The organism is Mangrovibacter plantisponsor, from assembly GCF_003182475.1.
Taxonomy (GTDB): Bacteria; Pseudomonadota; Gammaproteobacteria; order Enterobacterales; family Enterobacteriaceae; genus Mangrovibacter; species Mangrovibacter plantisponsor.
This window is the reverse complement of record NZ_QGTS01000001.1, coordinates 114,246-229,588: the sequence shown is the minus strand read 5'-3', so window position 1 is coordinate 229,588 and position 115,343 is coordinate 114,246. Positions and strand designations below refer to the sequence as shown.

The window sequence follows — 115,343 nt, the reverse complement described above, 5'->3', positions numbered from 1 at the left end:
CGGTTTACGCAGCAAGGCATTACGTGCCATACAGGCAAGAAAGCGGGAATTGTGGCGTACTTTCCGAGTAATAAATAAATTAAGGTGTTCAGCCCATTCCACTTTTCCCCATACACCATCCAAATCAAAGAAGATGGCACTGTCCAGTAGCGCTTGTGGAGAAGGGCTGTCAATCCACTCTTCAAAGTAACTTTCCCACACATGAAGCGGCTGTCGCCAGCGGGGGTTGGTTGCCATGATATTGCCTTTGCAATAGTGGTAACCACAAGCGGCCAGACCATCGGTGACAAATTTAGCCAGTGCCATGAAATAGGCATCATGGCGTGTCGGGTTGAAACGGTTGTCGAGGATCAGTGCATTATCCTGGTCAGTCACCAGTAATTGTTCCTGGCGGGCCATTGACCCCATCCCGATGAAGCAATAGGGCACCGGAGGCGGGCCAAGCGCCTCTTCAGCAAGAGCCAGCAAACGTTGCATAAAACTACGTGCAATAACTGCCATCGCGCGCCCAATCATCTGGGAGTTTGCATCTTCCCGCACGATTCTCGTAAAACAGGCCCGTACTTCGTTTTTCAGTGCGCTGAGCTCTTCAGTGCTGTTGCAATGGAAAATTCGGCTGACAATAAACAGGCTGTTTTGAGACTCATAGCGAATAATATCTGACTGCGAAATTACCCCAACGGGCTGGCCATTTTTCAGCACAGGCAAATGGTGAATATTGTGCTGCATCATGGTTATCATGGTTTCAAAAACGAGTTGCGAATGCTCAACATGAATGAGTTTCGATGTCATGATACTGGACAACGGCGTGGTATAACTTAACCCGCGAGCAATCACCCGATCACGTAAGTCTTTGTCCGTTACAATACCGACCAGTTTGGTGTTCTCTGGTGCCGGGTTAGTGTCTGAAGGTAAGAGAATCAACAGTGATGACACGCCTTCAGCACTCATTTTTAACGCTGCGTCGCGCACTGTCTCCATTGCTTCAACAGTCACCGGGGGTCTGCTGATGAGCGTTTCAATTGGGGAGCTTAGCAGGCCGTTAGCATCTTCATTGCGCGCGATGGTTTGCCGCAGGCGGGTTCTGTCTTCTACTTCTACTAAATCTGCAAAATGTTCGTACTTTTCAAATAATTCGTGGAAAATTTGAGCAGGTATTAAATAGGCCAGCGTATCTTCGAGTGCCGTAACAGGGAAGCGCACACTGTTTTCCCGTAATAAACCAAATTGCCCAAAGTAACCCCCGGCACTCAGGCGGTTATACAGATCACCATTACGGCGGTATACCTCGGTAGAGCCACTGCGAATCACATACCAGGCATCGACTTGTTGGCCAAAGGTTAATATCTGGGTCCCTGCCTTGAAATAGCTGACTTCAATGTTGCTGGCAATCCGGGCCAGAGCGACATCGGGCAGATCGTTAAAAGGCGGGTAGCGACGGAGAAAATCTATGATTTCCTGATACTCAGCCTGCATTCAGACCTCTGGCAAATTCAAGAAAAATGAGAATAGCGGACAGCCAGTTACGGCCATCCGCGACCAACGCTATGGTGACTATCTATTTACTATTTACGGAGACGTGTTTGCCGGGGCGCGGCTCCGTTGCCAGGCCTTTTATCACGGCCACCGAAGCGACCAGCAGAACAATAGCAAAAGGAAGCCCTGTCGATACCACCATGGCCTGCAAGGCATCCAGCCCGCCTCCCATAATCAGCGTAATTGCCACCAGCCCTTCAAAAATACACCAGAATACACGTTGTGATGTGGGGGATTCGACTTTACCCCCGGACGCGATAATATCAATAACCAGCGTTCCGGAATCCGCTGAAGTCACAAAGAACACCACGACCAGTATAATTGCCACCACACAGGTAATTTTTGCCATTGGCAATGTATCCAGCATAGTAAACAGTTGCAGCGGCAGTGCAGCATCCGCAATGGCTTTGAACCCTTCAACAAAATACTGATGAATAGCAGTGCCACCTAATACGGTCATCCAGAGTACACAGGCCAGTGATGGAACCAGTAACACAGAAATAATGAATTCACGAACTGTACGCCCACGGGATATACGCGCAATGAACATACCCACAAACGGTGACCATGAAATCCACCATGCCCAGTAGAATGAAGTCCAGCCACCGGCGAAGTTACTGTCGGCGCGGTTAATCGGGTTAGACAGGGCAGGCAGGTATTCTATATATGAAGCAAGGTTAGAGAAAAAGCCAGTAAACAGAGCCAGTGTGGGCCCTACCACAATAATAAACAGCAGTAATATCCCGGCAAGGATCATATTCGCTTCAGACAACCGCCGAACGCCTGCATCCAGCCCGGCAACTACCGAGAATGTTGCAATACCGGTAATCACGACAACCAGGATAATCTGTGTGGTTTCTCCCAGTGGTACGTCGAACAGGAAATTAAGACCGGAGGCGGTCTGTGAAGCACCTAATCCCAGCGATGTGGCAAGCCCGAACAAGGTTGCCAGTACGGCAAGAATATCGATGATATGCCCCGGCCATCCCCAGACTGCATCACCCAGAAGAGGGTAGAAGACAGAACGTATGGTAAGTGGTAAACCTTTATTAAAAGAGAATAAAGCCAGTCCCAGAGCCAGCACGGCGTAAATAGCCCATGGGTGCAGTGCCCAGTGGAAAATAGTGGCGGCCATGGCAAGGTGGATCGCATTCTCTGAAGAGCCAGCGGCCGCATTCAACGGAGCCCAGTCGGTACGGACCCCATTTTCAAGATGTACACCACCAAAGGAACTGGAGAAGTGCGATAACGGTTCAGAAACACCATAAAACATCAGGCCAATGCCCATACCTGCGGCAAAGAGCATCGAAAACCAGGTGATATAACTGTAATCCGGGCGAGCCAGTGTACCGCCAAGCCGCACTTTACCAAGTGGGGTAAAAATTAATGCCAGGCTGATAACAACGAAAATATTACCCGCACTCAGAAAAAACCAGTCCAGTTTGGTGGTAAGCCAGTTCAGCATACCTTTAAAAAGTGGAGCAACATCACTCTGAAATACCAGCGTTAATACGATAAAGGCAATAACGGCTAACCCTGAAATAAGGAAAACCCGGTTATGAATATCCAGTCCAAACGGGCCGACATTTACCACAATATTATCCTGACCGACCTGATAATCCGTATCGTATGGTGTAACTTCACCATCCGGTGTCATTGGATCTTTTGAATCCGCCATATTCTCTTTCCTCGCGATCTGCTTGTTTTTGTTAAAAGCTATCCTTAGAAATACAGGCAGCTTTGTTTTATATAACCATCATGGTCTGCGTCTCGTCCGTTTACCCCTGTTGCCAGGGATGGTCTGTGTCTGCATAGTTTTCTTGAAATACAACAACATCGGTCACAACATTTGCGCTGATACAGCAGCCACTGGTAAGTGGCTTGCGGTGTATCAGGGCAGCAAAGACGGGTTAATGGCTGAACACCACGGTGCGTTTGCCACTGAGAAACACGCGCTTCTCAACGTGATAGCGCACGGCATTAAACAAGGTTACACGCTCAATATCCTGCCCCCGGCTTATCAGATCATCCGGGTAAAGTGCATGATCAACGCTTTGAATACCCTGGGTAATAATGGGGCCTTCATCCAGGTCATTATTTACATAGTGGGCTGTTGCCCCGACCATTTTTACGCCTTTTTCCCATGCCTGGTGGTAAGGCCTTGCTCCCTTGAATCCCGGTAAGAGTGAGTGGTGAATATTGATAGCCTTACCATCAAGTTTTTCGCACATTACAGGTGAGAGGACTTGCATATATCGGGCCAAAACAACGAGATCGATGCTGTACTGTTCCAGTAAGTCCAGAATTTGGGATTCCTGCTGTGGCCGTGTCGCATTCGTTACAGGCAGGTGGTAATAAGGAATACCGTGCCATTGTGCAAGTGGGCGCAGATCAGGATGGTTGGAAATAATCAGTGGGATATCGATATTCAACTGGCCAGTGCGATGGCGAAAAAGTAAATCATTCAGGCAATGGTCAAATTTAGAAACAAGAATAGCGACCCGCTCACGATGTTGGGGCGGTGTTAATTGCCACTGCATGTCAAATGTTGTGATTCGTGGCGTAAAATATTGTTGGAAATTATCTGTACTGAAGTTTGGGGCTGGTTGGAAAGCGATGCGAATAAAAAATTGCTTACTCACCCGGTCATCAAAGGAGTGAATTTCATTAATGTAGTGACCGGACTCAGCCATAAAGCGAGTTACGACATCAACCGTTCCCAGTTTGCTGGGGCAACTTGCGGTGAAAATCCACGAATCAGGCAGAGAGCTCATTGGGGTTCTCCAGGTACACAGAATAGCCGTGTGCTGGCAAAGCGAGACACCGTTTTGCCAGCACCTTCTTCACTTACTTATTCATAATCAGTCCGTACTCGTGGCTGGCATCCTGTACCCACAGCCAGATGTAATCAGCAAAACTGCGGCGAATGACCAGCTCCCAGCTCTCCTCTCCTGTACGGCGAATAATTGCGCTGCTTTTTGCAAAAACAGATGCAGCAACTTTACCTACCGGGAACGCAGAAGGGTGGAGATCCAGCACGGTACTTTTCTTCAGGACATCGATTGCGTTTTTGCCTGACAACAGCAGGATGGTTTGCCCGCCACTGACATTCACAACGGAATAATGCCCCTGAATGGTGGCGCGTAATGCTTCTTCCACCGGGAAAATCTGGTTCATGGGCATCACAACCAGCCACTCGTCAGGGCTCAGCCAGCGTACAGAAATATCACCTTCTTCTGTGCTGGTGAGTGGTTTAACGGGCAGGGCGGTACCCAACACTTCAGCACATCCTTGCATGAAGCTTTGGTTGCTTTGAGAGCCGCGCACAATTAAGTGCCCAAGTAAGCCCAGTTCACGTAATGTTACCCCCCCTTCCCTGGGGCTCTGTGTGGCTAACTTACCCAGCTCTGCGTGGTAAAGGGGGGATTCAGCACGCACTGCGCCCTCGGCTTTCTGGTTCATGACCGCAACCTGCCTGACGGTATCCCGTGATTTGGTTTCGGGTATTATGGTTTCAGACATTCTGACGTTCTCCTTTCGGGTCAAGAAAGATAGGGCTGCAAATTTCAGCTTCGATCACCCGGCCATCAGCCAGCGGGTAGTAAACGGTTTCTCCCATACGATCCAGGCCACCTTTGATAAATCCCATCGCAATACTGCGATTAAGGTTGGCACTCCAGTAGCTTGAGCTGATATGCCCGAGCAGATCCATTGGAACCGGTTGTTTCGGGTCTGCCACTGCCTGCGCCCCTTCCGGAAGAACGGTCATCGGGTCGCGTGTTTTCAGACCAACAAGTTGCTTGCGCTGTTCGCGAACGCAATCTTCCCGGGCCATGCCGCGCTTGCCGATATAACTGAAAGGTTTGGTATTTGCGACACACCACCCCATACCGAGATCAAGCGGGGTGACTGAACCATCGGTATCCTGGCCCGTAATGATGAACCCTTTCTCGGCACGCAAGATATGCATGGTTTCCGTGCCATAGGGCGTGAGGTTGTATTTGGCACCGTGTTCAAACAGTTTTTCCCAAACGTGCAATCCGTAGTTTGCCTGAACGTTAACTTCGAATGACAGTTCACCCGTGAAGGAAATACGGAACACCCGAGCCGGTACACCAGCCACCGTGCCTTCGCGCCAGTCCATAAATTTGAAGACGTCTTTATCCAGATCGATATCCAGGCACAGTTCTGACAGTAATTTCCGGCTGTCCGGCCCGGAGATAGTCATGGTTGCCCAGTGGTCAGTGACGCTGGTAAAAAATACCTCTAATTCAGGCCATTCAGTCTGGTGGTAGAGTTCAAGCCACTCTAAAACATGAGCCGCGCCCCCGGTGGTGGTGGTCATCAGGAAGTGGTTCTCCGCCAGGCAGGAGGTGACGCCATCGTCAAACACCATGCCGCCTTCACCACACATCAGCCCGTAGCGGCACTTCCCAACGCCAAGCTTCGCCCATGCATTGGTGTACACACGGCTGAGAAACTCACGGGCATCTTTACCCTGAATATCGATTTTACCGAGAGTGGAAGCGTCAAGAATGCCAACGCCTGAACGCACAGCCCGGCATTCCCGGTCGAGGGACTGCTGCATGGTTTCGCCTGGTTTGGGGTAATACCACGGGCGTTTCCATTGGCCGACATCTTCAAATTTTGCGTTATGTTGCACGTGCCATTTATGCATGGCAGTGAAGCGCTTCGGTTCGAACAGCGGCCCACAGTTACGCCCGCTAATCGCGCCAAATGCTATTGGCGTGTAGTTAGGGCGGAAAACGGTAGTGCCGGTTTCAGGAATGCTTTTCCCCATGACTCTGGCAGCAATGGCCATGCCATTGATGTTACCCAGTTTCCCCTGGTCGGTCCCAAAGCCCATTGCGGTATAACGCTTAATGTGTTCAATGGCTTCAAAACCTTCACGTGCCGCCAGAGCAATGCCAGCGGCAGTCACGTCATTCTGATAGTCAACGAATTGCTTGGGAGCACGGCTAATCGGCTTAGTATGCGGAATGTAAAACAGGGCTGCGGGTTTGTCTTCGCGCCAGGTTTTCACCTCCGGAAGCACTATTTCGCCAGGAGTCAGCCCCAAATTAGCGGCGGCATTTTGCCCGGCTTCAATGCCTTCCAGTAACACGCTGCTTAGCGCATATTGGCCATTAATTCCTCCCGCCGTGATCTGTTTTTGGCGGGTAGGCCCGGGGAGAAAACCAATCACCTCATCGTTCCAAACCGGCCGGCTGCCGGTATGGCAGGCGAGGTGAACCACCGGGCTCCAGCCGCCTGAACTGGCGACAGTATCACAGCGCAGTGTAGAGATATTGCCGGTAACGGCATCACCTTTGCTATCGATACTGGCGATGGTCACACCAGAGACGCGTTTTTTGCCCTGAACATCAATCACTGCACTGCCGGTAATAATCCGGATGCCGCGTTTACGCGCCATTGCCGCCAGCTCACCCTGTGGGTTGGCGCGAGTATCCACGACAGCAATGACTTCACGACCGGCATCAGCCCAGTCCAGCGCCGTCTGGTAAGCGCTATCGTTAGTGGTCATCAGCACCAACTGGCTGCCAGGCACAACACCATAGCGATTGATATAGGTTGATATAGCTGATGCCACCATGCAACCAGGGACATCGTTGTTACCATAAACCAGAGGGCGTTCCTGGGCACCAGTCGCAAGAATAACCCAGTGAGCCCGGACACGGTGCATACGCTGGCGAACTTTACCCGACAAAGCCCGGTCGCCCTGGAAATCTGATTTATTCTCGTTGATGGTGAGGAAGTTATGGTCGTGGTAACCGTTCACGACAGAACGCGTCAGAATAGTGACTTCAGGCAGCCCGGATAACTCAGAGACAATGTCTGCCACCCAGTCTGCGGCAGGTTTACCATCTATGGTTTCCCGGCTGGAAAGCAGGTGCCCGCCCAATTCATTTTGCTCGTCTGCCAGAATCACGCGTGCGCCGCTGCGTGCAGCAACCAGTGCAGCAATTAATCCTGCAGGCCCACCACCAACAATCATCACATCGCAGTGCTGATTCATTACATCGTAGGTGTCGGGATCTTTTTCACGCGGAGCACGACCCAGCCCGGCAGCTTTACGAATGAATTTCTCGTAAGTTGGCCACATGGATTGTGGGTACATGAATGTTTTATAGTAGAACCCCGGAGGCATCATTTTGCCACCGATATTGCCTACCAGCCCCATCAGGTCTGATTCTACGCTGGGCCAGCCGTTTGTCGCAGAGCATACCAGCCCATTGTAAAGTGACTGCTGGGTTGCTCTTACATTTGGCACCTGAGTGGCTTCTGTCGCACCCAGTTGTAATACAGCATTTGGCTCTTCTGCTCCGGCTGCGACAATCCCTCGGGGGCGGCTGTATTTGAAACTCCGCCCGACAATATCCACACCGTTTGCCAGCAGAGCAGAGGCAACAGTGTCACCTTCATATCCGGTATACTGGCGGCCATTCCACATAAATTTCAGTGCTCTGGAACGGTCTATTCTGCCACCAGATGGCAGACGATTTTTCTGGCTCATACTCTCCGCTCCTTAACCTTTCTCAACCACTTGTGGTTGTTCGCCAATCTTATAAACTTCTTTTATTTCATAAGTCTGGGTGTCTCTGGACAAGTTGAAGAACTTGCGGCATCCGGCGCTATGAACCCAGAGTTCATGGTGCAGTCCCCGGGGGTTTTTGCGGAAGAACAGGTAAGCACCCCATTCTTCGTCAGTGCAATTGTCCGGGTCAGCAGGGCGGGCAATATGCGCCTGTCCTCTGGCATGAAACTCTTCTTCTTCACGATACTCACCACAGTGAGGACAGTAGATATGCAGCATGCTTAAGTCCTTAGTGGGCGACGCCAGCGGCGCCATGTTCATCAACTAACGCACCGGTATAAAAACGGTACATAGAAAACGGTTCGGCGATTGGGTGAGCTTTGCCGTGCGCTAACATATGGGCGAATAAATTGCCTGACCCAGGAGTACCTTTAAAGCCACCCGTTCCCCACCCACAGTTGAAGAATAAATTTCTGACCGGGGTGGCAGAGAGAATAGGGCTGGCATCCGGGCAAGTATCGACAATCCCGCCCCACTGGCGGTTCATACGAACGCGACTGGTGCAGGGGAAGAGTTCAACAATGGCCTGAATAGTGTGTTCAATAATGCTGTAGGAACCACGCTGGCCGTAGCCCACCCAGCCATCAATACCGGCACCGATAACCAAATCGCCTTTATCTGACTGGCTCATATAGCCATGGACATGGTTTGACATCAGTACGGTATCAAGAAAAGGTTTGATCGGTTCGGAAACCAGTGCCTGTAAGGGGTGTGATTCAACGGGTAATTCGAAACCGGCCATTTTTGCCATAACACCAGAGTTGCCTGCAGTCACACAGCCAACGCGGTCGGCTTTGATGATGCCGTGATTGCGGGTTTTTACACCGGTAATCTTACCGTCACTGATTTCCATATCGATGACTTCACAGTTTTGGATAAGGTCCACACCCAAACTGTCGGCGGCACGGGCATAACCCCAGGCTACGGCGTCATGACGCGCGTTACCACCCCGGCGTTGTACGGATGCCCCTAATACCGGGTAGCGTGCATCTTTACTGCAATCCAGTGCAGGGATCTCTTTTTGCAGCTGGTCTGCGTACACCATTTCATTGTCTACGCCCTGTAAGCGGTTAGCGTTAACCAGACGTTCGTTGGTACGCAGGTCCTGCAAGGTGTGGCAAGTGTGGTAGACACCACGCTGGGAAAACATCTGGTTGTAGTTCAGATCCTGAGAAAGCCCTTCCCATAACTTCATTGAGTGCTCGTACAGTGCTGCAGATTCATCCCACAGATAGTTGGAGCGCACAATGGTGGTATTACGGCAGATATTGCCACCACCTAAATGCCCTTTTTCGAGCACCGCGATATTGGTGACACCGTGCTCTTTAGCAAGATAATAAGCGGTAGAAAGACCATGACCGCCACCGCCAATAATGATGACGTCATATTTCTTTTTTGGTGTAGGGTTACGCCATACTTTCTGCCAGTTCTCGTGATAGCTCAGACTGTGTTTAAGCAGCCCAAATCCAGAATACCGTTGCATTGTATCTACTCCATAACTAAGCCGCTTATGCGGGCTGACGACTACACAGGGTTCGAAAATGTTTCAGGGTAGTATTCGGACCATCTGAGAATTAACGGTAAACCGGGTAGTCAGCGCACAGACTGAGGACCTGTTGTTTAACCTGGGTAATTTTTTCTTCCAGTCGAACTTCGTCATGTAATACATCCAGGATGTCGGCAATCCAGCCACTCAGCGTGCGGCAGCTTTGTTCATCGAAACCACGGGTAGTAATGACAGGAGCACCAATACGCAAACCAGATGTTACAAACGGCGATTGCGGATCGTTGGGAACGGCATTTTTATTTACGGTAATATTGGCCCGTCCTAATGCTGCGTCGGCGGCTTTCCCGGTCAGCCCTTGTTTAATCAGGCTCAGCAGGAACAAGTGGTTATCAGTACCACCTGAAACAACCTCGTAACCACGTTCAATAAACACACTGGCCATTGCGCGGGCATTTTTCACAACTTGCGTTTGATACTCGATATAGCCTGGTTGCATCGCTTCTTTGAATGCAACGGCCTTTGCTGCGATGACGTGCATCAAAGGGCCGCCTTGTCCGCCCGGGAACACTGCCGCGTTGAGTTTCTTTTCAATCTCGGGGTTAGCTTTAGCCAGAATTAATCCACCACGCGGGCCGCGCAGGGTTTTATGTGTGGTAGTGGTTACTACGTCTGCCCAGGGCAAAGGATTCGGGTAGAGGCCAGCGGCAACCAGCCCGGCAACGTGGGCCATATCGACAAATAACCAGGCACCGACTTTATCAGCAATTTCGCGGAATTTTGCCCAGTCGACAATACGGGAATAAGCAGAAAAACCAGCCACAATCATTTTCGGTTTGTGCTCAAGAGCCAGTGCTTCTACCTGGTCGTAATCTATTTCACCGGTTTCCTGGTTCAGACCATACTGGACTGCGTGGTAGATTTTGCCGGAAAAACTGACATGAGCACCATGTGTCAGATGCCCGCCATGAGCAAGGCTCATACCAAGAATGGTGTCACCTGGCTGGCACAGCGCCATATAAACAGCGGCATTTGCCTGAGAGCCTGAATGTGGCTGAACGTTAGCGTAGTCGGCACCAAACAGTGCGCAGGCGCGTTCGATGGCGAGCTTCTCAACGATATCGACGTATTCGCAACCACCGTAATAACGTTTGGCAGGGTAGCCTTCGGCGTATTTATTGGTGAGCACTGTTCCCTGAGCTTGCATAACCCGCGGGCTGGTATAATTCTCGGATGCGATAAGTTCAATGTGCTCTTCCTGACGCACGGCTTCATGTTGTATCGCTTCCCAAAGCTCGCTATCAAAGCTCTGGATATCATCGCTCTTCGCAAACATTCTTTCTCTCCTTCCCCTTCGTGCCGAATAACAAAGGTGCGCTTGAGCTGACGGATTCAGCGAATCAAGGCATCTGTTGGTTCTGATGTTGGGTGATGATAACCAGTGCCTACAAATCCATGATGTTTGGGAGCGTCCAGGCTATGTCAATTTGCGACATACCCGGAAAAGGGGGGGGAGGGCGTTAATTGCCGGGTAAATCGGTGGTTCTCTGCGTGGTGGTGATAAACAAAAAAGATGAAAAACGTATTTGCTGGCGAGTTAATATCTGAATGCGTCGTTATCCGGCATTAATTATTTTGTGCAGGCATCGATAATGCTCTCTCATGACGAGATTAACGAACAGCTGGCTTGAGCCCTGGAGAGCATAATGAGTATCAGTGTTTTCGATTTGTTCAAGGTCGGAATTGGACCATCCAGTTCGCATACTGTAGGGCCGATGCGTGCAGCTCAACGTTTCGCTGAACAATTACGCGAAAGTGATGAACGGCACATGCTTCACCGAATCAAAATTGAACTCTTCGGTTCATTAAGTGCGACCGGAGTAGGCCATGGTACCGATAAGGCAGTGTTACTGGGGCTGATGGGGGCATCGCCAGATACTATTGATCCACGCATTATTGATTCTGCAATTAAAGCTGTCTGTGAGACAGACTCTTTGACGCTTCCCTGGGGCGCGAATATTGAATTTGAATGGCATGCTGATCTGTTATTCATTGATGAAGTATTGCCGTACCACCCAAATGCCATGCGCCTGACAGCATTTTTCAGAGATAACAATACATTTTCCAACATCTACTACTCGGTTGGCGGCGGGTTTGTATTAGATGAACAGGAAGCGACTGCATCTGCTCATCTGGTACCACAGTGTGAATTACCTCATGATTTCAATACTGGGGAAGCACTGCTCGTGCGCTGTCGCGAACAGGGATTACGAATAAGCCAGTTGATGCTTGAGAATGAAAAAGTCTGGCGTAATGAAGATGAAATTCGCTCTGGCCTTGCTCATATTTGGCAGGTTATGCAGGCCTGTATTTCCAGTGGCCTTGAAAATGAAGGCGTGTTACCAGGAGGGCTGAACGTGCGTCGTCGTGCACCGTCACTTTACCGCTCATTGCAGAAAGCAACGGCTGCGAATGTTATCAGTTCAACGTTATCGGCAATGGACTGGATTAATCTCTACGCACTGGCCGTGAATGAAGAAAATGCGGCTGGCGGGCGCATGGTAACGGCCCCGACCAATGGTGCCGCCGGTATCATTCCCGCCGTATTGATGTACTACATGCAATTTAATGAACATGCCAGTGAACGAGATGTTGTGGATTTCTTATTGGCCGCGGCAGCAATTGGAGCACTGTGTAAAAAAAATGCATCGATCTCGGGCGCCGAAGTGGGGTGCCAGGGAGAAGTCGGCTCTGCATGTGCTATGGCAGCGGCGGGTTTGACTGAGGTTTTAGGGGGCACTCCCGAACAAGTGGAGAATGCGGCTGAAATTGCTCTGGAGCATAATCTTGGTCTGACATGTGATCCTGTCGGTGGTCTGGTACAGGTGCCATGCATTGAACGCAATGCTATTGCTGCCATGAAAGCAATCAATGCTGCACAAATGGCATTGCGGGGCGATGGCCAGCACTTTATTTCTCTGGATAAAGTCATCCGTACAATGCGTGATACTGGCCGTGATATGCAGGATAAATATAAAGAAACATCGCGTGGCGGGCTGGCTGTAAATGCCATTGAATGTTAAGAAAAACTGTTGAGTTTGGTAAAACAGTCTGAGCGGTGAACGCCAGAAGAGCGTTAATAGTGCAAAAAACAGGGGGGATATCCAAAATGAATCAGTTTTTGCACTGTATTGGCGATCCTGGGGCTGACCAACCTATAAGGAGGATCGATATATTCTGATTTGTGACATTTGCGCCCATTATGTTAACTGCGTGTCATTTTAAATGCGTTTATGTGAACGACAAATGGCACGTCTGTTGCTTATTCTGTAAGTGATGGAAAACGATTCAGAGCAATGTACCGTTTTCGTTCTTTCAGTGAAGCATAATAGAGGTTAGCGCAAATGTTCGACTTGAACACCGTTCATAAGAGTTCCTCTGAAAACATAAAAAAACGCACTGTCGGTTTTTTATTGGTGAATAATTTCACAATGATAGCCCTTGCAACGGCTGTTGAACCTTTGCGCATGGCTAATCAACTGAGTGCCCGAGATCTATACAACTGGTGCACAGTAAGTGAAGACGGCGGTGCCGTTATGGCCAGCGATGGTATTTCTATTACCCCCGATCACTCCATGGCTGATGTACCGGCACTGGATGTACTGATTGTTGTGGGTGGGGTCAATATTACCCGTAGCTACAGTGTGCGCCAGGTAACCTGGTTACAGGGGCTGGCACGCAGAAAAATACTTATCGGAGCCGTGTGTACCGGGCCTTATTTACTGGCTGAAGCAGGGCTGCTTGATGGTTATCACTGCAGTGCTCACTGGGAATGTATTGCTTCCATGCAGGAAGCTTACCCCAAAGTGATTTGTACCAATCAACTGTTTGTTATTGAACGTGACCGAATGACCAGCAGTGGCGGCACCGTGCCAATGGACATGATGCTCACCATGATTCATCGGGATTTTGGTTACCAACTTACTGCCGCGATTTCTGAAATGTTCATTTGCGACCGTGTGCGCAATGAGTCAGATTATCAACGTATTCCTTTACGCCATGTACTTGGTACAGCTCAACCAGGCCTGGTCGAAGCGGTATCATTAATGGAAGCAAACATTGAAGAAGCCATCGACCTGGACGAACTGGCAGGATATGTTGGGTTATCCCGTCGTCAGCTGGAGCGGTTGTTTCAAAAGTATTTGCATTGCTCGCCATCTCGCTATTACATGAAACTGCGTTTGTTTCGTGCCCGACAGCTGCTTAAGCAAACATCAATGTCAATTATAGAAATTGCGCTGGCCTGCGGGTTTGTTTCAACGCCGCATTTCAGTAAGTGTTACCGTGAACATCTTGGTGTTCCTCCCCGGGAAGAACGGCGTGGGGTTCGTAGCCAGGGCAGCGGTAATACGCTGACTCAAATGGTTGTGACGGAAATACCGGGCCTGAATAGTCCGCATCAGGAAAGCGCATTATCGGCTTCAATCCGGATGTTAAGCGAGGCACGTTTCGAACCGACTTATGGCTCTGTTGTTCTGAACCAGAATATTTAGGGCAACATATGGCTCAGTTCTCTGAATCATAATATGTGTGCCAGTTGAGCGCCTGGCTGGCTAATACTTGCTTCCATTAACGCTGCCCACTGGCAGCGCAACCCAACCCCGGGGTAGCCTGGTCATGATGACAGGTTATTGCCGGGGCCTAATCCTGTCCGTTACGTTTCCTCTCTCCCTGCAGGTTACACCACCGACGTTGCTATCCGTGCCACCACTGGAATGTGATGAACATTATTCCGCTCTTGCGGTGGATTACGCTACCTGCATGGCGAGTGACGCTTTCAGAACAATTCAGTGTTGCTGTTAACCCTATTCTGTCTTCATCAGGTCACTTCCAGTTGTGGGTGAAAACAGAAGGGGAAGGTATGAACGCTACAGAATTACATAATGACGCCATTGTGATTGATGGGTTGGTGATTGCGAAGTGGGACCGCGAGTTGTTTGAAGATATGCGACGTGGCGGGTTAACTGCAGCGAACTGCACCGTATCCGTCTGGGAAGGTTTTCAAAGCACCGTCAATAATATTGTTGATATGAACAACCTTATTGACCTCAATGCTGACCTGGTGACAAAAGTTCGCACCACTGCGGATATTCGCCGGGCTAAACAAGAAGGCAAAACCGGGATACTGATGGGCTTTCAGAATGCCCATGCGTTTGAAGACCAGCTCGGGTATATCCAGGTGTTCAAAGAGCTGGGTGTCGGTGTGGTGCAAATGGCCTACAACACGCAAAACTTAGTTGGCACCGGGTGCTATGAGCGCGATGGGGGCCTCTCTGGTTATGGACATGAAGTGGTTGAGGAAATGAACCGCGTCGGGATCATGTGTGACTTATCCCATGTTGGTGCAAAAACCTCACAGGAAGTGATCCTGGCATCAAAAAAACCTGTCTGTTATTCACATTGTCTCCCTTCTGGTTTGAAAGACCATCCACGCAACAAGTCTGATGAAGAACTGAAATTTATTGCAGACCATGGCGGTTTTGTTGGCGTCACGATGTTCACTCCTTTCCTTAAAAAGGGCATTAACTCAACCATCGATGACTACGTGGAAGCGATTAAATACATCTTCAACTTAGTGGGGGAAGACCAAATCGGTATCGGAACCGACTTCACTCAGGGCCATGGTCAGGCGTTTTTTGAGTGGTTAACTCATGACAAAGGCTATGCCCGTCATCTTACTGACTTCGGCAAAATCATTAATCCGGAAGGTATTCGTACCCTGGGGGATTTCCCCAATTTAACGGAGGCGTTGTTACGCCACGGATTTAGTGAAAAACAAGTACGTAAGTTTATGGGTGAGAACTGGATGAATGTTCTGGCTGATGTCTGGGGCGAGTAATTCAATACCAGTGGATGAAGCAAATTTCCAGGAGAATCAAATGAGTTCACATGCACCTGAAATGCCTATCAACGTAGACAGTGAAACCGGGGTCTGGACAACTGACGCATTACCCATGTTGTACGTACCACGTCATTTCTTCGTCAATAACCATATGGGAATTGAAGAAGAAATTGGCGCTGAACGCTATGCGGCAATTCTTTATAAAGCGGGCTACAAATCCGCGTTTCACTGGTGTGAAAAAGAAGCTGAGTTGCACGGGCTCTCTGGCGCTGCAGTGTTTGAACACTATATGAAGCGCTTATCTCAGCGAGGATGGGGCTTTTTTATCACGGAGTCTCTGGATTTAGAAAAGGGTACTGCACGTATCCGTCTTGAGCATTCCGCCTTTGTTTATCAGTATGGCAAAGTGAACCGCAAGGTGGATTACATGTTTACCGGATGGTTTGCCGGTGCAATGGATCAGATAGCACAAAGCCTGGGATACAGCGTCAGAACACAGGCAGTGCAGACACAAAGCGCTGCTCAGGAAGGCTGTGAATTCGGCATCTTCGAAGTTTCACCATTGTCGTAATCAGAATATCGCAGTGGTTACCCGCTGCGTATAACACATAACAATGTCGGGGCCGCATGCTGGCGGGCTGAGTTTTAGAATCGAGTTAAGGTGTAGCTATGTCACAGTTTGATCTCCTGTTTCAGCCATTGAATATTAATAAACTGACCATTCGTAACCGTATTGTCAGCACTGCCCATGCCGAGGTTTACGCCACCGATGGCGGGATGACGACAGATCGTTACGTCAGATATTACGAAGAAAAAGCGAAAGGCGGCTGTGGGCTGTGTATTTGCGGCGGTTCCAGCGTGGTCTCGATTGACAGCCCACAGAGCTGGTGGAGTTCAGTCAACCTGAGCACCGACCGCATTATCCCGCATTTCCAGAATCTGGCAGATGCTGTGCATAAGCATGGCGGAAAAATCATGATCCAGATTACTCATATGGGGCGACGTTCCCGCTGGGATGGTGAAAACTGGCCTAACCTGATGTCTCCGTCTGGCATTCGTGAACCGGTGCACCGTGCGACCTGTAAAACCATCGAAGTAGAAGAAATTTGGCGGATTATCGGTGATTTCGCTAAAGCTGCCGTTCGTGCGAAAGAAGGTGGGCTTGATGGGGTGGAACTGTCAGCAGTCCACCAGCACATGATTGACCAGTTCTGGTCACCACGTGTGAATAAGCGCACCGATGAGTGGGGCGGAAGTTTCGAGAACCGCATGCGTTTCGGCCTGGAGGCGCTTAAAGCAGTTCGTGCCGCTGTCGGCCCGGATTTCGTGGTGGGAATGCGTATTACTGGTGATGAATTCCATCCTGATGGCCTTAACCATGAAGACATGCGCCAGATTGCGGCTTACTACGATGCCACTGGGATGGTGGATTACTTTGGCGTCGTCGGCTCCGGGTGTGATACCCACAATACCCTGGCGAACGTTATTCCTAACATGAGCTACCCACCAGAACCGTTCCTGCATTTAGCTGCGGGTATTAAAGAGGTAGTCTCTGTTCCGGTTATTCATGCGCAGAATATTAAAGATCCAAACCAGGCGCAGCGCATTCTTGCAGCTGGTTATGTTGATTTCGTTGGTATGACCCGCGCGCACATTGCCGATCCGCATCTGATTACCAAGATCAAAATGAACCAGGTTGATCAGATTCGTCAGTGTGTCGGGGCCAACTACTGCATAGACCGGCAGTATATGGGGCTTGATGTACTGTGCATTCAGAATGCGGCGACATCCCGTGAGTATATGGGGTTGCCACATATCATTGAAAAAACCCAGGGGCCTGTTCGTAATGTGGTGGTGATAGGTGGTGGTCCTGGTGGGCTTGAAGCGGCAAGGGTCGCGGCTGAACGTGGACACCGGGTTACATTACTTGAGCGTGCAGAAGAACTGGGTGGCCAGATTACCATTGCGGCGAAAGCCCCCCAGCGTGACCAAATGGCCGGTATTACCCGCTGGTTATCGATGGAAATTGAACGGCTCGGTGTCAATATTCAACTGGGGACAACGGCCGATGCTGCGATGATCCGTGACCTGCAACCGGATGTGTGCATTCTGGCAACTGGCGGGCAGCCTTTCCTTGAGCAAAATCCAGAATGGGGTGCTGCAGAAGGCCTGGTGGTTTCCAGTTGGGATATTCTCAATGGAGTGGTTGAGCCGGGCAAAAATGTGCTGATTTATGACTCTATCTGTGAGTTTTCTGGGATGTCCGCCGCAGATTTCCTTGCCTCGCGTGGTGCTCTGGTTGAACTGGTCACCGGTGATATTAAGCCAGGTGTAGGGATTGGGGGGACAACCTTCCCGACTTACTACCGCAGCCTGTATGAAAAGTCCGTCATTATGACGTCTGATCTGGCGCTGGAAAAAGTGTACCGCGAAGGTGACAAGCTGGTGGCGGTGCTTGAAAACGAATATACCGGCCAGAAAGAGGAGCGCGTGGTTGACCAGATAGTGGTTGAGAACGGTACGCGTCCTAACGAAGAACTCTATTATGCCTTGAAAGCTGAGTCGCGTAACCAGGGGCAGATTGATACCGAAGCGCTGTTTGACATCAAGCCGCAGCCGGTACTGTCTGAACCTGGTGAGGGATTTATTCTGTGGCGTCTGGGGGACTGTGTCTCTCAGCGTAATACCCATGCGGCGATCTATGATGCGCTACGCCTGTGTAAAGACCTGTAACTATTGACATTATCGTTGGGAGTGGTCAGCGAAAAAGCCCCGAGTGTCATACCTGGTGATGCGGAAAAACAACCTGTCACCAGGTACAAATTCAGGCTTTGTCACTTGCAGCACATAACAGAGAACAGTTTGGAAAGGGCATATCATGGTACTTGAGAGGTTACTCCCCCTGTTACTTATTTGCGCCGTTATCCTGGCCGTAACAGGTATGATCCGGCGAGCGCTGCTCTGGCGGCGTGGCCAGCCTGAAAAGGTCGCGTTGTTGCGTGGTCTGCTGGCGATGCCGCGTCGTTATCTGGTGGACTTACACCATGTTGTCGCACGCGACAAATATATGTCTAAAACACATGTGGCGACAGCAGGGGGGTTTGTTTTATCCATGGTGTTGATCCTGGTGGTCAACCTGTTTGGTGTCAGCAACTATCTGGTCGATCTCGCGTTATCGGCTTCCCTTGTCTTAATGTTCATTGGCGCACTGTTCGTTTATAAACGCCGCCGTCATCCACCCTCCCGGTTATCCCGTGGGCCGTGGATGCGCCTGCCAAAGAGCCTGTTGGTATTTTCCATCACGTTTTTCATTACAACACTACCTGTTTCCCCGGTATTTGGTAACGCTGGTGGCTGGATACTCTCCGCCATTCTGCTGGCTGGTATCATTTGGGGGCTGGGTGAACTGGTACTGGGTATGGCCTGGGGCGGGCCAATGAAGCATGCTTTTGCCGGGGCTTTGCATCTGGCATTTCATCGGCGTTCTGAACGTTTTGGTGGTGGGCGTTCCACCGGGCTCAAGCGGCTTGATCTCGATGCGCCCAAACTAGGGGTAGAGAAACCCGTTGATTTTAAATGGAACCAGTTACTGGGATTTGATGCCTGTGTCCAGTGCGGGAAATGTGAGGCTATGTGTCCGGCGTTTGCTGCCGGGCAACCCCTGAATCCTAAAAAATTGATTCAGGATATGGTGACTGGCATGGCCGGTGGCTCGGATGCCCGGTTTGCTGGCAGCCCATATCCAGGCAAGAAAATCGGCGAGGCGAAAGGGGCACCACATCAACCAATAACTGCCGGATTAGTGAGCGAAGAGACGCTGTGGTCCTGTACCACTTGCCGGGCCTGCGTTGAAGAATGCCCCATGATGATTGAGCATGTTGATGCCATTGTCGATATGCGCCGTTTTCTGACTATGGAAAAGGGACAGACGCCAGGAAAAGGTGCAGAGGTTCTGGATAACCTGATAGTCACCGATAACCCAAATGGCTTTAATCCGCGCAACCGTACTCATTGGGCTGCAGATCAGAATTTACCTTTAATGAAAGATGTTAAACAGGCTGATGTGTTGTTCTGGGTCTCTGATGGCGCTTTCGATATGCGCAGCCAGCGTATTTTGCGTGCCTTCGTAAAAATTCTGCGGGCTGCTGGTGTGAATTTCGCCGTATTGGGAGATGAAGAGCTCGACAGTGGTGATGTCGCAAGGCGACTTGGCGATGATGCCACATTTCAACGCCTGGCAAAGAGCAATATCGCGACACTGAATCAGTATCAGTTTGACCGGATTGTGACCACCGATCCCCATGCTTTCCATTGCTTAAAGAACGAGTACCCTGATTTCTACCCGGAACAGGAAAAACCCGGCTATGAAGTTATGCACCACACCACCTTTATCAATGAGCTGGTTAAAGCGCAGTTGCTTGAACTGAAAGATTATAAAGGTGGCAAGGTGACCTACCATGATCCCTGTTATCTGGGGCGTTACAACGGTGAGTATGATTCCCCCCGTGAATTGCTTGCTGAATTGGGCATTAAACTCGTGGAGATGGAACGTTCGGGCTTTCGTTCACGCTGTTGTGGCGGCGGTGGCGGCGCACCGATTACCGATATCCCTGGAGAACGGCGAATTGCCGATATGCGTATGGATGATGCCAAAAAAACAGGGGCAGAAATGATAGCCGTAGGTTGCCAACAGTGCACGGCGATGCTTGAAGGCGTGGTTGGCCCGCATCCAGAAGTGAAAGACATTGCTGAGCTGGTAGCTGATGCATTAAGCGAAACGAAAAGTACTTTGCCCGAAAAGATCCGTGACCGACAAATAGCAGTGGAGGTTATCTGATGGACTCAATTATTCGTCGAGATCCCAGAGCTGAGTGGATACAGCGTAACCGGCTCCACCCACAGCATACTGAGTTGGCTTTGTTTGGGCAGGAAACTCGCGGCCCTACAGGTTTACTGCGTAAGAATCCACATGCACAGGGTTTTATTGGCCCCGCCGGTATTAAGCGAATTGACCGGATGAATATTAGTGCCTTTGTGAATCCGGCAGGCCGGCGTTCAGCTACGGTGAGTAAGGTGGTTGAACTGCCACTGCATCGTGTTGAAAATCCAGAATATTATATTGCCGTTGTTCCCGATATGGTCGGCGGCCGCCTGACCAGCCATGACAAAGATATCATTGGCCTGGCTCACGAGCGTATTCGTCACATGGGCGGAGCCGGGGCGGTACTGGCGATTGTTTTTGGCGAACACCGAGAAGAGGCATTTGATACTGCGGGTGTAGACCGGCTTATTCATCTTACTGGTGAACAGTATCAGGGCTACAGCCCGGAATACTGCACGAATGCACTGGCCGCCGTGGAAAAAGAACTGGCTCCTCTTCTCTGGCTGTTTCCAGATAGTGTGACTGCCGGGTTTGAATTAGGGTGCCGTTTTGCCGCCCGGGTTGGTGAGCGCCCGGCAACTCAGGTTTGGCGGGTTGATGAGAAAACATGCACTGGCCGTGCCGCAGGAGGAACCCTGGACATTACGCGCCAGATCCCGCGGGTGCTGTTGCTGGCACCTGAGTGTGCTAACCCCATAGATGAAACACGCCATGAAGCACTCCCGGTAGTACCTGGCCCGTGGAGCGTTAAACCTGTTCATATTAAGGATTGTGGTCAGGTACCTGTTGACCCGGCGGCTGTACCGCTTGCTGAGGCTGAATTCATCCTCTCGGCAGGTAATGGCGTAAACGACTGGTCGCAATTCCATAAAACAGCCGAAATATTAGGAGCGACAGAAGGTGCCAGCCGTGTAGCGGTCGATAACGGCCATATGCCACGTCTGCGTCAGGTTGGCGCAACGGGGACCTGGGTTACCGCCAGAGTGTATCTGGCTGTCGGAATTTCAGGTGCCATTCAGCATTTACAGGGTATTGGCCAGTGCGACAAGGTGATTGCCATCAATACTGATCCGGGGTGCGATATGGTTAAACGCGCGTCATTAAGCGTAATTGCGGATAGCGACGAAATAATGGCTGAACTGGCCCGTCTTGCTCAGGCCTGGCGCAAAGAGGAACTGAATGATGCAGCGTGAAGAGCATAATATGGCTTGCCAAATTACTGCGTTAGTTTCGATAGGTAAGCATCCGGAATCGGGACGAGCCCGCCGTGCAGAACAGGATGCGCGCGCTGTAGAAATGGGAATGAGTCTGTCTGTTGATCAGTTGGAAGTTCTGCATGCGGGCAACCCATATGATTCAGCATTACGCAGTTACGCCGGGATGGGGATCTCCTCTTTGCGCGTGCTGTCGATGGATGAAAATGGTGATGCCGTTAAGGTACTGAGCCATTATCTGCAACATAAACAGCCAGATATTATTCTGACTGGCGTGCGCTCAGAAGGCGGTGAGTCATCTGGTATGCTGCCGTTTCTGCTGGCTGAAGCTCTCAGCATCCCGGTGGTGGTTGGGGTGGCTGAAATCGTCAGAATGACTGGTACAGAAGCCGAGGTGTTGCAGGCATTACCCCGTGGCCAGCGCCGCTTACTGAGGGTTTCTCTGCCGTTTATTGCCAGTGTAGATATGGCGGCAGTAGCTCCACGGCAAAGTGCATATGGCCCTGCCAGCCGGGCAAAGATAGATTTTCATGATGAAGGCGTACAGGCTGTTGATGAGGCGATGCTGCAATGGGAAGAAGCACCTGCACGCAAAAAGCCAAAACGTCTGAAAGTAGTGAAAGCGAAAACGGCGGCAGACCGCTTCCGGGCTGCTACCGCAAAGTCACAAAGTGAAGGCGGAAAAGTGCTGAAGGATAAACCCGTCGCTGAAATGGCTCAGTCAATATTTGACCTGTTACTTGAAGAAGGTGTGATTCGCTAAGATAACGGCACGATGTTTATTGCGCGCCAGCCTGGAGTTTATGCTTCCAGGCTGGCTTTTTTATGAGGGCAGCGAGTTGCCCTGGCGTGCTGAATATGGGGTGGCGCTGTGTTGCCACCTGAGGTTAGTCATTACACTGAATGCCAAAAGAAATGCCAGGCGTTATGCCTGGCATCTTATATTTATGGGCACCGAAGGCAGGTGTCACTCTTTCAGGTTTTTCAGTACAGTTTCGCTATACCAGTCAATGAAGTTAATCACACCAAACTCATAAGTTTCGGAGTAAGGGCCGGGCTGATAACCCACTGAATTGATACCACGCTGGTTTTCCTCACCCAGAATGCGGTCCTGGTCGTTAGTGGCATCCCATACTTTTCTCAGGCGCTCAGGATCATAATCAACCCCTTCCACGGCATCTTTATGGACAAACCACTTGGTTGTCACCATAGTTTCCTGTGCTGAAATGGGCAACACACGGAAAACGATGAAATGGTCGCTTTGCATATGGTTCCAGGAGTTGGGTAAATGCAGAATACGCATCGACCCCTGGAAGTAGCTGGTAAAACGGCCCAGCAATTTACTACACCCTTCAGCGCCATCAATGGTCATAACTTTTACGCCTTCTTTCAGAGGCATACGGACAATACGATTGCGTAAACCAAAGCTCTGATGGCGATGCGGGATACCCTGCTCATCCCAATCTGCGGCCTGTTGGTTGTAGTAATCCAGGAAGGTTTGCGGTGCACGGGGATCGTTGGTGTCATCCCACTCAAGTAATGTATTAAGCAGTTCTGGGTGGCTACCCGCACAGTGGTAACATTCGCGATTATTTTCAATCACCAGTTTCCAGTTGGCTTTCTCATACATGTGAGATTCCACGGCAAGTTTCGTGTTCTCAACATCGTAAGGGGCCATGTATTCTTCAAGCGTCGCGAGAAAACTGTCAAAGTCTGAAGACGGAGCTGTGTCGGCAAGGCAGATAAAAATAAAACCGCCGGCGGTTTTACACTGCGCTTTTTTCAGACCATGTTGTTTCATGTCGAAGGTCTGGCCCATCTCAGTCCCGGCAAACAGCAGGTTACCTTTGAGGTCATATGTCCACTGGTGGTAAGGGCAAACCAGGTTGGCAACTTTTCCACGATGCTGTGAACACAAGCGTGAACCTCGATGGCGGCAAGTATTGTGGAAGGCATTAATATTCCCTTCCGCATCACGCACTACGAGTACAGGATTCTGCCCAATTTCCAGAGTGAAATAGTCGCCTTTTTTGGGAATCTCACTACTCATACCTGCAAACAACCACTCCTTCTGAAAAATTTCTTCCATATCAATGCGAAACAGTGTTGGGTCGTTATACAGAGCCTGTGGCAGAGAGTAGTTCGGCTGGCGCTTTTCAAGCAACTCAGTCATTCGGTCACTCGCATCAACAAGGCTTGCACAAGTTATATTCAGCAGATCGTTGTGGCTCATAGTGTTGGTCTTCTCGCGCTGTTCATTTTGTATTGTCCGGTGCCTTTGCAGGCACATCCGATTGTCAACAAAGCTCCAGCTCCCGGTCTACCGGAAGTCCATAATGGTGTTATGGATAACTGTCAGCATGCATGCTGCACCTGTTAAGCGTTAGCCAATGTTCTAACTGCGACATAAAACCGCTCTGATAAAGACGCGCAGAGAAAATTTATTTGAAAAGTGGTTTTTTCAGATATTTCGATGTCGCGAATAAATAAATGTTGTTGGAGGGTTGAACGGAAAATCAAATGACCGGCTCAGAGGTAAATGGTTGCACCAGAGTCGATATCGGCAGTTTATTTCCATCTACCTTCGACAGGAAGTGTATGTATGACAGACAGAAATATCACGGTACTGAATACCAATGCCTTTGAGCCAGTAACGACACAGACCTGGAGTAATGGACGCCATGCGGTGCGGTGCGTCAAGGTTATCCAGGAAACATGGGATGTAAAAACCTTCTGCTTCATGGCTGAGCAACCGGTGATGTTCTTCTTCAAACCCGGGCAGTTTGTCACACTGGAACTGATGATAGAGAACGAGCCAGTGTTTCGTTCATACACCATTTCCAGTTCACCCTCTGTCCCCTACAGCTTCTCTATTACCGTGAAGCGTGTGCCGGGAGGCCAGGTTTCAAACTGGCTGCATGACAATTTGACAGAAGGCTCAAACCTTGCGGTTCATGGGCCGGTGGGGCAGTTCAACTGTATCGACTTCCCCAGTGACAAAGTGCTGTTTCTCTCTGGTGGGGTAGGGATTACCCCGATGATGTCAATGGCTCGCTGGTATTTCGACACTAACGCCGATGTTGATATGGTTTTTGTGCATAGTGCCCGCACACCGCAAGATATTATTTTTAAACGTGATTTGGAAAATATGGTCGCGCGTATTTCCAACTTTAAACTCAGCCTTATTTGTGAACGTTATGAATCTGGTCAGTACTGGAGTGGGTACAGTGGTTTCCTGACTCACGCAATGCTGCAAATGATTGCCCCGGACTTTTTGGAACGTGAAATCTATTGTTGTGGGCCAACACCTTACATGCGCGCGGTAAAAGCCATCTTACAAAATGTTGGCTTTGACATGTCTCGCTATCATGAAGAGTCGTTTGGCTCGACCCCTGACGTTGTTAAAGAGCAGGTGGTGCAAGGGGCGGAGGAAGCCGCAGAACTGGCTGAAGCTTTACCCAGCTCTGAACTACTTGAAGTATCGTTTGCGAGCACAGGTAAAAGTGTGCAAATCGCACCTGGTGAAACTATCCATGCTGCAGCTGCTAAATTAGGGCTTCATATTCCTAAAGCCTGCGGTATGGGCATTTGCGGAACATGTAAAGTAAAACGTATCGAAGGTGAAGTTGAAATGAACCATAACGGCGGGATTACCGACGAGGATGTTGAAGAGGGCTATATCCTGTCGTGTTGTAGTATTCCGAAGGGTAATGTCATTGTGGAATTTTAACTGGCCAATACGTTAAGCCAGTGGGTTAACCCCCGCTGGCTTCAGATGGTCATTTGTCGCTGGTGGTTGGCCTGCACGTGGGCGATCGGGCTGGCAACATATTCTGATGGTGAATCTGAGAAAGCAAAAGCAGGCTGAACATGAGCAGAAGCTGGCTGTTACTTTTACGTCGTTTACTTTCCGGGGTAACCAAACCTTTCCGCCTGGCAGAACATGATGACGCCGACCCGGTAATTTATTGTGCTGTTGCCAATGGGGTTATCCACCCCCGAAAGCCTGGGAATAAACATCACGCAGGTCAACATAAAGACACTCGACCATTATCAGATAATCCGGATAAGGCCTCGCCATAAATGCATTTACCGGGCAGATGCTCAACAAATCAGGCCCGGTAAATAGCGCCTCACTCCAGAGTCCGAAGCTAATCTTTTACCGCAGCGCAGATAAACCCACCGGTGAATAAATTGTGCAACCACCATCAGGTTTATACCGCCAGAGATATCACTACCGCACACATAAACACCTCAACTCAACATTCTTATATACACTGAGCCGTATTCAGGTGGTGGAGAAAACAGCCAAATTTTATGAGAAAATACCTCCGGATTTTAAAAAGATACCTGCAATGGGAACGGCTAACCCGTAGCAGGTGTGCTCCGTTAAACGCGGGCACTTTTGTTCCGCTCCTGGTTACATCTGATTAAACAGTCTTAACTAACATCATGGTGAATATTTATGAGTCTGAGCAAAGTCACAGGCTTCGGCATAGTAACTATTTTTTTGTTATCACTGGCCGCCAGTGTCGCTCAGGCAGTGCATCAGCGTGAAACAACGAGTCAGTCACAATGGTGGTCCGCGCGGCGAGATTCGGCAGGCGTCGCTCCCAACCCGGTGAAATACGCTCAGCAAGCTATTGTGCAAGTTTATGCAGCCCCAACCTGGGGCTGGAAAGGGGCGGTAGCAGTACACCCGTGGATTATTTTTAAACGCGCCGGGGAAACGCAGTACACCCGCTACGAAGTCATCAGTTGGGGCTCTGGCGACAAGGTGCGGCGCAACAGTAATACACCGGATGGCTATTGGTATGGCGCTAAACCCCGCTTACTGGTGTCGCATCGTGGTGCTGAAGCTGCTGCGTTGATCCCTAAAATTGAAGCGGCGATTGCCTCTTACCCCTGGCCGGATACCTACCACGCCTGGCCGGGCCCTAACAGTAATACGTTTCTTGCCCATATCGGCCGGGAAGTACCGGCATTAAAACTGGATATGCCGGCTAATGCGGTAGGGAAGGATTACCGTTCGTTGCTAAACCCGGTTGGCTTACCGCCATCCGGGCGCGGTGTCCAGTTGTCGTTACTGGGTGTGGCGGGTATTACTGTGGGCGCAGAAGAGGGCGTTGAGGTGAACGTTCTTGGTCTGAATTTAGGGCTGGATTTTACACCGTTGAGCCTGCGGTTGCCGTTTATTGGCAGCATTGGCGCGGGTGGTCATTCTGGTGATAACGAACAAGGGTAAGCGTTCGCACACACTGGCCTGGCTGGCAATATTATCGTGAACAACTCTTATACAGAGTTGTTCACTTAGCTCTTCCCAATAAGCTATTTCACATCATCCCAATTGAGCCCAAAGCGCGCCAGGTATTTGCGAAGCCGGTCGGCGTCATTTGGGTTGGCTTTTTTCTGCCGTGATACGGCAAATAATTCTCGCCCGGCCTGGGAAAGGGTTGCGGACCGCCGGCAAACCTCAATTACAGTTTCTAACTGGCGCTGGTCGAACACATCCAGTTGGCTGATATCGACGGGTAATGGCGGCGCTGAATGTGCAGAAGGGTTCCAGTTTGCCTGCAGCCGGGCAATTTCTTCATCTACCAGTGATTCCGTAATGCGCCCTTGTTCTGCAAGGGTTGCCATGCGAGCGATTGAGCTGCCAAGCTCGCGGAAGTTACCGCGCCACTGTGCTCCGGCTGAACAGGCAAAATTCTGGTAGCGGGTGAGCGCTTCTTTATCAAAGCGAATTTGTGCCTGGTGGTCGCGGGCATAGCGCTCCAGCTCATAACGAATATTTGGCGCGATATCTTCCCGGCGTTCAGCAAGGCCAGGTAAGCGGAACGTCCACATATTAATACGGGCGAATAAATCTTCCCTGAAATGGCCCTGAGCCACCCATTCATGCATATTGCGGTGCGTACCGGCAATCAATTGGAAGTCACTGTGGACTTCTTTATCTGAACCAAAAGGGAAAAACGTTTTCTCTTCGATAGCTTTCAGAAGCATTGCCTGTTCATCCAGCCCCAGTTCGGCAATTTCATCCAGAAACAGAACGCCGCCGTCGGCCTCACGTAGCAAGCCACTTCTGGCCTGTAGCGCACCAGTAAAGGCTCCTTTCACATGGCCGAATAACGCAGACATGGCGTTATCGCCCCGCAAAGTTGCACAGTTCACGGCGACAAACTGCCCTTTAACTAAATGGCGGGCCTGGCGTAACTGGTAAATACGCCGGGCCAGAAACGACTTCCCGGCACCGGTTGGCCCGGTAAGCAATACCGGTGCAGATGAACGCAGTGCCACCCGCTCAATCTGGTCGATAGTCCGGTTAAAGTCTGCATTGCGGGTTTCAATGCCAGATTTCAGAAATGACACCGACTCCTGCTGTTCATGTTGAAAGCGGCTGGTGAGTTTAGTGTAACGGCTCAGGTCGAGGTCAATTGTGGAACAGGTGCCTGCGGGAGAAACCGGTTCATCTCCCTGGCGTTTGGCCGGGCTGGTTTGTAACAGGCTGGCGGGCAGGTAGCGGGCCTCGGTTAGCAAAAACCAGCAAATCTGTGCCACATGTGTACCTGTGGTGATATGCACCAGGTACTCTTCATGCCCGGTGTCGAACGGGTAGTGTGTGGCGAAATCGAGAAATGCGGCATACACCTCTTCAAAATCCCACGGGTCATTAATCGCAATAGCATGGGTGTTTACCGTCGTTTTTGGTGAAACCTGTTGAATATCCTGCTGCACCGCAGACACCAGGTTGATATCTGTGGGCTGGTGTAATAATTCCAGTCGGTCAACCGGCATGTCTTCCTGCATGCACAACCCAACAGTCGGGCGCCACTTTTTCATCCGGTTGGCGCGTTTTCCTCGCCTGTCCAGTTCAGTTCCCAGTACACCTATCACAACCCGGCGTTTATTCATGTTTATCCCAAAAGATAAAATACGATAAATAAGGATATAAAAATGCCTGGTGGCGAACAAGTGATATTCATCTTTTATATTATAAATAATATATTTTTCAATTGGTTATGAATTTATTTTGCGCTTTTCTGGTTTTTGGCACGGAACTGGCAATGTTATCTACGTCAGCATGCTGGAATTGCCGGAGTTAATAACTCTCCGCCAGCGCACCAGGAACGATACGGTCGTTATCCGGGGTGTGTTCCGCCAGCAGAACGGCATTAGCGAAAAGTCGGTCATGCCAGGTTCGATTCCTGGGTTCGCACCTCACATTGAATGAGTGAAACAACTTTCGCAGTACAACGGGTTACAGCCAGTATGGAGTAGCCCCCAGGCAACCACCGGTAATGGTGCCGGGCCGTGGGCAAAACAACGTTTCCCCTGCGGTTTCGCCCCTGCATCCGTGGTTGCACCGGTATTAAGAAAAAGGAAAACAACATGGCTAAAAAAATCACAATACGGAAAGGTCAGATTGGTTTGCTGGCGCAACACGAAGAAATTGAAAAAATTCTGGAAGCGGGCCAGCACCGTTTACCCTGGTTTTCGGCTGCCGAAGTGCAGTTGATAAAACTGGATGGCAGCATGGTGGATGATGAACTCAGTGGCTATTTACGCCACTACAAACCCGAGTGGGTGGCGCGTTATTGCCTGGAAGCAGACACCGGTGAAGATGAAGTGGGTGTGTTGTACTGCGATGGCGTGTTACAGGCACTGATTCCCCCTTCAACGCGCCGTCTGTACTGGCAGAACCAGGGCGCATTACGCCTGGAACGCGTAGAAGTTCAGGATGTGAAGTTGCCAGAAGCGCTGCAAAACCTGCTGGTGAAATCACGCACTGGTAGTGCAGCGGTTAAAGGCCGCGACCTTGTGCTGAGCGTACAAGTCCCTGCCTGGCATACTGGGGTACTGAAAATAGATGGTGTAACCCAGGAACTGTTACCACCCGGCGTTCATGCGTACTGGAAGGTAAACCACCAGGTGGAAGCCGAAGTGGTGGATATGCGCTTACAGGCGCTGGAAGTGAGCGGCCAGGAGATCCTGACAAAAGATAAAGTCAGCATTCGCCTGAATATGGCGGTGAACTGGCGCTACCAGGATGTATTGAGCGCATTTGCTCAACTGACTAAGCCACTGGAATACCTGTACCGCGAAGTCCAGTTCGCGCTGCGCCAGGCCGTGGGAACCCGCTCACTGGACGAATTGTTGGAAGACAAACTGGTGCTGGACGGCATCGTGGGTGAGCAGGTAACACAGCGGCTGGCTCTCTTTGGTATTGAAATTGCGTCTGTCGGTGTGAAGGACATTATCTTGCCTGGTGATATGAAGGCGATTTTAACCCGGCTGGTGGAAGCGGAAAAATCAGCGCAGGCAAATGTCATCCGCCGTCGTGAAGAAACAGCAGCAACCCGATCTTTGCTGAATACAGCCAAAGTGATGGAAAACAACCCGGTCGCGTTGCGGCTTAAAGAAATGGAAACCCTGGAAAAAGTGGCTGAACGTATTGATAAAATTTCAGTATTTGGCGGGCTGGACCAGGTATTACAGGGTTTAGTGAAAATTAATGTGTAACCCGGCAACAGGCCACAAAAAGGAGAAGAAAATGGCAATATTAGCAGTGGACGCCGCCATGCAAAGCCGTGTGCGGCACACATTACAATCTGTAGAAAGCCGGTTTGGGGTGAAAGTGCTTTATGCCTGTGAATCCGGGAGCCGTGGGTGGGGCTTTGCCTCACCAGACAGCGACTACGATGTCCGGTTTTTATATGTTCACCCGGCTGAGTGGTACCTGCGGGTTGAACCGCAACGCGATGTCATCGAGCTTCCCATTGATGATGAGCTGGATGTCAGTGGCTGGGAGTGGCGCAAAGCACTGGGGCTATTAAAAGCCGCCAACCCTACATTGCTCGAATGGCTGAACTCCCCGGTGGTTTACCAGCAGGATGAAAGTGTGATGGCCGAGTTGCGTGCACAGCAACCAGACTGGTTTTCACCTGTCAGAGCTCGCTGGCACTATTACTCAATGGCGCGCAAAAACTTTCGCGGTTATTTGCAGGGTGACTCGGTACGACTGAAAAAGTACTTTTATGTGCTGCGGCCTTTACTGGCAGTGCGCTGGATTGAGGCCGGGCTGGGGCAACCACCCGTACTGTTCCGCGAATTACTGGCAAAAACAGTTACTGATGCCAGCCTTCTGGCAGAAATAGACCAGTTACTGGAAATTAAACAGCGCACCGGGGAAGCCGGGTATGGCCCGCGCAGGGAGCACTTGCATGCGTTTATTGAACACGAACTGGCAAGAGGGGAAATCCCACCGGAATTACCCCTGAGCGCAACGGGTAAAACAGGGGCGCTCGACAGCCTGCTGTACCGCACGGTAATGGGGTAACGGCACCTGTTTGTGGTCTGTACAACCTTTTTTGGTGGGGAGCATCTTCTATTATTACCCATTGTTTTATAGCAAAATAGTACACTTTTCCGCCGCCAGAAACCCTGGCGGCGATTTACCTGACTAAGATGCAGGGAAGCTAAATGACACCCCCCGAATTACTTCCGTACCCGGGCTCCAACCGGTTGATGTCCGGTGTGCGGCGCTTTTTCTTTGAATTGTTGTGGTTTGGCCTGAAAGAAGCCCGGGCCTGCTTGTTTGCCGGGCTTTTCTTTCTGGCGATGTTTGTGGTGCCACGCAGCGGGGTTGGCCCGCTGGCGCGTTATGATCTGCTGCTGATTATTGCCCTGGGTATTCAGGCACTGATGCTGGCAACCAAACTGGAAACCTGGGATGAGTTTAAAGCCATCACCTTGTTTCACATTGTTGGGTTTATTCTTGAGTTATTTAAAACCTCTTCTGCTATTGGTGCCTGGAGTTACCCGGATTTTGCCTGGAGTAAAGTAGGCGGCGTGCCGTTATTTGCCGGGTTTATGTATGCCGCCGTTGGCAGTTATATTATTCAGGCCTGGCGTTTGCTGGATTTACATATTCGCCACCACCCGCCTCTGGGGTTTGCGGTTATTGCCTCATTATTGATTTACCTGAATTTTTTCACTCATCATTATATTGGCGATTACCGCTGGTATATTACTGCGCTGGTGGTTGGGCTGTATGCGCGTAGTGAAGTGGTGTTCACGCCTTACGATAAACCCCGCAAAATGCCGTTACTGGTTGGGTTTATGCTGGTCGGTTTTTTTATCTGGCTGGCGGAGAACATCAGCACATTTATGGGCGTGTGGCGTTACCCCAACCAACTGGGTGCCTGGTCAGTGGTTCATGTGGGCAAATGGAGCTCATGGAGTTTACTGGTATTAATGAGTTTCACGCTCACGTTATTTCTGAAAGATGTTAAAAAACGCATTCATGTTGCGCGCTGAAACCACGGCCTGCAATAACAGCAGGCCGTGTATTTCTTGCCTCACTCACCGCAAATAGCACGTTTTCCCCCCGTAACTTAACTGAAACCGTTATACCTGGTGCCTGGCTTTTCTATGGAGGTGGATAATGGGAATACGTGTTTTACCTGCAGCTTTACTGTCGATTTGTTGTGCTTTTCCTGTATGGGCACAAACGCAAACCCCCAGCTATGGGCTGCAACTGGAAGGTTTTAACTACGCCTGGCCTGCCCGGCATTTTACCTTTACCTCCCAGGGGCAGTCCCTGGAGATGGCGTACCTGGATATTCGCCCGGAAAAAGCGAATGGGCAGGTGGCGGTACTGATGCATGGCAAAAACTTTTGCTCAGATACCTGGGAAGGCACCATTCGCTTGTTGTCAGAACAGGGCTACCGGGTAATAGCACCGGACCAAATCGGTTTTTGCAAATCCAGCAAACCGGCAGCTTACCAGTTTAGTTTTCAGCAACTGGCAGAAAATACCCACCAGTTGCTGAACCACCTGGGAATAACCCGCTTTCGCCTGATGGGGCACTCTACCGGTGGGATGCTGGCGACACGTTTTGCACTGATGTACCCGGATTCCGTGTCGCAACTGATTCTGGTGGACCCGGTTGGTCTGGAAGATCTGAAACGCAAAGGCGTACCTTACCGTACTATCGACCAGTGGTACCAAAAAGAGCTGAAAACCACGGCAGCTTCTATTCGCAAATATGAACAGCACACTTACTATGCCGGTGAGTGGCAACCTGAATGGGATAAATGGGTGAACATGCTGGCGGGTATGTATAACGGCCCGGGCAAACAGCGTATAGCCTGGAACTCGGCACAACTGTACGACATGATTTACACCCAGCCCGTTATGTATGAATGGGGTGATTTACACATGCCAGTGCTGCTTATGGTGGGTAAGAAAGACAATACCGCGCCGGGTAAAGATGGTGCGCCGCCTTCGGTGCAGGCCACTCTGGGTAACTATGCGGTTTTGGGCAAAGAAGCGGCCAGCAAAATGCCTCACGCCACGTTGGTTGAATTCGATAATCTGGGCCACGCCCCACAAATTCAGGACCCGGCGGTGTTTAATGCCGCGTTATTAAAAGGTATGGCTGCCGTCAGCGGTAAATAACATCCTGAAAATACTGCCCCAGTTGATTAAGCATGGGGCAGTTATCCTTTGGGGTTAGTGGATTTTCTGCCGGACATCCAGCACAGCCTGCTGGTTGGCACTCAGCGTTTCATCCACTGTCAGTTTGCCCGTTAACAGGTTAGCGATGTTTTGTGCCACCTGGCTGCCCATCTGGTCAAACCCGGGGATACTGACATACTGAATCCCCTGGTAGGGTACCGGGTTCAGTGTCGGTGTTTCCGGTGAGGCCGTTTCCATGGCGGCCAGCACTTGTTTGGCATAGGGTGCCAGTGCCTGGTAGCCTGCTTCAGCATAGGTCGATTGCCTGCTACCCGGAGGAACAGACCCCCAGCCCACCACTTTGGCAACTTCCTGGATATACCCACGTGAAGTGGCCCAGGCGATGAAATCTACTGCCTGTTCCCGCTGGGAACTGTTAGCGGGTACCGCCAGCGCCCATGCCCATAACCAATGAGAGCCATTGCGGGTAATATCATGGGGCGCTGAAGCAAACCCCAGTTTGTCGGCCACCAGCGAAATTTGCGGGTTGGTCAGCAGCCCGGCGGCAACGGTACTGTCCACCCACATGGCGCATTCCCCCTGTGCCGTCAGGCGCAGGATCTGCCCAAAACTGTTGTCTACTGTATCGGGTGGGCCGTACTCATGCACCATTGCGACATAGTCAGTCAGAACCCGCCGCCACTCCGGTGTATTCATGGTTGGTGTCCAGCTTTCATCGAACCACTGCGCACCATAAGCGTTGGCAATTGTGTTGATAAGCGCAACGTTATCGCCCCAGCCTGGTTGCCCGCGCAGGCACAAACCATAAATGCCTTTGCTCTTGTCCGTCAGTTCGGCTGCAAAATGCTGAATATCCTGCCAGGTGGGTTCTGCCGGCATGCTCAGCCCTTTTGCGGCAAACAAATCTTTGCGGTAATACGTCATACTGCTTTCACCATAAAACGGCAGGGCATACAGCGTGTTATGCCATGAAAGTGCCTTGCGCAATGGGGGCAGTAAATCGTTCACGTCATAACTGTCGGGTAAATTGTTCAGTGGCGCAAGCCAGCCTTTCTCTCCCCATAACGGTGCTTCGTATGTGCCGACGGTAATCACATCAAAACGTTCGCCGTTACCTTCCATTGAGGAATAAATCGTTTTTCTCAGTGTGCCATCGTCCATTACATGCCACTGCAAATGGACGCCCGGGTGAGACTGCTCATACCGGTCTGAAAGTTGTTGCATAATCGTCATGTCGCCATTACTGATGGTGGCGATTTTCAGTGTAGTGTCGGCCCAGCCGAGCACCGGGAATACCAGACAAAGTGAGGCCAGTAACTTGCTCATCATGCCTCCTTGTATTCAATCGCAGTGTGCGTTGCCGTTCCCTGCCGCGTGGCTTTACTATTTTGTGTGTGGAAAAAGGCCATTTTTTCCACCAACAAGTCAGCGTGCTGGCGTACAGTCTGGCTGGCATGGCTTGCTTCCTGTACCAGCGAGGCGTTTTGCTGAATAGCCGTATCCATCAGGTTTACTGCCGCATTGACTTGCTCAATGCCGCTTGATTGTTCCCGGCTGGCAACTGCAATTTCACCCACAATATGAACCACGCGTTCAACGCCCTGGTTAATTTCATTCAGCATGTCACCGGAGCGGCTGACCAGGTTACTCCCGGTGTTAATTTTGCTCACGCTGGCGTCTATCAGGGTTTTGATCTCTGCTGCAGCTTTAGCTGAGCGCTGGGCTAACTGGCGCACTTCGGTGGCAACTACGGCAAAACCACGCCCTTGCTCACCCGCTCTTGCGGCTTCCACCGCAGCGTTCAGTGCCAGTAAGTTAGTCTGGAAGGCCAGTTCATCAATCACCCGGTTGATATCGGCAATTTGGTTACTGGCTTCTTCAATTTCACGCATGGCGCTTACCGCGCTGTTTAAGACATCGCTACCACGTTGTGCCTGTTCGCGCACGGTGGTTGCCAGTGCATCTGCCTGTGAAGCATTTTCCGCGTTGTGTTTCACGGTGGCCGTCATTTGCTCCATGCTGGCAGCGGTTTCCTCCAGTGAACTGGCTTGGGAGTGAGTGCGTTCGGAAAGGTCGTCGTTGCCCTGAGCCATCTGGCGAGCCGCATCACGCAGAATATCTGCGCTGCTACTGACATCCTGCACAATATCTGACAAGCGCACATCCATCGTGGCGAGTGACTGCATCAGTTCCCCAAGTTCGTCACGTGTGCTGGCGGTGACACGGTGGTTCAGTTCACCATTGGCAATGGATTCCGCCAGGTTACGGGCGCGGGAAAGTGTCTGGTGTAATGAGCGAATCAGCAGCCAGCCTGCGATAATGCCTGCCAGTAACCCGACAATCAGCATCACTATCAGGCTGTTACGCGCCAGCAGATAGGCGTTGTTACTTTGCTGGTAATTCTTCTCTGCCAGCGTGCGCATTTGTGCATCGAGGGTATCAATATTCTTTGCCATTGCCCGTGAATGCACCCGAAGGCGGGTTTCAATCACCACCAGCGCAGCGGAAGGGTTACCTTGTTTGAGCAACCCCCCGGCTTCATTCAGTGCCTGTTGGTAGTTGTCGAGATCCTGGAAAAAACTGTCGCGCAACCCGGCAATGTCTTTATGAGTATCCAGGCCAGCCCAGGCTTTACGGGCGGCGGCAATTTTTTCACTGTCTTCCTGAATAACGGTCAGACGAGTTTCTACTTCACTGGCACTGGTCCAGTAACGTAACGCTTCGAATAATGTAGAAGACTGGTTTTGCACCATGCGGTACAAACGGGAAGAGTATTGCAAGGGCAGCAGTTCAGTACGGTAGGTGCTTTCTGCTCGCTGTTCTGCACTGTGCAGGCCAAAGATCCCCCAAACGGAGGTGATCACTAGTAAAATACAGAGAAAACCAATTATACCGATTAAACGCGCCCGAACGGTCATTTTCATTCTGAACTCCCGGTGAGTAACAAGTTATAGGCAGGAAATTATTTTTTTATCTATCTGCTATCGACTAATCGGGGAATAACTTGAAGGGAATACACTGATCCGGTGGGGTTTTGTGAGCAAAAAGCGAAGCCCGGTTATATACCGGGCTTAGTATGAGCTTAACTGTGCATATCAAAAAAACAGTCGTTATCCAGCTGAATAGTAGCAACTTTCTGCACCGGGCCGCGCATTCTGACCTGGAAATCTTTATTCAGTGTGATAGTGAGCTGCCCGCCAGGCATATGCACGGTGACTTGTTCATCCACTAACCCCAGTTTGTACATGGCACTGGCGGCGGCACAACTGCTGCTGCCGGAAGCCAGGGTATAACCGGCTCCCCGCTCCCAGATACCAATATTGATATTATTGCGGTCCACAACTTCCACAAACTGCACATTAGTGCGCCGGGGGAATAATGGCAGGGTTTCCACTTGCCCACCCAACTGCCGGACCAGCTCCAGGTCGAGCTTTTCCACACGGATAACACAATGTGGGTTACCCATAGATACCAGCGTTGCCTGCCAGGATTTGCCACCCAGCATTAATGGCAGAGCCAGTGCTTCTGTGCCTTCTACTAATGCTGGCAGGGCGGCAGGGTTAAAACGGGCTTCGCCCATATCGACAACTACCTGATGTGCCCCTTCTTCCACCAGGCAGGAAACCTGGCCGCCCAGGGTGTTTACCTTAAAAGGCGTGTGCGCCACACGGCCGCAATCGAACAGATAACGGGCATAGATCCTGAGCCCATTTCCGCTTTTCTCGGCTTCTGAAGCATCGGGGTTAATAATACGCAATGTGGGGATATCGCCGTCATCGCCATCCACCAACAGGCCATCGGAGCCAATGCCGTAATGGCGGTCACAAATACGCTGGATCTGCTGGTTAGTCAGTTGCGCAGCCACACTGTGGTGGCAGACCAGGTAGTCGTTGCCAAGGCCGTGGTAGCGGTGGAAGGTAAGCGGGTTTTCCATGGGGAGTTCCTGAAAGTCATCAACAATTTTCATCAGCAAACCATACCGTTTTTTGCCGGTTATGCCAGTGTTGCTGTTCTGGCAGAAAGAATGTTCAGCATCGGGCTACAGATATTAGTCATTCTGATAGCCATGACGGTATTTTTGCTGGTTTTTCCACCAACTGCCACAGCGGTTGTGGGCATCTGTCACTAACTGCAACTGCGAGCCTTTTATAGGATGGCAGTTGCTGCCTTTTTCATCACTTTTTGGGCAGCCCTGACCACAGTTTTATTGCCCACGTACTTTCCTTGCCCCATCACAAAGCAACTCTGCTGTTTTTTGCACCACATATGGTCAATAAAAGTTCATATCCTGCCGCCAATTGCTTTAAACGTGCTGTGTTCTTGCGGTTTTTCACTCTGGCACAAAAATGGCATAACCAAGAGAAACTTAACCAACCAGTCAAAAATTGACAGGGGGAGCAGGGGAATGAGCCAGCTAATGTATGAGGAAGAGTCTGCCGTGGTGTCCTTAAAGCCTGCCACGGCACGGCCAGCCGTTACGGTGCGTGATGTAAATGTCATTTACCCGGCGGCAGACCAGCCAGTACATGCACTTAAAGATGTGAATCTGACAATTCGCCAGGGTGAGTTTGTCTCTTTCATTGGGCCGTCCGGTTGCGGAAAAACAACCTTACTGCGTGCCATTGCCGATCTCGAACAGGTGAGTTCAGGTGAGTTGCTGGTCAACGATATGTCTCCTTCTGAAGCCCGCCAGGCCGGGGCTTATGGTTATGTCTTCCAGGCACCGGTATTGCTCCCGTGGCGCACGGTGCTGGCAAATGTCATGTTGCCGTTACAAATTCAGGGTGTGCCGCCAGGCCGGTGTGATGAAATTGCCCGTGAGCAACTGGCCCGTGTTGGGCTGAAAGGGTTTGAGAAAAAGTACCCCTGGCAGTTATCCGGCGGCATGCAGCAGCGTGTCTCCATTGCCCGTGCTTTAGGTTTTGAACCCAAAATATTGATGATGGATGAACCTTTCGGCGCGCTGGATGAACTGACCCGCGACAACCTCAACCAACAACTGCAGCAACTGTGGTATCACGAGCAACGCACTATGGTGTTCGTGACCCACTCCATTTCTGAGGCAGTGTACCTGTCCACCAAAATCGTCATTATGTCTCCACGGCCCGGGCGCATTATTAAAGTGATTGATTCGCCCCTGCCTGCTGAGCGCGACCTGTCAATCCGCGACACAGCTGCATTTATGCAGTTATCTCAGGCGGTGAGGGAAGCGCTGGTGGAGGGGCATCATGACCACTAGAACGCTCTCCTGGGGCAGGCGTTTAACGTTCCATACGCTGCCCGTCAGTGTGGTACTGCTGGCAGTGGTCGTGCTGTGGTACGCCCTGGCTGTGGCGCTGAATGCCCATGGCACCATTGACCGGGTGTTGTCCCACCGGGCTTCCTGGAACACGGCAGATCTGATTGTTGCCTCACTGAATGCCACTCGCCCGTTACTGCCTGCTCCCCACCAAATTGTTGCTGATATCTGGAACAGCCTCACTCAATGGCCGGTAACATCGCCGCGTAACCTGCTGTTGCACACCTGGGTAACGGCCAGCGCCGCATTAACCGGTTTCGCCATGGGGGTGGTGTTGGGGATTTTGCTGGCAGTGTGTATCGTTCATTCTCGCACCCTGGATAAAGCATTGCTGCCGTGGATTGTAGCCTCACAAACCATTCCGGTACTGGCTATTGCTCCCATCGTACTGATCATTCTCGGCAGCATGGGGATAACAGGTATGTTGCCGAAAGCCACCATCGCCATGTATTTGTGCTTTTTCCCGGTGACGATAGCCACTGTGCAGGGGCTGCGTTCCCCGCAAAAAATGGAGATGGAACTGGTACACACCTGGGCGGCCAGCCGGATCCATATCTTCTGGATGGTGCGCCTGCCTTCCGCTTTGCCTTATTTGTTCCCCGCTTTTCGTGTCGCGATTGCCAGTGGGCTGGTGGGCACCATGGTGGCAGAACTGCCTACAGGTGCGCAGGCCGGGTTAGGGGCTCGCCTGCTGACCGGTTCTTATTACGGTAATACCGTGCAGATTTGGTCGGCTCTGGTGATGGCGTCGCTGCTGGGCCTGGTACTAACCGGCATGGTCACACTGGCTGAACGCCTGGTCATGCGTAAGCGTAAGGGGGCGTGATGAAAAGTAAAACTATTCCGGGTGTTATCTCACTGCTGTTGGCACTGCTGTTACTGGCTTTATCCCTGGTCCAACTCTCTGTTGCCTCGCCGGTGAACGGTGCGCTGGCGGCGGTAAACCTGGTGCTGATTATCAGTGCGCTGCTGGCCTGTTCACCCACATTGCCGGTCTGGCGCATGGCGGCTTTTGCTATCACTCTGGCGGCAGGTACCGTGTGGCTTGCGTGGTTGCCGCTCAGCGGGTTAACTCTGGCGGCGGTGGCATTACTGGCGGTGGTCAGTGTGCAGCGCCTTGCCCGCACGCCACTACCGGCAAGCCTGGTTGCCAGCCTGTTAGGGCTGTGGATCCTGGTGTTCTGGCAAATCCTGGTCACGGCATTTGATGTGCCCCAGGTCATCTTGCCTGCGCCGCTGGCGATTGTGTCTGCGCTGGTGAGCAGCTCAGGTATGCTGATGGGCGATGTCCTGCAAACGGTGATTAAGTCTGTCCTGGCGGGTTATGTCCTGGGAAGCGGGCTGGGTATTGTGGTTGCTTTGTTGATAGACCGCCTGCCGTTCCTGCAACGCGGATTGCTGCCAGTGGCCAACCTGACCAGTACCGTGCCATTAGTGGGGGTGGCGCCGATAGCGGTGATGTGGTTTGGCTTCGACTGGCCTTCCAAAGCGGCTGTTGTCACCCTGGTCACCTTCTTCCCGGCTTTGGTGAGTACCCTGGCTGGCCTGAAATCCTGCGGGAAAATGGAGCAGGAACTGATGTATTGCTATGCCGCCACGCCGCGCCAGAGCCTGCTTTCCCTGCGCCTGCCTGAAGCCATGCCATTCATTTTTAGTGCCCTGAAAGTGAATGCGACGCTGTCATTAATTACCGCCATTGTTGCGGAGTTTTTTGGCTCGCCCACTGCCGGGCTGGGCTTTCGTATTTCTACTGAATCTGCGCGCATGCATATGCCGGTGGTGTGGTCTGCCATTGTGGTGGCCTCCGTTGCCGGCTCGCTGATGTACGCCCTGGTGGTCCGCCTCGACAGGCGGGTGAATTTCTGGCATCCCACAGTGCGTGGTATGTCGTAAGCGAAGTGAATGAAAAATAACGTTAATTAATGATGCTTAGCACGTTTGTATTCCCTTTTTAATACCGGCGGCTGGTAGCGGTATGCCGGAATGAGTCTGGGGATATACATACCTAACCCGAGGAGTTACTCAATGATAAAACGTTCTGCTTTTCGCCGGGGATTGTTGCTGGCGGCAATGTCTGCGACGCTCGCCTTTCAAACCTTTGCCGCAGAGAAAGTGACACTCCAGTTAAAATGGGTGCCGCAGGCGCAGTTTGCTGGCTATTACGTGGCTCAGGCGAAAGGTTTTTATCAAAAGGAAGGGCTGGATGTCACTATCAAGCCGGGCGGGACGGATATTTCGCCAGTCCAGGTGATTGCCGGTAAATCTGCAGATGTCATTGTTGACTGGCTGCCTGATGCGCTTGCTTCCCGCGAAGCCGGCGTTCCATTAGTGAATATTGCCCAGGTCTATGACCGCTCGGGCATGATGCTCACCTGTAAAAAAGCCAGTGGCATTAAAACCCCGGCAGACTTTAAAGGCAAAACCCTCGGTGTCTGGTTCGGCGGCAACGAATACCCCTTCTTTAACTGGATGAACAAACTGGGGCTGAAACCGGGTAAAGACATCACCATCTTAAAACAGGGCTTCAACGTTGACCCATTGTTACAGGACCAGGCTGCCTGTATCTCCACCATGAATTACAACGAATACTGGCAGTTAATTGACGCCGGGCTGAAAAAAGATGAACTGATTAATTTCCCCTATGAGGACGAAGGGGTTTCAACCCTGGAAGACGGCCTGTACGTGCGTGGCCCGGACCTCAAGGACCCGGCGTTTGTCAGCAAAATGGCGAAATTCCTGAAAGCGTCATTTGAAGGGTGGAACTATGCCGTTAAACACCCGGAAGAAGCAGCAAAAATTGTGGTTGCTGAAGATGCCTCTGGTGCTTCCACCGTGGAAGGGCAAACACGCCAGATGGAAAATGTCGCCAAACTGATAACCAACGCGAACACCCCAAAAATTGGCTGGCTTGACCCGGCAGCCTACCATCGCACCATTGATGTTCTGCTGCACAGTGGCGGCGATACCCCGGTGATTAAGAAAGACCCGGGCGATGCGGCTATGTCCCACGCAGTATGGGATGCCGCTGCCAAACTGCAGTAATGCTTTTGCGCCAGGGAGGGCGCTTTTCATTCGTTTCGGAGGCGTAAGTTAACTGATGAATGATGTATTGCTCAGTGGCATGGTGGAAAGCCCGGATAAAGGGCGCATTCGCCAGGACAATGAAGCCGTTATCCTGCCTGCGGCTGAGCGGGTGTTTGCCCGTTATGGCTTTCGCGGTGCGACCATGCAACAAATAGCCGATGAAGCCCAACTCCCCAAGCCCAACCTTCACTATTACTTCGGCAATAAACAAAACCTTTATCTGCGGGTACTGGAGCGCATTCTCCATGACTGGCTGGCGCCACTCGAAGTCATGGTGGCGGACGCAGACCCTAAAGCGGCGCTGGAAGCTTATGTACGCAAAAAAATCCGCTTCAGCTTTACGCGCCCGGATGCCTCAAAACTGTTTGCCAATGAAATATTGCAGGGCGCACAGGTGGTGCACCCGTTACTGCAAAATCAGTTACGCCAGTTGGTGGCTGAAAAAGCACGCATGCTGGATGGCTGGATAGCGCAGGGAAAATTACGCGCAACTGATACCACTCACTTCTTTTTTACCGTCTGGTCGATGACCCAGACCTACGCCGATTTTGACATTCAGATAGCCGCAATTCTGGGGAGTGATGCCCACAGTGAAGGCGCTGAAGAGCGTGCAACCCAGCATGTGCTGAGTTGTGTTTTACGGATTTGTGGTCTTGAGTGATGGCATGCCTGTTGCCTCTTAATGTAGCTAAAAGTGTCAAAAATGGTGCGAAATGCACCAAAATGAAGAGATGTTGTGCATTGATAAGCGTGTGTTGGTGGCCTTAAGCCTTGTTTTCTGCAGGGTTAAAGGAAGATGAAATAAATGGCATGCAAATCGCATGGGTATTCCTGAAAACTTAACCATTTGGTCAAAAATTTGCAGCCGGACTTTTCGTGAGCTGCATCTTTCAGGAGAAGCATAATGAGCAGAGACGTCCCGCAGTATGTTGTTGTTCGTTGCCCCACCGAGCTGCCCCTGTTTCATTTTTGGCAAGTGCAGGAGGTGGCTTGTGAATAAACATGCACCTTTGGGTATTGATCTGGCTGGTGTACAGGCTGGCCGATTAGCCCCGGCAGATTACGCGCGTGAGTTTGCCGATTGCGAAGCCCCACTCACAGCACACCAGGCTGTAACAGAAGCTGACCGTTGCCACTACTGTTATGACGCACCCTGTAGCCAGGCGTGCCCGGCAGATATCGATGTTCCGGGCTTTATTCACCGCGTAGCACAAAACAATACGCGCGGTGCAGCTGAACTGATCCTTAAAGCCAATGTGCTGGGTGGTATTTGCAGCCGGGTTTGCCCAACAGAAAACCTGTGCCAGCAGGCTTGTGTGCGTAACGCTCAGGATGGCAAACCGCTGAATATTGCATTGCTCCAGCGTTTTGCCACCGACCAGTTCTTTGCTGATGGCGGCAAGCCGCTGTTTGTTCGTGCTCCTGCCACCGGGAAGCGTGTGGCCGTGGTTGGTGCAGGCCCGGCAGGCCTGGCTGTTGCACATCAACTTGCAGTTGCAGGCCACGAAGTGGATATGTTTGACGCCAGCCCGAAAGCGGGTGGGCTGAATGAATATGGCCTTGCCCGCTACAAAGTGGGCGAAGATTTTGCCAGCAAAGAGGTGGCGTGGCTGCTTTCGGTGGGCGGCATTCATTTTCACCCACAAACCCGTCTGGGGCTGGATGTGCAGCTTAATACACTGCGTGAAGAGTATGACGCGGTTTTCCTGGGCCTGGGCCTTGCGGCTGTTAACGATGCCAGCCTGGGTTCAGCAGAACCCACAGGTGTTATGGATGCCGTTGATTTTATTGCCCGTCTGCGCCAGAGCACGGACCTCAGCCAGTTGCCTGTTGGCCGTAACGTGGTGGTGATTGGCGGTGGGATGACGGCGATTGACGCCGCCGTTCAGGCGAAGAAGCTCGGTGCGCGTGACGTCACTTTGGTATACCGCCGCGGGGCTGAATCCATGAAAGCTTCGCCCAAAGAACAGGCGTTTGCCAAAGACAACGGTGTCACGCTGCGTTACTGGTCTGCGCCGCTGGCGTATGAACAGCAAAATAACCAGGTGACTGGCGTGACATTCAGTGTGATGGCCCAAAGTGACACCGGCCTGGCAGACAGTGGGGAGCGTTACACCCTGGCGGCGGACTGGGTACTGAAAGCGATTGGCCAGGCTTACGACCCGGCCCCGGCAGGAGCGGCGATAACCCTTAAACAGGGCCGCATCTTAACCAATGAGCAGGGCCAGACCTCGTTGCCGGGTGTTTGGGCCGGGGGCGACTGTTGCTTCGGTGGCCTTGATCTCACGGTTGATGCGGTGCGGCAGGGAAAAATCGCCGCAGTTTCCATTGCACAGGCACTTTCTGTTGCTACATCTCATGCTGATTTCGCCGGGGAGCACGCTCATGGCTGATTTACATAGTAATTTTTTAGGCATCCACAGTCCTAATCCTTTCTGGCTCGCCTCTGCGCCACCAACCGATAAAGCCCTGAATGTGGAACGCGCATTTGCCGCTGGCTGGGGTGGCGTGGTGTGGAAAACCCTCGGGCTTGACCCCCATGTCGTTAACGTAAGCGGCCCGCGTTACAGCACGTTGCGCGGCGCAGACCGCAAAGTGCTTGGCCTGAATAATATTGAACTTATCACCGACCGCAGCCTCGCCATTAACCTGGAAGAAATTGCTCAGGTGAAAAAACGCTGGCCGGACCGGGCGATTGTGGTCTCTATCATGGTGCCCTGCGAAGAAGACGCCTGGAAAACTATTCTGCCGCAAGTGGAAGCAACCGGCGCTGATGGCATTGAACTGAACTTTGGTTGCCCGCACGGGATGAGTGAACGGGGCATGGGCGCGGCAGTAGGCCAGGTGCCTGAATATATTGAGATGGTTACCCGCTGGTGCAAACAGTATTGCAGCCTGCCGGTTATCGTCAAACTCACCCCAAATATCACCGACATCCGCTACCCCGCCAGAGCTGCGCGGGCTGGTGGCGCAGATGCCGTTTCACTGATCAACACCATCAACTCCGTGATGGGCGTTGACCTGGATTCCATGCTGATGACGCCCCATACCGGCAATAAAGGGTCCCACGGCGGCTATTGTGGCCCGGCGGTGAAACCCATTGCCCTGAATATGGTGTCTGAAATTGGCCGCGATGCGCAAACCCAGGGGCTGCCGATTTCCGGTATCGGCGGGATTTCCACCTGGCGCGATGCGGCGGAATTTATCGCGCTCGGTTGTGGCAACGTTCAGGTGTGTACAGCCGTGATGGTCAATGGTTTCCAGATTGTGCGCGACATGATTAGCGGCCTGGAAAACTACATGGATCAGAAAGGGTTCCGCACCATTGAAGATTTCCGCGGCATGGCGCTGGGCAGTGTTACTGACTGGCGTTACCTCAACCTTAATCATGTTGATAAAGCCGTCATTGATCAAAGCCTGTGTATTAAATGCGGGCGTTGCCACCTGGTGTGTGAAGACACCTCTCACCAGGCCATCTCTACCTTACAAGACGGTGAACGCCACTTTGAAGTGCGCGAAGAAGACTGCGTTGGCTGCAACCTGTGCGCCTCTGTCTGCCCGGTAGAAAACTGTATTTCTCTGCGTAGTTTGCAACCCGGCGAAGTGGATAAACGCACCGGTAAAGTGGTGACCGACCAGTATGCCAACTGGACAACGCACCCCAATAACCCGATGGCAACCACCGCCTGAACCCTGAACAGAAAGGAGAAAACAATGGGTAATGTGTTGATTAAAGGCGGTACGGTGGTGAATGCCGATTACCAGCAACGCGCCGATGTGTTGTGTGCGGGCGGGAAGATTGTTGCCGTGGGTGATGCCGCCGAGTGGGATATTCCGGCGGGCACTGAAACGCTGGATGCCGGTGGGTTGTACGTGATGCCCGGTGGCATAGACCCGCATACACATATGAATTTCCCGTTTATGGGCACCACTACGGTAGATGATTTCTACAGCGGTACTTCGGCGGCTCTGGCGGGAGGCACCACAACCATTATTGATTTTGTGATACCAAACCCGCAGCAGCCCTTGATGGAAGCTTACCATCAGTGGCGCGGCTGGGCAGAAAAAGCCGCATCTGACTACAGCTTCCATGTGGCGATAACCTGGTGGGATGAGAGTGTTCGCCGGGATATGGGCACGCTGGTGCGCGAAGAAGGGGTGAACAGCTTTAAACACTTTATGGCCTATAAGAACGCCATTATGTGTGATGACGAAACCCTGATGAACAGCTTCCGCCGTTGCCTGGAGCTGGGCGCAATGCCCACCGTCCATGCTGAAAACGGCGAAATGGTGTATCTCCTGCAACAAGAAATGCTGAAACAGGGGATTACTGGCCCTGAAGCCCACCCGTTATCGCGCCCGCCAGAAGTGGAAGGCGAAGCCGCCAACCGGGCAATTACTGTTGCCAGCATTATGGGCGTACCTATTTATGTGGTGCACGTTTCCTGCCGTGAATCTGCCGAAGCCATTGCCCGCGCCCGCAACCGTGGCCAGCGGGTGTATGGCGAGGTGCTTGCCGGGCACCTGGTTATTGATGACAGCGTGTATCGCCACCCCGATTTCACCGTTGCCGCCGCCCATGTGATGAGCCCGCCATTTCGTGATAAATCCCACCAAAGTGCGTTATGGCACGGGCTGCAATCCGGCCAGTTACATACTACAGCGACAGATCACTGCACGTTCTGCGCCAGCCAGAAAGCCATGGGCAGCGACAGTTTCACCAAAATTCCCAACGGGTGCGGTGGGGTGGAAGAGCGTATGGCAGTAATTTGGGATGCTGGTGTCAACAGTGGCCGGCTGACACCCAGTGAGTTTGTGGCAATCACCTCTGCCAACACCGCCCGCTTGTTTAACCTGTACCCGCGTAAAGGCTGTGTTGCGCCGGGTGCGGATGCAGACCTGGTGTTGTGGGACCCGGCGGGCAGCAAAACGTTATCTGCCGCCACCCATCACTCCCGTAATGATTTCAATGTGTTTGAAGGCCGGACCGTCACCGGCGTTCCGGTGTTTACCCTCAGCCAGGGGGTTGTGGTTTGGGCTGATGGTGAGTTACGTGCCCGTGAAGGTGCCGGGCGCTATATCAAACGCCCGGCATTTGGGCCGGATTTCAGTGCGGCAGCCGCCTGGGAACGCCAGCGGGCACCGCAGGCAGTAGCGCGTTAATACCCTGTTATTCGAATTCAATGAAGGAAGGAGAAAGTCATGACAAGTGAAGTATTATCCGCAACGAAAAAAACGGCAGATACCCAGAGCCTGCGCATTAATGGCGAACGCTTGTGGGATTCACTGATGCGCCTGGCTGAAATTGGTGCCACGCCTAAAGGCGGTGTATGCCGCCTGACACTGACGGATCTCGACCGCCAGGGCCGCGACCTGGTGGTGTCCTGGGCCAAAGAAGCCGGGTTATCTGTAGAAGTGGACCAGATTGGTAATGTGTTTATGCGCCGCGCCGGGCGTGATAACAGCCTGCCACCTATTGTCGCTGGCAGCCATATCGATACCCAGCCCACCGGCGGCAAGTTCGATGGTAACTTCGGTGTGCTTTCCGCCCTTGAAGTGATTCGCACTCTGAATGACTACGGTATTGAAACTGAAGCACCGGTAGAAATGGTGTTCTGGACCAACGAAGAAGGTTCCCGCTTTGTTCCGGTGATGATGGGCTCCGGGGTGTTTGCCGGTATTTTCACGCTGGAACAGGCCTATGCCGCCACCGATACCACCGGCAAAACTGTAAAAGATGAACTGCATAAAATTGGTTATGCCGGGCCGGCAGTTCCCGGGCAACACCCGATTGGTGCCTATTTTGAAGCTCACATTGAGCAGGGGCCGATTCTGGAAGACCAGGATATTTCTATTGGCGTGGTGCAGGCCGTGCTGGGGATCCGCTGGTATGACTGCACTGTAACGGGGATGGAATCCCATGCCGGGCCAACCCCAATGGCTATGCGCCAGGATGCACTCCAGGTCTCCACCCGCATTATGCAGGAAGTGATCGCCATCGCCGGGCAGTTTGCGCCCCATGGGCGGGGAACAGTGGGTATGGTGCAGGTGTACCCTAACAGCCGCAACGTGGTGCCAGGCAGCGTGAAGTTCTCCATTGATTTCCGCAACATGACCGATGCCGATGTGGATAACATGGATACCGCCCTGAAAGCCTTTATTGCCAAAGTGGAACAGGAAAGTGGCCTGAGCGTTAAGCTGGAACAAGTTTCCCACTACCCGGCCGCGCCTTTCGACCCGGCCTGCAAAGATGCCGTGCGCCGTGCTGCTCAGCAGTTGGGCTATTCCCATATGGATATTGTTTCTGGCGCCGGGCACGATGCAGTCTATATGAGCATGCTCGCCCCCACCGGGATGATTTTTATCCCCTGCAAAGACGGTATCAGCCATAACGAAATTGAGTATTCCTCACCAGAACAGGTCGAAAAAGGCGGCAATGTGCTGTTGCATGCCATGCTGGAAAAAGCCGGTGTTGTTGGGCGCAAGTAAGTTACAGTTCAGTTTTAACCAGGCGTTGGGATAGCGGGTGTCTGCCCGTTTATCCCGCCGTGTAAGACTGTGACATATTTTCCCGCTTTGGCCTGTTAGCCCCGGGTGCTACAGTCAGTCCGTAACACTCAGGTTGGAGAAACCAGCGTGACCTCTCAGGGCTTAGTGGAAAACCAGGCCAGCATCATTGTGCTGGATGACGAAAGTGAATTGCGCCAAATGTTGCAGCATTACCTGCAGGCGCATGGGTTTCGTGTCCAGGCTATTGCGGACAGCGCCCGGCTTGATGTTCTGCTGGCCCGCTCTCCCTGGGATTTACTTATCCTCGATTTAATGATGACACCGGAAGATGGCCTGAGTGTGTGCCGCCGCATACGTGCAGAAGGGCACACTTTACCGGTGTTGATGCTCACCGCCCGTGGCGACCCGGTAGACCGGATAACCGGCCTGGAAAGTGGCGCTGATGATTACCTCGCTAAGCCCTTTATTCCACAGGAACTGTTGGCTCGTGTCCGGGCTATTTTGCGCCGCCAGCGTATGCTGGGGGGCGAAAACCCGGCTGCGCCCAAAAAAGTGCGTTTTGGTGAGTTTGAGCTGGATCTGGCGCAGTCACTGCTGACACATTTGGGCACGCCTGTAGAGGTCAATACTGCAGAAATCAGCTTGTTGGTGGCGCTGGCGACCACGCTTAACCGCCCGGTAAGCCGCGATAATTTAATTGCCCGCGCGCGCGGGCGCAGCTATGTGGCACTTGACCGCAGTGTGGATGTACAGGTGTTGCGTATTCGCAAAATCATTGAGCAGAACCCGTCCGAACCACGCTGGTTGCGCACTGTGTGGGGGAAAGGCTATTTGTTATCCGGTGAGGTTATTGCCTGACAACGTGCCAGTGCTCACCTGCCTTTTAGCGCTCAAACCTGCCAGGTCTTAACAAGCCCGGCTTCATTCCCACCTGGTTATTCTGAGTAACAGGAGCACACATGCCAGGCTCTGTGTTCAACAAACGCTTATTTCGGTCTCTACTCGGCCGCAACCTCGCTTTGCTTATCCCAATGGTTTTGCTCTGTTTTGCTTCTGCGTGGTTCGTGTGGATTCGCCTGGTGCAGTTTCCCCGGGTAGATGATGCAGCCGCACTGGTCAGCCAGCAGATCAGCATGATAAACCAGTTGTTCGCAACACTGACGCCCGAAGAGCGCCGCCAGCAATTAATCAATATGCATGGAATTCCTGACAGCGAACTGCCTACAGCCGCACGGCATGACAGCCTGCCAGAAGGCATGATGCTGCATCACTTTTTCGCGCAACTGTCGCGCCAGTTACCTCCCGGTGTGACACTGCATTGGGAATATGGTGAGCAGCGGCGTTTGTGGGTTCGCCTGCGTAAAGATGATGGCTGGTGGATAGCCTTTTCGGCTCAGCATATTTCCAACCAGATGCCTGCTGCCGGTGTTCTGGTCGCTTTTATTATTATGCTGTTTCCCGTTTTGTGCGCTGCGTGGATCCACTGGCGTCTTTCGCGCCCACTGAACCAACTGGCTGCGGCTGCGCGCACGGTAGCAACCGGGGAGTGGCCTGCGCCGGTTCCACCACAGGGCCCTGAAGAGCTGGCGACAGTCACCCGCGCGTTTAACCATATGGTGAGTACACTGGCGCGTAGTGATGCTGCCCGGGAAGAGATGCTGGCGGGGATTTCACATGATATTCGCACCCCTCTGACCAAGCTACGCATGGTGGTTGCAGAACCTGCGTTGTTTCAGTCCGGGCAGAAAGACGCCGAGCGTTACATTGCGGCCATTGACGCCATTTTGGGGCAGTTTATTGATTTCGCCCGTAAAGAAGATAACGAAGTGGCGCAACCGGGTAACCTCAATCACCTGGTAGAAGCGCTGGTGGCAGATTACGCGGGCCTTGGTGTGGATTTCACTGTGCAACTGGCAGAGTTACCTGAGTTCACCTGGCGGCCAGTTTCCGTTCAGCGTGCGCTGATGAACCTGATGCAAAATGCAGTGAAATACGGCCAAACGGGTTTGCATGTGTCTACGCGCCTTGAAGGGCCCATGGCTGTGGTGGAAGTGGCAGATAGCGGGCCTGGGATCCCACCAGAACAATGGCCTGATATTGTTCGGCCATTTTACCGTGGTAAGGCGCGCCAGGATAAAGGCGCCGGGCTGGGGTTGTCGATTGTTGAGCGCATCGCCCGCCAGCATGGTGGGCAACTGCGTTTATCTGCCTCCGCGACTGGCGGGCTGGCGGTAGCTGTTCTGTTGCCGCTGAACCGGTAAATGGGGTTGCCGCTCACGCCATTTGTCAGGGCGATTGATTTGCCCATACCCTGTTATTCACCCTGGGTCTGTTATTCACCCAGCGCCTGGCGTAATGTCAGCCAGGCCTGCAAGGCTGCCGTTTGTGATGTGACCAGCGCCGACTGCTGCTGGTATTCACTCAGCCGGGCCTGGTTTACGGCATCCTGAGTACCCATTCCTGCACTAAACCGCGCCTGTTGTTGTGCAGTAAGCTGTGCCGAAGCGGTGACGAGTCTGGTGGCGGTTTCGCTGCTGGTTTTGCTGATTTGCAGAGCGGTTAACCCTTTATCGACATCACTTAATGCCTGAATCACTGTGGCCTGGTAATTATGCGCGGCTTCTTCAAATTGTGCCGTTGCTGCCTGGTAATTTGCCTGCAGGCGCCCGCCGTCAAACAAGGGTTGAGATATTCTGGCACCTAACGACCACAGCAGACTGCCGGCGCTCAGCAAAGAAGAGAGGCTCGATGACTCGGTACCCAGGCTGGTGGTGAGATTCAGTGACGGGAAAAAATCAGCCCGGGCGACTTTCACCTGAGCACGGGCAGCATTCAACTGGTCGGTATCACGGCGAATATCCGGGCGCTGTTTGAGCACGCTGGCAGGCAGGCTGGCGGGTGTCTGAGGTAAATTGAGCGGCCAGTGTTGTGAGCTGCGTAAACCGGCCAAACTACCTGGCATCAGCCCGCACAGTACCTCCAGTGTATGGATATCGTCACTAATATGCAGGCTCATCGCCTGTTGCTGGTTATTCAGCGCAAACAATGCCATTTGTGCCTGAGTTGCTGCGGTCAGGTCGGTGATTCCCGCCGACTGGCTGGCCTGGCTGTTTTCGAATAATGCCTGTTGTACCGCTTGTTGTTTACTGAGCAGTTGTGCACTGGCCTGGTCGGCCCGCAACTGGATGTAACCCTGTGCAACCGAGGCAACCAATGATAACCGGGCGTTGCGCAGGTCTTCCTGGCTGGCTTCTGCTTGTGCCCCGGCTACATTTTCACTGGCTTGCAGTTTTCCCCACAGATCCACTTCCCAGCTCAATTGTAACGGTGCCTGCCAGTCGGTGGCATAGGGTTGAGTGTCCAGAAACAGGCCGCTACTGCTGAGGGCGCTTTCGTGGCCGTTGCTGCTGACTTTCCAGGGTTTATCCGTTGCGGTTGATGCTTTGCGTCGGCTGGTTTGTGGCGACAGTGAAAGTTGTGGCAACCGGTCTGCATGGGCCTGGGCTGTCTGAGCCATTGCGGCGCTCAGGCGGTCTGCCGATGCGGCAATATTGGGGTTATTTTCCAGCGCCTGGTGAACCAGTGAGTTGAGTGTTGTGTCATTAAACTCAACCCACCAGTCCGGGCGCAGTTGTGCTGTTGTGGAGGCGCTGCTGGTTGCGTTAAACCGGTTGGGGATTGCCAGTGTAGTGTCTTTTGGCAGCGCAGGGGCATGGCACCCACTAAGGCTCAGAGCAATACTCAGGGCAGTCAGTGAGGCACACAGAGTGTTCATAACACGCATGGTTCAGTTTCGCTTATCGTGAGTTATCACGCTATTCATGGGGCGTTCAACTAACTGGCCATCTTCCATTTCCAGAATTCTGTCTACCAGGTCCAGACAGCGGTGGTCGTGAGTAACCAGCACTACTGCGGTATCTCGCTCATGCGCAATGTTATGAAACAGCGACACCACCTGGCGCCCGCGCTTGCTGTCCAGTGCTGCGGTAGGTTCATCGGCCAGTAGCAGTGGCGGGTGGTTTGCCAGAGCCCGGGCAATCGCCACGCGTTGTTGCTCACCGCCAGATAATTGCCCGGGGTAGTTATTGGCCCGGTGCTCAATTTCAAGCCAGCTGAGTAAATCCGCGAGTGTTCGGGCTTGCTGTGGTGCTGGCACGTCATTGATTTCCATTGCCAGGCGAATATTCTCCTGGGCGGTAAGAAAGGGGATCAGGTTGGGTTTCTGGAAAACGAAGCCAATATTCTTGCGGCGGAAATCGCGCACGTTGCCAATTGCGGCATCAGGGCCACTGGCGGACAACCCGTTAATAGTCACTGTGCCCTGGGTTGGGGATTCCAGTAACCCGGCAATCATCAGCAGGGTGGATTTACCCGAGCCACTGGGGCCGAGCAGGGCAACAACTTCACCGGCATACAGCGTGGTCGTGACATTGGCGATGGCGGTAACCTGGGTGAGGCCCTGGCCATAGCACTTGGTAATACCGCTGAGCTCAATGACCGCACGTTTCATGACAGCACCTCACGTGCTTCTACCTGCATGGCACGGCGGATACCGAGTAACGCTCCAACAATGCATAACAGCAAAACAATAACTGCAAACAGCAGGTAATCATTGAGTGTCAGTACCAGGCGGCGTGGAAAGAAAGGTGATACCACGGGAATGAGCACGGCTGCCATGGTGTAACCCAGAGCACCCAGAGCAATAGACTGCTGTAAAATCATACTGATGATGACACGGTTGCGCGCGCCAATCAGTTTGAGGAGCGCAATTTCGTGGAGTTTCTCCAGTGTCATGGTGTAGAGCGTCACCGCAATTACAACGGCGGTTACTACCAGTAAAATGGCTGTGAACAGTACTATCTGGCCCCGTAAACGCTCCAGCCTGCCATACAAAAAGACTTCTCGCTCCTGTTCGCTGGTCAGAGCGATAACGTCTCCCCAGCGGTTTATTTGTTGCTGCACTTGCTGCAGGTTGGCACCGGGGACCAGAGTTAACAGGACTGCGGCAATATTAGCTGTTTTACTGGGCACCTGGACGCGCCCGGTATCGCGCGAGATATACACACTTTCTTCCGGGCGATGAGCCTGGATATCCAGCGCATCATTAACCGACACAGCAACCATGGGGTTACCGTTGTAGTCCTGGTAGTTCTTTGCCACACCCACCACGGTGAGATCTGTTGTGCCGAGGCGCAGTGTGTCACCGGTATGCAGGCCGGTACTTTGGTCTGCAATGGCTTCATTGCGCCCGGCACGCAGGTGGCGGCCTGCGGATAATGGAATAGTGCTGCCGGTATCTGTTGGGTAATCCAGCCCAACCAGTGATGCGCGCACTGTTTTACCGTGCACGCTGAAACGCTCTGATTGCAAGGTAAACTGCCGGGCGGTTGCGACATCCTGTAAGGCCAGAGAACGGCTCAGTACGCTGCGGTCAATGAGTGAGCTTTCGGCGAACGGGCCTTCGGTTCCGGCTTCAATTACCCATAAATCTGCATGGGCGTGGTCAATAATGGACAATGCATCTGCCACGATCCCCTGATACAACCCAGTCATAGCCAGCGATGTCATCAGCATTAAACCAATCCCCACGCAGGTTAGCGTAAAGCGAAACAGACCCGCGCGAATGTCTTTAATCGCGAGATTCATCTTCGCTCCTGACCGGGCTGATACGCCGCCCGGGGCGGTAGTGGGCCGGTGGCAGTACCAGGCTGTCTGGTGTTACCCCTTGTGTGATTTCACTGGCCTGTTCGGTGTGTTGCCCAATTTGCACCTTGCGCAAGACCGCATGCCCTTTGTCCAGCAACCAAACCCAGGTTTCTCTGTTTGCATGGGTGAGCAGGTGCTCTGGCAGGGTAAGCACAGGCTGCGCACTGGTGTGGTGAAGAACTACAACCGCTCGCTCACCCAGCGCCCAGCCAGGGGGCAGGGCCGGTAACCCAATATTGGCGGTGAATTCGCGCGTGTCGCTGTCTACGCTGCGGTTTATCCGCTCCACATAGCCGTGCAGGGCCTGGTTCGGGTGTGAGCGCAGAAAAACCTCGCAACTGTCACCCACCTGGATGGTGCCCAGTACTGATTCATCAAAGCGTGCACTGATGTACAGCGATTGAGTATCGGTTAACTCAATACAGGCTGTGCCGGGGGAGATAATGTCGCCTTCACTGCACTTTCTGCCGGTAATTAAGCCGCTGAATGGCGCCACCATTCGGGTATCCGCAAGGCGCGACTGAGCGGCGCGCCATTGTGCCTGTGCCTCTGTATGGGCGTGTTGTGCCTGCTGCCACTGGAACCGGGCTGACGCCAGGTCTAGCTGGGCTGTCTGCAGGCTGGTTTTGGCATTTTCCAGGTCGCTTTGTGAAATCGCGCCTTTACCTGTGCGGGCCAGAATATGTGCGCGGCGGTCATCATCTTTGGCCTGTTGCTCAATATGCTGTTGGCGCAGCCAGTTGGTGTGTGCCGCGGCTTCACTACTCACTGCTCCATCAAGGGCGGCTTTGGCTGCCTGCTCATCTGCCTGCAGCTCCTGGTCATCAAACTGGGCAAGGAGTTCACCTCGTTTGACTTTATCGCCCGTATCAACCAGCAGAGACTGCAGGCGCAATGGCGTTTTGCTGGACAGTTGTGCCTGGTTAAGTGCTGCCATTTCGCCTGCGCCGCTGAATGACTGGTGCAGGACTTCACGCGTTGGGCGAAACACCTGGGTGCGTTTAGGTAACAGATACCCAATAGTGCACAGCATGGCAGCCAGCAGCAAAAGCACGCTGATTTTGCCCGCGTTATTGAGTAACGTTTGTTTGAGAGTAACAGGCCACTGCATTATCGTTACCGTTCCTCAGGCATGTGTGGCTGGAGCAACATACCCCGGCTCACCTTGTTGTGGCGCGCCTTCTGGCTGTTGTGGCTGCCCGGGTTGTTGCGGCGAACCTCCCGGTTGCCCTGGTTGTTGCTGTTTCATTCCTGGTTGCCCATTGGGTGCCATTGGCTGCCCGGGATGGCCTGGCTGAGAAGGCCCATGAGGGGGCCTGGGTTTCCAATACATTCCACGGGGCATTCTGGAGCCTACAGGAGGAGGTGGTGCTGCCACTAACAAACGCGGGGGATGTGCCGGGGTAATAATAACCAGCCTGGCAGGAGAAACCAGGTTGATGTGCTCCGGCTCTTCAGCCATAAGCCTGGGTGCCACGGTTAAAAAAGTGCATAATAACCCCAGGACACCGATAAGCTGCTGGCATCGTTTATTATTCATTGATTTATTATTCATCGTGCTAAGCCTTTATTAATAAATAATGAATTTCAGTTTTTAGGTTGATAATTAAGTGGTTGCTGTGTGTGGGCTGTATTTATTACCAAAAGTTTATTACCGAAAATAATGGCTTGTGGTGCTCAGTTGGCCATAGTTTGCTCTGCACTGATTATTCTATTTTTATTTTCCATACTTCAGAAGTGGTGAATTATGTCATGGCATGTCACTGGTTTTATTCATGGCGACATCAGGTGACATAATTTTATTCTGGTAACCATAAATAAAATTGTGGTGAATAAATAGCGCCGCAATTCTGCGAAAATAAAAGGATGCTACAATGAAAATACGTACATTTTTAATGGCCGGGTTGTTACTGGCTGGCAGTACCACACTGGCTGGCAGTACCACACTGGCTGTTGCTGCCACTCAATCTGCAAGATTGGCTCAGCGGTTTTCACAAGCGGATACCAACCATGATGGTAAGCTGACATTGCAAGAAGCGCAGGCGGGTATGCCGATGGTGGCGAAGCATTTTAGTGAAATTGATACCCAGGGTACGGGCAGTATCACTCAGGCGCAGATTGAATCATTTGTCGCTGCCCACCGTTAGTATTCGCGATACGGTGATACACAGTGGTATGTGGTACATAAACAAACCAGAAAGAAACCCGCGGGTTTCTTTCTGGTTGTACTCTTCAGGTAACCTTTTCTGAGTTTGGTTACCCCGCAGTTGGCGGGGGGTAACACAATTAACCAGGTTATTTACCCGCGGCAGCCATAGCCTGTTTTACCCAGCCATCGAAGGTACTTTGGTGCGCTTTAATCCAGCCATCGACCTGTTGCTGAACATCCTGTGCTGAGTCCTGGCCTTCATGCATCCGTAGATTCTGGGCGTTCACATCTGCCAGGGGGAGTTTCATAATGGCAAACAGTTTGGCTGCCGCCGGGTTTTTCTCCGCCCACTGTTTATTTGCCACAATGTGTTCGTTATTAACGGAGAAACCATAATTCTTGCCATTTGGCAGTGTGGTATCCAGCCCTTTTAACCCGCCAGGATTAGCGGAGAATGGCACGGTGAGCCATACCACATCCTTACCCGATTTTAATACAAAACTAACCCAGTAAGGCGTCCAGGCATAATATAATACCGGTTTGCCTGCTTTATAACGAGTCAGGGTTTCTGCAATAATTGCGGAGTAGTTCCCCTGATTCTGCTCGACAGTATTGCTTAACCCATATGCCTTTATTTGTGTGGCAATAACCGACCCACAATTCCAGCCAGGGTTACAACCGGTTAAATCGGCTTTACCATCGCCATCCGCATCAAATAGTTTGGCTATTTTCGGGTCTTTAAGCTGTGAGAGATCAGTAATATGGTATTTATCTGCTGTTTTCTTATCAATTAAATACCCTTGTGCGGCACCACTAATATACGTCCCTTTGCGGTAAAACTTCTTGTCGCCGCCGGCCGAGTTGTACATGTCTTTCTGTAACGGCTCCCAGTTGACTGCCATATAAGTGGCATCGCCCTCTGATATGGCTGTATACGCAACGTTGTAATCCACTTCTTTGGTTGGCTGAACATCGTAGCCTAATTTTTCAAGCGCGCGGTTCACCAGTTCAGTTTGAAAGGATTCTTCCGGGAGTGGGCTTTGCACAGGGTAAACAGTGACACCTTTGCCGGGTAAGTCAGCAGCCTTTGCGGACCCGGTTGCCATCAGTACGGTGGAAATTAAGGTGAGTGCAACAGGAAAGGTCTTTTTCATGGAACGGTTCCTTATGATGTTGTGCATATTATTCTCCGCCATAGCAGAGCGGATTTATGATTTTTTGGAGCACACATCAATAATGCGGCGGCGCTGATATGCAGCAGGCGTATTATTGATTTTTGCTCATGTGGATGATGGTGAAAACAAAATTAACGCCATCAATTTTTAACGGTTTTTTGCACTGTGCTAAAATGAGGATGGGTGTTTTAGTTATCTTGTTTTTTCCTGTGTAAATATGTTGTTAATATCAACCCTACCATAATCTCTCTTCAAAGCAAGTGCTAATATTCTGCTTAATTTTCCCGGCTGGCTAACTAATGTTGGCAATTTTTACCTGCAATTGAATATAGTGTAATATTTTATTTGTTTTAAAAAATATAAAACATATCAATGCGTTAGGCTGGGTGTTTTGTGTGGTGGGTATCGACAAATTAAAAGAATAATTCCTGCCTGATTATTGGCCTGGTAAGGTGCTGAAATGGCGCGTATAACCTTAGCGATATACGCGCACAGTGGTCAGGATAATGATGCGCCACCACAAATAATGTATTCCTGGCCGGTTATTGCCCCCGCTTCTGGCGAGACCAAAAAATTGACCAGTGCAGCCACTTCTTTTGGGTCGATATAGCGGCCAATAGGGGGAAGTTTAGGTGGCGATGAAACACGGCCTGGTTGAGAGAGCATTGGTGTAAGCGTTGCACCCGGTGCCACAATATTTGCTGTTATGCCGCGGGGGGCCAATTCTGCGGCCCAACTGCGTACCATACCAATTACTGCGGCTTTGCAGGACACATATTGTGAACGCCCGGCGGCACCATGGGCGGTACGGCTGCCAATTAGCACAATGCGCCCACCTGTGGGCATGCGTGGTGCCAGGGTATTAAGTAATACTTGTGGTGCCAGAACATGGATGCGCCACAATTGTTCACTGAGTTCGGCATCCAGCATACCCAGTGGGGCAGCAGCCATAAAACCTGCAGCATGAATGACAGCATCAACTGTTTCAAGGGCTGTTACCGCAGCGGTGAGCGCGGGTAAATCGTTCATGTCCACATTCAGGTTATGAAATGCCTGGCTCGGGTAGCTGGCCGGGCGACGGCTGATTCCTGTCACTGACCAGCCGCTTTCCAGAAGCCGTTCTGTAATGGCTGCACCAATTCCTGAACTGGCGCCAGTGACCAATGCATGTGGCATTACATGTTCTCCGAAATGAGTGTGCGTGGAATTTTAAAGACCGCCTTGCGTACCCCGGCAGGCTGCCCGACAGCACACAGTGCCTGGTGTGGCTCACCGGGGAAGAAAACAGCGAAATAACCAGGTAACAACCTGATGCTTTGGGTTAAATGTGGCGAAGGAACAATAAACAGATCCGGTTTTTTCTCCACAAAGTCCGGGTGGACTTGCGGCAAAGGATCAGCATTTATCTCTTCTTCCCCATCCAGCATCAGTTGGATATCCAGCCAGTCGTTATGGTATTCCGTATGGCGTTGAGAGCCAGGCTGGGTCATTGCCGGGCCGATTGTGCAGTGCCAGTCTTCACCTTCCGGTTGCCAGCGTCCATCATCCCGGTGTTGCAATGCACTCAGTGCACAGTCAGGCCGGGAGAGAATTGCCAGCAGTACGCCGGGTAACCCTGCCAGTGGCAGGGTGTCAACGTGTCCAATTATCATACTTACCTCGTTATGCCATGACCCATTCTGGTGTGATGCAGACGTATTTAATCGCCTGGCGGTACCAGGTATAGGCAATGTGCAACTCACCGTTCAGGCCCTGCTTAATGCTTGGGTAGGAGAATTCACGGTTGAGCTTTTCCTGAGAGTTATTGGTCATGCAATAACCATCACCTTCGTCCAGGTTTTTCATCCATGGCCAGGTTTTGCCATTATCCCGGGAAATGGCGACAGTCATTGGTGCCCTTGGCGCACCCCAGAATGCAGTGCGCCCACTGGCGACTGGCTCGCTGCGGCTGTCATCGCCATCATCAATTTCATCGTAAAGCGATGCGCGGCGCTCTGTTGCCCCGGCTGCACTCATGTTATTAAATACCAGCGCCAGGTCGCCGTTTGCCAGTGTGGTTACCTGAACAGAGGAGTTGTTATTTGGCAGCGTGGTTGGCTCAGGAATGCTCCAGTGCCGCCCTCCGTCTTCGGAGTGGCTACGGTAAATATTGTCTGCCCAGCGGCTTCTGAAAAAGGCCAGCAGGGTGCCGTCATTAGCTGGCGTGATGTTCATATGGACACACCCCAGGCTTTGCGGAACTTCTACATCCTGCCAGGTTTTGCCTTTATCGCTGGAAATTTTCACGCCGCTGATATCATCGTTACCCACCCATTTTTCACCGGGCTGTGTGCGGCAATAGAACACTGGCAACAGCCAGTCGCCATTTTTCAGCACAACGACAGGCTGGCGAATGAAAGTGCCTGGCTGGTCGAGCAGTGTGCGAATTTCTCCAAAGCTTTGCCCGAAATCCGTGGACTGGCGATAGCGAACAATCGCGGTGTCCTGGTTACCGGAGATTTGCGCAGTCCACAGTAACCACAACACGTTGTCCGGGCTAAGGAACAAAACCGGGTTTTGTTCCGAGCGGCTCGGGTCATCTGAAAGTTTACGGGCCTGCGACCATTGCTGGCTGCCTGCTGGCAACCGGGACATCCACACCGAGATATCCGCTATACCTTCCTGGGTACCGCCAAACCAGACACAAAGCACATCACCATTGGGCAGCGGCAACAAATTCGCTGCATGATTTTGCGGGCATGACGATGGCAGCATAGCGGTTGCATAAGGTGAATCACTTGCTGGTGTTTGGATTACGCCATCCCGTGTGGCACAGAAAGCTTCAGACATATCAGACTCCGTTATTACTCATTACGGTATGTGGATTTTGTACTTTGTTTTTATGAGGCACGATGCGGTCAATAACCATGATGACTGCTGGTGTTATCAGAGCGATATACATGTTGTTGATACCAAATGGGTCGCCCAGCAAGTACCACAGTGATGTCATGACACAGGCACCGATTAAACCAGCGTTGGCACCGCGCGTACTTTTGAACATCGGCGAGTAGAAGGCAATGACAGCCACAACCGATATCGACAAACGGATTGCACGGGTGAAGAACGACAGTTTAAGAACCTCAGGAACAAACAAGACAAAGATAAGGGGCAGAAAACCAATGACCAGTGAGATCCAGCGTGTGGCGCGGAACTCCTGATCGGGTGTTGGGTTTTTCATTGGCACATAGAAGTCTTTGACTACCAGCGAAGCAATCGCCAGCGCAACGGTACTGACGCTCACAAAGATAGAAGCAACCAGCGAAGTCGTTACCAACCCTGCCAGCCAGACCGGCATGTCCTGCAGGAATACTGGCAGTGCATACAAACTGTGGATTTCCGGGTGCAGGTATTTTGCGGCGACACCAATAATGGCGATTGCCAGAGCAATGGGAAGGCAGAAGAAAAACGCAACCCAGGTTGAACGTTTGGCAGATTCAACATTTTTGGTGGACGATATCGCCTGAATAACAAACTGAGTACAGAAGATAGAGCCTACCGTACCAATCACCCATGCGACGATGGTGCCGGCACCAAAGTTGCCATCCCATGTCCAGTAGTAATCTGGCATGTTTTTCACCATAGGTGCAAAACCATGGGTTTCGTACAGAGCAAAACCAAGAATAACCAGAACACCGACATATTTAAGTGCACTGTGCAGCATTGTTACCCACGCCACGCCTTTCATACCGCCAAAGGCAAAATAGAATGTACTGACAATTGCGGTAATAAAGGCGGCTTCCGGAAGATTGATTTTCAACACCGTGGAAATGGCTGCTGCACCACTGACATAGTTCCCGACATTCACCAGCAACAGCGCGTAGATCATTATCAGGGATACAATATTCTTGGTTGAACGGCCATATTTTTCAGAGATTGCACCAGAAATAGTGATTTTCCCGGTGTTGTAAATCCGTTTCACCAATAATAAACCAAATAAAGGGAAACCAATTGCGGCACCAAGTACCGACCAGGAGGCAGCAACGCCGGATTCAAATGCTGCCTGTGCGGTACCGATAGTGGATTTGGCACCGATATATTCAGACATCAACAAGATCCCGACAATAAAAGCCGGCATCGCTCTGGATCCTTCCATGAAATCGCCAGAATCTTTACTGCGTAATCGGAACGTCAGCCACGTTGTAAACAGGATATAAGCAACGACGATACCGACAATATATAAGGTATCTTCAGTGGTAAAATGATTCATCATAGCCTCTCTTTTGGGCGTATCAGACCTGGGCATCCTGGGATGCCCGACTGCATTTTTGACGAAAGCGCAAATGGCTTTAGTGAAGGTACTGGTTCACTATCTGGCGAATTTGCTGTTGTTGGTCTGGTGTAAAGCTCACACCATAGCGGCTGGCCCCCACGTCATGGCCCATCAACACCAGTGCCTCTTTAACGACGGCAGGTGAAAAGGCAATTTTGTAGAGGTCAGTGCGTAATCCCGTAACGGCTTCCTGTGCATGGTGTGAGGCCGCAATATCGCCGTTACGGAAGGTTTCCCAAATAGCGTTGATTTGTGTGGGGGCTACATTTGCCAGCCCTGAAACGCAGGCCTTACACCCTTCAACAAAGCCGCGGTGAATTAATGAATCCGGGCCATTCAGTACGGAGAACGCGGGTAAATCTTGTGTGGCGTGGAGAAAACCACTCAGGCTGTCGTAACTGCCTGCGCTGTCTTTAATACCAACAATGTTGGGGTGTTCCGCCAGTTGGCGTACGGTTTCTGGTGCCAGGGTGTTACCGGTCCGGGCCGGAATATTGTAGAGATACAAAGGTACAGTCAGCGCATCCGCGACAGCCAGGTAGTGGCGTGCCAGCTCTTGCTGGGTGAGGGGAACAAACCAGGGCGTAACAGCCGATACCGCGTTGACACCCGTTTGCGCGACTTGTTTACCCAGGCGAATGGTATCCCGGGTTGAGATTTCGCCAATATGCCCGACGACCGGTTTACGCCCGGCAGATTCGGCAACACAGATTTCAGCTATAGCGACTTTTTCCTGCTCACTGAGCACAAAAAATTCGCCATTTGTGCCGCCGCAAAACACACCATTACCAGCCTTGATTTGGCGCTGAACTTGTTGGCGTAACTGGGCGGTATTCAACTCACCTTGTTGAGTAAAGGGTGTGACGATGGCGGTCAGTACCCCGGTAATGGGTTCAGACATGTTATTTTCCTTGAGTAAAAAGCGTTTCGTAGATGGCCTGAATATTTGCTGCACTGACAGGGCAGGGCACATTTTTAATCAGGCGCTGGACATTCAGCGCACCATCCACAAGGTCTGGTACGTTATCCGGGCTGATTCCCAGCGCTTCCAGTGAAGCCGGGAGTTGTAGTTTTTCCACCAGTTCGCCAAACCAGTCGACCAGGCGGCATGATTTTTCTTCTGCACTTAACTGCTGGTCGCTGCCGGGGATCAGGTCCCAGACTTCAGCAAACTTCTCAACAACGGCCGGGCGAATAAAGCGCATGCAGGGGGTAAGTAAAATGGCATTAGCAACACCATGGGGCAGGTGATATTTCCCGCCCAAAGGGTAAGACATTGCGTGTACCAGGTGCGTCCCTGCGTGGTTAATCGCCACCCCGCCATAATAAGAAGCCCAGAGCATTTCCAGTTTGGCAGACAGGTTCTCCGGGTCTTTAACTGCGTTTTCTATATTGCGGAACAGCTTAAACATCCCCTGTAACGCCACGTTATCGCTCACCGGGTTGGCAATGGTGGCGGTAAAGCACTCAATCAGATGGCACAGGGCATCAATACCGGTCGAAGAGGCGATATGTGCTGGCATGCTGGTGGTGAGTTCTGGCAGTAGCGCAACGTAATCCGGTAATAACACAGGTGAAATGATGCCCACTTTTGTTTGCTGTTCCGGGATGGCCAGAATTGCGTTGGGAGTGGCTTCTGAACCGGTACCTGCAGAGGCAGGGATCAGCAAAGAAGCCAGGCGCGTTGACGGTTTTTCACCAGCAAGCAGGGCTTCCAGTGTGGGGGCACTGGTGTGGCAGAGCACAGACAATAACTTAGCGACATCCAGTACGCTGCCACCGCCAACACCCACCACCAAATCAAACTGGGCACCCTGGAGTTTGCCCATAATCTGGTTCACATCATCGCGGGCGGGTTCCGGGGGAACATTGTCAACAATGCTCACGTGCCGGTTATTGGCCTGCAAAAGTTCTGACAGCACTTTCACCGGGGCCAGTTTGATAATGTTCTGGTCACTGACTAATAAAATGCTTTTTTTATCTGCCAGTAATGGCTCTATTGACGCTATGGCACCTGCGCCGCTAATAATGGTGCTGTTTATTGTACCCACGCTCCTCTCCTGTCTGGATATGCAATGTGGTGATTGAATTCAATCAATACAGCATTGCTGTTTCACAACATGGCTAATTTTATAATTTATCCCCGATTCAATTAACTTGATCTTGCTCACATATAATCAAATGTGATTGAATATAATCATTGGCAACGATAATGATGAGCAGGAGACACCATGGAAGCGCAGTACCAGGGAGACAACGTCCTGATTCTTGCGGATGACTTCACTGGGGCAAATGATGCCGCAGTTAACTTCGCTCTGAATGGCGCGCAGGCAATGGTGATGTTCCACCCGGAAAATGTGCCTCAGGCGCAAGTGGTGGCAGTCAATACCGACAGCCGTGCGTTGGCCGCAAACCAGGCTGAACAGGCAATCAAAGCAGCCATCAATACTGTGGGGTTACCGGGCCATTCCCACTGGCTGGTCAAAAAAATCGACTCAACGTTGCGGGGCAACCCCGGCGCAGAAGTTTCCGCGGCATTACAGGCATCCGGTTTAGCCGGTGCGGTAGTGGCGCTGGCTTCACCGGGCCTTGGGCGTACCACCACCAACGGGCAGTGCCTGGTAAAAGGTATACCCGTCAACCAAACCGAATTTGCCAGCGACCCGAAAACCCCGGTCACCGATGCCGACATTATTCATGTGCTGCAACAACAGGCTGAGCGGGTCTGTTACCTGGCAGACCTGGCCTGCGTCCGCCAGGGTAACCTGGCCGCAACACTGCAGGCGTGCTTTGCCCGCGGCGTGGAAGTGGTGGTGGTGGACAGTGAAACTGCACCAGATCTGACGCGAGTCATTGAAGCGGTTGCTTCATTACCCGTTCGCCCACTGCTGGCAGGGTCTGCGGGAATTTGTGAAGCGCTGGCGCAGTATCTGTTTCCACTGGCAGCAACATCGCCGCTATTGCCCCATTCCAGCGGGCCGCTCCTTGCTGTAGTTGGCTCAATGAGTGAAATCGCTCAACAGCAAATGCAGGCAGTCATGCAGCACCCGCTTGTTACCCACATGGCTCTCAGTGCAGAACAGGCGCTTTCTGCGGACAGCGAGAGCTACCTGCATGAATGTGTTCAGGCGGCAGTTGCCGCGCTGAATAGTGGCCGCCATTGCGTTATCAGCACCACTGAGCACCATGATGCCAGGCACCAGGTTGCCCGGTTGTGCCAGCGCTACCAACTGAACCGCGCTCAGTTGGGCGAAAAGCTGTGCCTGTTTTTGGGCAGGCTTACCCAGGCCATTTTGAGTGATGCCACACCTGGAGGGATGTACCTGTCTGGTGGTGATGTGGCGATAGCCGTAGCCCGGGTGCTCGGAGCGCAAGGTTTTACGATTCATGGCCGCATTGCCGAATGTGTGCCGTGGGGAGAGTTCACAGGCAGCCAGTATCTGCGGCCGGTAATGACCAAAGCAGGCGGTTTCGGTAACACGGACACCTTGCTGGAGGTTGTGCATTTTTTTGAGGAGAAGACTAAGTGACCAACGTTATCGCAATTACCATGGGTGACCCGGCGGGCATTGGCCCGGAAATTATCATCAGTGCACTGGCTGAAGGAGAGTTATCAGGCATTCCTGCAGTTGTTGTCGGTTGTGCGGCAACGTTACGCCGCATTCTGGCGCTACAAATTACCAAACCTGCAGAATTGCGCATTATTGACCAGGTGAGCCAGGCCCAGTTTGCGCCCGGGATTATCAACGTGATTGATGAACCCCTTGCAGACCCCCAAGCGCTTGAACCCGGGAAAGTGCAAAAGCAGGCCGGTGATTTGGCTTACCGCTGCATCAGGAAAGCAACTGAGCTGGCAATGGCAGGGGATGTCAGTGCAATTGCCACCGCACCACTCAATAAAGAGGCGCTGCATGCCGCCGGGCATTTATACCCCGGGCATACTGAGCTTTTGGCTAAGCTCACCAACAGCAAAGACTACGCGATGGTGTTATACACCGACACGCTGAAAGTGATTCATGTTTCCACGCATATTGCACTGCGTAAGTTTCTCGATACGCTTAACCAGCCGCGTGTAGAAACCGTGATTCGCCTGGCAGACCAGTTCCTGAAACGTGTTGGTTTTACCCACCCGCGTATTGCTGTGGCCGGGGTGAACCCTCATGCCGGGGAAAACGGCCTGTTTGGTGATGAAGAGATTCGTATTGTCGGCCCGGCTGTTGCCGCAATGAAAGAGCAGGGTGTGGATGTGTATGGCCCGTGCCCACCAGATACCGTCTATATGCAATGTAATGAAGGCATGTATGACATGGTGGTGGCGATGTACCACGATCAGGGGCATATTCCACTTAAGTTGTTAGGTTTTTATGATGGGGTGAATATCACTGCAGGGCTTCCGTTTATTCGTACTTCGGCCGATCACGGCACCGCATTTGATATTGCCTGGACAGGTAAAGCAAAGTCTGAGAGCATGGCGGTTTCGATAAAACTGGCGATGCAACTGGCTTAGGCGTAAGAGTGCTCATGAAGGGATATAACCGCCTTGAACAGATTATGGATTATCTTAAAAGCCATAATCTGGTAACTGTGGATCAACTGGTGGCCGCTACGGGTGCATCCCCGGCAACGGTGCGCCGTGATTTAGTCAAGCTGGATGAAGAGGGTGTGGTCAGCCGTACACATGGTGGCGTTACCCTCAACAGGTTTCTCCCTTCGCAGCCCACTACGCTTGAGAAAATGCAGCGTAGCCAGCAAGAAAAGTATTTTATCGCCAGTGCTGCGGCAAAGATGGTTAATGCCAACGATGCCGTGGTCCTGGATGCTGGTACCACCACCATGGAACTGGCCCGCCAGCTTACTCACCTGCCTTTACGGGTTATCACCAGCGATTTGCATATCGCGTTATTTTTGAGTGAATTCAAACAAATCGAAGTCACCATTATTGGTGGGCGCATTGATGACAGCAGCCAGTCATGCATTGGTGAACATGGCCGCCGGTTGTTACGCCATATCTGCCCGGATATCGCCTTTGTCAGTTGCAATGGCTGGGACTGGGAGAAAGGCGTAACAGCGCCAACGGAAGAAAAAGCCGGTATCAAACAGGATATTATGATGAATGCCCGCCGCCGGGTATTACTGGCAGACAGCAGTAAGTATGGTTTGTGGTCACTTTTCCATGTAGCACGCTTACCTGCTTTTACTGATATCGTGACTGATGCCGGGCTTGAAGCGCATTGTGCCCGGCAACTGGAAGGCGAAGGTGTGCCCCTGGTGCTGGCGGATGCCACATCAGCCAGAGGCACAGTGTAACCTTTCACGCTTTACAACTGTTTACTCCCGAACGCGCCCTGCCAGTCTTGCTCAAATTTCTCAACAGCCGCTGTTACCGCCGGAGCAGAAATAAATTGGGTCGCCACATCTACAGGCAGCGTAATGGCGCCGCAACCTGCCAGCAGGCAGTCCAGCGCCTGGCGTGGGGTTTTAAAGCTGGCGGCCAGCACTTGTGCCTGGGGTGCGTGCTGAACTAACAGTGACTGCAGGTCATTCACTAATTCAATACCACTCCCGCCCTGAGCATCCACCCGGTTAATGTATGGTGCAACATAGCGTGCACCTGCCAGCGCAGACAGTAACCCCTGAGCTGCACCATAAACGGCAGTGCCCAGTGTGGGAATACCTTCTTTGCTCAGGCACTTAATCGCTGCCAGCCCTTCTGGCGTTACCGGCACTTTCACGACCAGATCCGCAATAATTGCCCGTAGTTTTCTTGCGTCATCCACCATTCCCTGCGCGGTATCAGCCATCACCTGGGCGAACAATTGCCCGGTTCCCCCGAGCGCATCATATAACGCAGGCAACAGGTTTTCTGGCCGTTGTTTACTGCTGGCAACAATACTGGGGTTGGTCGTCACACCTGCAAGAGGAAGGATGCGGGCCAGTTTTTTTACAGCGTGGATATCAGCGGTATCGAGGTAGAGCTCCATATTCAACTCCTGAAATTGTGATGGTTCGCGGCTTTTCATCATCATAGGCCAGCGAGCCGTGTTTTTGTTGTCGGAAATCAAATTTTCTTTCTTTCGAAAGTGTTTTTATTTTTATACGAAATATAAAGGGGAGGCGAGATGATTTTCAATATCCAGCGGTATTCCACCCATGACGGGCCCGGGATCCGCACTGTTGTCTTCCTGAAAGGTTGCTCTTTGGCTTGCCGGTGGTGCCAGAACCCGGAAAGCCGCAGTGCAGAACCAGAAGTGTTGTTCGATGCCCGTTTATGCCTTACCGGTTGCGCGTGTTGCTGCCATGCAGCGCCTCGGGCAATTAGCCGTAAACCGGGCGGCGCGCTGGATATCGCCCGTAGCAAACTTTCTGGTAATGCTGTTAATGTGCTAGTGAAGTGTTGCCCGAGCCAGGCGCTGACTGTATGCGGGGAAAACCGCACGGTAGAAGACATCATGCAGGTAGTTTTGCGTGATAAGCCGTTTTACCAGCGCAGTGGTGGTGGGGTGACGCTTTCTGGCGGCGAACCTTTTATGAACCCGGAATTAGCCCGGGCACTGTTGCAGGCAAGCCATGAAGCGGGTATTCACACTGCCGTGGAAACCTGCCTGCATGTTCCCTGGCACAATATTGAACCCTGCCTGCCTTTTACCCGGCTTTTCCTGGCCGACCTGAAACATACCGATGCTGAATTATTCAAAACCTGGACCCGGGGCTCAGCACGGCGGGTTATGGCTAACTTGCAACGCCTTGCAGAGCAGGGCGCACAGGTAGTTATCCGTGTGCCTTTAATTCCTGGGTTTAATGCCAGTGAAGGTGCTGTGCGCAACATTGTCGATTTTGCTGCCGGGTTACCCGGCGTTGAACAAATACATTTTCTGCCTTACCACACCCTGGGCATGAACAAATACGCCCTGCTTGGCCTGCCTTATGAAGCACCGGAAAAGCCCCTGGATAACCCGGGCTTACTTACTTTTGCTCAGTCATATGCACACCAAAAAGGCCTGGCAGCCACTTTACGAGGATAATTGTATGACACAGTTGAAACTTGATGTCCTGACCGACCGAATTAAGGCACATAAAGCGGCTCTGGTGCATATCGTCAAACCCCCTGTTTGCACCGAGCGCGCTCAGCATTACACCGAAGTGTACCAGCAGAATATGGACAAACCGGTAGCCGTGCGCCGTGCACTGGCTCTGGCGCATCACCTGGCGCAGCGCACTATCTGGATTCAGCACGATGAATTGATAGTGGGAAACCAGGCAAGCGAACTGCGTGCCGCCCCCATATTCCCGGAATACACCGTTTCATGGATTGAGAAAGAAATTGATGAACTGGCAGAACGCCCCGGAGCCGGGTTCTCTGTAAGTGAAGAGAATAAGCGAATTCTGCACGAGCTATGCCCATGGTGGCGTGGGCAAACGGTGCAGGACAGGTGTTATGGCATGTTTACTGCCGAGCAAAAAGCCATACTTGATACCGGTATTATCAAAGCAGAAGGCAATATGACTTCCGGGGATGCCCACCTGGCGGTGGATTTCCCGGTGTTGCTGGAGAAGGGGCTGGACGGGCTGCGTGAAACAGTTAATACCCGGCGTGCACTGATTAACCTGACGGTGCTGGAAGACTTACACGGCGAGCAGTTCTTAAAAGCGGTGGATATCACTCTGGAAGCGGTTAGCCAGCATATTACCCGCTATGCGGATCTGGCCCGGCATATGGCAGAACGCGAAACACGCGCTGAACGGCGGGAAGAGTTGCTGGCAATAGCCCATAACTGCGATGTGATTGCCCATGAACCGCCGAAAACTTTCTGGCAGGCGCTGCAGTTGTGCTATTTCATCCAGTTGATTCTGCAAATTGAATCCAATGGCCATTCTGTTTCCTTCGGGCGCATGGATCAGTATCTCTACCCGTGGTACCGGCGCGATGTTGAGCTGGAGCAGTCTCTGAGCCGCGAGCAGGCCATTGAATTACTGCAAAGTTGCTGGCTGAAACTGCTGGAAGTTAACAAGATCCGTTCTGGTTCGCATTCTAAAGCCTCTGCGGGCAGCCCGTTGTACCAGAATGTGACTATTGGTGGCCAGAGCCTGGTGAATGGTAAACCGGTGGATGCCGTTAACCCGTTATCCTGGTCCATTCTTGAATCCTGTGGGCGGTTGCGTTCAACCCAGCCAAACCTGAGTGTGCGCTACCATGCAGGCATGGGCGATGACTTTCTCGATGCCTGTGTGCAGGTGATTCGCTGTGGTTTCGGTATGCCGGCATTTAATAACGATGAAATTGTTATTCCGGAGTTTATTCGCCTGGGTGTGTTGCCGGAAGATGCTTATCAATATGCAGCCATTGGGTGTATTGAAACTGCTGTTGGGGGCAAATGGGGCTACCGGTGTACCGGCATGAGCTTTATTAACTTTGCCCGTGTCATGCTGGCGGCGCTCGATGGAGGCCGTGATGCCACTAGTGGCAAGGTATTTCTGGCTCAGCCAGAAGCCCTTGCTACCGGTAACTTTGCTGATTTTGAATCTGTGCTGGCTGCCTGGGATAACCAGATTCGCTATTACACGCGAAAATCCATTGAAATTGAATACGTCGTGGATACGGTGCTTGAAGAAAATGCCCACGATATTCTGTGCTCAGCGCTGGTGGATAACTGTATTGAGCGGGCGAAAACCATTAAACAGGGCGGGGCAAAATATGACTGGGTTTCAGGTTTGCAGGTTGGGATAGCTAACCTGGGTAACAGCCTGGCCGCAGTGAAGCAACTGGTGTTTGACGACCAGGCAATCAGCCAGCCACAACTGGCCAGCGCTCTGGCCGACGATTTTGCAGGTGCGGAGTTTGAACAGCTGCGCCAGGTACTGATTAACCGGGCCCCGAAATACGGTAATGACGATGAATCTGTGGATGCATTGTTAGTGCGCGCTTATCAAACTTATATTGATGAGCTGAAGCATTACCACAACCCACGTTACGGGCGTGGGCCTGTTGGCGGGAATTACTATGCCGGTACTTCGTCTATTTCTGCCAATGTGCCATTTGGCGCGGCGACGATGGCAACCCCGGACGGGCGCAAAGCCCATGCGCCGCTGGCAGAGGGTGCAAGCCCGGCATCTGGCACCGATCACCTGGGCCCCACCGCGGTTATCAGCTCTGTTGGCAAATTGCCTACTGGCTCAATTCTTGGGGGCGTGTTACTTAACCAGAAGCTCAACCCTGCTACCCTGGATAACCCGGCAGACCGCGAAAAACTGATGTTTTTACTGCGCACTTTCTTTGAAACCTATAAAGGCTGGCATATTCAGTACAACATTGTTTCCCGGGAAACACTGGTTGAAGCGAAAAAGCATCCCGACCAGTACCGTGACCTGGTGGTGCGGGTGGCCGGATATTCGGCATTCTTTACCGCACTTTCACCGGATACTCAGGATGACATAATCGCCCGTACTGAACATGTATTGTGATACGGCAACTGGCGCCACACTTGCCCTGAGTGTGGCGTGAATCCGGCACAGCATAAGTGTTATGTAATAAGTATGAAGTAATACGTGTGAAGTAATAAATATTAGGTGGCAAGTGTGAAAGTGTGCGGGGGAAGGATATGTGAACAGCCACTGGTGGTTACATACGTAGCCACTTTGATGTGAAGTAATACTTCATACTTATGAATGATGCGTTTATGAATTGCGTAGTTATGAATTTTGCATTTATGAATGATGCGAATATGAATAAATACCTATCCATTCTCATAACAATGCTTTGGTACCAAACCCCACGTGCTGCCGGTTGTACAGCGCCGTGGGGGTTGTTTTATTACGGGTGGTTTTTAAAGTATTCCGCCAGCGCATCACGAACCAGTGCGCTGACACTTTTCGGGTCGCGGCCACTGCGTTTATTTTTCAGAGCCGTATCTTCGGTTTTATCCAGCAACGATGCAGGCAGTGAGATAGTAGTACGCTTGAGCGGGTCTTCCGCTTCTGTAACCGGTGTACTGTTACCTGGTGAGCCGTAAGGTTTGCCAGCCAGGCGTTCTGCCAGTTGTTCTATGTCCTGGTCGCTGGCGTATTTCCGGGTGGCAGATGCCTGCTGGCTGGGTTTTTTCAGTGCCATCAGAACACCTCCTTAATCAGTGCAAGTACTTCATTTTTCGCCTGTTCATTACTGGTTTCCATAACGGATTTCCCCTGAGGCATAACATCACGGTAAACCTTGCGGAAGCAGGCTATTGCATTAAGTGGGGTGATTTCCGGGAATTCTTTAATATATTCCAGAAATTCATAGCGTTCGTTGCCGCGAATCAGCGGGTTGGTAGTCGCCATTGTCTGGTAACCGAACACTTTCAGTTCCGGGTTAAGGTCGCGCCAGGAGATAACCTGCTGTTGCAACTCAATAAGCGTATCAAGATCCAGTTGCGAACTTTGGTGCGGGGCAATAATGACATCGGCCACAGTACCACCGGTTACCAGCTCACGGCTGTTACGCCCGGTCACATCAACAATAACGTGGGTATATTTCTCGTTCAGGCTTCGCAGTGTGGCGGCGATGTTATCCCGTTTTTCCACCAGAGTGATAGCCGGGCTTAACCCCGCTTCTTCCCGCTCGCCAATCCACCTTGCGGCAGAGCGTTGTACATCTGCATCCACCAGGCACACATCGTTGCCCTGTTGTGCAAGCCCAACAGCAAGGTTAATCGCTGTTGTTGTCTTGGCGGCACCACCCTTGTTACAACCCACAATTGTTATCACTGCAACCTCCAATGTTAAGTATGAAGTAATACTTGCTACTTCATACGTATTACATGTTCTCTACTGATTAGCCTTCCCGCAAGGGATGGCAGTAAACGGGTTTAGTATGAATGAATCATTATGAGGTGTGAAGTGTCACTTCATAGGTGATACTTCATAAATAATATGTGTGAAGTATTACTTATGAAGTGATATTTATGAACCGGCGGGTATTAAAGCAGCGCCATAACGAGGCTGTGAAGCGGTATTCCTCTGCCTTATTTTTAGCAGGTAAAGCCGTTGCTATAAGGCTTTGTGCTGTTATGCAATAGCAGTTTCGTCGGCAACCTGGTCTACCTGAATACCTTGCTTTTGCATGCATTTCAGGGCGTCTGAGGGCAGCCGGGAATCGGTTATTACATGGCGAAACCCATGGTTTTCTGTCGATAATGGGTAAGGGTGAATGATTCCGAATTTTGATGAATCGGTTAACGCGATGGCTTCAATGCCTTTATCCAGCAGGGCACAAACTACGTCACTGCGCATCATATTGCGCCCGGTAAACCCGGTATCTTTATGCCAGCCATCAACGCCAATAAACGCTTTTTGAAAATGCACATGCTGGATACACAGGCGGGTTAATGGGCCAACAACAGACTCACTCCCTTTTTGGTACAACCCGCCAAGGACGATAACTTCACAACGGGCATTTTTCAGGAGTTGAGCAATATAGTGGCTGACAGTGACCAGGGTAATTGACGGGTTATCTGCCAGGCTGCGTGCCAACAGTGCGTTAGTACTGCCGCCTTCAATAAACACCGATTCACCGTCTTTCACCAGTGAGGCTGCGTATTCGGCCAGGGTCTTTTTCAGTGGAAACCGGGTATTCATGCGTGCGCCGACATCTTCCAGATCCATGGCAATGGCAGAACCGTGAACGCGCTTTAAGTAATTTTCGCGCTCCAGTGCCGTCAGATCCTGGCGGATGGTGACTTCAGAAACACCAGTAAGGTGCGATAATTCGTTAACGCTGACGCTGCCTTTGTCGTTCACTAACTGGATGATTTTTTGATGGCGTGCATTCATGTTTCAGTTCACTGATTACCCTTGATTTTGCCAGTGTAACAAAAAGGCAGGCCTGGCAGAAAGGCGCAGCGGTTCTGGCGCCCTGTAAATAGCAGAGCGCCAGACCGTTATCAGATGTGGTGCTGGCTCAGCCCTAAGCTGCGGCGGCCATTCTCGTTTAAATCCGCAGTCAGAAACCGGTCCTGCCAGTGCTGTTCATAGTTTTCACGGGGAAAATCGCCGGGTGAAGCGCCTCGCTCCAGCGCGTCGGCTACGCGCCGGGCATAGCGGCGGTTTTTATCACACACAGGTGCTGCCGGAATATACATGACATTACCGAAGCCTTGCTGGTTTTCCACCGCGGCTACAGCGTGAATAACATCGCAATGCCACCAGACAGAATCACCCGCTTCCAGTTGCGGAATGCTGCACAACCCGTTTGCCAGGAGCGGATGCCATTGCTCACTAATGGGTAACACACGGCCTGGCGCCACGCCACAGAGTTCATCTTCCGGAACATCATTCAGTAACGGGCGCAGGAGTACCAGCGCCATAGCTTCGGGAACCGGAACAACATGCAGTAACCCCTGGCCTGGCTGCATATCTGACAGCGCAGTCCAGCCCTGAAAAGTGCGGAAAACCGAGCACTTAGTCGTGTTATCGACATCATATTCGTCAACGTCTGTCCGCCAGGCGGCATCCCACGGGTCATACTGGTCAAACTGGTTATTGAAGATATGGCGGAATACTTGCTGGTAAGCCGGTAATAACCAACGCTCCAGTGCGCCTGAATCGGTGTGGGCACCCAAGCCTTTTGATGTAGTGCCGGGTAAACGGCGGCGGATCCGGTCGGGGTAAATAATGCTGACATCTGGATCAAACCACTGTTTTCCTTGTGATTCAAATGACCACAGGCGATTGAGAAATGACTGAACACCTGCCATTGAGTTACTTTGGCGGGCCTCCATTTGGGCACGGGACCAGTAAATGGGGTAAATCTCCGGGCGCGAAGCTGCCAGCGAACCAAAGAAATTATCGCCCGGGCCGCGGTAAATGTCGTCGAACTTATTGGTGTCCAGGTAGTTCAGCATAGACTGATCCCATGCGAGAGCCTGCTCGCGGGGGAAATGCTGTTTAACCACCAGGCACCCGCGCCGTTTGATGTGCGCCCGCAGGGTATCATTGATATTACCCGACAAAATTTCTTCCCGGCTGGCAACCGGCCAGGCAGTGCCAAAGCGTTGCTCATCTTCACGGGCTGCAGCCAGTTCATGAGTAATTTTGGCTTCAACTTGTTTAAACAGACCGGCTACATCACCAATTTGGGCTCGCAGCGCGCGCTTCATGTTCACAATGCTGGCTTTGATATCTTCAGGCAGAGTTTGTGCAGTGAATGTATCTTTCATCGTTGGCTCCCATTTAATCTTCGAATGAATTTTATTTACTTTCATTCGTAATTTTGGCGAGTATAACAACTATGAAACATTTAAATGCGAATAAGATCACAAACTGTTGAGGATCACAACAAAGGGGAAAGGCAAGTGGAATGGCGTGCTAAATGAAGGTGTAACAAAAGAAACAACACGGTGGCTCAGGGCTCACCGTGCTGGTAATAAAGGCAAGAAAGTTAAACTGCGCGAGCCATTAATGCTCGTAAAAAATATTACCTTCTTCTGCGCGCAGAACTTTGCCTTCGGCATTGGTGATTAGTACATAGTCACCACCCATGTAGGTCCAGTGGCTGTCAGCCTCTGGTGCTGGCAGGTGGCGGAGCTGCCACTGGTCAATTTCATAGGTCTTGGAACGATAAAGTTCAGGCACAATGTCGCCAATTGTGAAACGCTTAAAATCAGCAGTGAACGACGTAACGGCGTAAGGATCCTGCCCGCTGGTTTGTGCTGCGGGCGCTGCTGTTTCATCATCAGCATGCGCACTGGCAAATGGCAACACGCTGGCGCTAAGCAACAGCACGGATAACAGTAACGGTGTGGACTTGGACATAACCTCTCCCGATGAAACTGCTTTGAACATGGACAAGTAGCGCATCGATAAAAATAAATAAACAGGACTGCATTAGACACGCCCGCTATGAATTAATATGCATGGATTTTGTTTCCTGATGTAACCTTCTGTACCTTCAGGTAAGCACCTGTCTCGCCATACGGATATAAGGCAAGCCTGATTTCTCGAAAGGAGCAGAGCAGGGGGAAAAACCCAGTTTCTCATAAAATTCGCAGGCAGTTTGCCGGGCGTCCAGCTCAAAACGCAGCGCACCTTGTTGTTCCAGTTGTTTTATCACTGTAGCCAGCAGTATTGTGCCAAACCCTTTGCGCTGCCATTCAGCTACGGTAGCAAACTTGCGTATTTGCCAGAGCCCTTCAGCCAGGGCAAATGCGGAAAGGCAGCAGATGAGCTTACCTGTGTGGTATACGCCAAAGTGCAACGCAGCGTTATCACCAGGTACAGCGCTGAATGCCAGCGGTTTATCTGGCCACAACACTTGCTGGCGCAGGGGCATATATTCGCCATTTTCCAGCACAGCAATATGCCAGCCATCACCGCAGCCGGGTTGTTTTGCCTGGTGGCTTGCCGTGTGCCGGGTAACAGCAAGGCGCTGCCTGGCGAATGCCTGGTTAGTGTGTTGCACCTGTGCCAGCACATCGCGTGGTGCCTGGCCTGGCGTGCCACTGTTAAACGGTGGTTGTGGGGCATACTCCAGTTGTAGCTGAATCCCCTGAGCGATGTCTGCTCCCCAAATATCACTTATTACGCTAAGCGCAAAATCGATACCCGATGTGACACCAGCCCCGGTAATTCTGTTGCCATCACGCACCACTCTTTGCGCCAGCGGAATGGCACCGAGCAGGGCAAGTTGGTCCAGTGAGGCCCAGTGCGTTGTTGCCTGGTAGCCATGCAGCAGCCCGGCGGCCCCCAGCACTAATGCACCGGTACATACCGCTGTGATAAAACGCGCCTGCTGTGCCCGTTCACGCAGAAACTGCAGGGTTTCAGTGTCGTCCATCAGCGGGATTTGTCCGGGTCCACCGGGTACACAAATCAAGTCAAGCGGCGGGCAGTCGGTAAAGGTTGCCGTGGGTTGAATACCCATACCTTTGTCAGACTGGACAATCTCACGCGTCTTCCAGATAAGGTGCACCTGAGCGCCTGGCGCACGGGAGAACACCTCCCACGGGCCAGTTAAGTCCAGTTGCGTCACGCCCGGGAAAAGAAGAAACCCAATGGAAAATGGGTTCAAAACATCGCCTTGTGTGGAGGAAGCCATGTGTCACCTTTTTTACCGTCTCTGCCCACGTTAATAAGCCAGCCTATAACAGTATGAAAGTATTACCAATCGGTAACAGATGTGTGTTGCGTTTTTATTTCCCGAATATAAGAAAGTGATCTGGATCGCACTTTTTGCTACTCTGCTAATAATTTCCAGGGTTATTATTTCACCCATCAAAGGCACGGCGCCTTTTACCAAGATTGAAAGATGGATTGAATAAGGAACAAGACCATGAAAATGATGAAAACTCTTTTTGCTGTTGCTGCGTTAACCCTGGTTTCTTCTGCAAGCTTTGCACAAACTGTGACTGCCACTGCCAGCACTCTGGATGGTGCAGAAGCAAAAATTGCTGCTCAGGCTAAACAGGATGGTGCGTCTTACCACATCACTGAAGCCCGTGATGGTAACCAGGTTCATATGACCGCAGAACTGACCAAATAATTAATGGTCGCTGAGGGAACAGCCGGACGAAGCCGCGTGAGCGCGGCTTTTTCCGGTTGTTTTGTATCTGAAAATACTCTTTCTGCCAGAGCGGTAGTGGCGTTATAAAATGCCAGCCTGCCAGAAGTCTTGCAGGTTAATAGCCCCTGCCAGTTTGTGATTACTGTCAGTGACGGGTGCAGCGCTGATGCGCCGGTTCATAAGTTGTTCTTTTGCTTCTACAGCACGGCTGTCGGCATTGAGTGTAAACCCGCCACGGGTCATTGCCTGCGTGACACAGTCTTCCAGTTTGCCTCCACCAACCAGCCAGCGCCTTAAATCACCATCGGTAAAGACACCGCTGACTTCAGTGTGGGTATTAACGACGGGGACCATTCCCAGGCCGGTACGGCTTAATTCCAGCATTGCATCCATTACTGTTGCGCTGTCTGCTACCTGCGGCACATTTTCGCCCTGACGCATCAAATGGTGTACCCGGTTGAGTAAGCGTGCACCGAGCGCCCCGGCAGGGTGAGAGCGGGCAAAATCTTCTTCATTAAACCCGCGAGCCTGCATCACCGCCATTGCCAGCGCATCGCCCATCATCAGGGTATTTACGGTACTGGAGGTGGGAGCCAGGTGCATGGGGCAGGCTTCACGCTCAATCGAAATATCAATAACTGCGTGTGCTGCCTGAGCCAGGGGAGAGGTGTTCTTGCCAGTTATCGCCAGTAATAACACTTGCTTTTCAGCCAGGCGGGGAAGGATAAAATCCAGCTCTTTTGCTGTGCCGGAATAGGAGATAAATAACAGGATATCGCGCGATTCAATCATGCCCAGATCACCATGCAGCGCTTCTGCCGGGTGAACAAAGAAAGCCGGTGTCCCGGTACTGGCAAGTGTCGCGGCCAGTTTTCTGCCAATATGGCCGGATTTACCCATCCCGGACACAATCACTTTTCCATTGCAGTGCAGCACTGCTTTGGCTGCTTTCAGAAAGCCTTCATCAAGACGCTCTGGTAATTTACTGGCTTCATGTAACTCCAGAAGCAGGGTGTTTTTGGCGGCGGCGAGCAGAGAATCACTCATTATTTTCTCCTGTAATAATGACTTTTATCCCGGAGTCTTCCAGTGCTTTGTGGAATTCCGGGCTGATGCCATTGTCCGTTATCAATATATCTACCTGGTCTAATCCACACACAACGTTCGGGCTTTTGCGCCCAAATTTGGTGGAGTCTGCCATCAGAATAACCTGCCTTGCGGCGTTACACATTGCTTTGCTGACAGTAAATACTTCATTAAACGTGGTTACGCCTGCATTCAGATCAATACCATCGGTACCCATGAATAATTTATCGAAGCTGAAGTGCTCAAAGGCGTTTTCGGCCAGTTGCCCATGGAATGAGGCGGATTTTTTGCGAAATGTGCCGCCCGGCATCAGGATGGTCTGTTCGTTGTCCAGCTCAGAAAGCGCATTGACGATATGCAGGCTGTTGGTCATTACCGTGATGTTGTTAAAGTGCTCAAGCAGCGGCACCATCTGCAATACGGTACTCCCGGCATCCAGAATAATGGAGTCACCATCCTGAATAAAACCAACGGCGGTGTGGGCAATTTCTTGTTTTTGGTGGGTATTAATCAGGGTTTTGTGATCAATGGGCGGATCGGCTTCGTCTTTGTTCAGCATCACGCCACCGTAAGTGCGTATGACGGTACCGGCGTTTTCCAGTGACACCAGATCCTTGCGAATGGTGGTTCCTGTGGTGGCAAAGAACTGGGCCAGTTCTTCTACCGAAGATTTACCTTGTTTCTGCAGATGCTCAAGAATGGCGGCCTGGCGTTGACGTGGTTTCATTAGCTGACCTTACAAAATTTGCAAAATGATAACTTCGCAAGCCATAAGCGTTCAAAACGAAATTATCTTTGTTTCAGTTTAAGCGCTAATAATAGAGCATTCTGACAGTTCTGATCATTGGGAAAGATCACATCAGATTGTAATTGTTGCTTTGAAAGCCCCTGAATATTGGGAAGTGCCTTGGGTTTTGCAAAAATAGTTAGCCCTTTCATCAGAAATGAATCAATAACACGTTCTTGTTCATCGAGAGCAATGGCAACCAGCACTCTGGGGCGAAAACGCCCACCAGAACGGCCAACACCTACCCGGCCTTTCAGGCACAGTGCATCAAATGCCCGGTTAAAACGGTATATTTGCCATGCTCCCAGAACCATCTGGCTGAACCAGGCAATGGCGGCGAGAGTAATCAGCGCGCTAACCATAGATGTCTCCTTTCATTGTGCTTATTCTGTTACCTGCAAGTGTTTAGCTACTACACATTAGTCGCTGCACCTGAATAACCACGGTGCATGAATAACCGCATAGTGCTGCACACTGGCAAGGGCCACTTACCCACAGAGAAGTGGCCCGCACAGCAGGGTAAGGCATCATGCAGGGTTAAAACATGACCTGCCCACCAGTTACGTTGATTGACTGCCCGGTGCAATAAGAGGCTTTGTCACTGGCGTAAAACAGCAATAAGTTCAGTACATCCTGGTAATCACAGCCGCGTTTTAGTGGAACTTTATCAATGTAATATTGTTCAACCTGGTCTGGTTGGATCCCCAGTTTCTGTGCATATTGCGGTAACAGTGACTGGAACATAGGGGATTTCAGCAGGTTGCCAAGCATTAGTGAGTGGACGGTAATCCCGTATTCAGCCAGGTCCAGCGCCAGCGATTGTGTCAGCCCTACACCACCAAATTTTGCTGCACTGTACCCCGAGTTATGTTTGCTCCCCACTTTCCCGGACTTCGAGTTAATCTGAATAATACGGCCCTGAATATTGTCGCGAATCATCAGGCGTGAAAACTCACGCGCACACAGAAAGTACCCAACCAGGTTTACTTGCAATGAGCGGTCAAAATCGCCCAGTGCGAAGTCGGAAATAAATGCGGCTTTAGCAATACCGGCGCTGTACACCAGCAAATCAACCCGGCCAAAAATCTCATCCACACCACGAGCAACCGCCATGACGCTTTGTTCGCTGGTGGCATCGGCGCCAAACCCGCAGGCTGTGCCTTCACCAAATTCATCGTTAATGGTTTGTGCAACGCGCGAGGCTTTGTCGCTTTGAATATCAACAACCGCTACGCGATACCCTTCTTGTGCAAGCCCATGGCAAAGGAACGCGCCAAGAGTTTGTCCCCCACCAATGACAACGGCAACCTGATTCATGTGTAACTCCTTAAATAACCTGTTAAGCAATAAATTTGATAGTGCTGCCCGTGGGAATGTCGCCTGGCGTTTGCCCGGCAACATGAACACACCCGGGGTATTCCGCCTGTTCACTGCCATCGAAGCGCAAGGTGATATGCCCCAGCTCGCGTAAGTTTTGCCCGGCAACGGAGCCTACGGCTGTGACGGGGTAGTTGTGCCCGGCCAGTTCCAGTGTGCAACCGGGTACCAGGTCTGCATTCAGCGCGCCGTGGTTATGGATAAAACAGAACGCTTCAATGTCTGCCGGAGCCCCTTCACGGAAAGTAATCAGCATGTTGTCGAGCAGTGCGTCACACGCGTTTTCGCCAATATGAGTAATGGTGGTCTGATAAATAGTTTGCATTCGGTACCTCACTGATAAATAAAGCCGGACACCAGCCATGCGATTAGCACGGTTGGCGCGCCTGTCAGGAAACGGCCAACCAGCACGGAAGGCACCCCAACCCGAACGGTATCCTGGCGTGCTTCTGCCAGTGACAACCCAACAGGTACGAAGTCGCAGGCGGCTTGTGCGTTGATGGCAAATAAGGCTGGCAGTGCCAGATGCGGTGGAATATTGCCAAGGCCAATTTGCACGCCAATCAGCACGCCGATAACCTGAGCGATGACCGCACCAGGGCCGAGAAAAGGTGAAAGAAACGGAAAGGAACAAATCAATGCCAGTATGACCAGGCCTATAGGGTTGCTTGCCAGAGGTGCCAGACCATGGGCAATCCAGTCGCCCAGGCCGGAAGCCATAATGATGCCTATCAGAGCTGAAACAAACGCCATAAAAGGCAAAATAGTTTTCAGAACGGTATCAATGGTATCGCGCCCGGCCTGGAAGAAGACCGCAACAACGGAGCCCATCCCCATACCAATTTTTGCCAGCAGGCCATCACTTTGTTCGGTGATTTTTTTGCTGGTGTCATAGTCCCGGGTTGTTTGCTGTTTTGCTTCTGCCTGTACCACGGGTTTGGCAACAGGAGTGGGCTGTGAGGGTTGTGCTTCGCCTTCGCCCACCAGTGAAATGTTGTGTTCTTTCACGCCGGAAACATAAATATCTTCCACAATAAATTGGGCAAGTGGGCCCGATTTCCCGGTTGAATGAATGTTGACGGTTGGGATACGGCGTTTAGGGTAGATACCGCACCGCAAGGTGCCTCCGCAGTCAATAACCGCGACACCAATCTCTTCTGCGGGGGGCTCACCTTCTTTAAAGCCATCCACCGCTTCCCATCCGGTCAGTTCGCTGAGTTTATCCACAATTGCCGGGCGCGTTCCTGCAGTGATGTAGACAATCTTTTTACCCGGTTCTACGGCCAGTGTGAGTGGGCCACCCCAGCCGCCAGTGCCTTTAACAATTTGAACGGTACGCATAATGGTTGTCCTTTAGAGTTGAACCTGACGGGCTAACTGGATCCCCATTTTTTTCTCAAAAATGGAGGTGGTGAGATCGGTTATCCAGCCACGGAAGAAGTTAGTCACCATGCCGACAAATAAATAGCTGACGGCAAGTGGCGCCAACGGCAGGCCAAGGGTTGTCAGGCCATTGGCAATGCCCAGGTAGACGAAAAGCTCACCCGGGTTGATATGTGGAAATAACCCGTTCATTGAGTGGCAACTGTAGGATGCGGCGGCGTAATAGCTGGGTTTGTATTTTTCCGGCATAAAACGCCCCAGGCTCAGTGTCATTGGGTTACAGAACACAAATGTGCCAATAACCGGCAGCAGCAAGTAACGTGATACCGGGTTACCTGCACAGCGTTGTGCCAGGCGTTCAATTCTGTCCTGCCCAATGAAATTGATCAGCGCATTCATGACAACCAGCAAACTGATCAACAGCGGCAATATGCCTGTCACCATGCCGGTGAAGACGGTGCCTCCCTTCTGAAACAGCCCGATAAACCATTCGGCACTGTGTGTTATGACATCAATCATTCTTATTCTCCTGTCGGGTAGTGAGGGTCACTTGTTATGAAGTGATGGCTTATCATAATCAAAATGAAACCTTAAAATGTGTTAACTTGATCTCATTGTGAAAGATAAATATTTCGATGTGAAAGATTATCGATCGTGATCGAGCCGTTTTTATCACCGACTGAGTGGGGGGATGCGGTATGTGGAGGAAGGGCGGGGAATTGTGCGTGGAGGCAAGCAGTTGGTAAGAGTTTTTGCTCAGTAAAACCCATTTCTCATTTCCTGGCGCTTTTTTATTCTTGATTGATTTATGTCAGGTGCCAGAAAGGACTTTATATTAGTATGAATTTCCATTTTCATTGATAAATAAGGAAATTTATATGCCAATTCCTGGTTATTTGTGGCTGTATGACGATGGCGGTTCACACATCAAGGGCTCTGTTGATGTCCAGGGGCGGGAAGGTAGCATTGAAGTTGTTGGTTTTAGCCATGGGCTTAATCTCCCTGTTGACCCGGCAAATGGTAAAATTACTGGTACTCGTAACCACTCACCGTTCATGATTGAGAAAGAGTTCGATGCATCCAGCCCATATCTGTATAAGGCTGTTTCTCAAGGGCAAACACTTAAAAGTGGTGAATTACGTTGGTATAAAATAAACGATGCCGGACATGAAGAGTGTTATTTCATTATGCTGATTGAAGGTGTGAAAATCACTGGCGTTAATCCGGGAATGCCTAATATTAAATATGCTGCTAATTCTCAAATAAACCATATGGAATCAGTAGGTATGCAATATGAAAAAATCACCTGGCACTATGTAGATGGTAACGTAAAACATACAGATGCATGGAATATGCGTTAATTGCTGGTGCGCCATTATTGGCGCACTTTTCTGATTACCCACATCACTATGTTATAGGAGACAACAGCACTTATCATTGATAAACCTGCATTCACAACAAACCACAGATCATCATAATTTTCCGGAGCCCGATAGCCGTGTAGCCATTCACCAAAATGTGCTGATTTGTCATAACTGATAAAAGTTGATGCATCTATCAGCCTTGCTGCAATGGTAAAAATTGCGAGAAATAAAACTATCTTACTGATTACGACACCCAGTACTTTAGCAATTTTTAGAACCATTTATGATAACCTCAATGCTTCCATAAGCTTTTAAATTCTTCATGCAGGGAACAGAAATCATGGGGGTGTTTAATAATGCATTTCGTAACCGGGAGTAATCGGAATTATGGGGAAGAGTAATGCACCCTTCAGAAATCGTTCCCGGGTGAAGACGGAAAAGGCCGCGTTGAACACTATTAACCCATGTATAATCGCTAATACTGATACCATCGCGATAGAGTGCAAACCATTCAGAGCGCATGAATTCGGAACCGCTCGAAATCTTGTTATATAAATCTTTCACGCCTCCCCACATTTTAGATAATCCGCCTCCTTGCCCTCTTTCCACGATCCAGTACTTACCCGGTGGAATGGGGCCTTCTGTCGGAATATGCGCACAAGCCCCACGATTGCGATACGCTCCCTTACCAGAAAAAGCCATAAAAGTGCTGACGCCATAAATCGTTAAGGGGGAGAAATCAGCATCATTGATTACAAACTTACCATGTAGTGCCACGGAAAATCCTTTTATAATCAATTGAAATTTATAAACTAATTTTGTTTTATTTAGAATAATTTGACTTAAGTCAATTAATGCCTTTGTTCATGTCTGCTGAGGTGCTTAAGTGAGATTTTTGTCACGCTTGTGGTTACATTAAAAACACCATATTGAGGGGATGAAAGATTTCTCTTTTATGTAACATCGGTGACAAAGCCACTATCGTTGCAAACTTCGGCTGTACCTCATACCTGCCGAAACTTTTTGGTGTGCATTGTTTGTCCCGTTGATAACTTTGACAGGCTTTATTCTGCATCACAGGCGCTCTGTTTGTGTGTAAAGGGATGGGTAATAACAAGATGAACACAGGACGAATCGTAAAAACCTGTGCTTTCACGCTTGTTACGCTACCTGGCAGCCGGAAGTTGATTTACCATTAAGGCACTTTAATTTCGGCTGCTATTTATGGACAACTCATGCTGAAACGTCGTTATGCTCTTATGCTTCCTGTTGCGCTATTACTCACAGCGTGCAGCAGTAAACCCCAAACACAAACGCCAGTAGCGGCACCCACTGTGGGCTCGCCATCTGGCGGTTTTTTGTTGGATCCACAACATAACCAGATGGTGCTGAGTGGTGATTTCGCCACAAACCCGGTCGCAGAACAGTTTATTGATATGATGGTCAGTAAACATGGTTTTGATCGCCAGCAACTCCACGAGATCTTATCTCAGGCGAAACGCCTTGATTATGTTCTGCGCCTGATGGACAGGCAGGCGCCAAAGGCAACCGCTCCTACCGGGCCAAATGGCGCATGGTTGCGTTACCGCCAAAAATTTATTACACCCGACAACGTACAAAATGGTGTGGTGTTCTGGAATCAGTATCAGGATGCACTTAACCGTGCATGGCAGGTGTACGGCGTTCCACCGGAAATTATCGTGGGTATTATTGGTGTAGAAACGCGCTGGGGCAGAGTCATGGGGAAAACCCGCATACTTGATGCGCTGGCGACGCTCTCCTTTGATTACCCACGCCGCGCCACTTATTTCCAGGGGGAACTGGAAACCTTCTTGCTGATGGCCCGCTCTGAAGGTGATGATCCGCTGGATTTACGTGGATCTTTCGCCGGGGCGATGGGCTATGGGCAGTTTATGCCTTCCTCCTTTAAACAATATGCGGTTGATTTTAACGGTGATGGCCATATTAATTTATGGGATCCGGTTGATGCGATTGGTAGTGTTGCTAATTACTTTAAAGCCAACGGCTGGGTGCCTGGCGACCAGGTCGCTATTATGGCAAATGGCCAGGCTCCTGGTCTGGATAGCGGTTACAACACGAAATACAGCCCGTCGATGCTGACAATGGCGGGGTTAACGCCACAGCAACCTCTTGGCACACATCAGCAAGTCAGCCTGTTAAGGCTGGATATGGGCACTTCTTATCAGTACTGGTACGGGCTGCCAAACTTTTATGCCATAACCCGTTATAACCACAGTACCCATTATGCAATGGCAGTTTGGCAACTGGGGCTGGCAGTTTCCCAGGCGCGAGGGCAATAGGTATTTGCCCTGAGGGCGGTATGCTCTGCGTCAGTGCCCGTCTGCGGGCGTGTTTTTCGGCACAGCCCGCAGAGTTGAACACTTCCGGGCATTGCGGGCTGGCGCGCGTAGCCAGCGCAAAAAAAGTGGAGGTACAATGGGCAATATAATGAGTGACCAGGCTTTAATGCAGCTCAGTGAACAGGTAGGTGAAGCGCTGCTGCAACAGAAAGCAACACTGACGACAGCCGAGTCCTGCACCGGGGGCTGGATTGCGAAAGTTATTACTGATATCGCCGGGAGTTCCGCCTGGTTTGAGCGTGGTTTCGTGACTTACAGTAATGATGCCAAACAGGCAATGATTGGGGTTCTCCCGGAAACATTACTGAGTTATGGCGCGGTCAGTGAGCAGGTTGTCCGTGAAATGGCTCTTGGAGCCATGCAGGCGGCTGAAGCCTCTTTCGCTATTGCGGTCAGTGGTATTGCGGGCCCGGGCGGTGGAAGTGCGGAAAAACCAGTGGGTACTGTCTGGTTTGGGTTCAGCGCCCAAAACGGGAAAGTAACCGCCTGCCGCCAGTATTTTAGTGGTGACAGAGAAGCCGTGCGCCGCCAGGCGACAGCCTTTGCTCTTAAAACCCTGGCAGAAGATTTTCTACAAATTGCTTGATACTGTATGATTGTACAGTATAATCAGTTCAACAAAACAGCATTCGTGAGACGCAGCAGGTAGAGCAATCACTCTGGGCTGCATGACAGGAGTAAAAATGGCTATCGACGAAAACAAGCAAAAAGCGTTGGCGGCAGCACTGGGCCAAATTGAAAAACAATTCGGTAAAGGCTCCATCATGCGCCTGGGTGAAGACCGCACTATGGATGTGGAAACGATCTCCACCGGTTCACTCTCCCTGGATATCGCTCTGGGTGCAGGTGGCTTGCCGATGGGCCGTATCGTAGAGATCTATGGGCCAGAATCATCAGGTAAAACAACACTGACACTGCAGGTTATTGCTGCCGCGCAGCGTGAAGGTAAAACCTGTGCGTTCATCGATGCAGAACACGCCCTTGACCCCGTCTATGCCCGTAAACTGGGCGTTGATATTGATAACCTGCTGTGTTCACAGCCGGATACTGGCGAACAGGCTCTGGAAATTTGTGATGCACTGGCACGTTCTGGCGCTGTCGACGTTCTCGTTGTTGACTCCGTTGCGGCACTGACACCAAAAGCTGAAATTGAAGGCGAAATCGGTGATTCACACATGGGGCTGGCTGCACGTATGATGAGCCAGGCAATGCGTAAGCTTGCCGGTAACCTGAAACAGTCCAATACGCTGCTTATTTTCATCAACCAGATCCGTATGAAGATTGGTGTGATGTTCGGTAACCCGGAAACCACTACGGGTGGTAACGCACTGAAGTTCTATGCCTCTGTTCGCCTGGACATCCGCCGTATTGGTGCGGTGAAAGAAGGTGATAACGTGGTGGGGAGTGAAACCCGCGTTAAGGTTGTGAAAAATAAAATTGCCGCACCGTTTAAACAGGCTGAGTTCCAGATCCTCTACGGCGAAGGTATTAACTTCTACGGCGAGCTGGTTGACCTGGGTGTGAAGCATAAGCTGATTGAAAAAGCAGGTGCATGGTACAGCTACAATGGCGACAAAATTGGCCAGGGTAAAGCAAATGCCACCAGCTACCTGAAAGAGAATGAAGCCGTTGCCAAAGTGATTGAAAGCAAGCTGCGTGAAATGCTGCTCAATAACCAGGACAGCACGCCTGATTTCTCTGCTGATGAAACAGAAGACCATGCAGACAACGCGCAGGAAGAGTTTTAATCCAGGCGCACTGTGCTGAAGGTACGTCGTTCTGGTTACAGGCAGTTCTGAATGATTATTCTGAGCTATTGTTTTGAATAACTGTTTTGAATGACTGTTTTGATGCATTGTTTGGAATTGCTCTTGGGAATGAATGCATTGCATGAATTCACTGAACGAATGTACAGAGCAAATGTACAGAACGAATGTACTGAATATAATCAGGGCTGCTTCGGCAGCCCTGAACTATTTCTGGAGTCCACTTTATGCCCCGTTCCCCTTCATCCAAACCGTTCTCTCTTTCCGTTGAACCTTGCGAACCTGATGAGCAAAAGGTGCGGCACAATACATCAGGGACGCCGGGTGAAGATGAATCATTACCAGGCCGGGTTATTCACGGGCAACAAAATGCACCTGTGCCGCGTACCACACAGAGAAAAAACACGCCAAAAACACCTGAAGAGCGGGTGCGTGGTTTGCAGGAACGCGCAGTGCGCATGCTGGCTATGCGTGACCACAGTGAACTGGAATTACGCCGTAAACTAGCCACTCCTTCCCGGTTCAGTAAAGAACAGGAGACAGAGGCTGTGCGGCCAGAGGAAATTGAACAGGTTATTAACACTTGCCGTGAACATAACTGGCTTGACGACAGCCGTTTTGCAGTACGTTTCATTGAAAGCCGTTACCGTAAAGGGTATGGGGCGCAACGCATCCGCCAGGAAATGCAGCAGAAAGGCGTAGGGCGTGACGAAATTGACAGCGCTTTTAGAGCTTTTGAAGGCGACTGGTGCGCACTGGCCCGGGACGTAGCCCAGCGTAAATTCGGTACCCCACTGCCTGCGGGCTTCCCGGAGAAAATCAAAGTGCAACGTTTCCTGCAATACCGTGGTTTTTACATGGAAGAGATACAGCAGATTTACTCAGAATATGATGAGCTGTGACAGAATTTTTACCAACCGGGCGCATAGGGATTTTACTTCCCCGCTAAGAAAACATATCTTATTCCCACTTTTTTCCCGGTAAAAGCGCACATGAAAGCGTAATAGCGTTTATCATGGTGGTTTTACAAGACTCCGTTAGCTTGATTTCAGGATAATTATGAGCAAGAGCACCGCTGAGATCCGTCAGGCGTTTCTCGACTTTTTCCATAGCAAGGGACATCAGGTTGTTGCAAGTAGCTCCCTGATTCCAAATAACGACCCGACATTGCTGTTTACCAACGCCGGGATGAACCAGTTCAAGGATGTTTTCCTTGGTCTTGATAAACGTAATTACTCGCGTGCGACAACCGCGCAGCGTTGTGTGCGGGCCGGTGGTAAACATAATGACCTCGAAAACGTAGGTTACACCGCACGCCATCACACCTTCTTTGAAATGCTGGGTAACTTCAGCTTTGGTGATTACTTCAAGCATGATGCTATCCAGTTCGCCTGGGAACTGCTGACAGGTGAGCAGTGGTTCAACCTGCCCAAAGACCGCCTCTGGGTAACCGTCTATGAAAGCGATGACGAGGCGTACGCTATCTGGGAAAAAGAAGTTGGTGTTCCGCGTGAGCGTATTATTCGCATTGGCGATAATAAAGGCGCGCCTTACGCATCAGATAACTTCTGGCAGATGGGTGATACCGGTCCTTGTGGCCCATGTTCTGAAATTTTCTATGATCATGGCGACCATATTTGGGGTGGGCCTCCGGGGAGCCCGGAAGAAGACGGCGACCGTTATATTGAAATCTGGAACATCGTCTTCATGCAGTTTAACCGCCAGGCTGACGGCTCTATGGTTCCGCTACCGAAGCCTTCGGTTGATACCGGTATGGGGCTGGAGCGTATTGCCGCTGTTCTGCAGCATGTGAATTCAAACTACGATATTGATTTGTTCCGCAATCTTATCAAATCAGTTGCGGAAGTAACTGGCGCGACGGATTTGGGCAGCAAATCACTGCGAGTAATTGCCGACCATATTCGTTCCTGTGCATTCCTGATTGCCGATGGTGTTACACCATCCAATGAAAACCGTGGTTATGTCCTGCGCCGTATTATTCGCCGTGCAATTCGTCACGGTAATATGCTGGGTGCGAAAGACACCTTCTTCTACAAACTGGTTGCGCCATTAGTTCAGGTTATGGGTGCGGCAGGCGAAGATTTGCAACGCCAGCAGGCTTTGGTTGAGCAAGTACTGAAAACGGAAGAAGAGCAATTTGCCCGTACACTGGAACGCGGTCTGGCACTGCTGGATGAAGAGCTGGCACAACTGAAAGGGGATACCCTGGATGGCGAAACAGCTTTCCGCCTGTATGATACCTACGGCTTCCCGGTAGACTTAACTGCAGATGTGTGCCGTGAGCGCAACATCAAAGTTGATGAAGCGGGTTTTGAAGCTGCAATGGAATCACAACGCCGCCGTGCCCGTGAATCCAGCGGTTTTGGCGCGGATTACAATGCGATGATTCGCGTTGATGACGCCTCTGAATTTAAAGGCTACGAAGAACTGGCTGTGACTGGCAAAGTAACTGCACTGTTTGTCGATGGTAAGCAAACCGAACAGGTTGCTGCCGGGCAGGAAGCCGTTGTTGTGCTGGATAAAACCCCGTTCTATGGTGAGTCTGGTGGCCAGGTTGGTGATACTGGTGAACTGAAGTCTGCTAATGCCACCTTCACTGTGTCTGATACACAGAAATATGGCCAGGCAATTGGCCACCAGGGTACTGTCTCAACGGGTGTTCTTAAAGTTGGCGACAGCGTGAATGCCCAGGTTGATGAGGCGCGCCGCTCACGTATTCGCCTTAACCACTCTGCAACTCACTTATTGCATGCGGCACTGCGTCAGGTGCTTGGCACTCATGTTGCGCAGAAAGGTTCACTGGTTAATGATAAAGCACTGCGTTTCGACTTCTCGCATTTTGAAGCGATGAAGCCGGAAGAGATTCGTGCGGTAGAAGATATTGTTAACGCACAGATTCGCCGTAACTTGCCGATTGAAACCCACGTGATGGACCTGGATGCAGCAAAAGAGAAAGGGGCCATGGCGCTGTTCGGTGAAAAATACGATGAGCGCGTGCGTGTACTGAGCATGGGCGATTTCTCGACTGAACTGTGTGGTGGTACTCACGCCAGCAGAACCGGGGATATCGGCCTGTTCCATATTGTTGCTGAGTCAGGTACTGCAGCAGGTGTTCGCCGTATTGAAGCCGTAACAGGTGAAGGTGCGGTGGCTGTAATGCATAACCAAAGCGACGAGTTGGCGGATATAGCACAATTACTCAAGGGCGACAGTCACAATTTAGGTGATAAAGTTCGTGCTGTGATTGACCGGACACGTCAGCTTGAGAAAGAATTGCAGCAACTGAAAGCTCAGCAGGCGGTACAAGAAAGTGCCAGCCTGTCCAGCAAAGCTGTCGATGTGAAAGGCATTAAGCTGCTGGTGAGTGAGTTGAGCGATGTTGAACCGAAAATGTTGCGCACGATGGTAGACGACCTCAAAAACCAACTTGGCTCCACTGTAATTGTCCTGGGGACAGCTGCAGAAGGGAAAGTTTCGTTGATTGCCGGGGTATCTAAAGATCTGACCGACCGTATTAAAGCGGGTGAGCTGATCGGCATGGTTGCACAGCAAGTTGGTGGTAAAGGTGGTGGCCGCCCCGATATGGCTCAGGCCGGTGGGTCTGATGTACAGGCACTGCCAGGTGCGCTGGCCAGTGTTGAAAGCTGGGTAGCTGCCAAACTGTAAAATTATAAGCGTAACGTGCGCCATTTCGTGAATAAATGGCGCTAAGACTTTAACGCGCTGGCAAAAATGATAAAGTCGGGTTGAAGTGTCGTATATCGGCTAAACTAAGTAACAGCAGGCTGTGCAATGACTTCTGACACATATGTGTTTGTCATCCATGGCGGTACTCGTTATATGATGGATAAGCCGGGGTACAAGCAACCCGACTCTTTTAATCTTTCAAGGAGCAAAGAATGCTGATTCTGACTCGTCGAGTTGGTGAAACCCTCATGATTGGTGATGAGGTAACCGTGACAGTTCTTGGGGTAAAAGGTAACCAGGTGCGCATTGGTGTGAATGCCCCGAAAGAAGTTTCTGTACACCGTGAAGAAATTTACCAGCGTATCCAGGCTGAAAAGTCACAACAGTCCAGCTACTGATCTAAAGCGTCTCGCATTTTGTGCGAGGCGCTCCCTTCATGGCCTTTAATTGGTTTTTTCCGTATTTTTGTCGTTTTCCCTGTCTGTTTTCTTGCTCTGATGCCATAACATTGCTGCGCCTTAAGTGGCGTGACAGGCTTTGTTTGTGGGTAAAAAGGCAGCTTCACGCTGGTAAAACAGGCGAATTGTTTGTGAAATGTGCAAACGATTAGAACTCCGGAAAAATTGTTTGACTTATAAGTCTCAGAAAGTAATATGTGCGCCACGCAACGCCGATGAGCAGAAACAAGTTCTTCGGGGTTCCTCGCAAGAGGCGTGTGGTGAGATGGCCGAGAGGCTGAAGGCGCTCCCCTGCTAAGGGAGTATGCGGTCAAAAGCTGCATCGAGGGTTCGAATCCCTCTCTCACCGCCATTTTGCATCCGTAGCTCAGCTGGATAGAGTACTCGGCTACGAACCGAGCGGTCGGAGGTTCGAATCCTCCCGGATGCACCATCTCTTGTTTACTCACCAATAGCGGGTAGTAAACGCACTACATTAATGTAGTGGTCGTGAGGTTGCCATTGTTAACCCAATGGTAAGAAAGGTAATGCAGTACAGAGCCTTTCAGAATGCGTTATATCCTTTATTGCTTTAGTAGTAATAAAGGTTAGCAGTAAAGTAGTTATTCCGATGCATCCGTAGCTCAGCTGGATAGAGTACTCGGCTACGAACCGAGCGGTCGGAGGTTCGAATCCTCCCGGATGCACCATTTCTGCTTTTATGCGCCAGTTTTATGTCATACCCGATGCATCCGTAGCTCAGCTGGATAGAGTACTCGGCTACGAACCGAGCGGTCGGAGGTTCGAATCCTCCCGGATGCACCATCTTCTTGTTCCTCTGTATATTCCACACACTCTCTCTGAATTTTCCTGATTTAATCCACTAACTTGATTTCTGTTTGCTGCTTTATTTCAGCACGCTGCCGCCTGTGCTCTTACTGCTTCGGTTTAATCGTTAACCTGTGCTTACCTGAGCTATCCTGGTGGCCGGTGTGAACAGATAATATAAACAGGCGATATAAACAGAATTCCCTTTTTATTAAAAGGGTTAATTCGGCAGGTAAATGCGGGCAATACACCTTTGGCAGCGACAAATATTACCAGGTGCGCTAAAGTAGCCTCTCTTTTCATCTTGCCGGAGGTTTCGATGTATACACAGTATGATGGCCTGATATTCGATATGGACGGCACAATTCTGGATACCGAACCCACGCATCGTAAAGCCTGGCGTACCGTACTGGCTCGCTATGATATGCAACTGGATGAACAGGCCATTATCGCCCTGAATGGCGCACCCACCTGGAAAATCGCCGAGGCGATTATCAACGGGAATAATGGCTCACTCTCTCCTCATGCGCTGGCAGATGAAAAAACAGCGCTGGTAAAAACCATGTTGCTGGACAGCGTGACACCATTGCCTTTAATTGAAGTGGTGAAAGCCTGGTATGGCAAGAAACCGATGGCGGTTGGCACCGGGAGTGAAAGCCGTGTGGCCGGGTTGCTGTTAAATCATCTGGGGCTACGCCAGTACTTTGATGCTGTAGTCACCGCCGATGACGTCGAGCACCATAAACCTGCTCCTGATACATTTTTGCGCTGTGCCGAGTTAATGGGGGTGGCAGCACATAAGTGTATCGTATTTGAAGATGCGGATTTTGGTATTGAGGCCGCACAACGAGCTGGAATGGCTGTTGTGGACGTTCGCACACTGTGAATGACTGGCTACCCGTTCTGTCTTTATTTACCAGTAGCTTTCTGAGTGCCACATTGTTACCAGGAAGTTCGGAGGCTGTGCTGGCGGGGTTATTACTTGCCGGAAACAGTTCCCCCTGGTTATTAGTCATAACCGCATCAATCGGTAATAGCCTTGGCGGTCTGACAAACGTTATTCTAGGGCGCCTGTTCCCGTTGCGGGAAACCAGTCAACGGCATGACAGGGCCTTACAGTGGTTAAATCGGTTTGGCCCCGTTACGCTACTATTGAGTTGGTTACCGTTGATTGGGGATTTGTTGTGTTTAATGGCCGGATGGCTGCGTATGGCCTGGGGGCCGGTAGTCCTCTGGTTGTGCCTGGGTAAGGCACTGCGTTATGTATTTATCATGCTGGTAACAGTACAAGGGATGGCATGGTGGCAAGGGTAAAACAGCAGGCGGGTAATTGTTGTTGATGTGCGAAAGGTCAGGGCGTGGTGTCAGTGCTCACAATACTGGAGCAGCCTGCCTGGTAACTTTCGTTTCCGGCAAACAGGATTATTACTCGCCAGGAGTGACCTTTATTCGTCAACCATTACAATTATGCTTAACAGAAGAATTTTGACAGGCGGGAGGTCAATTTGATCCCTGACGTATCACAGGCATTAGCCTGGCTTGAACAACATCCACAAGCGGTTGCGGGTCTTCGCCGCGGGCTGGAACGTGAAACACTGCGCGTTGCACCTGATGGCTCGCTTGCCACAACAGGGCACCCGGAGAGCCTTGGTGCTGCGCTGACACATAAATGGATTACCACAGACTTTGCCGAAGCCCTGCTGGAGTTTATTACGCCAGTAGACCGCGATATCGACCATATGCTGCGCTTTATGCGGGATTTACACCGCCATACAGCGAACAACATTGGTGATGAACGGATGTGGCCGCTGAGTATGCCGTGTTTTATTGAAAATGGGCAGGATATTGAACTGGCGCAATATGGCAGTTCAAATCTTGGGCGTTTTAAAACACTCTACCGTGAAGGGTTGAAAAACCGTTACGGGGCATTGATGCAAACCATTTCTGGCGTGCATTACAACTTTTCGCTGCCACTGTCTTTCTGGCAGGCGAGAGCTGGCATTACCGACGAAGTAAGTGGTAAGGAAGCTATTTCTGAAGGCTATTTCCGCCTGATTCGTAACTACTACCGTTTTGGCTGGGTTATTCCTTATTTGTTTGGGGCATCGCCGGCGATTTGCTCTTCGTTCCTGCAAGGCAAACCGAGTGCGTTGCCTTTTGAGCAGACGGAAAATGGCCTGTATTACCTGCCATACGGTACATCACTACGTCTCAGCGACCTGGGGTATACCAATAAATCCCAGAGCCAGCTGAATATCACTTATAACCACCTTTCAAGCTATGTTGAGAACCTGAAACAGGCTATCCATACTCCTTCACTGGAATACAGTGAGTTGGGGCTGCAAAAGAATGGTCAGTGGTTACAGCTGAACACCAATATTTTGCAGATTGAAAATGAGCTGTATGCCCCTATTCGGCCTAAGCGAGTTACCCGGCCGGGTGAATCGCCATCAGATGCGTTGCTGCGTGGTGGTGTGGAGTATATTGAGGTACGTTCGCTCGATATTAACCCCTTCTCACCTATTGGTGTGGATGAAAACCAGGTACGTTTCCTCGACTTGTTTATGATTTGGTGTGTGCTTGCTGATGCACCAGAAATGAACAAAGATGAGCTGGCCTGTACCCGTAAAAACTGGAACAAGGTCATTATTGAAGGGCGCAAACCTGGCCTGATGCTGGATATGTTTGCCATGCTTGAAACAGGCTGCCAGGCAACGCAGCATACTCTGAAAGAATTGGGTATGGCTCTGTTTGCTGATTTGCGGCGTGTGGCTCAAACACTGGATGCCATGGCAGATACCCCGGCTTACCAGAATGTTTGCGATCAACTGGTTGCCAGCTTTGAGAACCCTGAATTAACCTATTCAGCGCGTATTTTACGATCTATGATCGATAATGGTATTGGTGGTACAGGTAAAGCGCTGGCTGCTCATTACCGCGAGCTGTTAATGAAGGAACCGCTGGAGATCCTCACTCAGGCCGATTTTGACCGTGAGCGTGATGCGTCTGTAACGCGCCAGAAAGTGCTGGAAGAAAGCGATAGCGAATCATTTGAGGCTCTGCTTGCCCGCCAGGCATGAACCAAAAGAAAAGGCCACATTGCTGTGGCCAAATAATTCATCTCTGCGGACAGGGATGATGATAACAAATGCGCGTCTTTCATATACTCAGACTCGCCCCGGAATTAATAGTTCAGTTTATTTTTAAAAAAATCACTTATCGGAGGTGATCAGATGCCATTGTTGGATAGCTTCACTGTTGACCATACCCGTATGGGCGCACCAGCGGTACGTGTAGCGAAAACGATGCATACGCCGCATGGCGATACTATTACCGTATTCGACCTGCGTTTTTGTATCCCGAATCAGGAAGTTATGCCAGAACGAGGGATTCATACCCTTGAACACTTGTTTGCTGGCTTTATGCGTAATCACCTCAATGGTGATGGCGTGGAGATCATCGATATTTCCCCGATGGGCTGCCGTACCGGGTTCTATATGAGCCTGATTGGCCAGCCTGGCGAACAGCGTGTCGCTGATGCCTGGAAAGCGGCAATGAGTGATGTGCTGAAAGTTCAGGATCAGTCTCAGATCCCGGAACTGAATGTTTACCAGTGTGGTACCTGGGAAATGCACTCTCTGTCTGAAGCTCAGGATATTGCCCGCCATATTATCGAACGTGGCGTAGGGGTAAACAGCAACCAGGAACTGGCGCTGCCTAAAGAGAAGCTGAAAGAACTGCATATCTGACAGCCATCAGTTCTGGTGAGCTGAATCAGTTTGTTACCAGTCAGAAGAGAGGCCTGTGAGCCTCTCTTTTTTATGGGCGGCAGGTGGGATTCTGGCGAAAAATATTTTGCAGCTGGTGCTGCTTGCTTTGCACTGTACTGCACAGGGAATGGCGCAATAAAAAAGCGCGGGCTTTACAACGCCCGCGCTCAGGTTCTGACGCTTTACCTGCGGTTGTCAGTGAGCGCCACCGCCCCCACCGCCTGAACTGAACGGTGGTTTGGCAAACCACACCAGGCTCAGCAAAACAATAAACACGGCGGCTGAAATCCAGAATATCTCGTTGGCAGAGATAATCAGCCCCTGGTTAGTGATTTGCTGGGCAATATACCCGGAAGCCTGCTGGTGAGACATTCCCATGCCTTCTAACTGGCTGTACATCTGTTGCGCGTTGGGGTTATACGGCGTAACAGATTCTGTCAGTTGCGCATGGTGCAGTGATTCCCGGTTGGTCCACATCGTTGTCGTGATAGACGTCCCTATTGAACCTGCCAGAGTACGCGTAAAGTTCGACAGGCTGGATGCTGCAGCCAGGCGCTCCGGCGGCAGGCCGGAAAGCGTAATGGTCGTCAGCGGCATAAAGAAGCAGGCAACAGCAAAGCCCTGAATGAACTGCGGCCAGGCAGAAGCGCCAAAATCCATTCCTGGTTCGAATGTCCATGCCCGCCAGTAGAAGCACACCGCGTACATAATAAAGCTGAAGGTGACCAGGCGGCGCATATCCAGCTTATGGGCAAAACGGCCAATGACTGGCGACAGGATAACCGGGATAACCCCGACCGGTGCTGATGCCAAACCTGCCCAGGTTGCTGTGTAGCCATAGACTTCCTGCAATAACTGCGGCAACAGTACAATCGCGCCAAAGTAGAGCATGTAAGCAAGGCTGATACACAGGCAGCCAATGGTAAAGTTTCTCGACTTAAACAACGCCAGGTCCACAATGGGGTTGTCGTCGGTGAGCTCCCATACCACCAGAAAACAGAGTGAAACAACGGCGACAATCGTCAGAATGATAATTTCTTTCGAATTGAACCAGTCTAGCTCTTTCCCCTGGTCAAGCATCACCTGCAGGCAGCCAATACCTAATACCAGCAACGCCAGGCCTATGGCATCTATGCGCCGTTGCTCGGTGCGTGTTTCACGCCCGCGCAGGGTTTGCAGTGTCATCATTACCACGACAACCCCAATAGGCACGTTGATAAAGAATATCCAGCCCCAGTGGTAGTTATCGCTAATCCAGCCACCCAGAATAGGGCCGCAAATCGGCGCAACGATAACGGTCATTGACCACAGCGCAAGGGCAATACTCCGTTTGGCCGGAGGATAATTGCTCAGCAGCAAACTCTGCGACAGCGGAATCAACGGGCCTGCAACCACACCCTGTATGACGCGGAAGAAAATCAGCATCGACAGGCTGTTGGACATCCCGCACGCCCAGGAGGCCACGGCAAAAGCACCGGTGGACCACAGGAATAATTTTACCTCGCCCACCCGTTTGGCAAGCCAGCCGGTAATTGGGATGGAGATAGCGTTAGCCACCCCAAATGAGGTAATAACCCAGGTCCCCTGGCTCAACGAAGAGCCAAGGTTACCGGCGATGGTGGGAATGGCGACGTTTGCAATTGTCGAATCCAGCACCTGCATGAATGTCGCCAGAGCCAGCGCAATGGTCATGACAACCAGTTGTGGGCCTTCAAGCGGTTTTTGTGGCATACACCCTCCGCTGTTTACCCTTCGTTGGCCCGGATAATATCGTCAATGGTTTTATTGACTGGCGCCAGAGAAATTTCACGCGCGTTACTTACGTAGGCTGGCGTTTTACGTACTTCACTTGCCAGCACTTTGCCGTCATGGTTACTGGTATCAACAGTCACCAGAGTCGACAGGCCAATACGCAGTGGATGCTGTTCCAGTTGCTTCTCATCAAGCTCAATACGTACAGGCAGGCGCTGAACCACTTTGATCCAGTTACCGGTGGCGTTTTGTGCTGGCAGCAGCGAGAAGGCGCTCCCGGTGCCCATATCAAGGCCAACTACTTTACCGGTGTATTTCACGTCATCGCCATAGATATCGCTGACAACGGTAGCAGACTGCCCAATACGCATGTGCGCCAGTTGGGTTTCTTTGAAGTTAGCGTCAACCCACATATGGTGAGCCGGAACAATCGCCATCAGGGCGCTGGAGGCACTGATTTGCCCGCCAACCTGCACTGCACGCCGGGAAACATAACCTGTTACCGGGCTGACAACATTGGTACGTTGCAGAGCAAGCCAGGCATCACGTACAGCTGCAGCTGCTTGTTTTACACTTGGCTGGTCTTCAATTTTATCGCCCAGCAACATCGCTTTATTGGCGTTGTACTGTTGAACGGCAACATCAAGTTGAGCTTGCGCACTGGCGACAGCATCTTTGGCGTGTTGCAGTTCTTCTTTACCAATCAGGTTATCCGTTCCTAATGGTACACGGCGTTTTAAATCATTCTGCGCTTTAGTTAACGCGGTTTTTTGCAGTGCGATATTCGCTTCATATTGCTTGCTGTTGATCATCAATTGGTGAACTGATCGCACACTGGAAGCCAGTGCGGTTTTCGCTTTATCGAGCGCCAGCTGTGCATCTGTTGGGTCGAGAGTGACCAGCGTATCGCCTTGTTTTACAAAGTCTGTGTCATCTACCCATACTTTTGTCACGCTCCCGGAAACCTGGGACATAATCTGGACCTGGTTTCCCGCGACATAAGCATCGTCAGTGTCTTCATAATGGCGTAGTACCAGGAACCAATAGATTCCGTAACCTACCGCAATAACAACAAAAAGTGTTGTGAGGAAAAGTAACGCGTTCTTTCGCTTACCTTTCTTTTTCTTAGCGTGCTGCTGCGGTGCCTGATTTTCCGCATTTGCGCTCATACTATTCTCCACCATCTTATTATTTTCTTAGGTTTGGTCGGCATGACCCTGTTTTTATCAGACAGGCCAGTCGGGTAATCAACTGGCCTGAGGTTGAATCTGTCTGGTTGTGGCTTGCTATTCGATGCGGGGAGTTATCGTACCGCTTCAAGCACGGTTTCATCGGCTTCCATCTGGTCAAGTCGCAGGAGCAATTTACGCGTGATTGTCTCGAGTTGAGATTTCTCTTGTTCATCCAGTGATGACCAGAGCATGTGCAGACAACTGTGTTGTGGCGGCAATACTTCATCAAGAAAGTCTTTACCTTTTTCAGTTAACTGCAAGTGCAGGCAACGTCTGTCATTATCGCTTTCACGACGTTCAATCCAGCCACGTTTTTCCAGTTCATCAGCAATGCGGGTGGCATTGGTGCGGGAAGAGCCCAGTGCACAGCTTAGTTCAGAAGGCTGGATACTGTGGTTCTCTTGTGACTCAAGCGTGATCAACGCCATAAACAGGGTTTCATTGATACCCTGAGCTTTCAGCATTTTATTACGGTTTTCCAGCAGCTTACCCTGCATGTGCATACACAAGCGGGTCAGCAAAATTTCCTGGTAAGGAAAGGTTTTTTGGCGGCTGGCACGAAACTTAAGCATTTGTTCTATGGGCGTGAACGAACTATCCATTAGATTAACCTCATTAGTTGCAGCCGATATAGTAACTATAGTGATAAATAAAGTAAATGGATTATTCGTGCGCTTAAGGTTCGCTAATTACCCGCCACTCATCAGTTTCAGCGCCAGACCAAAGCTCAGTGCACTGAGCAATGTCGGGATGATAATGGTGCGTAATTTGTAGAAACTGGCAATCAGAACGACGAAACCGATAGCCACGGGGAGCACATGTTGGTGGTGCTTAATTAAGTCTGGCGCAGTGGAGACGACCAGTAACGCGCAAATAGAGGCGATGCCAATACTGTCGAGTAAAATAGTCACTGCGCCGCGCCGGTTTTGCGTGTTTTGCCCACGGTTCAGGCGCAGCGGCAGGTAACGGAACAGGTAGTTCACGCAACCAACAAACAGCCCGAGTACTAATACATCAATGCTCATCGCTGGCCTCCTGGTAAAACGCCTGAATCAATGCTGCAGCACAACCGCAGACAATTCCGCACAGAATCGCCGCCGGAATTGAAAACAAAGTAATACCCAGCACAGCGCCTGCCAGCGCCGCAACCACACACCATGACTGTTTGCGTTGAAATGAAGCCAGCAGGAAACTTAAAAATAACGCTGGCAACATAAAGCTCAGCGAAGCCTCAACGACGGGCCAGTCATCGAGCAGGCCGTTGCCTGACCATGCCCCCGCCAGTGTGCCCAATACCCAGGACGCCCAGGAAGTCAGGGCAATGGCTACCATCCAGGATTCACTCCAGCGCCGGTTGTCGCGCACCAGTTTGGCGGTAGCGGCCGCAAAAACTTCATCGGTCAAACCAAACGCCCATAGCGCGGTGCGCGAACCTGTTAACCTGGTGCGGATACGGCTCTGTAGTGAAGGGCCATACAGGATATGGCGAACATCCATCGCCATAACTGTCAGGGCCGCCACCCACAGAGCACTGCCAGCAGACAGCATGGCAGTTATCACAAACTGGCTGGCCCCGGCATATACGATGCAGGAAAAAAAGGTGGCTTCGAGGGGAGTAAATCCCAGTTTGGTGGCATTCAGCCCGAAAGCAAAAGCGACAGGCAGGTAGCTAATCACAATCGGCAGGCTGTCTTTACAACCTTCTGCCCAGGTTGCCGTCGTTTGGGTGTCTGTTACGCAGGAAGATTCCGTCATTTTTATTATCTGTAATTAAATATGAGCCAGAGGATCTCTCGTTGTGGTGTAGAGCGCTGAACACCAGACTAAAGAAGTAAGTGAGCGTTTACTGACTCACCTGGTTATGCGTCATTGCGGGGTTTCGTTAACCGGGGCCTGACGATGATACCCCAGTGCCCATACCACCAGGCTTAGTACACCGGTACCGGCACCGGCCAGGCAAACGCCCATCCAGCCTGCGTGTTGGTAAGCACTTGCAGAAACCAGTGAGCCGAATGCGCCACCAATAAAGTAAGTGGTCATATACCCGGCAGTCAGCCGGTTACGGGCTTGCGGGTACAAACGGTAAATTACACTCTGGTTGGTAATGTGTACACCCTGGACTGTCAGGTCGAGCAGCACAATACCGGCCATTAAAGGGATAACTGAAAATTTCCCCAGATAAATGGCTATCCAGGCCAGAACCAACAGAACCAGACCCGCAGTGGTTGTCAGGTGCGACTTACCTTTATCTGACAGGCCACCGGCCGGGCGGGCTCCCAGTGCACCTGCTGCGCCTGCCAGGCCAAATAAACCAATGACAGCTTCGGAAAATGAAAAGGGTGGGGCAGAGAGTAAAAACGCCATTGAGGTCCACAACATACTGAACTGCGCAAAGATCAATCCGCCTGTCAGTGCCCGGGTGCGTAATACCCGGTTGTTAAAGTAGAGGGAAAAAATGGAAACCAGTAATTGGGGGTAATTCAGGTGATTTTCCTGTTTTACGGTTGGCAGCATGCGCCAGAGTGCCAGCGCCATCACAATCATCAGGCCACTTGCCAGCCACCAGACCGTGCGCCAGCCACCGAGGCTTGCCAGAGCACCTGCAACCGTTCGCGCCAGTAAAATGCCCAGCAACAACCCACTCATTATAGTGCCAACAGTGCGGCCACGTTTTTCTGGTGCGGCAAGGGTTGCGGCCAGAGGAACCAGTATCTGAGCCACCACGGAAAATAGCCCGGTTAACGCTGTGCCTACCAGCATCATACTGAGTGAATGGCTGCTGGCCGTGATTATCATGCCGCAGGCGGCCAGCAGGGTCATGCTGACAATCAGCGCACGCCGTTCAAACATATCTCCCAACGGGACAATCAGCAGTAACCCGGCGGCGTAACCCATTTGCGCGGTTGTTACAATAAATCCGGCCTGGTTGACCGAGAGCGAAAACGCCCGGGCGATCGTTTCCAGTAATGGCTGAGCATAATAGTTACTGGCAACGGCCAGCCCGGTGGCAACCGCCATCAGGAGCGTCAGTGCAGGCGTTAACGGGCTGGTTTTGGCGGCGTTATATTGTTGAGTCATGACGAGTGTAATTGGCTAATTTGTAGTGAGAATCACAGATAATAGCGAAGATTGATGGAGGAAAAACAATTTGCCCCGGTTATCGGGTAGCAGAACGTGCGGTTTGTGGTGCGGGAGAAAAAAAGAACCTCCCGTGAAGGGAGGTTCTGAGTGGCGGCGTTTTACTTCGCTGCAGCCAGTGAGGCTTTGATCCAGCCATCGAACTCAGACTGGTGAGCTTTGATCCAGCCATCAACATGGCCATTAATGTCCGCTTCAGAAGCGTGGCCTGCGTGCATCATGGCATTCTCAGCGTTGATGTCGGCAATAGGCAGTTTCATCAGAGCGAACAGTTTTGCCGCAGCCGGGTTTTTCTCGGCCCAGGCTTTGTTAGCAACAATGTACATGTTGTTGACCGGGAAACCATAGTTCGCGCCATTGGCAAGTTTGGTATCAACACCTTTCTGTGCGCCTGGCAGTGAAGAGAACGGAACCTGCAACCAGACCACGTCTTTGCCTGGCACCAGAACATCGCTTACCCAGTAAGGCGTCCAGGTGTAGTACAGAATTGGTTTGCCTTCTTTATAACGGGTAATGGTGTCCGCAATCATGGCGGCGTAGTTACCCTGGTTATGTACAACGGTATTGCTCAAGTCGTAGGCTTTGAGCTGGTGGTTAATCACCGCCTCACAGCCCCAGCCTGGCGTACAACCTGTCAGGTCGGCCTTACCGTCGCCATTGCTGTCGAACAGTTTCGCCAGTTTTGGGTCTTTTAACTGCGCAATATTAGTGATGTGGTATTTTTCAGCAGTTTTTTTGTCGATCAGGTAGCCCTGAGCGGCTCCGGTTACATAAGTTCCTTCCCGGTAGAATTTTTTATCGCCACCTGCTGCGTTATACATGTCGTCGTGCAGAGGTTTCCAGTTAACCGCCATAAAAGTGGCATCGCCGTTGGCTATAGAGGTGTAACCCACGTTGTAATCAACTTCGCTGGGTTTATCTACGGTGTAGCCCAGTTTCTCCAGCGCACGGCTTACCAGCAGAGTCTGGAAACTTTCCTCAGAGATGGTGCTTTGAACCGGTTTAACGGTAATGCCTTTACCCGGTAAATCCGCCGCAAAGGTGCTGGTGGAAACGAGTGTGGCAAAGGCTGTGGCTAAAAGAACAGAATGTCGCATCGTTATTCCTTTTTTATCATGAGAGACCGAAAACCAATAAGCTGGTTTGTTCGATGATGTGTTGTGCCCGGAAGAACATGGCTATCCGGGTGCTGATGCAGTCTCAGGCAGCAAAGCTGCCCGGACTTGTTATGCGTGTTATTTCTTGATGAATGGGCGAGCCAGCAGGCCTACCGGGCCAGTGGTATACCAGCGGCGGTTACCCCGGCTACGAGCGTCGCGGCCAACTGACTGCGTTAAACGGTCAAGGATAATGGCGAGAATAACGATACCCACACCACCAACCGTTGCCAGCCCCATATCGAGGCGGCCAATGCCACGCAGAACCATTTGCCCCAGACCACCTACAGCAATCATTGATGCAATGACCACCATCGACAGCGCCAGCATCAGTGTCTGGTTTACACCCGCCATAATGGTGGGCATAGCCAACGGCAACTGCACTTTGAACAGCATTTGGCGCGGGCTGGAACCAAATGAACGGGCTGCCTCAATCAGGTCTGCCGGAACCTGGTTAATCCCCAGAATCGTCAGGCGCACAATGGGTGGCAGTGCAAAGATAATGGTGACAACCACGCCAGGCACGTTACCGATACCAAACAACATAACGATAGGCACCAGGTAAACAAACGCCGGTGTGGTTTGCATGGCATCCAGTATTGGCCGGACAATTTTCGCAGCTCTCTTGCTACGAGCCAGCCATATTCCCATTGGCAGGCCTATTACCACACAGAACAGCAATGCGGTAAGCACCAGCGCAAGTGTCACCATCGCCTGAGACCATGCTCCAATGGCGCCGATAACAACCAGCGAAATCAGAGTGGCAATACCCATGCCCAGGTTTGACATCTGCCAGGCAATTAAGGCGAATATCAGAATCGCCACTGGTGCTGGCATACCTGTCAGTAAGTGCTGAAAGGCACTCAGAATATAATCAATCGGAACACGAATACCCTGGAATACCGGGCGAAAGTGAAACACTACCCAGTCAATCGCGTCCGTGACCCAGCTATCAAGTGGGATCAGTGTTTTATGGAACGGATCCATAAAGTTAAAGTGTTCGGGTTTGGGAGCCGGCGCGCTGTTTAACCAGTCAGCCGCACCACTGGGGCTGCCTGATGAGGCTGGTGTGCCCCATGCATCAGCTGAGGATGCTGCGTTACTTGCGGCACTACTTGCGGCATCAGTGGTTGCGCCACTGGCATCCCATGGATTTGCTGCGTTACTCATTAGTTGCTCCCTCCCGGTCTAAGGCTTTCAGCAGTGTCCCTTTAGAGATAATGCCGAGATAGTGTTGGTTGTCGTCGATAACAGGAATCGCACAAGGTGCAAGGCCCACGGTAGAGAGCAGCTCATTAAGCGGCGTTTCTCCTGGTACAGATGTGGGCGATTCCAGTAAGGCGGCATCCAGCCCCTGGCCTTCAGACAGCGCTTTTTTCAGAGAGTCAATCGAGACGATACCGACAAATTTTTGCCCACGTTCAATCACGTAGCCATATTCGCGGTCTTCATCCTGCAGCAGTTTAATTGCTGAGCGGGGCCCAAAACCGGGCGTTTTACGAATCAGCCCAACAGGTGAACGGCGCGCAATATCTTTGGCGCTGAACACATGGCTGATATCCACACCACGGAAGAAGGTGCGTACATAATCGTTTGCCGGGTTATTCAGGATCTCATCCGGGGTGCCTACCTGCACGACTTCGCCGTTTTGCATAATGGCAATACGGTCGCCGATACGCATCGCTTCATCGAGATCATGGGAGATAAACACCACGGTACGTTGATGTTTGGCCTGGAGCTTAACCAGCTCATCCTGCATTTCAGTACGAATTAATGGGTCGAGCGCAGAGAACGCTTCATCCATCAACAGGATGTCCGGGTTAATTGCCAGAGCCCGTGCCAGACCAACACGCTGACGCATACCACCAGATAATTCATCCGGGTAGCTGTGTGCGTAGTTTTCCAGCCCAACCTGGCGAAGTGCATCAAGCGCTTTTTCTTCGCGTTCAGCAACCGGTGTGCCCGACAGCTCCATACCAAAAGCGGTATTTTCCAGTACGTTCATGTGCGGCATCAACGCGAAGGACTGAAAGACCATTGCGATCTTCTTTCTGCGCACCTCACGCAATTCTGCATCTGAAACCTGGGCAATGTCAGTGCCGTCGATCAATACCTGACCGCGGGTGGGTTCAATCAGACGATTGAGAAGGCGGACTAATGTGGATTTACCCGAACCGGATAAGCCCATAACAACAAATATTTCGCCTTCTTCAATGGCCAGACTGGCATCTTTAACGCCGAGAGAGAGACCGGTTTTAGCAAGAATTTCTTCTTTTGATAAACCGCGCTCTATATATTTGAAAGCCCTGTTAGGATGCTCGCCAAATATTTTATAAAGGTTCTTAACTTCTAATTTAATTGCCATGCAATAATGGTTTTCCTGTTATTGTTTAAACGCTATAAGTGTCCTGGTGAAAATATTAGTTGCCTATACCCTAACATACTCAGAATTTGAGACAACCCTTAATCCCCCAGTGAAAGTGTGATCTATAACTGAATATTTTTCCACAAACCCCGTGATATAAGGGCTGAGCGCGTAGCGCTGCTGCTGCTAATTTTCTGCAAAATTTGTGCTGTCAGTATATACAATGTTCAGCTTTCAGGCGGTTATTGCCGGAGAGTTGGATGATTCAGGAGGGATAATGAGGTGGTTGTAGTGGCAGGATATTTTGTCCTGTAATGTCTCTGTAATAGTAAATATTTGTTAGCCTGAGTATGTAATAATTTTCCCTGTAACCTTGTACTTATACACGCAACTAAACCTGCTTCACCATGCTTGCCAGAAGGTGGTTTGGCCTGACTGATTTAAGTTGCAGTGGCGCACAACTGGTTACCTGTTGCCGGGAAAATCAGCCCTTTTTCCCGGCAACATTTTAATTAGAAGTTCCAGTCTTCATCTTCGGTTTGCAGACTTTTCCCAATAACATAAGAAGAGCCAGCACCCGAAAAAAAATCATGGTTTTCATCTGCGCCAGGCGACAGTGCAGACAAAATTACTGGGTTGACGTCACACATTTGTGCAGGAAACAGTGCCTGATAGCCCAGATTCATCAGAGCCTTATTGGCGTTATAACAAAGAAAAGCAGTTACTTCATCAACCAGGCCTGATTGCTGATACAAACTTTGCGTGTAAGACACTTCATTATCATACAAGTTCATAATCAGGTCTGCGGCTTCATTTTCCAGTTCTTGTTTTTTCTGATGATTCAGTGGCGCCACCATCTGCTGGTATTTATAACCAATGTAATATCCGTGTACTGCTTCATCGCGAATAATAAGGCGAATCAGATCTGCGGTATTGGTTAATTTCCCTCTTCCTGACCAATATATTGGTAAGTAAAACCCCGAATAAAATAAAAATGATTCCAGGCAAACACTGGCAATTTTCTTACGATATGGACATTCCCCTCGGTAATACTGAAGTATTAACGCAACCTTGTGTTGCAGCCATGGGTTTTCTTCGCTCCACTGGTATGCCGCATCCACTTCCTGCATTGAACACAGGGTGGAGAAAACTGCGCTGTAGGAGCGGGCATGTACTGCTTCCATAAAGCTGATATTGGACAGCACCGCTTCTTCATGGGGAGTCAGGGCATCGGGCATCAGGCCGGGAGCTCCCACCGTATTTTGCACGGTATCAAGCAGGGTTAACCCGGTAAAGACGCGAATGGTCAGTGTTTGTTCTTCGTGGCTCAGGGTTTGCCAGGAAGGCAAGTCATTGGCCAGTGGTATTTTTTCCGGTAACCAGAAATTGGCAGTCAGCCGGTTCCAGATTTCCAGGTCTTTGGTGTCAATTAGCCGGTTCCAGTTAATGGCGCTAACAGGGCGTTGTGTATTCATGGTTATTCCTTACAGTGTGCAGGAGACACAGCCGTCAATGGCGGTGCCTGCTAACGCCTGTTGGCGCAGGCGAATGTAATAGAGCGTTTTGATACCTTTTTGCCAGGCATAAATTTGTGCTTTATTGATATCGCGAGTGGTTGCGGTATCCGGGAAAAAGAGCGTCAGCGATAACCCCTGGTCTATGTGTTGTGTGGCTGCAGCATAGGTATCAATAATTTTTTCTGGCCCAATTTGCCAGGCATCCTGGTAGAGGTGTTTGTTGTGCTCAGTAATAAAAGGTGCCGGGTAATACACCCGGCCAGTTTTGCCCTCTTTACGGATTTCAATGGGGGCGATGACCGGGTGAATACTGGATGTCGCATGGTTGATATAGGAGATGGAACCAGTGGGCGGGACAGCCTGCAAATTCTGGTTATATAACCCATCGCGCATGATGTCGTCACGCAACTGGCTCCACATTGCCTGGTCGGGTATGCAAATATTCGCACGGTCAAACAATTGCTGTACCCGGGCTGTTTCTGGTCGCCACAACTTGCTGGTGTAACGTTGGAAATATTCACCGCTTGCGTACTGCGACTGTTCAAACCCTGCAAAACGCTGGCCACGTTCGCGGGCGAGCCGGTTAGACGCACGCAACGCATACCATGCAATGCAGTAAAAATAGATATTCGTGAAATCAATGGCTTCTGGTGAGCCATAGGCAATTCCTTCGCGCGCCAGAAAACCATGCAGGTTCATTTGGCCCAGCCCAATTGCATGAGCCGACGCGTTTCCTGCCATTACTGAAGGCACGCACTCAATAGCGCTTAAATCTGAAACTGCACTTAATGCCCGGACGGCTGTTTCAACAGTTTGTGCAAAATAGGGGGAGTCCATTGTATGAGCAATATTTAACGACCCCAGATTACAAGAGATATCTTTACCGGTGTGCAGGTAATCCAGGTTTTCCGCCAGCACGGAAGGTTGGTTAACCTGCAATATTTCAGAGCACAGGTTGCTCATGTTGATATAACCTGCAATCGGGTTAGCCCGGTTTACCGTGTCTTCAAACATGATGTAGGGATAGCCCGATTCAAACTGTACTTCAGCCAGAATACGGAAAAAATCACGGGCCCGAACCCAGCGTTTGCGAATGCGTGTGTCGGCTACCAGTGAGTCATAGTGCTGGCTGATGCTGATATCGCAAAACGCCTTTCCGGTTACCCGCTCAACATCGTAGGGTGAAAACAGAGCCATCTGCGCATCTTCTTTGGCTAACCGAAAAGTGATATCAGGGATAACCACGCCCAGCGACAGGGTTTTGATACGCAGTTTTTCATCGGCGTTTTCTCTTTTGGTATCCAGAAAACGTAAAATATCGGGGTGATGGGCATGCAACCATACCGCTCCGGCACCTTGTCTGGCGCCCAGTTGGTTGGCGTAACTGAACGCATCTTCCAGCATTTTCATGACAGGTATGACACCGGAAGACTGGTTCTCAATTCTTTTTATTGGCGCGCCAGCTTCACGTAATGCAGACAATACAAAGGCTACGCCACCACCACGTTTGGATAGCTGCAATGCGTGAGTAACAGCCCGGCCAATGGATTCCATGTTGTCTTCGATACGTAACAAAAAACAGGAGACCAGTTCGCCACGCTGTTGCTTGCCAGCATTAAGGAATGTTGGTGTGGCAGGCTGGAAGCGGCCTGTGAGTATTTCGGTAAGTATTCGTGCTGCAAAACGAGCGTCTCCCTGGGCCAGAGTGAGCGCGACCATGCAGGCACGTTGCGGGAAATCTTCCAGGTACTGTGAGCCATCAAAGCTTTTCAGGGCATAGCTGTTATAAAACTTCCACGCGCCCAGAAAGGTTGCAAACTGGTGCTTACTTAAAGCGGCAGTAAGAAACAGGTTTTCCAGTTCTTCTGGCGTGTACTGGGCCAGTATCGCGCCATCGTAATAACCTTCATCCACCAGTGTTTCCAGGCGTACAGCATCGGTTGTGAAAGTGCGTGTTGCGGGAGTTATGTGTTGGTGTAAATAAGCCTCCACCGCTGCTTTGTCTTTATCCAGTTGTAATTGCCCCGCGCTGTTATACATATTCAGCATGGCATTAAGCGCGTGGTAATCCAGGTCGCGGGTGGCTGTTGTGGTTGCGGTTATAGTTGCTGTAGCCAAAATTGTTTTACTCCCTTTCTCACGTTTTCGACGTCTTCAGGTGTGCCGAGTAATTCGAACCGATACAGGCAGGGCACCTGGCATTTTTCAGCGATTACTTTGCCGGCAAGACAATATCCGGCACCAAAACTTCGGTTACCGGAAGCGATTACTCCCTTCAGCAAACGCCGATTTTCTGGTTGGTTCAGAAACCGAATAACCGGAGCCGGAACAGCTCCGTTACTGCCACCGCCACCATAAGTGGGCACAATCAAAATAAAGGGCTCGCTGGCATGGAGTATTGGGTGCGGCGGCGTGGTGATACGCAGTGCGGGCATTGCCAGGCGTTCGACAAATCGGTGTGTATTTCCCGATGAACTGGAGTAATACACCAGATTACTCATGCTTCAGCCCCGGGTTGTGAATGCAGGCGGTTAATCATATCCGGGCGGAAACCGCTCCAGCGCAAAGTATCAGTAATGACAACCGGCAACTGAAGAAACCCCTGGCTTTTTAACCAGCCAACACATTCCGGGTGGGCGTCGGTATCAATCAAAGTAAAGGGGATTGCGCGTTGTGCCAGCATGCGTTTGGTTGCATGGCACTGTACACAATTCTCTTTTGTGTAAATGCTAATGCTCATGATTCGTATTCTCATATATAGGGTTAAAAAAACACCCGGACGCACAGCGTTGGGTGAGCTCTTGTGTTCTTGATACTAGATGTAGTTGCGATTTTTATCAACCATACAATATATGGTAATTAAGCAGAGACGATGGGCCGGGCGCTTGTGCCACAACTTCAGGCAGGAAGAGAGGTAAACCCGGCGCGTGGCCGGGTTGTGTGAGGATGTTATTTTCGTGCCAGCAGGGCACCGACGATAACCCCCGCGGCTGCACCCAGACCAATACTGTGCCATGGCTTGTTGTGCACCCACTCATCAGTGTGATGAGCGGCATCACGCGTGGCTTGTTGCAGTCGGTTATTGCCATTAAGGCGGGCGCGGGTTTCACTCAGTAAACGTGTAGCGTGGTGCTTAATGCTGTCACGCTCTTCTTTTGCATCGCTGTCCCAGGCGTCCAGCACTTTTTCCAGCGTACTGGCGATATGGGTTATCTCATCCTGCATTGCCTGGTTTTCTGGTGCGTTGTGAAGTGTCTTCTGTTTGGTATTGCTGAACACAGGACCTCCTTTTTTTAGTGATTCAGATAACAGTGTAGACGCCAGAATGCCGTTTTTCTGGCAGAAACTGCGGTAAAAGGCGGTTTCTGGACTATTCTGAAAGCATCTCCTTGTAGCCATGCTGTATGGTTGCGAAGCTGTAATGAGAGGATGAGGAAGCACAATGTATTTACGACCCGATGAGGTGGCACGCGTTCTGGAGAAGGCTGGTTTTATTATGGACAGCATGGAGCGGGGGGCATATGGATACCGCCGCGGAGAGAATTATGTTTATGTAAACCGGGAAGCGAGGATGGGTCGCACTGCACTGGTTATTCACCCGGCAATGAAAGAGCGAAGCCATACACTGGCGGAGCCTGCATCAGATATAAAAACCAGCGAATTGTATAAACATTTCCCGCTGTGGTTAGGTGGAGATGAGCAAACACATTATGGTATTCCCCACGGTTTTAGCTCACGCATTGCCCTGGAACGTTATTTAGATGGGTTGTTTGGCCGGGTGGAATAAAACAGATTTTTTCTTGAGAAGGGTAATACCAGTCAAGTATTTCATTCAGTAAATACACGCTGGTATTAGCCTGTTACCAGCAACGGGCAGTGGGTTCCGCCCGTGCTGTTTACTTGAGCCTGCTACAGATGGATCACTGTTTTGTTGTACTGTTTTTTATATTTCTGCGTGAACGGGGTGTTGTGCATCAACAACACGGAATAACCGGCGGCAGAAATCAAGAAAGTAACCATAAGCCGCACCCATCATCATAGATACGACCATATTTGAACTCACCGCAGCCACAATCTGGTGCCAGTCAGCGCCAACAGTAAACAGAATGGCAGCATACACTGGTGACTGGAATGTGACGTAGGCAAACATATCCGCCAGGTTCTTCACTTTTTTACCGCCACCCGCCCTGCGTGCATAACCCATTATTTTGTCGCGATAGAGCCCATACGGCCAGGCAATAACCATGTTAACCGGAATGGCCACCAGGCGTGACGAGAGAGACTGGCGGAAATCCATTCCTGAGATAAATATTTCAATCATCATGCCAACTACAGAGCAATACACCACCATTGCAAAGGTGTCTGCAACCGCGTGACGCAGGCGTGAATGTGGCGAGAACATGTTCCGGGCTCCTTGTTAAACCTGGCTATAAGTGTTGGCTATTTGTTTATTTGTGGTTTATATGTGTGGCTTTAATCAATGACGCCAGATTATATGACTGCGTTGAAAACAGCAATTAGCGTAAAATTTTTATTTAAGTGAAGTTTGTCGATAAAATTCGCTGCAATACTGGTTTTTGAGCCGGTTATGTCATTAAACTCCGGCTTTTTAATTGTTTTGTTTATTTATCAATTAGTTAATTTTGATTTCAACGAAAGGCGATAAAGCGGTACAACGTGACTTTTACTGGATTCAGTGGGAAATGCTTTGTGGTTGTCTGTTTTTTAGTCTTTGGTTGTTTGTTTCTTGTTTTGTGCCGTTTTTAAGTTTTTTATTCTGCTTTGTTTGGTGAATAACTATTCCTTAAAATGACTGCTTATGCAGTACTGTTACTGGCCGGCGGCCAGACTGAGGTAACAGCAAGAGGGCTTTGCCGGGTAAAACATGCACAGCACGCAGCTTATTGTGATGAATACGCCAGTCCTGCCAATGTAATGCAGGCTGAATATGGCCAGACTATTTTATCGGTGTTACAGAACGGGTGTGAGTGGATGTATTTTTCTTAAAAACCAGGATTAATCCTTCTGTTTATTGGTGGTTTAGTATTGCTATGTCTTATAATTATCCTTGCGTTAGTTGGCGTTATTTTTATGTGGTCTTGAAATGTATTCGTTTTAATGGTTAGAATAACGATTCTATTTATTTTAGTGAAAGGTGGCTAATTATAATGACTGTTGAGTTGCAAAAATTAAATAACATCCGCACATTGCGTGCTATGGCTCGCGATTTCTCCATTGACGTGCTTGAAGATATTCTGGAAAAAGTCAGGATCGTCACTGAAGAAAAGCGTGAAGAACAACATGCTCAGGCTGAAGTGCTGGCTGAAAGGGAAGAGAAAATTAATCTTATTCTGAGCATGATGGAAGAGGACGGACTGGATCCCTCATTATTAATGGGAGCCACTGCTGGTAAAGGTACTGGAACGAAGCGTGCAGCCCGCCCGGCTAAATACCGTTTTACTGATACCAATGGTGAAGTAAAAACATGGACAGGCCAGGGGCGTACTCCAAAGCCGATTGCTCAGGCGCTGGAACAAGGCAAATCATTAGACGATTTCTTAATCTGACAGCCTTACGAGAATTTCCACGCTGACGAGGCTGCGTAGCGGCCTCCCGTATAGCTATTTTTTATGGATCGTAGTAAAAGTCAGAAAATATTTTTCATGGTTGAATATTTTTTACGGTGGGTAGATCTGTCTGTCAATTGGTTGAGCGAGAAGTGCTGATACAACCTGTCAATGCAAAGGGCTGTTGTTTGTTCTGTTCCCCACAGCCAGAAAACATGAAATATCTGAATTAAACCACAAGCGAAAAGTGTAAAACGCTTTTGATGCGAAAAGATTAACTGCCAGTAATAAATCAGCAAGGGTGGCAAAACAGCTTATTTTTACCACCCTTGCTGATAATCAGGATGCTGCATCTTCACTCGTGTAGTCATAACTCACCAGTCGCCAGTTAGCCGACTGCCCATGATGCCAGGGCATCATCGCCCCTTTCTGAACACCCACAATGGCGCTGGCCGTTATGTTGGTCATTTGCCACATCCCTGTTTGTGGGCACCAGTTGCCACTACTACGCTCAATACCCAGAGGTTGTCTTGCTGATGTGTCGCTGGCAAGGTTATTGCCTGTCGCGAGCCAGCCTGTTTGTACGCTGTCTATTTTCATCATTAACCATCCTGACATCATTCCCGGCCAGTCGAATAAAACGAATGGCCTGTTTGATAATTTGAATTAAGGTGTCTGGATACAGCTATTTGCTAAAAATATCCTATACATCAGGTTACAGTGAATGTAGCTGACTTCGCTGTAAGCTGAATACTCCAGAGTAAAATTTTAATATAGCAAAAATAAAATAAAAGACACCTGCCTTATTGCTTAATTTACTTTAAGTAACTGTAAATATATAACAGGCATGAATGTTATTTTTCTTAAGTAATGTTTTTGTCTTTTTAATACTGAGCCATTCCATGACTTTTTGTTTTTAATTAAATAATAGTATGTTGAAATTACACTGCTTTAAATTAAATTATTCACAACGCACTGGCGGTATATGCCAGCCTGGTATGGTCAAATTTTAGATGCGGCTTTTTCAGCCACCACGTCATGTGGTGGCTGAACTAACAGATTCCCTTGTGGGTAGCGGCGCAACTGCCCCTGGTGATTGGTTACTACACAATTGCGGCCAGCTTCCTTGGCGGCATACAGGGCAATATCAGCCAGTTTAATAGCCTGGTCTGCAGGGATGTCGGAACCTTCTGTCACGCCGTAAACACCGACTGAAACGGTAAATACCGGGATACTTTCATCGTGGTAGCCTGAAACGCCAAACCGAATACGCTCGGCAATTGTAACCCCGGTATCAAACGGGCAACCTGGCAACACCACCACAAATTCTTCGCCACCAAAACGGCTAATAATATCGCTACTGCGGCACAGGTTTTTGAGGCGTTTTGCCAGAGCGACTAATGTGCGGTCACCTGTATCATGGCCATATCTGTCATTGATGTGTTTAAAATTATCAATGTCGAGCATGATGATAATATTATTGCCGGCTGGCAAATCGCGCATCTTTTCAACCAACCCACGGCGGTTATATAAGTCAGTAAGTTGGTCTGTCATGGCATCATTGTTTAAACGAGAAACGGTATATTGCATTGCCCGTAAACTTTTATACACCGCTTTGCGTAATATCTTAGCTTCATAGTACCAGACGTTGATGTTGAGAATGTTTTTGAGCTTTTCATCTGTGGGGAATTTTTCTGTTACTCGCGCAAGGCGGGTGAGAGGTGTTGATATGCGTGAAGCCAGGTAGCCCGCCGTTAAGGAAATCAACACAATTACCGGGAATATTACCCCGGCAGACAGGCTGATAGACGATGCCATCATCGCTTTGACTGCTGTCTGGCGCGAATAAATGACCACTTTCCATCCTGTTGAATTAACTGTTGAGTAACTGATAAGCGCCGTCTGGTGGTGGATTTCTCCTTCAAATGATCCGGAGGCACTCTTCAGCAGGCGTTCAGACAAACTTGGTTCATCCAGCAAGGCTGATGTATCTTCCGGGTTACGGCTGCTGTCATAGATGACTGTTCCTTGTGGTGTTTCAATACGAACATGGTTGCCTTCTGTATAGTGGTAACTCTTCAGTAACCGGTTCAGCTCACTGTCTTTGTGTAAATAAATCACGCCAGCGAGATAACCCACCGGCAGACCCTGTGGTGAGCTCAGTGGGTAACTGAGCAGAACAACAAAATTATTCGCAGTTGAAATGTAGGGCAAACTTATTAATGGTTGCCGGCTTTGCAACGCACGCAGGCTGCCTGGTGATTTGAGGGGTTTGTGGTTATCGCCGGGCATTGCCGGGAAAATGGCATCAATAACATTCTGTTCATTGACGACGGCGACCCGGTTAAAAAGTTGCGATTGCTGGTACAGACGCCGGGCTTCCTGGGCCAGATTTACGCGCTGGGTTGCATCCGGCACATTCTGCACGCTCCAGGCCAGAGCATGTTGTGCCTGCAGGAAATAATGGTTAATACTTTCAGCAAGTTTATGTGATGACGCGGTGTTATCAGACAAGATGGTATGGCGGAAATCATCACTCTGGAACCGGTAAACAAGGGCAAGCAAAATCGCTGCCGTTGCCAGTACGCTGCCAACAGACAAAGTTATCATCAGATTTCTTAAATTAACCAGCTTATATGACACCATAGTTAACGTTTCTTATGTGTTGCCATTGAGACCGGGGTTCTGGAAACGTGTTACGCTCCCATTAACGTTTTCGGCACTGTGAGTTATTTCTTGAGCACAAAAGCATCCAAAGGTGATATGGATTTGATTTTGAGTCACAAATCGTGAATCCGCAAATGTGCTGCTCTGTGTGCAAAAAAAAG

104 protein-coding genes, 4 tRNA genes and 1 pseudogene (1 of these 109 only partly in view) are annotated in these 115,343 nt (G+C 50.8%); 50 read left to right on the top strand and 59 right to left on the bottom strand.

Annotation, left to right across the window (positions count from 1 at the left end; translation table 11 throughout):
* The 8 genes from DES37_RS01105 to glyA form a co-directional block, all read right to left on the bottom strand.
* On the bottom strand, positions 1 to 1,476 hold the 5' portion of the coding sequence (locus tag DES37_RS01105) for a DUF294 nucleotidyltransferase-like domain-containing protein (RefSeq protein WP_110024548.1). The gene continues 408 nt to the left of window position 1, outside the view; the window shows 1,476 of its 1,884 coding nt (coding positions 1–1,476); its start codon is at positions 1,474 to 1,476; the stop codon falls past the left edge of the window.
* An 82-nt stretch (positions 1,477 to 1,558) separates the two neighbouring features.
* The gene (locus DES37_RS01100; RefSeq protein WP_110024547.1) at positions 1,559 to 3,214 is read right to left on the bottom strand and encodes a BCCT family transporter; all 1,656 of its coding nucleotides are present in this window, start codon (positions 3,212 to 3,214) and stop codon (positions 1,559 to 1,561) included.
* 232 nt (positions 3,215 to 3,446) lie between these two features.
* Complete coding sequence (purU, locus tag DES37_RS01095; protein ID WP_110024546.1) at positions 3,447 to 4,310, bottom strand: formyltetrahydrofolate deformylase; 864 nt, start codon at positions 4,308 to 4,310, stop codon at positions 3,447 to 3,449.
* 73 nt (positions 4,311 to 4,383) lie between these two features.
* Positions 4,384 to 5,058 carry a sarcosine oxidase subunit gamma gene (locus DES37_RS01090; protein WP_110024545.1) on the bottom strand — a complete coding sequence of 225 codons (675 nt, stop codon included), beginning with the start codon at positions 5,056 to 5,058 and terminating at the stop codon, positions 4,384 to 4,386.
* Entirely contained in the window at positions 5,051 to 8,071 is a 3,021-nt protein-coding gene (locus tag DES37_RS01085) for a sarcosine oxidase subunit alpha (RefSeq protein WP_110024544.1), read from the bottom strand. Before DES37_RS01085 ends, DES37_RS01090 begins: the two co-directional genes overlap by 8 nt.
* Positions 8,072 to 8,083: 12 nt before the next feature.
* Entirely contained in the window at positions 8,084 to 8,371 is a 288-nt protein-coding gene (locus tag DES37_RS01080) for a sarcosine oxidase subunit delta (RefSeq protein WP_110024543.1), read from the bottom strand.
* A 10-nt stretch (positions 8,372 to 8,381) separates the two neighbouring features.
* Entirely contained in the window at positions 8,382 to 9,635 is a 1,254-nt protein-coding gene (locus tag DES37_RS01075) for a sarcosine oxidase subunit beta family protein (RefSeq protein ID WP_110024542.1), read from the bottom strand.
* A 91-nt stretch (positions 9,636 to 9,726) separates the two neighbouring features.
* Positions 9,727 to 10,992 carry a serine hydroxymethyltransferase gene (gene glyA, locus DES37_RS01070; protein ID WP_110024541.1) on the bottom strand — a complete coding sequence of 422 codons (1,266 nt, stop codon included), beginning with the start codon at positions 10,990 to 10,992 and terminating at the stop codon, positions 9,727 to 9,729.
* A gap of 370 nt (positions 10,993 to 11,362) precedes the next feature.
* Here glyA and DES37_RS01065 point away from each other — a divergent pair, with 370 nt between their 5' ends.
* From DES37_RS01065 to etfB, 8 genes are all read left to right on the top strand, one after another.
* Positions 11,363 to 12,739 (top strand): L-serine ammonia-lyase, encoded by a 1,377-nt coding sequence (locus DES37_RS01065; protein WP_110024540.1) that lies wholly within the window; start codon positions 11,363 to 11,365, stop codon positions 12,737 to 12,739.
* A 321-nt stretch (positions 12,740 to 13,060) separates the two neighbouring features.
* Positions 13,061 to 14,209 carry a choline metabolism transcriptional regulator GbdR gene (gene gbdR / locus DES37_RS01060; protein WP_110024539.1) on the top strand — a complete coding sequence of 383 codons (1,149 nt, stop codon included), beginning with the start codon at positions 13,061 to 13,063 and terminating at the stop codon, positions 14,207 to 14,209.
* 227 nt (positions 14,210 to 14,436) lie between these two features.
* Entirely contained in the window at positions 14,437 to 15,555 is a 1,119-nt protein-coding gene (locus tag DES37_RS01055) for a dipeptidase (RefSeq protein ID WP_425451671.1), read from the top strand.
* A gap of 40 nt (positions 15,556 to 15,595) precedes the next feature.
* The gene (locus DES37_RS01050; protein WP_110024538.1) at positions 15,596 to 16,129 is read left to right on the top strand and encodes a 4-vinyl reductase; all 534 of its coding nucleotides are present in this window, start codon (positions 15,596 to 15,598) and stop codon (positions 16,127 to 16,129) included.
* A gap of 98 nt (positions 16,130 to 16,227) precedes the next feature.
* Positions 16,228 to 18,291 (top strand): dimethylglycine demethylation protein DgcA, encoded by a 2,064-nt coding sequence (gene dgcA, locus DES37_RS01045; RefSeq protein WP_110024537.1) that lies wholly within the window; start codon positions 16,228 to 16,230, stop codon positions 18,289 to 18,291.
* A 145-nt stretch (positions 18,292 to 18,436) separates the two neighbouring features.
* On the top strand, positions 18,437 to 20,395 hold the full coding sequence (locus tag DES37_RS01040; RefSeq protein WP_110024536.1) for a (Fe-S)-binding protein: 1,959 nt from the start codon (positions 18,437 to 18,439) through the stop codon (positions 20,393 to 20,395).
* Positions 20,395 to 21,633 (top strand): electron transfer flavoprotein subunit alpha, encoded by a 1,239-nt coding sequence (gene etfA, locus DES37_RS01035; protein ID WP_110024535.1) that lies wholly within the window; start codon positions 20,395 to 20,397, stop codon positions 21,631 to 21,633. Before DES37_RS01040 ends, etfA begins: the two co-directional genes overlap by 1 nt.
* Complete coding sequence (gene etfB, locus DES37_RS01030) at positions 21,620 to 22,417, top strand: electron transfer flavoprotein subunit beta (RefSeq protein ID WP_245929928.1); 798 nt, start codon at positions 21,620 to 21,622, stop codon at positions 22,415 to 22,417. Before etfA ends, etfB begins: the two co-directional genes overlap by 14 nt.
* Before the next feature lie 204 nt (positions 22,418 to 22,621).
* On the opposite strand, the gene DES37_RS01025 is transcribed toward etfB, so the two are convergent.
* On the bottom strand, positions 22,622 to 23,887 hold the full coding sequence (locus DES37_RS01025; RefSeq protein WP_110024533.1) for an aromatic ring-hydroxylating oxygenase subunit alpha: 1,266 nt from the start codon (positions 23,885 to 23,887) through the stop codon (positions 22,622 to 22,624).
* Positions 23,888 to 24,256: 369 nt separating this feature from the next.
* Between DES37_RS01025 and DES37_RS01020 the strand changes: the two genes are divergently transcribed.
* From DES37_RS01020 to DES37_RS01015, 3 genes are all read left to right on the top strand, one after another.
* Positions 24,257 to 25,384, top strand: a complete 1,128-nt coding sequence (locus tag DES37_RS01020) for an FAD-binding oxidoreductase (protein WP_110024532.1) — start codon at positions 24,257 to 24,259, stop codon at positions 25,382 to 25,384.
* 140 nt (positions 25,385 to 25,524) lie between these two features.
* Complete coding sequence (locus DES37_RS25480; RefSeq protein WP_146211483.1) at positions 25,525 to 25,737, top strand: hypothetical protein; 213 nt, start codon at positions 25,525 to 25,527, stop codon at positions 25,735 to 25,737.
* A gap of 382 nt (positions 25,738 to 26,119) precedes the next feature.
* Positions 26,120 to 26,899, top strand: a complete 780-nt coding sequence (locus tag DES37_RS01015) for a DUF3750 domain-containing protein (RefSeq protein WP_036103677.1) — start codon at positions 26,120 to 26,122, stop codon at positions 26,897 to 26,899.
* A gap of 83 nt (positions 26,900 to 26,982) precedes the next feature.
* Here DES37_RS01015 and rtcR read toward each other — a convergent pair whose 3' ends face one another.
* Positions 26,983 to 28,566, bottom strand: coding sequence for an RNA repair transcriptional activator RtcR (gene rtcR, locus DES37_RS01010; protein ID WP_110024738.1), 1,584 nt, complete (start codon positions 28,564 to 28,566; stop codon positions 26,983 to 26,985).
* 477 nt (positions 28,567 to 29,043) lie between these two features.
* Between rtcR and DES37_RS01005 the strand changes: the two genes are divergently transcribed.
* The 4 genes from DES37_RS01005 to DES37_RS00990 all read left to right on the top strand — a co-directional run bounded on the left by DES37_RS01005 (position 29,044) and on the right by DES37_RS00990 (position 33,115).
* Positions 29,044 to 30,174, top strand: coding sequence for a slipin family protein (locus DES37_RS01005; RefSeq protein ID WP_110024531.1), 1,131 nt, complete (start codon positions 29,044 to 29,046; stop codon positions 30,172 to 30,174).
* A gap of 31 nt (positions 30,175 to 30,205) precedes the next feature.
* On the top strand, positions 30,206 to 30,991 hold the full coding sequence (locus DES37_RS01000; protein ID WP_036103687.1) for a nucleotidyltransferase domain-containing protein: 786 nt from the start codon (positions 30,206 to 30,208) through the stop codon (positions 30,989 to 30,991).
* 143 nt (positions 30,992 to 31,134) lie between these two features.
* Positions 31,135 to 31,971 carry a DUF817 domain-containing protein gene (locus tag DES37_RS00995; RefSeq protein WP_036103690.1) on the top strand — a complete coding sequence of 279 codons (837 nt, stop codon included), beginning with the start codon at positions 31,135 to 31,137 and terminating at the stop codon, positions 31,969 to 31,971.
* 127 nt (positions 31,972 to 32,098) lie between these two features.
* On the top strand, positions 32,099 to 33,115 hold the full coding sequence (locus DES37_RS00990) for an alpha/beta fold hydrolase (protein ID WP_110024530.1): 1,017 nt from the start codon (positions 32,099 to 32,101) through the stop codon (positions 33,113 to 33,115).
* Positions 33,116 to 33,169: 54 nt separating this feature from the next.
* Here the strand turns inward: DES37_RS00990 and DES37_RS00985 are convergent, their stop codons facing one another.
* From DES37_RS00985 to dapF, 3 genes are all read right to left on the bottom strand, one after another.
* Positions 33,170 to 34,465 (bottom strand): ABC transporter substrate-binding protein, encoded by a 1,296-nt coding sequence (locus tag DES37_RS00985; RefSeq protein ID WP_245929925.1) that lies wholly within the window; start codon positions 34,463 to 34,465, stop codon positions 33,170 to 33,172.
* On the bottom strand, positions 34,462 to 36,060 hold the full coding sequence (locus DES37_RS00980) for a methyl-accepting chemotaxis protein (protein WP_110024528.1): 1,599 nt from the start codon (positions 36,058 to 36,060) through the stop codon (positions 34,462 to 34,464). Before DES37_RS00980 ends, DES37_RS00985 begins: the two co-directional genes overlap by 4 nt.
* A 158-nt stretch (positions 36,061 to 36,218) precedes the next feature.
* On the bottom strand, positions 36,219 to 37,103 hold the full coding sequence (gene dapF, locus DES37_RS00975; protein ID WP_245929923.1) for a diaminopimelate epimerase: 885 nt from the start codon (positions 37,101 to 37,103) through the stop codon (positions 36,219 to 36,221).
* A gap of 438 nt (positions 37,104 to 37,541) precedes the next feature.
* Here dapF and DES37_RS00965 point away from each other — a divergent pair, with 438 nt between their 5' ends.
* From DES37_RS00965 to DES37_RS00915, 11 genes are all read left to right on the top strand, one after another.
* A complete protein-coding gene (locus tag DES37_RS00965) occupies positions 37,542 to 38,375 on the top strand; it encodes an ABC transporter ATP-binding protein (RefSeq protein ID WP_036103707.1) in 834 nt (277 codons plus the stop codon).
* Entirely contained in the window at positions 38,365 to 39,261 is an 897-nt protein-coding gene (locus tag DES37_RS00960; protein ID WP_110024525.1) for an ABC transporter permease, read from the top strand. The genes DES37_RS00965 and DES37_RS00960 overlap by 11 nt, the downstream gene beginning before the upstream one ends.
* The gene (locus DES37_RS00955) at positions 39,261 to 40,328 is read left to right on the top strand and encodes an ABC transporter permease (protein WP_110024524.1); all 1,068 of its coding nucleotides are present in this window, start codon (positions 39,261 to 39,263) and stop codon (positions 40,326 to 40,328) included. The genes DES37_RS00960 and DES37_RS00955 overlap by 1 nt, the downstream gene beginning before the upstream one ends.
* 132 nt (positions 40,329 to 40,460) lie before the next feature.
* On the top strand, positions 40,461 to 41,477 hold the full coding sequence (locus DES37_RS00950; RefSeq protein ID WP_036103716.1) for an ABC transporter substrate-binding protein: 1,017 nt from the start codon (positions 40,461 to 40,463) through the stop codon (positions 41,475 to 41,477).
* Positions 41,478 to 41,532: 55 nt separating this feature from the next.
* Positions 41,533 to 42,180, top strand: a complete 648-nt coding sequence (locus tag DES37_RS00945) for a TetR/AcrR family transcriptional regulator (protein WP_110024523.1) — start codon at positions 41,533 to 41,535, stop codon at positions 42,178 to 42,180.
* A 331-nt stretch (positions 42,181 to 42,511) separates the two neighbouring features.
* The gene (locus tag DES37_RS00940) at positions 42,512 to 43,912 is read left to right on the top strand and encodes an NAD(P)-dependent oxidoreductase (protein WP_245929921.1); all 1,401 of its coding nucleotides are present in this window, start codon (positions 42,512 to 42,514) and stop codon (positions 43,910 to 43,912) included.
* Positions 43,905 to 45,209, top strand: a complete 1,305-nt coding sequence (gene preA / locus DES37_RS00935; RefSeq protein WP_036103719.1) for an NAD-dependent dihydropyrimidine dehydrogenase subunit PreA — start codon at positions 43,905 to 43,907, stop codon at positions 45,207 to 45,209. Before DES37_RS00940 ends, preA begins: the two co-directional genes overlap by 8 nt.
* Before the next feature lie 24 nt (positions 45,210 to 45,233).
* A complete protein-coding gene (gene hydA, locus DES37_RS00930) occupies positions 45,234 to 46,682 on the top strand; it encodes a dihydropyrimidinase (RefSeq protein ID WP_110024521.1) in 1,449 nt (482 codons plus the stop codon).
* A 39-nt stretch (positions 46,683 to 46,721) separates the two neighbouring features.
* On the top strand, positions 46,722 to 48,008 hold the full coding sequence (locus DES37_RS00925; RefSeq protein WP_110024520.1) for a Zn-dependent hydrolase: 1,287 nt from the start codon (positions 46,722 to 46,724) through the stop codon (positions 48,006 to 48,008).
* A gap of 147 nt (positions 48,009 to 48,155) precedes the next feature.
* Positions 48,156 to 48,887: a response regulator gene (locus tag DES37_RS00920; protein ID WP_245929919.1), complete on the top strand. Its 732-nt coding sequence runs from the start codon at positions 48,156 to 48,158 to the stop codon at positions 48,885 to 48,887.
* Positions 48,888 to 48,988: 101 nt separating this feature from the next.
* On the top strand, positions 48,989 to 50,290 hold the full coding sequence (locus tag DES37_RS00915) for an ATP-binding protein (protein WP_110024519.1): 1,302 nt from the start codon (positions 48,989 to 48,991) through the stop codon (positions 50,288 to 50,290).
* Between the two features lie 71 nt (positions 50,291 to 50,361).
* Here the strand turns inward: DES37_RS00915 and DES37_RS00910 are convergent, their stop codons facing one another.
* The 5 genes from DES37_RS00910 to DES37_RS00890 are packed head-to-tail and all read right to left on the bottom strand — an operon-like array spanning position 50,362 to position 55,290.
* A complete protein-coding gene (locus DES37_RS00910; protein WP_110024518.1) occupies positions 50,362 to 51,813 on the bottom strand; it encodes an efflux transporter outer membrane subunit in 1,452 nt (483 codons plus the stop codon).
* Between the two features lie 3 nt (positions 51,814 to 51,816).
* Positions 51,817 to 52,539: an ABC transporter ATP-binding protein gene (locus DES37_RS00905; protein ID WP_110024517.1), complete on the bottom strand. Its 723-nt coding sequence runs from the start codon at positions 52,537 to 52,539 to the stop codon at positions 51,817 to 51,819.
* Positions 52,536 to 53,675: an ABC transporter permease gene (locus DES37_RS00900; protein WP_110024516.1), complete on the bottom strand. Its 1,140-nt coding sequence runs from the start codon at positions 53,673 to 53,675 to the stop codon at positions 52,536 to 52,538. The genes DES37_RS00905 and DES37_RS00900 overlap by 4 nt, the downstream gene beginning before the upstream one ends.
* Complete coding sequence (locus DES37_RS00895) at positions 53,659 to 54,846, bottom strand: efflux RND transporter periplasmic adaptor subunit (RefSeq protein ID WP_110024515.1); 1,188 nt, start codon at positions 54,844 to 54,846, stop codon at positions 53,659 to 53,661. Before DES37_RS00895 ends, DES37_RS00900 begins: the two co-directional genes overlap by 17 nt.
* Before the next feature lie 15 nt (positions 54,847 to 54,861).
* Positions 54,862 to 55,290, bottom strand: a complete 429-nt coding sequence (locus DES37_RS00890) for a hypothetical protein (protein ID WP_110024514.1) — start codon at positions 55,288 to 55,290, stop codon at positions 54,862 to 54,864.
* Positions 55,291 to 55,609: 319 nt separating this feature from the next.
* On the opposite strand from DES37_RS00890, the gene DES37_RS00885 reads away from it, so the two are divergent.
* Entirely contained in the window at positions 55,610 to 55,882 is a 273-nt protein-coding gene (locus DES37_RS00885) for an EF-hand domain-containing protein (protein ID WP_110024513.1), read from the top strand.
* A gap of 148 nt (positions 55,883 to 56,030) precedes the next feature.
* Here DES37_RS00885 and proX (DES37_RS00880) read toward each other — a convergent pair whose 3' ends face one another.
* From proX (DES37_RS00880) to DES37_RS00850, 7 genes are all read right to left on the bottom strand, one after another.
* The gene (gene proX, locus DES37_RS00880; RefSeq protein ID WP_110024512.1) at positions 56,031 to 57,038 is read right to left on the bottom strand and encodes a glycine betaine/L-proline ABC transporter substrate-binding protein ProX; all 1,008 of its coding nucleotides are present in this window, start codon (positions 57,036 to 57,038) and stop codon (positions 56,031 to 56,033) included.
* Positions 57,039 to 57,557: 519 nt separating this feature from the next.
* Positions 57,558 to 58,235 carry an SDR family NAD(P)-dependent oxidoreductase gene (locus tag DES37_RS00875; protein ID WP_110024511.1) on the bottom strand — a complete coding sequence of 226 codons (678 nt, stop codon included), beginning with the start codon at positions 58,233 to 58,235 and terminating at the stop codon, positions 57,558 to 57,560.
* Positions 58,235 to 58,711, bottom strand: coding sequence for a NanQ anomerase/TabA/YiaL family protein (locus tag DES37_RS00870; protein ID WP_110024510.1), 477 nt, complete (start codon positions 58,709 to 58,711; stop codon positions 58,235 to 58,237). Before DES37_RS00870 ends, DES37_RS00875 begins: the two co-directional genes overlap by 1 nt.
* A gap of 10 nt (positions 58,712 to 58,721) precedes the next feature.
* A complete protein-coding gene (locus DES37_RS00865; protein ID WP_036103750.1) occupies positions 58,722 to 59,888 on the bottom strand; it encodes a sialidase family protein in 1,167 nt (388 codons plus the stop codon).
* Position 59,889: 1 nt separating this feature from the next.
* A complete protein-coding gene (locus tag DES37_RS00860; protein WP_036104099.1) occupies positions 59,890 to 61,305 on the bottom strand; it encodes a sodium:solute symporter family protein in 1,416 nt (471 codons plus the stop codon).
* Between the two features lie 79 nt (positions 61,306 to 61,384).
* On the bottom strand, positions 61,385 to 62,269 hold the full coding sequence (locus DES37_RS00855; protein ID WP_110024509.1) for a dihydrodipicolinate synthase family protein: 885 nt from the start codon (positions 62,267 to 62,269) through the stop codon (positions 61,385 to 61,387).
* Between the two features lies 1 nt (position 62,270).
* Complete coding sequence (locus DES37_RS00850) at positions 62,271 to 63,419, bottom strand: iron-containing alcohol dehydrogenase (protein ID WP_110024508.1); 1,149 nt, start codon at positions 63,417 to 63,419, stop codon at positions 62,271 to 62,273.
* 180 nt (positions 63,420 to 63,599) lie between these two features.
* Between DES37_RS00850 and dtnK the strand changes: the two genes are divergently transcribed.
* Genes dtnK through DES37_RS00835 form a run of 3 tightly spaced genes read left to right on the top strand, consistent with a single transcriptional unit; the run spans position 63,600 to position 66,675 of the window.
* Complete coding sequence (gene dtnK, locus DES37_RS00845) at positions 63,600 to 64,898, top strand: D-threonate kinase (protein WP_110024507.1); 1,299 nt, start codon at positions 63,600 to 63,602, stop codon at positions 64,896 to 64,898.
* Complete coding sequence (locus tag DES37_RS00840) at positions 64,895 to 65,875, top strand: D-threonate 4-phosphate dehydrogenase (protein ID WP_036103762.1); 981 nt, start codon at positions 64,895 to 64,897, stop codon at positions 65,873 to 65,875. Before dtnK ends, DES37_RS00840 begins: the two co-directional genes overlap by 4 nt.
* A 14-nt stretch (positions 65,876 to 65,889) precedes the next feature.
* Positions 65,890 to 66,675: a DeoR/GlpR family DNA-binding transcription regulator gene (locus tag DES37_RS00835; RefSeq protein WP_110024506.1), complete on the top strand. Its 786-nt coding sequence runs from the start codon at positions 65,890 to 65,892 to the stop codon at positions 66,673 to 66,675.
* 11 nt (positions 66,676 to 66,686) lie between these two features.
* On the opposite strand, the gene fsa is transcribed toward DES37_RS00835, so the two are convergent.
* Positions 66,687 to 67,349 carry a fructose-6-phosphate aldolase gene (gene fsa, locus DES37_RS00830; protein WP_036104105.1) on the bottom strand — a complete coding sequence of 221 codons (663 nt, stop codon included), beginning with the start codon at positions 67,347 to 67,349 and terminating at the stop codon, positions 66,687 to 66,689.
* 138 nt (positions 67,350 to 67,487) lie between these two features.
* Here fsa and DES37_RS00825 point away from each other — a divergent pair, with 138 nt between their 5' ends.
* Positions 67,488 to 68,390: a glycyl-radical enzyme activating protein gene (locus DES37_RS00825; RefSeq protein WP_110024505.1), complete on the top strand. Its 903-nt coding sequence runs from the start codon at positions 67,488 to 67,490 to the stop codon at positions 68,388 to 68,390.
* Between the two features lie 4 nt (positions 68,391 to 68,394).
* Entirely contained in the window at positions 68,395 to 70,827 is a 2,433-nt protein-coding gene (locus DES37_RS00820) for a formate C-acetyltransferase/glycerol dehydratase family glycyl radical enzyme (RefSeq protein ID WP_110024504.1), read from the top strand.
* Positions 70,828 to 71,176: 349 nt separating this feature from the next.
* Here the strand turns inward: DES37_RS00820 and DES37_RS00815 are convergent, their stop codons facing one another.
* From DES37_RS00815 to DES37_RS25800, 7 genes and pseudogenes are all read right to left on the bottom strand, one after another.
* Positions 71,177 to 71,473: a hypothetical protein gene (locus tag DES37_RS00815; RefSeq protein ID WP_036103771.1), complete on the bottom strand. Its 297-nt coding sequence runs from the start codon at positions 71,471 to 71,473 to the stop codon at positions 71,177 to 71,179.
* Positions 71,473 to 72,108, bottom strand: coding sequence for a division plane positioning ATPase MipZ (locus tag DES37_RS00810; RefSeq protein ID WP_110024736.1), 636 nt, complete (start codon positions 72,106 to 72,108; stop codon positions 71,473 to 71,475). Before DES37_RS00810 ends, DES37_RS00815 begins: the two co-directional genes overlap by 1 nt.
* Before the next feature lie 300 nt (positions 72,109 to 72,408).
* Entirely contained in the window at positions 72,409 to 73,173 is a 765-nt protein-coding gene (locus DES37_RS00805; protein ID WP_036103776.1) for a DeoR/GlpR family DNA-binding transcription regulator, read from the bottom strand.
* 110 nt (positions 73,174 to 73,283) lie between these two features.
* The gene (locus DES37_RS00800) at positions 73,284 to 74,558 is read right to left on the bottom strand and encodes a YbiU family protein (protein WP_110024503.1); all 1,275 of its coding nucleotides are present in this window, start codon (positions 74,556 to 74,558) and stop codon (positions 73,284 to 73,286) included.
* A 238-nt stretch (positions 74,559 to 74,796) separates the two neighbouring features.
* Positions 74,797 to 75,153, bottom strand: a complete 357-nt coding sequence (locus DES37_RS00795; protein ID WP_110024502.1) for an RcnB family protein — start codon at positions 75,151 to 75,153, stop codon at positions 74,797 to 74,799.
* A 136-nt stretch (positions 75,154 to 75,289) separates the two neighbouring features.
* Positions 75,290 to 75,670 carry a GNAT family N-acetyltransferase gene (locus tag DES37_RS25805; RefSeq protein WP_245929950.1) on the bottom strand — a complete coding sequence of 127 codons (381 nt, stop codon included), beginning with the start codon at positions 75,668 to 75,670 and terminating at the stop codon, positions 75,290 to 75,292.
* A 66-nt stretch (positions 75,671 to 75,736) separates the two neighbouring features.
* Positions 75,737 to 76,435 (bottom strand): annotated as a pseudogene (locus DES37_RS25800) (DJ-1/PfpI family protein); the annotation flags it as partial.
* Positions 76,436 to 76,669: 234 nt separating this feature from the next.
* Between DES37_RS25800 and DES37_RS00785 the strand changes: the two are divergent.
* Complete coding sequence (locus DES37_RS00785; protein ID WP_036103785.1) at positions 76,670 to 76,879, top strand: YdgH/BhsA/McbA family protein; 210 nt, start codon at positions 76,670 to 76,672, stop codon at positions 76,877 to 76,879.
* Positions 76,880 to 76,981: 102 nt separating this feature from the next.
* Here the strand turns inward: DES37_RS00785 and gutQ are convergent, their stop codons facing one another.
* The 7 genes from gutQ to srlA all read right to left on the bottom strand — a co-directional run bounded on the left by gutQ (position 76,982) and on the right by srlA (position 82,052).
* On the bottom strand, positions 76,982 to 77,947 hold the full coding sequence (gutQ, locus tag DES37_RS00780) for an arabinose-5-phosphate isomerase GutQ (RefSeq protein WP_036103787.1): 966 nt from the start codon (positions 77,945 to 77,947) through the stop codon (positions 76,982 to 76,984).
* Positions 77,940 to 78,713 carry a glucitol operon DNA-binding transcriptional repressor SrlR gene (srlR, locus tag DES37_RS00775; RefSeq protein WP_036103790.1) on the bottom strand — a complete coding sequence of 258 codons (774 nt, stop codon included), beginning with the start codon at positions 78,711 to 78,713 and terminating at the stop codon, positions 77,940 to 77,942. Before srlR ends, gutQ begins: the two co-directional genes overlap by 8 nt.
* Before the next feature lie 62 nt (positions 78,714 to 78,775).
* The gene (gene gutM / locus DES37_RS00770; RefSeq protein WP_036103793.1) at positions 78,776 to 79,135 is read right to left on the bottom strand and encodes a transcriptional regulator GutM; all 360 of its coding nucleotides are present in this window, start codon (positions 79,133 to 79,135) and stop codon (positions 78,776 to 78,778) included.
* A 175-nt stretch (positions 79,136 to 79,310) separates the two neighbouring features.
* Complete coding sequence (gene srlD / locus DES37_RS00765) at positions 79,311 to 80,090, bottom strand: sorbitol-6-phosphate dehydrogenase (RefSeq protein ID WP_036103796.1); 780 nt, start codon at positions 80,088 to 80,090, stop codon at positions 79,311 to 79,313.
* Positions 80,091 to 80,112: 22 nt separating this feature from the next.
* Positions 80,113 to 80,475: a PTS glucitol/sorbitol transporter subunit IIA gene (gene srlB, locus DES37_RS00760; protein WP_036103799.1), complete on the bottom strand. Its 363-nt coding sequence runs from the start codon at positions 80,473 to 80,475 to the stop codon at positions 80,113 to 80,115.
* Positions 80,476 to 80,483: 8 nt separating this feature from the next.
* Positions 80,484 to 81,491 (bottom strand): PTS glucitol/sorbitol transporter subunit IIB, encoded by a 1,008-nt coding sequence (gene srlE / locus DES37_RS00755; RefSeq protein WP_110024500.1) that lies wholly within the window; start codon positions 81,489 to 81,491, stop codon positions 80,484 to 80,486.
* A 12-nt stretch (positions 81,492 to 81,503) separates the two neighbouring features.
* Positions 81,504 to 82,052: a PTS glucitol/sorbitol transporter subunit IIC gene (gene srlA / locus DES37_RS00750; RefSeq protein WP_036103805.1), complete on the bottom strand. Its 549-nt coding sequence runs from the start codon at positions 82,050 to 82,052 to the stop codon at positions 81,504 to 81,506.
* 359 nt (positions 82,053 to 82,411) lie between these two features.
* On the opposite strand from srlA, the gene DES37_RS00745 reads away from it, so the two are divergent.
* Positions 82,412 to 82,894, top strand: a complete 483-nt coding sequence (locus DES37_RS00745) for an Hcp family type VI secretion system effector (RefSeq protein WP_036103810.1) — start codon at positions 82,412 to 82,414, stop codon at positions 82,892 to 82,894.
* Positions 82,895 to 82,908: 14 nt separating this feature from the next.
* Here the strand turns inward: DES37_RS00745 and DES37_RS00740 are convergent, their stop codons facing one another.
* Positions 82,909 to 83,178 (bottom strand): hypothetical protein, encoded by a 270-nt coding sequence (locus DES37_RS00740; protein WP_051691251.1) that lies wholly within the window; start codon positions 83,176 to 83,178, stop codon positions 82,909 to 82,911.
* Positions 83,159 to 83,674 carry a DUF2778 domain-containing protein gene (locus DES37_RS00735; protein ID WP_110024499.1) on the bottom strand — a complete coding sequence of 172 codons (516 nt, stop codon included), beginning with the start codon at positions 83,672 to 83,674 and terminating at the stop codon, positions 83,159 to 83,161. The genes DES37_RS00740 and DES37_RS00735 overlap by 20 nt, the downstream gene beginning before the upstream one ends.
* Positions 83,675 to 84,132: 458 nt before the next feature.
* On the opposite strand from DES37_RS00735, the gene mltB reads away from it, so the two are divergent.
* The 14 genes from mltB (at position 84,133) to luxS (ending at position 95,766) form a co-directional block, all read left to right on the top strand.
* Complete coding sequence (gene mltB / locus DES37_RS00730; RefSeq protein ID WP_110024498.1) at positions 84,133 to 85,218, top strand: lytic murein transglycosylase B; 1,086 nt, start codon at positions 84,133 to 84,135, stop codon at positions 85,216 to 85,218.
* Between the two features lie 148 nt (positions 85,219 to 85,366).
* Complete coding sequence (gene pncC / locus DES37_RS00725) at positions 85,367 to 85,864, top strand: nicotinamide-nucleotide amidase (protein ID WP_110024735.1); 498 nt, start codon at positions 85,367 to 85,369, stop codon at positions 85,862 to 85,864.
* A gap of 97 nt (positions 85,865 to 85,961) precedes the next feature.
* Positions 85,962 to 87,026: a recombinase RecA gene (gene recA, locus DES37_RS00720; protein WP_036103823.1), complete on the top strand. Its 1,065-nt coding sequence runs from the start codon at positions 85,962 to 85,964 to the stop codon at positions 87,024 to 87,026.
* Between the two features lie 476 nt (positions 87,027 to 87,502).
* A complete protein-coding gene (locus tag DES37_RS00715) occupies positions 87,503 to 87,946 on the top strand; it encodes a regulatory protein RecX (protein ID WP_110024734.1) in 444 nt (147 codons plus the stop codon).
* A 157-nt stretch (positions 87,947 to 88,103) separates the two neighbouring features.
* Positions 88,104 to 90,731: an alanine--tRNA ligase gene (gene alaS / locus DES37_RS00710; protein WP_110024497.1), complete on the top strand. Its 2,628-nt coding sequence runs from the start codon at positions 88,104 to 88,106 to the stop codon at positions 90,729 to 90,731.
* Positions 90,732 to 90,964: 233 nt separating this feature from the next.
* Complete coding sequence (gene csrA, locus DES37_RS00705) at positions 90,965 to 91,150, top strand: carbon storage regulator CsrA (protein WP_000906486.1); 186 nt, start codon at positions 90,965 to 90,967, stop codon at positions 91,148 to 91,150.
* A gap of 319 nt (positions 91,151 to 91,469) precedes the next feature.
* Positions 91,470 to 91,562: transfer RNA gene (locus DES37_RS00700), tRNA-Ser, on the top strand.
* A gap of 4 nt (positions 91,563 to 91,566) precedes the next feature.
* A tRNA-Arg gene (locus DES37_RS00695) sits at positions 91,567 to 91,643 on the top strand.
* Positions 91,644 to 91,822: 179 nt separating this feature from the next.
* A tRNA-Arg gene (locus DES37_RS00690) sits at positions 91,823 to 91,899 on the top strand.
* A gap of 38 nt (positions 91,900 to 91,937) precedes the next feature.
* Positions 91,938 to 92,014 (top strand) — tRNA-Arg (locus DES37_RS00685).
* A gap of 322 nt (positions 92,015 to 92,336) precedes the next feature.
* Positions 92,337 to 92,903 (top strand): fructose-1-phosphate/6-phosphogluconate phosphatase, encoded by a 567-nt coding sequence (gene yqaB, locus DES37_RS00680; protein ID WP_110024496.1) that lies wholly within the window; start codon positions 92,337 to 92,339, stop codon positions 92,901 to 92,903.
* The gene (locus tag DES37_RS00675; RefSeq protein WP_036103834.1) at positions 92,900 to 93,331 is read left to right on the top strand and encodes a YqaA family protein; all 432 of its coding nucleotides are present in this window, start codon (positions 92,900 to 92,902) and stop codon (positions 93,329 to 93,331) included. Before yqaB ends, DES37_RS00675 begins: the two co-directional genes overlap by 4 nt.
* Before the next feature lie 191 nt (positions 93,332 to 93,522).
* Positions 93,523 to 95,097, top strand: a complete 1,575-nt coding sequence (gshA, locus tag DES37_RS00670) for a glutamate--cysteine ligase (protein ID WP_110024495.1) — start codon at positions 93,523 to 93,525, stop codon at positions 95,095 to 95,097.
* A 153-nt stretch (positions 95,098 to 95,250) separates the two neighbouring features.
* The gene (gene luxS, locus DES37_RS00665) at positions 95,251 to 95,766 is read left to right on the top strand and encodes an S-ribosylhomocysteine lyase (protein WP_036103839.1); all 516 of its coding nucleotides are present in this window, start codon (positions 95,251 to 95,253) and stop codon (positions 95,764 to 95,766) included.
* Between the two features lie 216 nt (positions 95,767 to 95,982).
* Here luxS and emrB read toward each other — a convergent pair whose 3' ends face one another.
* From emrB to DES37_RS00595, 14 genes are all read right to left on the bottom strand, one after another.
* Positions 95,983 to 97,518, bottom strand: a complete 1,536-nt coding sequence (gene emrB, locus DES37_RS00660; protein WP_110024494.1) for a multidrug efflux MFS transporter permease subunit EmrB — start codon at positions 97,516 to 97,518, stop codon at positions 95,983 to 95,985.
* A gap of 14 nt (positions 97,519 to 97,532) precedes the next feature.
* The gene (gene emrA, locus DES37_RS00655; protein WP_036103845.1) at positions 97,533 to 98,708 is read right to left on the bottom strand and encodes a multidrug efflux MFS transporter periplasmic adaptor subunit EmrA; all 1,176 of its coding nucleotides are present in this window, start codon (positions 98,706 to 98,708) and stop codon (positions 97,533 to 97,535) included.
* A 134-nt stretch (positions 98,709 to 98,842) separates the two neighbouring features.
* A complete protein-coding gene (mprA, locus tag DES37_RS00650; protein WP_036103847.1) occupies positions 98,843 to 99,373 on the bottom strand; it encodes a transcriptional repressor MprA in 531 nt (176 codons plus the stop codon).
* An 87-nt stretch (positions 99,374 to 99,460) separates the two neighbouring features.
* Positions 99,461 to 99,796, bottom strand: coding sequence for an L-valine transporter subunit YgaH (ygaH, locus tag DES37_RS00645; protein ID WP_110024493.1), 336 nt, complete (start codon positions 99,794 to 99,796; stop codon positions 99,461 to 99,463).
* The gene (locus tag DES37_RS00640) at positions 99,786 to 100,526 is read right to left on the bottom strand and encodes an AzlC family ABC transporter permease (protein ID WP_110024492.1); all 741 of its coding nucleotides are present in this window, start codon (positions 100,524 to 100,526) and stop codon (positions 99,786 to 99,788) included. Before DES37_RS00640 ends, ygaH begins: the two co-directional genes overlap by 11 nt.
* Positions 100,527 to 100,637: 111 nt before the next feature.
* Positions 100,638 to 101,849 (bottom strand): MFS transporter, encoded by a 1,212-nt coding sequence (locus DES37_RS00635; protein ID WP_110024491.1) that lies wholly within the window; start codon positions 101,847 to 101,849, stop codon positions 100,638 to 100,640.
* Positions 101,850 to 102,010: 161 nt separating this feature from the next.
* Positions 102,011 to 103,006, bottom strand: a complete 996-nt coding sequence (gene proX / locus DES37_RS00630; protein WP_110024490.1) for a glycine betaine/L-proline ABC transporter substrate-binding protein ProX — start codon at positions 103,004 to 103,006, stop codon at positions 102,011 to 102,013.
* Between the two features lie 138 nt (positions 103,007 to 103,144).
* Positions 103,145 to 104,236: a glycine betaine/L-proline ABC transporter permease ProW gene (gene proW / locus DES37_RS00625; RefSeq protein WP_110024489.1), complete on the bottom strand. Its 1,092-nt coding sequence runs from the start codon at positions 104,234 to 104,236 to the stop codon at positions 103,145 to 103,147.
* Positions 104,229 to 105,431: a glycine betaine/L-proline ABC transporter ATP-binding protein ProV gene (proV, locus tag DES37_RS00620; RefSeq protein WP_064600860.1), complete on the bottom strand. Its 1,203-nt coding sequence runs from the start codon at positions 105,429 to 105,431 to the stop codon at positions 104,229 to 104,231. Before proV ends, proW begins: the two co-directional genes overlap by 8 nt.
* A gap of 512 nt (positions 105,432 to 105,943) precedes the next feature.
* Positions 105,944 to 106,906, bottom strand: a complete 963-nt coding sequence (gene nrdF, locus DES37_RS00615) for a class 1b ribonucleoside-diphosphate reductase subunit beta (protein ID WP_036103867.1) — start codon at positions 106,904 to 106,906, stop codon at positions 105,944 to 105,946.
* 9 nt (positions 106,907 to 106,915) lie between these two features.
* Positions 106,916 to 109,066 carry a class 1b ribonucleoside-diphosphate reductase subunit alpha gene (nrdE, locus tag DES37_RS00610; RefSeq protein ID WP_425451668.1) on the bottom strand — a complete coding sequence of 717 codons (2,151 nt, stop codon included), beginning with the start codon at positions 109,064 to 109,066 and terminating at the stop codon, positions 106,916 to 106,918.
* Positions 109,048 to 109,449: a class Ib ribonucleoside-diphosphate reductase assembly flavoprotein NrdI gene (gene nrdI, locus DES37_RS00605; RefSeq protein ID WP_036103869.1), complete on the bottom strand. Its 402-nt coding sequence runs from the start codon at positions 109,447 to 109,449 to the stop codon at positions 109,048 to 109,050. The genes nrdE and nrdI overlap by 19 nt, the downstream gene beginning before the upstream one ends.
* The gene (gene nrdH, locus DES37_RS00600) at positions 109,446 to 109,688 is read right to left on the bottom strand and encodes a glutaredoxin-like protein NrdH (protein WP_110024488.1); all 243 of its coding nucleotides are present in this window, start codon (positions 109,686 to 109,688) and stop codon (positions 109,446 to 109,448) included. Before nrdH ends, nrdI begins: the two co-directional genes overlap by 4 nt.
* A 209-nt stretch (positions 109,689 to 109,897) precedes the next feature.
* Positions 109,898 to 110,227 (bottom strand): glycine zipper domain-containing protein, encoded by a 330-nt coding sequence (locus tag DES37_RS00595; protein ID WP_245929916.1) that lies wholly within the window; start codon positions 110,225 to 110,227, stop codon positions 109,898 to 109,900.
* A 163-nt stretch (positions 110,228 to 110,390) separates the two neighbouring features.
* Here DES37_RS00595 and DES37_RS00590 point away from each other — a divergent pair, with 163 nt between their 5' ends.
* Positions 110,391 to 110,735 carry a DUF2002 family protein gene (locus DES37_RS00590; RefSeq protein WP_036103874.1) on the top strand — a complete coding sequence of 115 codons (345 nt, stop codon included), beginning with the start codon at positions 110,391 to 110,393 and terminating at the stop codon, positions 110,733 to 110,735.
* A gap of 156 nt (positions 110,736 to 110,891) precedes the next feature.
* Here DES37_RS00590 and DES37_RS00585 read toward each other — a convergent pair whose 3' ends face one another.
* Positions 110,892 to 111,350 carry an L-alanine exporter AlaE gene (locus DES37_RS00585; protein WP_036103876.1) on the bottom strand — a complete coding sequence of 153 codons (459 nt, stop codon included), beginning with the start codon at positions 111,348 to 111,350 and terminating at the stop codon, positions 110,892 to 110,894.
* Between the two features lie 766 nt (positions 111,351 to 112,116).
* On the opposite strand from DES37_RS00585, the gene stpA reads away from it, so the two are divergent.
* On the top strand, positions 112,117 to 112,515 hold the full coding sequence (stpA, locus tag DES37_RS00575; RefSeq protein ID WP_110024486.1) for a DNA-binding protein StpA: 399 nt from the start codon (positions 112,117 to 112,119) through the stop codon (positions 112,513 to 112,515).
* A 339-nt stretch (positions 112,516 to 112,854) separates the two neighbouring features.
* Here stpA and DES37_RS00570 read toward each other — a convergent pair whose 3' ends face one another.
* Complete coding sequence (locus DES37_RS00570; RefSeq protein WP_036103888.1) at positions 112,855 to 113,118, bottom strand: hypothetical protein; 264 nt, start codon at positions 113,116 to 113,118, stop codon at positions 112,855 to 112,857.
* Between the two features lie 399 nt (positions 113,119 to 113,517).
* On the bottom strand, positions 113,518 to 115,125 hold the full coding sequence (locus tag DES37_RS00565) for a sensor domain-containing diguanylate cyclase (protein ID WP_170123709.1): 1,608 nt from the start codon (positions 115,123 to 115,125) through the stop codon (positions 113,518 to 113,520).
* Positions 115,126 to 115,343: the final 218 nt, after the last annotated feature.

What these genes read in the sequence shown, in the direction of transcription:
- DES37_RS00835 (WP_110024506.1), top strand. Translation starts at nt 65,890, where the DNA reads ATGAAGGGATATAACCGCCTTGAACAGATTATGGATTATCTTAAAAGC.
- DES37_RS00565 (WP_170123709.1), bottom strand. Translation starts at nt 115,125, where the DNA reads ATGATAACTTTGTCTGTTGGCAGCGTACTGGCAACGGCAGCGATTTTG.
- DES37_RS01065 (WP_110024540.1), top strand. Translation starts at nt 11,363, where the DNA reads ATGAGTATCAGTGTTTTCGATTTGTTCAAGGTCGGAATTGGACCATCC.
- emrA (WP_036103845.1), bottom strand. Translation starts at nt 98,708, where the DNA reads ATGAGCGCAAATGCGGAAAATCAGGCACCGCAGCAGCACGCTAAGAAA.
- proW (WP_110024489.1), bottom strand. Translation starts at nt 104,236, where the DNA reads ATGAGTAACGCAGCAAATCCATGGGATGCCAGTGGCGCAACCACTGAT.
- DES37_RS00900 (WP_110024516.1), bottom strand. Translation starts at nt 53,675, where the DNA reads ATGAATCTCGCGATTAAAGACATTCGCGCGGGTCTGTTTCGCTTTACG.
- DES37_RS01020 (WP_110024532.1), top strand. Translation starts at nt 24,257, where the DNA reads ATGACAGACAGAAATATCACGGTACTGAATACCAATGCCTTTGAGCCA.
- DES37_RS00990 (WP_110024530.1), top strand. Translation starts at nt 32,099, where the DNA reads ATGGGAATACGTGTTTTACCTGCAGCTTTACTGTCGATTTGTTGTGCT.
- proX (WP_110024490.1), bottom strand. Translation starts at nt 103,006, where the DNA reads ATGCGACATTCTGTTCTTTTAGCCACAGCCTTTGCCACACTCGTTTCC.
- DES37_RS00945 (WP_110024523.1), top strand. Translation starts at nt 41,533, where the DNA reads ATGAATGATGTATTGCTCAGTGGCATGGTGGAAAGCCCGGATAAAGGG.
- csrA (WP_000906486.1), top strand. Translation starts at nt 90,965, where the DNA reads ATGCTGATTCTGACTCGTCGAGTTGGTGAAACCCTCATGATTGGTGAT.
- emrB (WP_110024494.1), bottom strand. Translation starts at nt 97,518, where the DNA reads ATGCCACAAAAACCGCTTGAAGGCCCACAACTGGTTGTCATGACCATT.
- DES37_RS00865 (WP_036103750.1), bottom strand. Translation starts at nt 59,888, where the DNA reads ATGTCTGAAGCTTTCTGTGCCACACGGGATGGCGTAATCCAAACACCA.
- proX (WP_110024512.1), bottom strand. Translation starts at nt 57,038, where the DNA reads ATGAAAAAGACCTTTCCTGTTGCACTCACCTTAATTTCCACCGTACTG.
- DES37_RS00795 (WP_110024502.1), bottom strand. Translation starts at nt 75,153, where the DNA reads ATGTCCAAGTCCACACCGTTACTGTTATCCGTGCTGTTGCTTAGCGCC.
- DES37_RS00960 (WP_110024525.1), top strand. Translation starts at nt 38,365, where the DNA reads ATGACCACTAGAACGCTCTCCTGGGGCAGGCGTTTAACGTTCCATACG.
- fsa (WP_036104105.1), bottom strand. Translation starts at nt 67,349, where the DNA reads ATGGAGCTCTACCTCGATACCGCTGATATCCACGCTGTAAAAAAACTG.
- DES37_RS00955 (WP_110024524.1), top strand. Translation starts at nt 39,261, where the DNA reads ATGAAAAGTAAAACTATTCCGGGTGTTATCTCACTGCTGTTGGCACTG.
- DES37_RS01015 (WP_036103677.1), top strand. Translation starts at nt 26,120, where the DNA reads ATGAGTCTGAGCAAAGTCACAGGCTTCGGCATAGTAACTATTTTTTTG.
- DES37_RS00715 (WP_110024734.1), top strand. Translation starts at nt 87,503, where the DNA reads ATGCTGGCTATGCGTGACCACAGTGAACTGGAATTACGCCGTAAACTA.
- gutQ (WP_036103787.1), bottom strand. Translation starts at nt 77,947, where the DNA reads ATGAGTGATTCTCTGCTCGCCGCCGCCAAAAACACCCTGCTTCTGGAG.
- DES37_RS00570 (WP_036103888.1), bottom strand. Translation starts at nt 113,118, where the DNA reads ATGATGAAAATAGACAGCGTACAAACAGGCTGGCTCGCGACAGGCAAT.
- mprA (WP_036103847.1), bottom strand. Translation starts at nt 99,373, where the DNA reads ATGGATAGTTCGTTCACGCCCATAGAACAAATGCTTAAGTTTCGTGCC.
- DES37_RS00965 (WP_036103707.1), top strand. Translation starts at nt 37,542, where the DNA reads ATGAGCCAGCTAATGTATGAGGAAGAGTCTGCCGTGGTGTCCTTAAAG.
- srlE (WP_110024500.1), bottom strand. Translation starts at nt 81,491, where the DNA reads ATGCGTACCGTTCAAATTGTTAAAGGCACTGGCGGCTGGGGTGGCCCA.
- DES37_RS00875 (WP_110024511.1), bottom strand. Translation starts at nt 58,235, where the DNA reads ATGCCACATGCATTGGTCACTGGCGCCAGTTCAGGAATTGGTGCAGCC.
- DES37_RS00815 (WP_036103771.1), bottom strand. Translation starts at nt 71,473, where the DNA reads ATGGCACTGAAAAAACCCAGCCAGCAGGCATCTGCCACCCGGAAATAC.
- ygaH (WP_110024493.1), bottom strand. Translation starts at nt 99,796, where the DNA reads ATGAGCATTGATGTATTAGTACTCGGGCTGTTTGTTGGTTGCGTGAAC.
- DES37_RS00825 (WP_110024505.1), top strand. Translation starts at nt 67,488, where the DNA reads ATGATTTTCAATATCCAGCGGTATTCCACCCATGACGGGCCCGGGATC.
- srlD (WP_036103796.1), bottom strand. Translation starts at nt 80,090, where the DNA reads ATGAATCAGGTTGCCGTTGTCATTGGTGGGGGACAAACTCTTGGCGCG.
- DES37_RS01040 (WP_110024536.1), top strand. Translation starts at nt 18,437, where the DNA reads ATGGTACTTGAGAGGTTACTCCCCCTGTTACTTATTTGCGCCGTTATC.
- DES37_RS01005 (WP_110024531.1), top strand. Translation starts at nt 29,044, where the DNA reads ATGGCTAAAAAAATCACAATACGGAAAGGTCAGATTGGTTTGCTGGCG.
- DES37_RS01080 (WP_110024543.1), bottom strand. Translation starts at nt 8,371, where the DNA reads ATGCTGCATATCTACTGTCCTCACTGTGGTGAGTATCGTGAAGAAGAA.
- DES37_RS00910 (WP_110024518.1), bottom strand. Translation starts at nt 51,813, where the DNA reads ATGCGTGTTATGAACACTCTGTGTGCCTCACTGACTGCCCTGAGTATT.
- DES37_RS01025 (WP_110024533.1), bottom strand. Translation starts at nt 23,887, where the DNA reads ATGAGCCACAACGATCTGCTGAATATAACTTGTGCAAGCCTTGTTGAT.
- glyA (WP_110024541.1), bottom strand. Translation starts at nt 10,992, where the DNA reads ATGTTTGCGAAGAGCGATGATATCCAGAGCTTTGATAGCGAGCTTTGG.
- srlR (WP_036103790.1), bottom strand. Translation starts at nt 78,713, where the DNA reads ATGAAACCACGTCAACGCCAGGCCGCCATTCTTGAGCATCTGCAGAAA.
- nrdH (WP_110024488.1), bottom strand. Translation starts at nt 109,688, where the DNA reads ATGAGCATTAGCATTTACACAAAAGAGAATTGTGTACAGTGCCATGCA.
- DES37_RS00805 (WP_036103776.1), bottom strand. Translation starts at nt 73,173, where the DNA reads ATGAATGCACGCCATCAAAAAATCATCCAGTTAGTGAACGACAAAGGC.
- DES37_RS00785 (WP_036103785.1), top strand. Translation starts at nt 76,670, where the DNA reads ATGAAAATGATGAAAACTCTTTTTGCTGTTGCTGCGTTAACCCTGGTT.
- DES37_RS00995 (WP_036103690.1), top strand. Translation starts at nt 31,135, where the DNA reads ATGACACCCCCCGAATTACTTCCGTACCCGGGCTCCAACCGGTTGATG.
- gutM (WP_036103793.1), bottom strand. Translation starts at nt 79,135, where the DNA reads ATGGTTAGCGCGCTGATTACTCTCGCCGCCATTGCCTGGTTCAGCCAG.
- DES37_RS00820 (WP_110024504.1), top strand. Translation starts at nt 68,395, where the DNA reads ATGACACAGTTGAAACTTGATGTCCTGACCGACCGAATTAAGGCACAT.
- DES37_RS00985 (WP_245929925.1), bottom strand. Translation starts at nt 34,465, where the DNA reads ATGATGAGCAAGTTACTGGCCTCACTTTGTCTGGTATTCCCGGTGCTC.
- DES37_RS00860 (WP_036104099.1), bottom strand. Translation starts at nt 61,305, where the DNA reads ATGAATCATTTTACCACTGAAGATACCTTATATATTGTCGGTATCGTC.
- DES37_RS00925 (WP_110024520.1), top strand. Translation starts at nt 46,722, where the DNA reads ATGACAAGTGAAGTATTATCCGCAACGAAAAAAACGGCAGATACCCAG.
- DES37_RS00980 (WP_110024528.1), bottom strand. Translation starts at nt 36,060, where the DNA reads ATGAAAATGACCGTTCGGGCGCGTTTAATCGGTATAATTGGTTTTCTC.
- purU (WP_110024546.1), bottom strand. Translation starts at nt 4,310, where the DNA reads ATGAGCTCTCTGCCTGATTCGTGGATTTTCACCGCAAGTTGCCCCAGC.
- nrdI (WP_036103869.1), bottom strand. Translation starts at nt 109,449, where the DNA reads ATGAGTAATCTGGTGTATTACTCCAGTTCATCGGGAAATACACACCGA.
- recA (WP_036103823.1), top strand. Translation starts at nt 85,962, where the DNA reads ATGGCTATCGACGAAAACAAGCAAAAAGCGTTGGCGGCAGCACTGGGC.
- DES37_RS00905 (WP_110024517.1), bottom strand. Translation starts at nt 52,539, where the DNA reads ATGAAACGTGCGGTCATTGAGCTCAGCGGTATTACCAAGTGCTATGGC.
- DES37_RS00740 (WP_051691251.1), bottom strand. Translation starts at nt 83,178, where the DNA reads ATGGTTCTAAAAATTGCTAAAGTACTGGGTGTCGTAATCAGTAAGATA.
- DES37_RS00635 (WP_110024491.1), bottom strand. Translation starts at nt 101,849, where the DNA reads ATGACTCAACAATATAACGCCGCCAAAACCAGCCCGTTAACGCCTGCA.
- etfA (WP_110024535.1), top strand. Translation starts at nt 20,395, where the DNA reads ATGGACTCAATTATTCGTCGAGATCCCAGAGCTGAGTGGATACAGCGT.
- DES37_RS00745 (WP_036103810.1), top strand. Translation starts at nt 82,412, where the DNA reads ATGCCAATTCCTGGTTATTTGTGGCTGTATGACGATGGCGGTTCACAC.
- DES37_RS00915 (WP_110024519.1), top strand. Translation starts at nt 48,989, where the DNA reads ATGCCAGGCTCTGTGTTCAACAAACGCTTATTTCGGTCTCTACTCGGC.
- proV (WP_064600860.1), bottom strand. Translation starts at nt 105,431, where the DNA reads ATGGCAATTAAATTAGAAGTTAAGAACCTTTATAAAATATTTGGCGAG.
- nrdF (WP_036103867.1), bottom strand. Translation starts at nt 106,906, where the DNA reads ATGAATACACAACGCCCTGTTAGCGCCATTAACTGGAACCGGCTAATT.
- DES37_RS00590 (WP_036103874.1), top strand. Translation starts at nt 110,391, where the DNA reads ATGTATTTACGACCCGATGAGGTGGCACGCGTTCTGGAGAAGGCTGGT.
- mltB (WP_110024498.1), top strand. Translation starts at nt 84,133, where the DNA reads ATGCTGAAACGTCGTTATGCTCTTATGCTTCCTGTTGCGCTATTACTC.
- luxS (WP_036103839.1), top strand. Translation starts at nt 95,251, where the DNA reads ATGCCATTGTTGGATAGCTTCACTGTTGACCATACCCGTATGGGCGCA.
- DES37_RS00890 (WP_110024514.1), bottom strand. Translation starts at nt 55,290, where the DNA reads ATGAATAATAAATCAATGAATAATAAACGATGCCAGCAGCTTATCGGT.
- dtnK (WP_110024507.1), top strand. Translation starts at nt 63,600, where the DNA reads ATGGAAGCGCAGTACCAGGGAGACAACGTCCTGATTCTTGCGGATGAC.
- DES37_RS01055 (WP_425451671.1), top strand. Translation starts at nt 14,437, where the DNA reads ATGAACATTATTCCGCTCTTGCGGTGGATTACGCTACCTGCATGGCGA.
- DES37_RS01100 (WP_110024547.1), bottom strand. Translation starts at nt 3,214, where the DNA reads ATGGCGGATTCAAAAGATCCAATGACACCGGATGGTGAAGTTACACCA.
- preA (WP_036103719.1), top strand. Translation starts at nt 43,905, where the DNA reads ATGGCTGATTTACATAGTAATTTTTTAGGCATCCACAGTCCTAATCCT.
- srlB (WP_036103799.1), bottom strand. Translation starts at nt 80,475, where the DNA reads ATGCAAACTATTTATCAGACCACCATTACTCATATTGGCGAAAACGCG.
- DES37_RS01075 (WP_110024542.1), bottom strand. Translation starts at nt 9,635, where the DNA reads ATGCAACGGTATTCTGGATTTGGGCTGCTTAAACACAGTCTGAGCTAT.
- yqaB (WP_110024496.1), top strand. Translation starts at nt 92,337, where the DNA reads ATGTATACACAGTATGATGGCCTGATATTCGATATGGACGGCACAATT.
- DES37_RS00585 (WP_036103876.1), bottom strand. Translation starts at nt 111,350, where the DNA reads ATGTTCTCGCCACATTCACGCCTGCGTCACGCGGTTGCAGACACCTTT.
- DES37_RS00950 (WP_036103716.1), top strand. Translation starts at nt 40,461, where the DNA reads ATGATAAAACGTTCTGCTTTTCGCCGGGGATTGTTGCTGGCGGCAATG.
- DES37_RS00640 (WP_110024492.1), bottom strand. Translation starts at nt 100,526, where the DNA reads ATGACGGAATCTTCCTGCGTAACAGACACCCAAACGACGGCAACCTGG.
- hydA (WP_110024521.1), top strand. Translation starts at nt 45,234, where the DNA reads ATGGGTAATGTGTTGATTAAAGGCGGTACGGTGGTGAATGCCGATTAC.
- dapF (WP_245929923.1), bottom strand. Translation starts at nt 37,103, where the DNA reads ATGAAAATTGTTGATGACTTTCAGGAACTCCCCATGGAAAACCCGCTT.
- DES37_RS01000 (WP_036103687.1), top strand. Translation starts at nt 30,206, where the DNA reads ATGGCAATATTAGCAGTGGACGCCGCCATGCAAAGCCGTGTGCGGCAC.
- DES37_RS01085 (WP_110024544.1), bottom strand. Translation starts at nt 8,071, where the DNA reads ATGAGCCAGAAAAATCGTCTGCCATCTGGTGGCAGAATAGACCGTTCC.
- gbdR (WP_110024539.1), top strand. Translation starts at nt 13,061, where the DNA reads ATGTTCGACTTGAACACCGTTCATAAGAGTTCCTCTGAAAACATAAAA.
- DES37_RS25480 (WP_146211483.1), top strand. Translation starts at nt 25,525, where the DNA reads ATGAGCAGAAGCTGGCTGTTACTTTTACGTCGTTTACTTTCCGGGGTA.
- DES37_RS25805 (WP_245929950.1), bottom strand. Translation starts at nt 75,670, where the DNA reads ATGCCCCTGCGCCAGCAAGTGTTGTGGCCAGATAAACCGCTGGCATTC.
- rtcR (WP_110024738.1), bottom strand. Translation starts at nt 28,566, where the DNA reads ATGAATAAACGCCGGGTTGTGATAGGTGTACTGGGAACTGAACTGGAC.
- DES37_RS00885 (WP_110024513.1), top strand. Translation starts at nt 55,610, where the DNA reads ATGAAAATACGTACATTTTTAATGGCCGGGTTGTTACTGGCTGGCAGT.
- DES37_RS01090 (WP_110024545.1), bottom strand. Translation starts at nt 5,058, where the DNA reads ATGTCTGAAACCATAATACCCGAAACCAAATCACGGGATACCGTCAGG.
- DES37_RS00855 (WP_110024509.1), bottom strand. Translation starts at nt 62,269, where the DNA reads ATGTCTGAACCCATTACCGGGGTACTGACCGCCATCGTCACACCCTTT.
- srlA (WP_036103805.1), bottom strand. Translation starts at nt 82,052, where the DNA reads ATGATTGATGTCATAACACACAGTGCCGAATGGTTTATCGGGCTGTTT.
- DES37_RS00895 (WP_110024515.1), bottom strand. Translation starts at nt 54,846, where the DNA reads ATGCAGTGGCCTGTTACTCTCAAACAAACGTTACTCAATAACGCGGGC.
- DES37_RS00870 (WP_110024510.1), bottom strand. Translation starts at nt 58,711, where the DNA reads ATGATAATTGGACACGTTGACACCCTGCCACTGGCAGGGTTACCCGGC.
- etfB (WP_245929928.1), top strand. Translation starts at nt 21,620, where the DNA reads ATGATGCAGCGTGAAGAGCATAATATGGCTTGCCAAATTACTGCGTTA.
- DES37_RS01050 (WP_110024538.1), top strand. Translation starts at nt 15,596, where the DNA reads ATGAGTTCACATGCACCTGAAATGCCTATCAACGTAGACAGTGAAACC.
- DES37_RS00800 (WP_110024503.1), bottom strand. Translation starts at nt 74,558, where the DNA reads ATGAAAGATACATTCACTGCACAAACTCTGCCTGAAGATATCAAAGCC.
- alaS (WP_110024497.1), top strand. Translation starts at nt 88,104, where the DNA reads ATGAGCAAGAGCACCGCTGAGATCCGTCAGGCGTTTCTCGACTTTTTC.
- dgcA (WP_110024537.1), top strand. Translation starts at nt 16,228, where the DNA reads ATGTCACAGTTTGATCTCCTGTTTCAGCCATTGAATATTAATAAACTG.
- pncC (WP_110024735.1), top strand. Translation starts at nt 85,367, where the DNA reads ATGAGTGACCAGGCTTTAATGCAGCTCAGTGAACAGGTAGGTGAAGCG.
- stpA (WP_110024486.1), top strand. Translation starts at nt 112,117, where the DNA reads ATGACTGTTGAGTTGCAAAAATTAAATAACATCCGCACATTGCGTGCT.